The following is a 115,343-nucleotide window of genomic DNA, read 5'->3' as shown; positions in this document are numbered from 1 at the left end:
GCGGATCTGCGAGCTGCCGGAATTACCATGCACGCTATGATTCTGGCAGGCTGGGCGCTTGATCCAGGCCTGACGGACAAGGATGCGCATCGCTCCAAGCTGTATGATCGATCCTTCACGCACGGCTATCGCAAGGGAGTGAAGCCTGGTGAGTAACCCTTTTGCCGCTGTTGCCATTACGAAGCACGGTGTGGAGATGATGCGCGATCTGGGTGCGCGTTTTCCAGGAACAGATGTATACTACATGGCCAAATTCGCGCGCGGAGACGAGGAGGAGCTCGGCATTCAGATGTTCGAGGGCTCTGTCCGCCTCATTCTGGGTGACCTGTTCAAGCAATACAACGGCATTATTCTGTGTATCTCGCTTGGCGCCGTCGTACGGATGATTGCTCCGCTGCTGGTCGATAAAAAGGTCGATCCTGGCGTCATCGTGATTGATGACCGCGGTGAGCATGTCATCAGCGTGCTCTCTGGCCATCTGGGCGGTGCCAATGAGCTGACGCGTCAGGTGGCTGCAGTGCTGGGTGCTCGTCCGGTCATTACGACGGCTTCGGATGTACAGGGCACCATTCCGGTCGATCTCTTCGGGAGGGAGCTGGGCTGGACGATTGATAGCTTCGATAAAGCCACGCCAGTAAGCGCCGCCGTCGTGAATGAGGAGCCTGTGGCATTAATCCAGGAGACAGGAGAGAAGAATTGGTGGCGATATGATAAGCCACTACCTTCGCATATCCAGATCTACAGCAGCACAGCCGAGGCGTCTTCGGCCTCCTTCTCAGCAGCATTGGTCATCACAGATCGACTGTTGGATGAGACGGAGCAAGCGCGTTATATGAGCAACGGAGTGCTGTATCGTCCCAAGAGCCTTGTCGTCGGCATCGGCTGTAACCGGGGAACACCAATGGAGGAGCTGGAAGGGGCGCTGCTGGAGACACTGCAAGAGCTGAAGCTATCCATAAATAGTGTCCGCAATCTGGCAACCATTGATCTGAAGAAGGATGAGGAGGGGCTGCTGGCCCTATGCGCCAAGTACGGCTGGGAGCTGACAGTCTACACGCCTGCCGAGCTGAATACAGTGACATTGCCTCATCCTTCGGAGACAGTCTATAAGTACACTGGAGCTTATGGCGTCTGCGAGCCGGCTTGTCTACTGTCCTCCGGGGCAGATGGCTGGCTGCTGGAGAAGAAGAAGAGCGGAAATCTGACGCTGTCAATTGCGCGCATTCCTTTTGCGGATGGTCTGAATAGCGCAACCAACAACCAGCCGGAGGAGCGCACATGATGCATGCATCAGGCAGCTTGAAGCGGCCACGACTGGTCATCGCGGGAACTGGCAGCGGAGCAGGAAAGACGACGATCACACTGGGGCTGATGAGGGCATTTGCAGACCGGGGCTTGCAGGTACAGGGCTTCAAGTGCGGGCCGGACTACATCGACCCTACCTATCATACGGCTGTTACAGGCAGGCCCTCCCGCAATCTGGATAGCTGGATGACCTCTTCGGCTGACGTTCACAATACCTTCTGTCGCGTATCCGAAGGATCAGATCTGTCCATCATTGAAGGCGTTATGGGCCTCTATGACGGCAAAGACCCGAGCTCCAACACAGGCTCTACGGCGGAGATCGCCATGCTGACGGACACGCCTGTCCTGCTGGTCGTGGATGTACGCAGTATGGCACGCAGCGCAGCAGCTATCGTACTGGGCTTCCAGCAGCTGGAGCCGGGGCTTCGGATTGCAGGTGTCATCGTCAATCGCTGTGGCAGCGCCGGGCACTACAAGATGGTGAAGACGGCGATCGAGCAAATGTGCGGTGTGCCTGTACTGGGCTGGCTCCCGCGTGATGAACAGCTTCATGTACCCGAGCGGCATCTGGGGCTGGTACCAGCTGTAGAACGCGGGGAACTGGAGCCACTGTTCCAGCAGATGGCAGCCAGAGTCGCAGAGGGCGCGGATCTGGATAAAATATTCGCGCTGGCCTGCGCGGCTTCCCCGCTGGAGCCTCAACAGCAGCAGCTGTCCCATGCTGACGGCATGCCTGTTGAGGATATCCCGCCCTGGAGCGCACAGGAAGACCAGGAGGGCTCGGTAGAGCATACGCCCAATCACACACCAGACACAGGGCAGAAGGTCAGCACGGATTCGTCCATACATAGGGGCAGTCTCCTTCCACGGAACCTAGGAGCAGAGAGTACAGTTCTCGCTTCGGGCTCTGAGCGGCCTGTCATTGCGGTGGCTCGCGATGCGGCATTCAACTTCTACTATGAGGACAATCTGGAGCTGCTGCAGGCGGCCGGAGCAGCCATCGCTTACTTCAGTCCACTTGCAGGTGAGCGTATTCCAGAAGCGGCAAGCGGCGTATATCTCGGCGGTGGCTTCCCGGAGGAATTCGCAGCGGCTATTGCCGCCAATCATACCTTTCTGGAGGATCTGCGCCGTGCGGCTGAGCAGGATATGCCGATATTCGCTGAGTGTGGAGGCTACATGGTGCTGGCTCGAACTCTGACGGACCGCAGTGGTCAACAGCATACTATGGCGGGGCTGATTCCAGCCGATGTGCGCATGCAGGAACGACGCGCAGCACTTGGCTACCGTGAAGCAAAGGCGCTCCAGGATTGCTTGCTGCTCAAGGCTGGAGAGACGCTAAGGGGGCATGAGTTCCACTACTCGGTCATGAGCTTCGAGGAGGAGACATACTCTTTTGCCTATGAGACCAAGGGACTGCGAGGCAGCACCCGGGAAGGCTACGCTTCGGGCCGACTGATGGCTGGCTACACGCATATTCATTTGGCCTCCCATCCTCCTGCAGCAGAAAGGTGGGTTGAAGCATGTGCGGCCTTTGCAGCGGCTAATCAGTAGATGCTACAGCCTTATCCTCTAACAAGACTCTTCACTTGTAGCGGCCCTACACTTATATTGGATTTGATTAAGGTACGCGATGCTCGGTGAAGGCACCATCCTATGGGGCGTGCCGATACGACAGCAAGACGTCGTGGGCGCAATCATTACACCGCGCGTGCCCCAAAAATAGTAGCGGAGGCCTGTCCATAAGGGATCAGCCTCCGCTATTTGTGTTCCTGTATTGTATTTTTTCATTCAAACGGCCATTACAGCAGGATTTAGTTACATGAGTTTTTTTAGCTGCGAAACTCTTCCTTGACTAATGCCGAGCATGGAGGCCAGTTGCTTTTGCGATGAATGAGGGTGTTCTTGCATAAGCTGCTTCATCTTGGCGAGGATGTCGTCTGTACGCCGGTAGGATTTCTTGACCGGTGCAGCAGTTGGAGAGGGGACAGCAACGGGACCAGGAATGGGTACGGGCTGATGCTTAGCTACCTTGAGCTCTGCAGCACAGTCGTTGCAGATAAATTGGTCCTTGTAATAGGTGTTGGTGTCCAATGATCCGCAAAAGGTGCAGTTCGTGGACTTGTACTTACGCAGCATTAGTGTCTTGTCTTCGATGAAGAATTCCAGCGGGTCACCAATCTCGATCTCCATCGTCATACGCATTTCTTTGGGAAGTACAATTCGCCCCAGGCTATCCAAGGGCCGGGTCATTCCAGTCCTCTTCATGTGGTAACCTCCAATTTTTAATTTCAGTATTTTGCATAGATCAGGCAACAACATACACAGTATTGAACCAGAATTGAACGACATACAGCCTACTCATTCCATCGTGGAATAGCTCCTAAAACGATTTATGCAAAATACATATTGCCTGATGCTCTAAGAGTATAACACAGTAAAACGCTTTATTTGGTTTTGAATTTCAATATTGCACGTGTAATTATTATATAAAATATGAATATAAATGTCAGTATGTCCTTTATTAATCTTTTTTTAAATTTTATAAACAGATCATTTCATAATAAAGCAACTTTTTTATGCTATATGATAAGCATATTTCTTTTTTGGGTATCATTTTGATAGGAGCCGATTGAGTCCCTTCTCCATTCACTTCATTATGAAATGGTTAACAACATTTGTGTAATGTGACTGAATATTAAACTTATTTAATCCTGTCTTCCAAAAAAGGAGTTCTCAATTCGGGTGTGGAACTGTACTGTGTAGTGACCCGAAGGAATTCAAGATCAGGATACAACTTAAGCAGAGTATAACCGAAAAGATAAGCTTTCATGAAGGGAGACACTCATGAGCAAACGTAAGGCACTTCTAATAGGTGATTATACATATCCCGAATTTCATCCGTTGCAGGGGATTGATGAGGAGCTTAGCTCTATTTTACAGTCGTTGCTGACTGTACAATGCAGTGAGAATCGTAAAATGCTGTTGAAGGAGAATATAGCGGCCTTCGATCTGTGTATTGCTTATACGGATAATCGAAAAGATGCCCTGTCACCCCAACAGACCTCCGGTCTGGCTTCCTATGTGAGTGGTGGCGGTGGATTGCTTGTTATTCATAATGGCATTACCCTGGGGCAAAATTATGAGATTGCCCAGCTGATCGGGGCTCGCTTCAAGCGTCACCCTGCTTATGCGAAGCTGGACTTCAAGGTGGCCTCACCTGAGCATCCGATTATGGAGGGGATTGCGGATTTTGAGATGGAGGAGGAGCCGTATCGCTTCGAATTCGACCCCTTTACCCCCAAGACAGTCCTGCTGGAATACGTGCATGACGGAGAGTCATGGCCTGCGGCATGGGCACAATCCTACGGGCTTGGTCGGGTGGTATACATGATGCCGGGGCACCATCAGCCATCCTTCCAGCATGAACCCTATCGCCAACTGCTGCTGCAGGCTGCCAAGTGGGCAGGTCGTCTGCCAGGATAACGAAGCCGGGTTCGGTTATTGCCGTTTTTGGATTTGGAGGAAATCACGGTATAATATTCCCATCCGGATGAAGCATGTATGGCTGCCGGTCTAACAGCACAGGGAGGAATAATCATGAGCGACTTGTTGAAGAGAGCAATTTCGTTGGGTTGGGGCCTCACAGTGGTTAGCAAGGAGAAGGTAGAACGTATTGTGGATGATCTGGTCAAGCGTGGGGAATTGGCTCCGACGGAATCCAAGGCCTTGATTGAGAGGTTAATGAGCCGTGGAGAAGAGGACCTGGGCCATGTCAAGACACTGGTTCGAGAGCAGATTGCCCGTGGGCTGGAGGAGCTGGATGTCCCGTCTCAGAAGGATATTCGTGCTCTGGAGCAGCGTATAGCAGTGCTGGAGAGTCAGATTGCTGAGCTGAAGCAGGGGCAGCCGCTGACTACTGCGGAAGCAGCTGTGGCACCAGAGGTACCGGTGGCGGAAGAGAAACGGTCGGAGTAACATGGCTGTTCGCGTAAGGCATGCTGGTCGTTATCGTGAGATCGCCATGGCGCTGGTGCGTCATGGCTTTGGTTATATGGTTGAGGAATTAGGACTGGTGCACATTCTGACATTGCCGCGCAAATGGCTGACTCGGGAAGAACCTACGACGAAGACGCTAGGTGAGCGGATTCGGCTACTGCTGGAGGACCTGGGCCCGGCTTTCATCAAGCTGGGGCAGCTGGCGAGTACTCGCGCTGATCTTATTCCGGCTTCCATCGTTCAGGAATTGACCAAGCTACAGGATCAGGTGCCCCCGTTCTCTCACGAGACAGCGAAGGGAATTCTGGAGCAGGAGTTGAATATGCCACTGCATGACATGGTGTCCTGGTTCGAGGATACACCACTGGCAGCTGCTTCTATTGGACAGGTGCATTTGGCGAGGCTCCACAGTGGCGAAGAGGTAGCTATCAAAATTCAGCGTCCAGGTGTGGATCGAATCATCCGCCGAGACTTGGATATCCTGCGAGATTTCGTGGGACTGGCTGCCAAGCGCTGGGTATGGGTCGAGCAGTACCAGCTGCCACAGATGGTGGAGGAGCTGGGTAAATCGCTCATTCATGAGCTGGATTATAGTCATGAAGCGCGAAATAATGAGAAGATCGCGATGCATTTTCCAGAGGACCCGGATGTCCATATTCCCAAAGTATTCTGGGAGTTCACAGCCTCGCGCATCCTCACCATGGAATATGTGGAGGGGATTAAGCTCAGCGATCGTGAAGAGTTGGTTCGTCAGGGCCATGATCTTCCCGAGATCGCGCGTAAGCTGGTCAACAGCATGTTCCAGCAGATCTTCATGGATGGCATCTTCCATGCCGATCCTCATCCAGGGAATCTGATGGTGATGGAATCGGGGAAGCTGGCCTATATGGATTTTGGCATGGTGGGTCGGCTAAGTGAGGAGATGAAGAGTCAGCTCGCTGCCTTGATTATCGCCTTGATGCGCAAAAATACGGATGCCATGATTCGGGCAATCGAAAAGCTTGGTCTGATTGATGAGGATGCAGACATCCGAGGGCTGCGCCGGGATCTCAATCTGCTGCGGGAGGAATATGGTGATGTTCCGTTCGCCCAGATTCGGCTTGGACAGGCGGTGGATGATCTGTTCAGCGCTGCACGCAGGCACCGGATCGGTATCCCCTCCGATGTGCTAATGCTCGGCAAGGCGTTGCTGACGATGGAAGGCGTCATTTCCAATCTCGATCCAAGTCTCAGTATTCTGGACATGGCAGAGCCATTCGGACGCAGACTCTTGAAGGAGCGCTATAGCACTCGTAATATCGGGGATAAGGTATTGGGCGGGGTCCTTGAGCTGGCTGAAGCACTAACTCAGCTACCGGGTCATGCCAGACAGCTGGTCACTACGATGAGTAAGGGCAAGCTCAAGCTGGAGGTCACGGTACCTGAGCTGGAGCAGCTGCTGCGACGGCTGGATCAGATTAGCAATCGGCTATCGTTCAGTATCGTACTGCTGGCCTTTAGCATTATTATGGTGGGGCTAATCATCGGTTCGTCCCTGACGCATCAGACGACGGTCTTATGGAATGTTCCGGCTATTGAGGTGGGCTTCATAGTAGCCCTGCTGATGTTCGTATTTCTTCTGTATTCGATATTCAAATCAGGCAGATTCTGACCACGCTGTGGCTCAGGGTTTGTCTGATTTTTTTGTAGCATGGACCTTGGCTCTGTATAGTTTAAGTTCATACCTGTATAGATGAAGCGATGTAGAGAGTTTTCATTTAATAGAGGGATACAGCAGCACGAATAATAGAGCGATACAGCACGAAGAGATGATTTATGCGATGCTTGAAATAGTTAGAATTTTAGTGATTAATAGAGTATTCAGGAGGAAAGTAGGGATTTGGTTCGATGGATAACTCATAAATATACATAAGTTAAGTTATAATGGTGGACTGAACATAACGGGTAGAAGGTCTGAGAGGGGCCTTCAAAAAATGAAGATCGGATAGGATTGCAGCACGGCATACCTGCATCGAATTGCAGAGGGCAATCCAGCCATCCGGTTCAGCTATATTCAAGGAGGGTAACTTAAGAATCTATGAATCTCAGACAACAATGGCTCGGTAATATCCGGGCCGACATATTGGCAGGGATGACTGTCGCTCTTGCGCTTATTCCTGAGGCTATTGCTTTCTCCATCATTGCAGGTGTGGACCCGATGGTCGGTCTATATGCCTCGATCTCGATCGCTATCGTTATCTCCATTGCTGGAGGTCGACCAGCCATGATTTCGGCGGCTACAGGCGCCATGGCCGTCCTGATGGTCGGTCTGGTGAAGGATCACGGGGTGGAGTATTTGTTCGCGACCACGATTCTGACCGGAATGATCCAGTTTGTACTGGGCCTATTCAAGGTTGGACGCTTTATTACCTTTGTGCCACAATCGGTCATTACCGGCTTTGTGAACGCGCTTGCGATACTGATCTTCATGGCGCAGCTGGTTCATTTCCAGGGGGCAGGCTGGGTGATGTATGCGATGGTTGCGGGTACGCTGGCGATTATATACATTCTGCCACGCTTCGTTAAGGCCGTCCCGGCTCCGTTAGTGGCAATCATTGTCATGACCATTCTAACCGCACTGCTGAATCTCGATATCAAGCGTGTTGGTGACATGGGAGCTCTCACGAACACCTTGCCTATGTTCCACCTTCCACAGATCGAGTGGACAATGCAGACTTTGAGTATCATTGCTCCATATGCCTTTACAATGGCTCTAGTCGGATTGCTTGAATCCTTGCTTACCGCTACGATTGTCGATGAAATGACGGATACCCGCAGTAGCAAGAACCGTGAGGTGCGCGGGCAGGGGATCGCGAATGTGGTTACAGGCTTTTTCGGCGGGATGGCTGGCTGTGCCATGATCGGGCAGTCTGTTATTAACGTGAAGTCGGGTGCTCGCGGGAGACTGTCTACACTGACGGCGGGGGTGTTCCTGGCCTTCCTGTTGCTTGCATTAGGCAGTGTGGTGAAGCAGATTCCAATGGGGGCCTTGGTGGGCGTGATGTTCATGGTGTGTATAGGGACCTTTAATTGGAAATCCATTACGACGATTCACCGGGTACCGCGTGCAGAGGCGTTGATTATGGTCATCACTGTAGCCATCGTCGTCTATACACATGATCTGTCCAAAGGTGTCATGGTGGGTGTGCTGCTCAGTGCCCTGAACTTCGGCTGGAGTATGGCCAAGATCAAGGTACACACACGTAGCGATGAGGAGCTAAAGGTATATGAGGTGTCTGGCCCGATGTTCTTCGGATCGGCTTCGCATTTTCTAGAGCATTTTAGCCCGGCACAGGACCCTGCACAGATTGAGATTAATTTCACGCGCTCTCACATCTGGGACCACTCCGCTGTTACAGCCATTGGCAAGGTGCTGAATAAGTATGAAGAGACAGGCCGTAAAGTGGAGCTTACGGGCTTAAATGAGGAGAGTCGGAATCTTCTGAGTCGGATGGATCTCCGCTCTCTATCTGGCCACTAGTAACGCGCTAATGCAGTGCTAATGCAGCCTTAAGTTGGAAACAGTGATCAACATCGCGTATACTGGGATCAACTTGATATGAACGGTTCATGATATATCTATACTAGATTAGGGAAGTGGTTGAGTTTGAGTAATAATTTTGCTTCATTAGGTATACAGTCTCATTGGGTAGATGCTCTGAAGGAGCAAGGCATTGCGGCGCCAACGCCAGTACAGCGTCAATCTATTCCCCAGCTAATGGCCGGGAAAGACGTCATTGCAGAAGCACATACCGGAACAGGGAAGACGCTCGCCTTCCTGCTGCCCATTTTTGAGCAGATCGAGCGGAGCAAGCGTTATCCACAAGCACTTATTATTGCACCTACGCGTGAGCTTGCCTTGCAGATTACAGAGGAGGCCAAGCGCCTGGCTGCTACGACTGAGGGTATCTCCTTACTGGCAGTCTACGGAGGACAGGATGTGGAGCGACAGCTGCGTAAGCTCGAAGGCGGTGCGCAACTGGTCATTGGTACACCTGGGCGTCTGCTGGATCATATGCGGAGAGAATCATTGAAGCTGGGTGGCCTGAAGATGCTGGTGCTGGACGAAGCCGATCAAATGCTTCATATGGGCTTCCTGAATGAGGTCGAGACCATTATACAGGCGACTCCTAGGCAAAGACAGACCATGTTGTTCTCGGCGACAATGCCATCTGCGGTGCGCAAGCTTGCAAGAGCATATATGAACACCCCTGTAGATGTAAAAGTCGAAGCTGCATCACCGGTGCCTGTGCGGCAGATTCGTCAGCTGGTGGTGGAGTGCACGGACCGTACTCGGCAAAAGGCACTCGTGGACATGATCAATGCCCATCGTCCTTATCTGGCTGTGATCTTCTGCCGCACGAAGCGGCGGGCAGCCAAGCTGAATGAAGAGCTGCAAGCCATGGGCTATAAGAGTGGTGAGCTGCATGGGGATCTATCGCAGAATAAGCGGGAGCAGGTCATGAAGGCGTTCCGTGAAGCGAAGCTGGAGCTGCTGGTCGCTACCGATGTCGCTGCTCGGGGTCTGGATGTGGAAGGCGTCACTCATGTGTTCAATTATGATATGCCACAGGATGCCGAGAGCTATATTCACCGGATCGGTCGCACTGGACGTGCTGGTGGCAAAGGGGTAGCTGTCACTTTCGCAGCTCCGGGAGATATGCAGACACTGCGGATCATTCAGAAGACAGCGGGACTAGAGTTCTCGAGGGCGGAATGGTCTGGATCAAGCCGCAAGGAGTCTGAATCAGATTCGGAGTCCTTCGGACAAGTTAGCAGCCGTGAATCGCGCCGTGATGGCTCAGGTCCGAGTCGTAGACAAGGAGGGCGTAATAGCTCAGGTCGAGGACAAGGAAGCCGCGATAGCCGAGGCCGCACGTCATCCTCCTCTCATCGGGAGAGGGATTCACGTCGGGGCTCAAGCCCAAGCCAAGGACGAGGTCAAGCTCAGGGTCAAGGTCGCAGTCAAGGTGATGGTCAAGGCCAAGGTCAAGGCCGCAGTCAAGGTCGTGGCAAGCAAGATGTGCGTAGCTCTGAGCGCGCGAGACGTACAGAATCCGGGCAGAGTGAGCGTCCGGGGCAAGGTAGAGTAAGCCGGGACAGTCGTGGTGGTCAGAGCAGTCAGGGCAACCGAGGCAGTCAAGGTGGCCAGGGTAGCACCTCTCGCGGACGTGGTGGTCAAGCAGGAGGACGTCGGGGCGGAAGAGGAAGATAGACAAGGACGACCCTGCAGGGTCAAGCGCATTCGAAGAACAAGTGCACCAGAGAGAATTGTATACGGAGAGGTAGGAATGTATGGAGAATAACCTGGACTGGAGAGACAGATTCAAGCGATTCTTTCTGAACAACAAGTTTGTCTTGTTCTTGCTGGTTACCTTGCTAATCGGGCTGAACATTCTCATTTTCACACGTATCTCATTTGTGTTCGATCCATTTGTCGTGTTTCTCAAAACAGTACTGCTGCCACTGATCCTGACAGGGGTTGCATTCTACCTGTTGAACCCGATTGTGGACATTCTGGAGCGCTTCAAGGTGAAGCGTGCCTACTCCATTATTATTCTGTACCTGGCAGTGGCGGGGATTATCACGATCATCATTACTTCGGTCATTCCAGTCATCCGTGATCAAGTGACAATGCTCGTTACGAATGTTCCTACCTACATGGAGCAGGTGCAGCTACAGTTCGAGGCACTGATCGGCAGTGACTTCATGGCTCAGTTCCAGAGTGCGATCAACATTCGACCTGAGGAGCTGATGAGGCAAGCCACAACGCGCATTACGGATATCGTGAACGGCGCCTGGACAGGGGTTGGTACCTTCCTGGGTGCTGTGACCGAGACGCTGATTGCCGTTATTACGGTTCCCTTCATCCTGTTCTATCTTCTCAAGGACCGTAGGAAGCTGCCCGCATATATTCTGAAATTAATACCGACAGCTCTGCGTGAGTCCTCGCACCGGATTATGACAGAGATGAATCACCAAGTGAGCTCCTACATTCGTGGTCAGATTATCGTGAGCTTCTGTATTGGTGTGCTGCTCTATATCGGTTATCTGATCATTGGCTTGGATTACTCTCTTACGCTTGCGGCGATTGCGGCCTTCACCAGTATCGTTCCTTACCTCGGACCTGCGATTGCGATTACTCCGGCGCTGATTGTAGCGATGGTAACCTCTCCAATCATGCTGTTGAAGATGATTGTGGTCTGGACGGTGGTCCAACTGATCGAAGGGAAGTTCATCTCGCCGCAAATTATGGGTAAGTCTCTTAGTGTGCATCCGATTACGATTATCTTCGTCATACTGACCGCGGGCAATCTGTTCGGGGTCGTGGGGATCATTCTCGCGGTACCTGGCTACGCTGTGTTGAAGGTCGTTGTGACGCATCTTTATCGCTGGTTCCAGGAGCGCTCCCATTTATATGAAGAGAAGGTACCTGGCTATGATGTTGATCGGAGTAACAAGGTTGTGAAGCATTGAGGCAATCTCAGCGGCTACATCACATCTCATTTCAGTTGCCACATGCTCTGCTATCGTAAAATGAGTACTTTATCCAATAGAGCCTTCTGCCTTGAGCAGGAGGCTTCTTTTGTATGGATAAGAAAACAGATGAACACAGGCATACTATTGTTTTGACCAAATATGCTTAAGCTTGAATGCTCTGGAAGCTTCTGGTTAGCAAAAAGCGGGGAAGCTCTAGAATGGATGCAAAAAAATGCCCGTGGCTATTGACACTTGATAATGATTATCAGTATCTTTAATAGAGTGAAGATGAAGATTACATGAAACCATTATCAAGATATGGGAATGAAAGAGGCTTAAGCATGAATCGCACCACAATGAAGCAGGAAGAGCTGCAAAACCGAATATGGTCCCGTCCAGGGACTGCGATTGCTGTCATTTCCCTTGGAATAGCAGCATTGGTCCTGATGATGGCAGTGGGGATTGCGGTAGGTGCCAGGAAGATCCCATTGTCCATTGTGGCTCAAGCCCTGACCTCCTTTAATCCCGATCTCACCGATCACCAGATCGTATGGGATTTACGTCTGCCCCGTGTGATTGCGGCCATGATGGTAGGAGCTGCCTTCGCAGCCTCGGGAGCCATTATGCAAGGGATGACGCGTAATCCGCTGGCAGATCCAAGTCTGCTCGGTATTAATGCGGGTGCAGGGTTTGCATTGGCCATTTCATTTGCTTTTTTACCGTTTTTGACATTTAACGGATTGATGCTGATGTCCTTTTTGGGAGCAGGCCTGGGGGTATTCCTTGTCTTTGGGATCTCACAGTTGTCCAGGGGTGGGCTCACGCCTGTACGCATGGCATTGGCTGGTTCTGCCATATCAGTGCTCCTGTATAGTCTCAGTCAGGGAATCGCACTGATCAATAAAGTCGCTCAGAATATTGATTTCTGGATCGCTGGGGGTGTAGCGGGTACACGCTGGGAGCAGCTGATGTACACCTTTCCCTGGATCGCGCTAGGCTTAGTCGGGGCCTTGCTTTTATCTCGATCCATCACGGTGCTCAGTCTGGGGGATGATGTAGCGTCTGGACTGGGTATGCGCACAGGTGTTGTCAAACTGCTGGCATGTCTTGTGGTCATGATGCTTGCTGGTGTATCTGTAGCTATTGCCGGAGCCGTAGGCTTTATTGGCCTGGTCATTCCTCATATCGCCAGATTCCTGGTCGGTAAGGATTATCGCTGGATTATTCCCTGCTCTGCGGTATTGGGAGCCCTGCTCATGGTCGCGGCGGACATTGCGGCACGTCTGGTACATCCCAATCACGAGACACCTGCAGCAGCAATGCTTGCGCTAATTGGTGTCCCTTACTTCCTCTATCTTATTCGAAAAGAGGTGAGGGATTAGCATGGAACCCAATCTGTGGAGCTCCAGTCGTCAATCCAGGCTGCTCAAGGTATCTGGGCTGTTATTTATATTAATTGTGATTGTATTTGTCATTAGCATGAACACCGGCTACACGGCGCTGTCTCCGCTGCAGGTCATGAGGACGTTGTTCGGTATGGGCAGCAGCAAGGAGTCGCTCATTTTGTTTGAATTCCGGCTGCCGCGCATTGTCATCTGCTTATTGATCGGAGCCGGCTTAGCGGTGGCGGGCGCTGTCCTGCAGGGGGTATCGCGCAATGGACTTGCTGATCCGGGAATTCTCGGGATTAACTCGGGTGCTGGTCTGGCGGTGACGCTATTCATCACCTTGAATCCGCTGGGTACAGGCGCTTCGCCGTTCCGGCTACCGTTCATCGCTATAGTCGGTTCGATGGTAGCTGCATTGTCTATATATTTGCTGGCCTACCGCCGACATAAGGGTCTGTCTACGACCAGACTGCTGCTTGCTGGTATTGCTATGGCGGCTGGCATTCAGGCTGCGATGCTGGTGCTGGTCATCAGACTGGACGAGAGACAGTATGACTTTGTAGCGAACTGGCTGGCAGGCAGTATATGGGGGACAAATTGGACCTTTGTGGCCGCTCTGCTGCCATGGATATTGATTCTGATTCCGTTTGTGCTGACGAAGGCCAGACAGATGGATGTATTCATGCTTGGAGATCAGACTGCAGTGGGTCTTGGCAGCCGTCTGAATCGTGAACGTCTGGTGCTGCTGATCGCCGCTGTGGCTTTGAGTGCCTCCTGTGTCTCGGTGAGCGGAGGGATTAGCTTCCTTGGTCTGATCGGACCGCATGTGGCACGTAGACTTGTCGGGCCACGGCACTTGTATTTCATCCCCGTATCCGCGCTTGTGGGCGCGTTAATCATGCTGGTAGGGGACAGCATTGCACGAACCGTCATTCAACCGTCAGGAATACCTACAGGTATTGTGGTAGCCGTGATTGGTGCACCATACTTCCTGTACTTGCTGGCAAGATCACGTGGCTAGTTAGCTATTAGTAGAAATGAAGCTTAGATAACAGTCCAAGCAGTCCATATAACGATTCGCATAGTACACATAATTGAGAGGGATGATGAGCATGTTCCGTTTGAATACTGTCGGTCTGAATATTGCCTATGAGGAGCGTCTTATTGTAGAGGATCTGAATATTGAAATTCCACAAGGAAAAATTACGGCATTGGTCGGCGCAAACGGCTCAGGCAAGTCTACTATTCTCAAGACCATGGCCCGGATTATGCAGCCCAAGGGAGGAACGGTCCTGCTCGACGGCAAATCCATCCATAAACAGTCAACTCGGGAGGTAGCCAAGCAACTAGCCATTCTGCCGCAGAATCCGACTGCACCTGAAGGACTTACAGTGACTGAACTGGTATCCTATGGACGCTTTCCGTACCAGAAGGGCTTTGGTTCTCTGAAGGCGGAGGACCGTAAGATTGTGGAGTGGGCTGTTGAGGTGACGGGGATGACGGAATTCCACGATCGCCCGATCGACCAATTGTCAGGTGGTCAACGTCAACGTGCATGGATTGCCATGGCGCTTGCCCAAGAGACGGATATATTGTTCCTGGATGAGCCTACAACCTTCCTCGATATGGCTCACCAACTAGAGGTGCTGCAACTGCTGGAGCACTTGAATACGGATGCGAAACGGACTATTGTCATGGTCGTACATGATCTGAATCATGCAGCTCGTTATGCGAACCACATGATAGCTATTAAGAAAGGTAAGGCACAGGCTGTCGGTTCTCCTGCTGATGTAATGACTTGTGAAGTATTACGGGATGTATTCGGCATTGAGGCAGACATTGTGACGGATCCGCGTTCTGGCGTACCGCTGTGTCTCCCGTATGCTCTGGCAGGTCATCATACACCAGTAAATACAGCCTCTGATTCTGCAGCTGCTCCGGCAGAACAAGTAGAGCATCTGATTCGCGTAGCTGCTGGGCGATAAGTCTGTAATGTGCGTTGATGCGTTGTTAGCCTGCTGTAGTTACAGTGCAACCACTGCAAAGCAAGACAAGATGATTGCAGTAGCGAGCGAGATAAGAAGGTACGTGGTTGTGTAGAATAACAGGCATGTGCTTAGACATGTAGCGGCAGACTATGATGTTGTGGAGTTATGTTTGATCAGATACCTTAGATGTCTGAATGACAGGCGGCATGGACAGCCGTCTGCAGAAAGAAGGCGATACAACAATGAAGCCGATGGACTATGAGCTCCTCGCGCGTTATGGCCAGATTACATTTACCCATCCGGAGCAGGCAGTCTACTCTGTTCCAGCTTCAGATCTGAGCAATCCCGGTGCGGCACTGCTATTGGCTAACCGGTTCCTCGATCATATGGATTGCGATGATATTGTGACAGCAGGGGTATACTGTGCCGGTTATATGCGAGGTCTGGTGATGGCACAGCATTATATGGTGTCGGTCATGAATCGAACGGTCAACCTGGCGCCATCCAACCTCGTCATTCATGTGAAATATGCAGACGGTTATCCGTCACTGCAATTCCAGCCACTAGATGATATGGAGTCTGGCCCTGAGCACCCGGAGCTACGTGATAGCTGGGCTGATGAGCAGTTCAACACCTTCTTCTCGGATACGATCCGTCCCATTCTGGAGAATTTGGCTGAGGCGGTATCCGCCCCCATCGGACAGCTGTGGGGACAAATGCCACTCGGGCTGCTCTATTTCCGAGATCAGGTCTTACCGATGCTAGAGACGGAAGGGGAGCGTGACAGACTGGAGCGAGACTATGGCTATGTAACCCATACAATGGAGGGAGCCCTCTTCGGACGGACACGGAACCCCTTCAGTATTCGATTTGTCGAGTTGGATAACCCGCATAATCCAGGGACAACGATGTATATGAAGCCTTCTTGCTGCCAGTACTATAAGACGGGTGAAGGAGAGTATTGCTACTCTTGCCCCAAGCTAACACGGGCGCAGCGCGAACAACGTCGTCAGGAGATTATGCTCCAATCCGGATAGGCATATCGCCAGCCTCCCAAGTACACATTTGGATTATCCAACCAAATTGAGTATGATAGATATGATCTAAAGTTGAACATATAAGGAGGATGAGCTACATGTCAGTACATTCATTTCAAGCAATAACCCCTGCCAATCAGGTGCAATCCCTGGAGACCTACGCAGGCAAGGTTCTGATCATTGCCAATACGGCCAGCGAATGTGGCTTGACTCCACAGTACGGTGAATTGCAGAAGCTATATGATGAATACAAAGATAGAGGATTAACTATACTAGCATTTCCTTGCAACCAATTTGGTGGACAGGAGCCGGGCACGAGTGAGCAAGCTGAAGAGTTCTGTAAATTGAACTACGGCGTGAATTTCCCGGTGTTCGCGAAGGTAGAAGTGAACGGTCCGGACACCACCCCGCTATTCCAATATTTGAAGCAAAAGCAGCCAGGGGACCAACCGGAGGGTGAGATTCAGTGGAATTTCACCAAATTCGTAGTGGATCGCAGTGGTGCTCCTGTTGCGCGCTTCGAGCCGAAGGAATCCCCTGAGTCCATGAGATCTGTGATCGAGGGACTGCTATAAGCAACAGTCAGTAAGCTTTGCAACATGCGTGTATCAGCAAGCCTTACCAGAAGTGTGCTATGTCTTGGACAAGCTGACACTATTTTGGTTGAGGCTTGTTTTTTTGTTGTACGTTATGATTCTTGGCCACACATACTGTGAGATAAATCGCCCATATTAAGCGAATTGCACGTAGGCTGGGTCTAATTGTGGAACATAGTTTTATCAGTTCTACAGAATGTGAAATTGTGAACAAACAATGAACTAACTGAAAATCTATTGCAATGTGAAAAAAGTCACACTATAATACCAATATAAAGTGAATTAAATCACAACCGCGCAATCATTAGTGAAAATCATCACATGGCGCATTTGTATAAACCAAGCCAAACGAATCAGACTATGCAAGAGGAATTCAACTTCGAGGAGGAACCACCATGAAAGTAGCAGTTATCGGATGTACACACGCAGGCACAGCAGCCATTGTCAACACAGCAAAGCTATACCCTGACGCGCAAATTACCGTGTATGAGCGTAATGATAATATATCGTTTCTATCGTGTGGAATTGCATTGTATGTAGGGGGTGTAGTAAAGGACCCTGAGGGGCTGTTCTATTCGTCGCCACAGCAGCTCGCAGAGCTCGGAGTCGTAACCAAGATGCTGCATGAGGTAACCGAGGTGGATACTCAAGGCAAACGCCTGAAGGCGCGTGACCTGACTACAGGTCAAGAGCTGGAGGACACCTATGACAAACTGATTGTGACAACTGGTTCGTGGCCGATTATTCCGAAGCTGGAAGGCATCAAGCTCGATAACATCCTGTTATCGAAGAATTACAATCACTCCAATACGATCATTGAGAAAGCCAAGGATGCCAAGCGCATTACTGTTGTAGGAGCCGGGTATATCGGGATTGAGCTTGTAGAGGCATTCCAAATGAACGGGAAAGAGGTCACACTGATCGACAGTATGGACCGTATTCTCAACAAGTATCTGGACAGTGATTATACAGATCGGATTGAGGCTTCCCTTGAGGAGCATGGAATCAAGCTGGCCCTCGGACAGACGGTGACGCGTTTTGAAGGTGAGCAAGGAAAAGTAAGCAAGGTTATCACCGACAAAGATGCGTATGAGACAGACCTTGTGATCTTGTGCATTGGCTTCCGTCCGAATACAGATCTGCTGAAGGGCCAAGTCGATATGCTTCCGAACGGGGCAATTATCGTCAACAAATATATGCAGAGCAGCCAGCCAGATGTGTTCGCTGCAGGTGATAGCTGTGCTATTCATTACAACCCTACAGGCAAGAATGCTTATATTCCACTGGCAACCAATGCAGTACGTATGGGAACACTCGTAGCGCGCAATCTGGTGGAGCCTACGATACCTTATATGGGCACACAGGGCACCTCCGGGATCAAAATATATGAGCAAAATATTGCAGGTACCGGTCTGACAGAGACCGCTGCAGTGGATGAGGGACTAGACGTAGAAGCGGTCTTGATTGAGGATAGCTACCGTCCGGAATTCATGCCGACAGCAGAGAAAGTGCTATTGAAGGTTGTATACGAACGTGCTAGCCGCCGCATCGTCGGTGCCCAGCTGATGTCGGAGGTAGATTTGACCCAGTCCATCAATACCTTGTCCGTATGCATTCAGAATCATATGACCGTAGACCAGCTGGCCTTTATCGACTTCTTCTTCCAGCCACACTATAACAAACCATGGAATTTCCTGAATACAGCGGGGCTACAGGCTTTACCAGCTGTAAAAGCTAGAGAAACCATTACTGTATAACATTCGCTGCGTGGATGGCTATGATATTGTTCACTACTTTGTCATGAATTTCAAAAATTCACCCCTTAACTATGATGTATAATGGTTTGTAATTAATCATGTTAAGGGGGACCTACCATGGCAATGTTCTGGATTACTTTCATGATTGTCATTGCTATTGTATCCGTAGTAAGTATCAGCTGGTTCATGAAGCAAATCGAAAAAGAAGAATATAATTAATCATATGCTTGCGCCACTTCACTCACGTTTAAGTGTGTGGACGTGAACAAGTAACGTGATTGAATGCCAGGATGGAAGCAGCTTCGTATAGAGGCTGCTTTTTTGTATTGTACATGCTAGTGATGAGCTGTTCAGTTATAGGGCAGCCTGTTTCCAGCTCTCAAGCATCAAGCCGTATGCTTCACTTTCATGTCATGTGATTTATTTCACGACAACCCTCCTGTTTACCATTTACAATGAATTACATGAATAATTGGGAGTTATAGAAGCAAGCTAAAAAGGAGAGAGAGTTATGGCAACCTATAAACCGGCACAGATCGCGGCCAAAACCGTAGAGACCGGCATGCATAAGGCACACAATTCCTGGCAGACAGCTGCTATTCTTGGATTTTTGGCAGGCGCGTTCATTTCACTTGGCTTCCTACTCGATATTCGCGTCATTGCGAGTGCACCTGCGTCCTGGGGTAGCTTTGCGAACTTTATTGGTGCAGCAGTGTTCCCAGTCGGACTGGTGCTTGTATTATTGGCGGGCGGAGAGCTGCTGACAGGCAATATGATGGCAGTGCCTCTGGCTCGTATGGCGGGGAAAATTACAACAGGTGAAGCGATGCGCAATCTTGTCATCATTACCCTCAGTAATTTCGTGGGAGCGTTGTTCGTTGCTTACTTCTTCGGGCATGTGCTCGGCCTCACAGGATCTGGTGCCTTTCTGGAGAAGCTGGTCGATATGGCCGGACACAAAATTCACGATAGCTTCCTACAAGCCTTCATCTCCGGTATTGGCTGTAACTGGTTGGTAGCACTTGCGGTGTGGCTGTCTTACAGTACGGATTCCATCAGTGGCAAGATTCTGGGCATTTGGTTCCCGACAATGGCATTCGTTGCGATTGGGTTCCAGCACGTTGTCGCTAACATGTTCCTGATTCCAGCAGCAATCTTCGAGGGCTATTATTCCTGGGGCGACTATATTATGAACTTCATCCCTGTATGGCTTGGCAATTTAGCAGGAGGGAGCATATTCGTAGCAGCGGCATATTGGATGGCGTACTTGCGAAAGACACCGCACACGTCTGCAATTACGGTCGAAGAGCATCCGATGAAGGGCGCCGCGGCTGCCGAGCAAGTATAGCGAGCAAAATTAAGTTGCATGGAAGTGACATCAAGGTGCATGGAAGCAGTATCAAGGTACATGAATAGAAGCAATAGATGGAAAGAGTAAGTGAACAATAACAGCCGCTAGATGTACGGAAGCACATCAAATCGCTTTTTACAGCAGCATCAATTGTATAGCTGAGAGCAAGCCTTCTAAAGTAAATGTTCTACAAACAACAAATTCGCCATGCCAGGTTCGGGGGAACGAAACTTGGCATGGCGAATTTTTTTGGGAGTGGTCCATGATATGGCATTAGAGGGAGTGTGCTCTCGCCTCTTGCTGCCTTGATTCTCATTACCCAGAGACACTCATGAATGAAACAGTCGGATTTTTTATTTTTGGTGGATACTTCAAATTTTTAGTATGATAGATAAAATGGAATTCGATGTAGGACAGGACTGAAGGGAGTGCCACAGAGATGAGCAGCAAAATTGTTGGGGATGCAGAGCCCCGGAATATGCACTTGGACGGAGACCGTACAGCGGCACTCGGGAGTAATGCAGTTGATAACGAAGCGGTCGAAGGGACATTCACGCCTTTGAAGGAGCAGACAGATGGAATATTTCCGGCAGTATGTCCGCTGGACTGTCCTGACACCTGTGGCTTGCTGTTACATAAGCAGAATGGACGCATCGTGAAGGTAACGGGCAACCCTGAGCATCCGATCACCAAGGGAGCCATTTGTAATAAAGTCCGGCATATGACCGAGCGAGTCTATCACCCCGAGCGACTACAGTATCCCATGAAGCGCGTTGGCGTTAAGGGCAGTGGCCAATTCGAGCGCATTAGCTGGGATGAGGCTATAGCAGAGATCACAACCCGCTTCCAGGGGCTGTCCCGCGATTACGGGTCCGAATCCATATTGCCATATAGTTTCTATGGCAATATGGGCATGCTCAGTGTGGATGGAATGGATCGACGATTCTTTAACGCTCTGGGAGCCAGCCAATTGGAGCAGACCATCTGTAATTCGGCAGGCACGGCTGGCTGGAAATCAACAATGGGCTTCAACGGTGGTGTGAGTCCAGAGGATACCGAACAAGCAGAGCTGATCATCATCTGGGGAGCCAACCTGATCAGTACGAATATGCATCAGGTGGTTCTCGCCGAGAAGGCAAGGAAGAAAGGTGCGAAGATCGTAGTCATCGACGTGCATCGCAATCGTACCGGTCAATGGGCTGACTGGTTCATTCCACTCTATCCGGGGACAGACACGGCCTTGGCGCTCGGTCTGATGCACCTGCTGTTCGAGCGTGGCTACACGAACCAGGATTTCATGGAACAGTACACCGTAGGACATGAGGAGCTACGGGAGCATGTTCGGAGTTATACACCTGAACGGGTCGCCCGTATTACGGGTGTATCGACTGAGGATATTATGCGCCTGGCAGATTTGTATGGTACCTCCAAGGCCGCTTTCATTTACATTGGAAATGGTCCACAGCATCATGACAATGGGGGCATGAATGTACGTACTATTGCCTGTCTGCCTGCACTGACGGGACAATGGCTGAATCGTGGGGGCGGTGCACTCAAGGGGAATGGTGGTTACCATTCCATGAATGATGTGGCACTGGAGCGTCCTGAGCTACGTCCGAATCCTGACGCGCGTGCAATTAATATGAATCGAATCGGGGAAGCCTTGCTTGAGACGGAGCACCCGATTCGCGCCTTGTTCGTCTACTGCAGTAATCCGCTGGTCGTAGCCCCAGATACCCTAAGGGTACAACAGGGCTTTGCGCGCGAGGACCTGTTCACCGTCGTGCATGAGCTATTCATGACAGATACGGCCAAGTATGCCGATATTGTGCTGCCAGCAGCGTCTTCCTTTGAAAGCACAGACCTATATGCTTCCTATTGGCATCACTATATTCAACTGCAGGAGCCAGTCATTGCACCAGTGGGAGAGAGTAAGACGAATGTTGAGCTGTTCTCGTTGCTGGGCAAGGCAATGGGATTTGATACGGAGGCATTCGAGGAGAGCCCAGAGGAGATGATCCGGGGGGCGCTGAACAAGCCGGACAATCCGTATTTGCAGGGAGTGACGCTGGAGGCGCTACAGGAGCAGCGATTCGTCAAGCTGGATATGTCGGCGCAGTCCGAATATTTAGATCGTCTGAACACGCCTTCAGGCAAAATTGAGCTGTATTCGCAAGCTTTGGAAGCTGCAGGCCTTCCTCCTTTGCCTACCTACATTCCTTTGGTGGAGGGCTTCGACGGTGAGAAGCTGACTCAGCAGCAAGAGCAGGAGCAAAGTGGGTTGAAGCAGCAGGCGGAGGAGCTAGTGGAACGAGAGCAGCCAACGCGTTATCCGCTCATGTTCATTTCACCACCGAACCACAATTTCCTCAATTCGAGCTTCGGCAATGTAGGCAAGCATCAGCAATTGGAGAAGGAGCCGCAGCTCCAGCTTCATCCTGTGGATGCAGCAGTTCGGCGTATTGTGGACGGGGACCTACTTCGGGTATGGAATGACAGAGGTACCTATGAGCTGCGTGCTAAAGTAGTGGACGCCATGCTGCCAGGCACAGTCGTCAGTCAAGGACTCTGGTGGGGAACGAAAGCTGGCCAACGGGCTAATTACCTGACCTCCTCTCGACTGGCCGACATGGGGAAGGGAGCGACCTTTTTCTCTACTCTGGTCGAGGTCCATAAGCATGAAGCGTAAGAGCGCTGTGCCGAAAAGTAAAGGAGTCACGCTCCGCTCCTGATCTGATCAGGTTGCTCAGCTTCATCATGATGTCGTCAGGGAGGAAGAGACCTTTGCAGCTGTCAAAGGGGCTATCCCAAAAGCCATGTAATGGTTTCTGGGACGCCTCCTTTTTTTGAGTAAGATCAACGTGTGCACTTGAGTGGACGCTCCGCGAACGGACCGTTGTTTCAATCGCTGTGCTCTCCAGATTTTTTTCATTCCCCTAAGCGGTGAAAATCCGGAAACCAAGGCGACCGCTACCGCTTTTCCACAATCAGTCCGTCCTCTCCACTGTTTAAGCGGAAAACGAACATGGAAAAAGTGAAGCTTGAGGTCGGTTGGCTTCCGCTTGCCCATAAATATGCTGAAGCAAGCCACGGTGGACCAAAAACGCAAGGCCGCGATACTCCTACAACAGGAGAATCGTGGCCTTGTTGTCTGTTTACTGCCTCTTGAACAAATATGGGCTGTTTCTTTTGTTGAAAATCTACTTATGAGACAGCCCCTTTTGGAATTTTCTTATTCAGAGGCTTCTTTATTATCGTACAATCCTTGGAGTTGATCTGAATCTATGGGAATGATCATCTCCAGCTCTTTCAAATACATTTTCTTTATATCTCCATTGGCGTCCCTTGCAAAGGGCCCACTGTTCGTGTAGGGCTCCTGCATGACGGTAAGAAATGGCTTGATCACGATATAGGCTGGAGGAGCTTGGAATCGGTCATATAATAATAGGTAGTATTCCTGCATATGCCTATCATCCTCGAAATCTCCAAATGCTGAAATCCAGTCCAACCGTCTGCCTTGATCATCCTGGATGTCTAGCATGAACTGTCGATACTTCTCTCTGCTTTCAGGGGCATGATGCTGTAGCATCAAGTTGTAGCTCGTAGAAAGCGGTGTGAATGTGATCTTCTGGAGTGTGAGCGTGACTTCGGATGTCTCCTTGACGATGTTCAGTGTATGTTCATAGTGATCCATATTGTTTTTAACTGGAAATTTCAACGTGTAAGGCTTGTCTACGCCTTTCAGTCTGATCTGAACTGTAAGCTCGAATTCCTCCGGCATGTTCTGGCTATATTGATGAGCCCTGGTATAGTTGTGAGTCTTGAATAAGACACCGTTAGGATCGGCTCCCGTGCTTGCTGTCAGGCCAGGGGCGTCTGGAGATTCCCCGTTGACCATCCAGCTATAGTGTTCAATATCCGTTTGGAGACTAGAGACCACATCCGTATTACCCGCAGTAGATATTCCACTTGAGGATTGACGGTTGCTAGTATCCACATCATATTGAGGTTCACGCATCACGGTGAACATCAACACTCTACCATCATAGGCAACCTGCGGGACTCGCAAGGTGATGCCATCATGTGTATCACTGACCTCAGGCTCCGTTAGCCGTCCTTGCTCATCAGCGGTCTGCACACCAAGATGATCCATCACAGCAAGAAGTCCTCCAACTACGGGGAGCTTGCTTAACGCATGTGCAAAAGATGGAGAAAATAAGCTTGCTAAAATCAACATCAGCAGCAATGAGGCTGCAGCCGAAGTTGTCACCAGCATGCCTCGCCATATATTGCGTTTGTACCCAGCTTTTTTTCTGACCTCTGCAGCTTGGTGTTGAGTTATGTCGGTAGAATCCACATGAGCCAGTGTGTTGAGCCAGATCCTCTCAGTCAGCTCCGGTGGGCATTCCAGCTCTTTGAGGGAACTGAGAGCAGAATTTGACGGGTACTCATGATTGCTTTTGGACATACACGTTCTCCTCACTTTCCGTTTCTAACCAAATGGAATGCCTTCGAAGCTGCTTCAGTGCCGAATGGTGTCTAGATTTTACAGTTCCTACCGGAAGGTCTAGTACTTCAGCAATCTGGTTGAGGCTATAATCATGGAAATATCGCAGCAAAATAACAATGCGAAGCTTGTAGGATAAGGAATGAACAGCTTGAAGCAATTCACGGCTTGTCTCCTGGCACACAATAGCGTGTTCTGTGTTTGGCCCTTCCGGGGTCAGCTCCAGCCGTGTTTGTTTCTCTATGATTCGAAATTTTCGCCACATCTTACGTCTCCAATCCTGGACTTGCCGGATAACCAAGCCGTGAAGCCAGGGGCGAAAGGGTCTGTCCGTATCATAATTACCAATAGAAGCCCACACCTTGATGTATATCTCATTCATAATGTCTTCTATATCCTGCTGATGAGTAGTAAGAAAGACTACTGTTCGATATACATCATGAACAGTAGTCTCATATAGATGTCGAAAGGCTGTCCGGTCGCCCTCCTTGATCTTCCGAATCCAGATACTGAATTGCTCCTGCTCCTTCAATGTGTTTCTCCTCCGCTTATATTCGTCACTATAATATATAATTCGTCGGTTTCTTGAATAAGGTTCAGTATTATGAAGTAAATGAGCCTGCGTAGTGAACTCTAGGATAAGGAATTTCTAAGGAGGGCCTTGTCAGTGTAAGCTAGGCCTTAGCTCACACTATAGGGTGTTCTCGTTTTTATCCAGTGGAGGTCACTGCGTACGTTCCATGATATAGAACTCCCCATTCGTATTGTACTGGCCAGAGACTGTCGGAGCTCCTGGCTTGGTGAAGTGGACAATGCCTGTCATCTTAGGGTCCTTCTTCGCCGTATAGCCGTTCAAGTCAAGTTGAAGTAAAGCAGGTGCTTGCTTGATGGCTTGCTTTAGCAGTTGGGCCTCGCTGATGCTATTGAGCTTTTTTAGCGATTGGACAAATTCCTCCTGCGAACCTTGTAATTCAGGGGCATCGACTTTCAGGATAACTCCTGTTGCTTTGTTAATGTCAATGTATACCGGGTTGTTACCGCTGCCAAAGGCGAGCTTATAGACCTCCTTGTCTCCTTCGCGAGTCAGCGAGGATTGACTTCGCTGAAGCTCTCCCTGCTTGACACCACTCCATCCCTTGAATATACCTTGGACCTTCTCAAGTATAGCCGGGTCGATGCTAGTATTCGTCAGAATTTGAGTATGTCGGGTTAGTTTGCCGTTATGAATAATGATGATATGATCCCCAGATCTGACGTATATCTGGATTTCGCCCTTATTCTTCTGATTCGAATGATCGATGGATAGGGATACCGAATCCGGCGTCTTGAACTCCACTAAAGCTTGTTTCATGACTTGCTGGATTTGTTGTTGATAGGCTGGCTTTAGTTCGCTCCACTTTTGCTCTATTTTTATACTACGTACTTTGCTATCTTTCATAAAAACCTGTGAGAATTCAACTCCTTTGACTCTTAGATCCCACAGCATTTCGCCATTGATCTTGGCCTGGGAAGCCTCGCCGATGGAATAGGAACGGCCGGTGAAATCCTTCAGAGCCTTCTCGGCAGCGGTGACAATAGCCTTGCTAGGCTTGCTCTGTTTGGTGGCAGAAGCTGATTTTGCAGCAGCCTGTGCGTTCGATCCTGGGAGTATAGCGGACAACGGGGTGCCTATAAGCAATCCTGCGGCTGTTAGAGATACGATGATTTTTTTAGTAATGTAGCGCATATGAAGTCCTCCTTATGGAATCTGTTATTGAGCTCGTTCCATCGTATAGAACTGACCACTCGCATTGTATTGACCAGTGATCTTGGGAGCTCCTGGCTTGGTGAAGTGGACAATGGCTGTCATCTTAGGGTCCTTCTTCGCTGTATAGCCGTTCAAGTCAAGCTGAAGTAAAGCGGGTGCTTGCTTGATGGCTTGCTTCAGTAGCTGGGCCTCGCTAATGCTATTGAGCTTATCCAACGACTGAAGGTAAGCTTCTTGTGATCCCTCCAGCTCTCCAGCCTGCACCTTCAGAATGGTCCCCGTTGCCTTGTCAATGTCGATAAATGCAGGGCTATTACCACTGCCAAAGGCGAGCTTATAGACCTCCTTGTCTCCTTCACGAGTGAGCCAGGACAAGCTTCGCTGGAGTTCACCCTGCTTAACACCCTCCCACCCTTTGAATACATCTTGTGCAGTCTTGAGGACTGCAGAAGCGATGGAAGCATTCGTCAGGATTTGAATATGTCTGGTAAGCTCTCCATCGTGAATGATGAGTATGTGCTCATTGGACCGGATGTAGAGCTGTGTCTTGCCAATATGATCCTGCCGCTTATCATAGGTTATGGATACATCGACAGATGTCGGTGTTATCTGTGACCCAAGTGTATTCATCATGACCTTCTGAACCTGCTGTTTATAAGACTCTTTGAGTTCATCCCATGGCTGTTCGATTTTTATACCTTGTACCTCAGTACCTTTCATGAGTATTTGGGAGTAATCTACGCCCTTTACACTCAGGTCCCATATTTGCTCGCCGTTGATCTTAACAAGGGAGGTATTTCCGATGGAATAGGTGTTGCCTGTAAGATTTCTAAGTGCCTGTATTGCAGAGTCGATTATGGGCTGATCTGGCTTGAATACCTTGATCTTCGTTGCTGATGCTGCCAATGCCAAGCTGGATGGCGTATAGTTCAGCAGGCTGGTATTCGCAGCCGAGGCTGGCAACGATGCAATCATGCTTGATCCTGCAAATAGACTAGCGGCAGTCAAAGCTACAATGATTTTTGTGGATTTTAATTTCATGTGTCTTACCTCCATTCATGATTACAGAGCCGTTGCGCAACGTGCTTTCACCCTTATCTTCGCTCAAGGTGTGTCAAAGGTTCACTGCAGTTGTCAAAGAAGAAGCAGGCATTAAGAAGAAGTGTGGGTATCTTGTGTCCTGGAGGATATGATCTGGCTTGCCGGTTTACAGAATTTGTGAGGGAACGTATGTACGAGATTCCTGGTCTGTGATACAATACGTGAATGTGATTTTACAACTTAAAGCCCAGGAGAAACCTATACCTATGCATGCCCTGATGAAGTACCCCACAGAAATCAAAATTTTCCTGATCGCCAGTCTAGTGAGTTCACTGGGTGGCTCTCTCATGTGGCCACTAGTGTCCATGTATGTATTTGATGAGCTTGATCGTAGTATGACGGATGCAGGCACTGTGATCCTGATCATGTCCCTCGGAGGGATCTTCGGGCAATTGCTGGGTGGTTCCATGTATCATCGACTGGGCGTCAAGCGGCTGATCGTCGGCTCGCAGGCACTGAATGCTGTCTCCTTGCTCATGCTGCCCTTTACCACAACGACCTGGTCGTTATTTGTCGTGATGATGGGCTTCGTCGGCTTCTTTAATGCGATGTCGTTTCCCGCCATTCAGGCGTTCATTGGATTCCGATTCGCTGACCGACGTGGAGAGCTGTTCAATGTAATTTATGTAGCGAACAATATCGGTGTTGCTGTCGGTACAGCCCTGAGCGGCGTGCTGGCGGACGTCTCCTATCACCTGAGCTTTATTCTGAACGGAGTGACCTCCGCAGTCTTTGCCTTGTTTTTCCTTGTGTACCTGAGCCGGATCGATCATATGGAAGGACAAGTACAGGCCGGTGGGAAGAAGCTTAGACATACAACGGATGCCCCTGTAGCACTGCTATTACGGGATGTACGGATCTATATGTATGTAGGTGTAGGCGCGATGTTCCTGTGGCTGGGGAATTCCGTCTGGAATACAGGAGTGTCACCTTTCATCATTGAGGAAGGACTGCCGAAGAGTCTATATGGCTTGCTATGGACGCTCAACGGAATATTGATCTTCGCTGCCCAGCCGCTTCTCTCCTGGATCAAGCGAACCTGGGCAGGTACCACGTCCCGCCAGCTTACGCTTAGCGGAGCATTCTACCTGTCAGCCTATATTGTCATTCTCTGTACAGGGCATTACCCAGGCATGGTGGCTGCGATGGTATTCGCCACATTGGGTGAGATGTTGGTTGCACCTGCTATACCGGCTTTCCTGTCTGATCACGGGGGAAGAGGGGCGCCTTTCTACATGGGCCTAGTTGGTGGTATTGGTGCCGCTGGACGGGTATTGGGTCCTTTCATGATGGGAGGACTGTATGACCATGGAGGTCTTGACCCTACTGTATGGCTGGCTGCTGGAACAGCTGTACTATGCGTGCTGTTCTTCCTCCTGCATGGCTGGCTGAACCGCAACCGGGCTGTAGTAGACCTACATGCTCCGCGGACAGGAGAGATTCAGGCAGGCAGCTCATCCTAAGGATATGTAGTAACATATAGTAGGATCATCTGGCAACATAAGCGGTACTGCAAGTGGTAATATAAGCAGTAGTACAAGCGGCAAGAACAAGTGATTAAGCACAGCTGGTTTGTGATTAAATGGAATATGGAATACGTGCACAAACAACTTGCGATTCTTGTACAGTTGTTGCTTGAACTGGAAGGAGGAGCCGATGTGCTTCTCCTTTTGTTGTGTTACAATGAATGGAAAAAAAGCTACAGCATTTATGTGAAGGGTTGGAAATGACGTGTCTATAGGACAATCGATTATTGTAAGAGATTCAGAAATCAAGGACGCTCCCGGGCTGATGGCACTTGATGAGCTTGTGTGGAATGAACGGACAGCACCGGCCTCATTGTCTTGGAAGACACGTGGAGAATATCTCCGGCATACTCCTCCGGGAACTCAGCTTGTAGCTGTGCAGGATGAGACCTTGTGCGGTTATGTAGGCTTTCGTCCTCCGACCCTTCTGGCAAGCAACAGTCATGTATTAGAGATTAATATTGCTGTGCATCCCCGATATCAGCGGCAAGGAATTGCTTCAGCGTTAATGAAGGCTTTGTTGGAGCTGGCTGCTCAGCGTGGAGTTAAGAAGATTAGTCTACGCGTCCTCTCCAGCAACATCAGTGCGCTTAGCTTTTATCAGAAGTGTGGATTTGTGGAAGAGGGGCGTCTCTTCGGGGAGTTCTATATTGAAGGACAATACGTAGACGATATTCTGATGGCGTATTACCTAGATGGCATCTATTCCCGGATCACCTGGCAAGAAGGCTCATAATTGTAAACGGATGCAGAGAATTGCTTCGATACGTTATTAGGCGAAATGCAGGGAGAGTATAGACCTGAATCTGGAGGGTGAAATAGGCGCTAGTAGTTGCATCTAGCAAAAAACAGATGATAGTCGAGGCACACTTGCTTCGGCTATTATTGACATAGAGAATGATAATCATTACCATCTATATTGTACTAAACTTTATGGATGGAAATGAGGAACGTAATTATGGCAAGTAGAACTGGAACACGCCGTATGCGCTGGGTGCAGGCGATGATGAGTCTGGTGATCATTCTATTGCTGTCAGCTTGTGGTCAGGCAGCGAGCACAGGCACCACGGATACAAGAGAACAGGCGCAGGAGCAGATACAAGAGCAAGACAGGGCTGTAGTAGACGGGATGGGACATGAAGTCATGATTCCTGCGAAGCCAGAGCGTGTACTAGCCTCATACCTGGAAGATCATCTGGCTGCGCTGGGTGTGACTCCAGTAGCACAATGGTCCGCACATTCAACTTCGAAGCAGGATTACTTGCAGGATGCCTTGGGGGATGTTCCATTAATTGATAGTAAGCTGCCACCAGAGCAGGTTGCTTCTTTCCAGCCTGATCTGATCATTGTGGAAAATGCGGCCTCCGTTGAGAAGGGGCTCTATGAGCAGTATCATGCCATTGCTCCAACCTATGTATTGAGTGAAGAGGAGACTGGGGATTGGCGGAAGGCCTTCCTCAAGGTCGGAGAGCTGTTGAACAAGAAGGCAGAGGCTGAACAGCGTCTGGAGGAATATGATCGTAAGCTTCAGGGAGCGAAGGAGCAGATCCATGCAGCGATTGGAGACGAATCCGCTATAGTGCTATGGGTAACGGAGAAGAATGTATACATGGTTGATCCAGGCAGATCCAGCGGAACGGTGCTGTATCAGGATCTGGGGATCACCAAGCCAAATCTGGCGCAAGAGCTAGAGAGCACAGGAGCGAACTGGATGCCTGTATCTCTGGAGAAGCTCGCAGAGCTGGATGCCGATCATATCTTCCTGGTGAACAGCGAGGGTGCAGGCACTGCAGAAGCATTAAAACGCTCAATATGGCTATCTTTGCCGGCGGTCAAGGCAGGACATGTATATACGATGCCAAAGGAGCGAAGCTGGCTATATTCCGGTATCCTTGCTAATGAGGGCATTGTGGACGATGTATTGCAGTCGTTAGGAGTAGAGGCAACTAACTGAACAAGCTCCGCTGTTGAGGAGATGACCAATTAGATGGCACAATAATTGCCCTGCCCTATGGGCTTAAACCAGGTGGGAAGTATCCTATGTCCTATGGCGAGCAATAGATGGGAAGTATCCTAAAAAGAGCTTGATGGAAGTTTGAGCTTTATATTAGAAGTTAAGCTTGATCCCCAAAAAGGTATGCTGACGTGTAACAGTCAGCATACCTTTTTCAATAACATCCTATGGTACTGGGAAGAGTAGTGCTCTATGCTCACATCTGAACCCAGGTGATGGCTTAAAAGATACTATACGCAATATTCCTCTTATAAAATGAAGAGCGCGCTGCACTGCATCCAGGTTCTTATCGCAGTTGCTTCCACTCGGATTGGAGCATGCCATATACGGCATGATTCACATAACCCTGCGGCAGCTTCTCTGCTTCGCGAATAATCCCTTCCAGCACAAATCCCAGTCGTTCCGGAATTCCACGGCTACGCCGGTTGGCGGTAGCGCAGCGAATCTCGACCCGGTGCAAATCAAGCTCTACCAAGGCGTGATCTACGAACACACGACAGGCATTCGTCATGATGCCTTGTCCCTCATATCCATGCCCCAGCCAGTAGCCAATGCTAACTGAACGGTGCTCCCAATTGATTGCGTGGTAAGAAATGATGCCAGCTAATTCCCTGTCAATCCATATTCCAGCGGTAATGGCGCCCTTCTCGGCGGCCATCTGCAGAGCCCCCTGCACATACTGCTCGGTATGACTTATCTCGGTGGTATGATCTACCCAGGGAAGCCACTGTCGAAGACGCTCACGTGACAGCTCGGTCAATTCGAATAGGGGTTGAACGTCCTCGCGCGCAAGCGGCTTCAGATATGTTCGCTCGTCCAGCGCGTATGTAAACATAATGGATACCCTCTTTCTATCCTGAAGTAGCCTGTGATCCAGTGCGGCGGCTCATCTATAGTTATGCTACATGATTCCGTCATACTCGTCAAAAGACTACGGCACTAGCCGAATTTGACCTACCTGAAATCCCCTATCAACGTAATCGTAATCTATCTCAAGGTCGGCGACATACTCCGATGGGAAAATGTGCCCAGAGGCGTGGAGTGTCAGCTTCTGAGGAGACGTAGAATAGATCTGATAGGAGTGAAAATTAATCGTGTCCGAGAATAAGGACGGATCGGCATAGAAATCAGAACGATCACGGGTGGAGCTGTAGTTCTGACCGTCAATTTCGATATCCCACTGAACGGTAACCTCGCCCACATTGACCTGGGTCTGTACCCGTTGCTCGATAGCTTCCTGTGCCATTTCCACCGGATATTCCATCATCGTATGTGGATCAACTACATGAATCTGCTGTACCTCGACTCCTGTCCCGGATATTTGCGTAAGAATGGCAATAATCTCCGGTTGTCCGTCGCCTGTGACATCCTCCAGAAAGAGTTGAGGCTCCGCAGTAGGCTGGGCAGAGCCTGTCCAAGCATACTGAGCTGAGCGCTGCCCGCTCTGTAGTGTGACACGCTGAAACACCCCCTGCTTAGCAGGACCGCGGAAGAGCTTGACAGATGAATCCTCTGAAGCAACAGCATGCAGCTGCCTTGGCTGCATCTGTGCGATGGCTTGGATCGGGTCGTCCGATGAGATCATGACGGACCATACGAGGGCGACTATAAAGCTGAGCATAACCCGACTCCTTTCATGATGTAGATCTGTCATTTTAGATTACGTTATGTTAGCTACACATCGTAGGCTAGATATAGTTACACTATATAGAAAAGTGGAACAGAAGTCGTTAACTCTTTTTAACTTTTGGCGGGGAAATTGTGGCTGGCATCAAGCTTTGTGCAGGCCAAGACCGAATACATTGATCTATCCGGCAGGAAAAGGTATATTTAAGAGTAACGAGTTGGAAACTCAGGATAGGACTCTCATGTTCAAAGCTGATTTTATGTAGAGAAAGGTTGATACGTGTGGAGAAGCCAAGCACTCCCCCGAATTTTATCAAGGCGGTTATTGAGGAAGATATTCGTAGTGGCAAGGTAAAGGAAGTCGTTACCCGTTTCCCTCCAGAGCCTAACGGTTATTTGCATATTGGTCATGCCAAAGCGATCTGGATTGATTTCACGCTGGCTGACGAATTCGGTGGCCGCACCCATCTGCGGTTCGATGATACGAATCCTGCCAAAGAGGATATAGAGTACGTTCAGTCGATCCAGAAGGATATCAAGTGGCTCGGCTATGAATGGGAGGCTAAATTCTATGCCTCAGATTACTTCGAAGAAATGTACAAGCGGGCCCAATTACTCATTCGCAAAGGCAAAGCCTTCGTGGACGATCAGACGGCTGATCAGATTCGCGAGACACGCGGAACACTGACAGAGCCAGGGACGAACAGCCCGTATCGTGATCGTTCTGTGGAAGAGAATCTGCAGCTCTTTGCCGAGATGCGTGAAGGCAAGTATGCGAATGGTGAGAAGGTGCTGCGCGCGAAGATTGATATGGCTTCACCGAATATCAACCTGCGTGATCCGGTTATTTACCGTATATCCCATACTCATCATCACAATACCGGAGATCAGTGGTGCATTTACCCGATGTATGCTTATGCTCACCCGCTTGAGGATGCGATCGAAGGTATTACGCACTCGCTGTGCTCTCTGGAGTTCGAGGATCAGCGTCCGTTCTACGACTGGGTCGTAGCGGAGTGCGAGATGGAGAATGTACCTCGTCAATACGAGTTCGGTCGCCTGAACCTGGCCCAGACGGTTACCAGCAAGCGCAAGCTGAAGCTGCTCGTCGACGAAGGTCATGTCGATGGCTGGGATGACCCAAGAATGCCGACGATCTCCGGGTTGCGGCGTCGTGGCTATACGCCAGAGGCTATTCGTGATTTTGTGTATGAGACAGGGATCTCGAAGGCGTACGGGCAAATTGACCTGCAGGTGCTAGAGCATTTCGTACGTGAGGATCTGAAGCTGAAGTCCCCTCGTACAATGGCGGTTATTGACCCGCTCAAGGTTGTCATCACCAATTACCCTGAGGGACAGGTTGAGATGCTGGAGGCTGAGAACAACAGCGAGAATCCAGAGATGGGAGTTCGTCAGATCCCATTCTCTCGTGAAATCTATATCGAGCGTGAGGATTTCATGGAAGACCCTCCTAGCAAGTACTTCCGTCTATTCCCGGGCAACGAGGTTCGTCTGAAGCATGCTTATTTCATCAAGTGCAATGACGTCATCAAGGATGCGGACGGCAAGGTGATTGAGCTTCATTGTACGTACGATCCTGAGACGAAGAGTGGTACAGGCTTCACTGGACGTAAGGTGAAAGGGACTATTCACTGGGTAGAGGCCACTCAGGCAGTACCAGCTGAATTCCGTCTCTATGAGCCGCTGGTTAAGGCTGAAGAAAAGTTGGTAGAGGAAGAGGAGATCGTCGAAGAATCCGGCGAGGAGAAGACGTTCCTGGACGAGCTGAACCCGAATTCGCTTCAAATTATGCACGGTTATGTGGAGCCGAATATGAAGGAAGCACAAGCACAGGATAAGTTCCAATTTTTCCGCCATGGTTATTTCAATGTGGACCCTAAGCTATCCGAGCCTGGGCGTCCTGTATTCAACCGGGTCGTGTCGCTGAAGAGCTCCTTCCAGCTACCGAAGTCCAACTAGGTATAAGCTTACAGGCGCACGGCTAAGAGAGGATAGGGGATAGTTATCCCGGGGAATGCTCAGCCTGTGATGAATCACGCCACGAGTCTTAGCTAGGATCTTGGGCTACAAAGACACTGCCTGAAGGATAACCATAGCCATATAATAGCGCTACTGGCATTAGCCGCAGCCGGACCTGCTGATACATTCAGCTAGGGCCTGTGCTGCGGCTTTTGTTTTTTTAACTTCCAAAGGAAGGAAGCTGGGGCTGCCGTGCAGGAGAGATACGCACATCAGCACCGTTCTTCTTCAAGCAGTGATAGTGTAGTCTCTATGCTGTGCTTGATAAAGGCAGGATCAGGGCCTGACTTCGTCAAGACGGTCAAGCCAATCATCGTGATAACAAGAGATTGAGCCAACGCTCCCGCATCCAAGCTGCTGGAGAGCTCCTTGCTCTGTTGCCCCCTTTCGATGACCTCCTTGAATATAGCCGCTAAATATAGCTGATGCTCACGAGTAAGTATGGCAAATCGGGGATCATGCGGAGCGAGCTCCACCATTGTGTTAATACAGAAGCAGCCGCGCTGGCAGGAGGCAAGTGTCTCATCGACTGCGCCAATCCTCTCGAACAATCCCCGGAAGGCAGCCTTGACGGTGCTCTCTTGCTGTAGCCATGTCCTGATCTGTGCAGCATGCTGGGCGGTATACCTACGGAGTGTAGCCTCAAATAGTCCCTTCTTGTCTCCAAAGGCGGCGTACAGGCTTGGTCGTTGGATTCCCATGGCTTGCGTCAGGTCCGTCAGGGATGTAGCCTCGTAACCTTTCTCCCAAAATACCTGCATCGCAGCATCAAGAGCCTTTTCCGTATTAAACTCACGTGTTCTTACCATAGTGCCCCACCTTTTCATACCGATAAGTATATTAATCATAAAGAAGTGAATCAGGAACGTCAAGCAGGTGAACGTAATCAAGGTACGATGATACATATTCCATATTAATTACAGTGTTAGGATGATTAGCTTGGCGAAATCACGGAGATATTCAAGTTGTTATTGACACTTGTGTAGAAGTTGAAGTATGTTAATTCACGTCTTATATTGTACCTATCGGTACATTATAAAATGAGTGTGATTACTTTCAACTAAGGTGGAATGTATATGAGTGCTAGCAAGGAAAATTCGGTTCATGCTGCCGCATCGTTATATGTATTATCTCGTTCTATAGTTCTCTTATTGGCGCTATGCAGCGGTCTGTCGGTGGCAAATATCTACTACGCCCAGCCTTTGCTGGAGTCTATAGCTCATGAATTTGGGGCGTCACCTTCAATGATTGGCATGGTTGTTACCGTGACACAGGTGTGTTATGCGGCAGGATTACTACTGCTTGTCCCACTTGGAGACCTGTTGAACAAGCGGAGACTGATTGCTATGCAAATGCTATGCTCGGTAGTGGCATTGATAGGGGTGTCGATCTCATCGAACATGACGACTTTGCTCGTGGGAATTGCCATGGTTGGACTGTTAGCGGTTGTAGCACAAACGATGGTAGCCGCCGCAGCTGTATTCAGCACGGCGGCAGAACGTGGGCGTACGGTCGGCCTTGTGACCAGTGGTATTGTTATAGGAATCCTGCTAGCACGTACAGTAGCGGGAACACTGAATGATTGGCTGAGCTGGCGAGCAGTGTATGTTGTCTCTGCAGGACTTACGTTGCTTGGCGGACTTGCACTCTTCTTCCTTTTGCCCAAATCTGAGGCACGTCGGGATGAACGACTGAGCTACAAGCATATGCTTCTGTCGATATTCCAGCTCTACCGTGATCTGCCTGTTCTGCGGATACGCTCTTTGCTGGCGCTGCTGATCTTTACTTGCTTCAGTATCTTGTGGACCTCCATGGTGCTGCCGCTTAGTGCTCCTCCGCTGTCTTTGTCCTACACAGCCATTGGGATGTTTGGACTTGCTGGTGCTGCCGGAGCCTTTGCTGCAGCTCGTGCGGGGGGATGGGCAGATGCAGGCTTCGGCCAGCGTACGACAGGCTTCTCATTGCTAGTGCTACTGTTGGCATGGCTACCCATTGGACTGATCTACCATTCAACCGTGTATCTGGTGGTCGGAGTGATTCTGCTGGATCTGGCTGTGCAGGCGATTCATGTCACGAACCAAAGCCTGATCTATAGAGAGCGCCCAGAGGCGCAGAGTCGATTGACGGCTGCGTATATGATTTTCTATTCGATAGGCAGTGCTATAGGCTCCATCGCTTCTACGCAGATGTATGCTTGGGCAGGATGGGGTGGTGTGTGCTGGTTGGGGGCCGCCGTAAGCGGTCTTACATTATTGCTTTGGGGTTATGAGATGTATAAGAGGCGAATAGTTGAGTTATAGACGGTTCACTGATTGGGAGTCAGATCTGGATGTGCAGGTTGGCACAGGTGCGTGTGTCATTACGCCGCGCGCAGGAGTTGCACGCGGCGTGGAACTCCTTTGTCAACGTTGTCGAGCTCAGGAGATTTCTGTCAGGCCTTCTTCTTGAGGGGGGCTGTACCCATGCTTGCGCAGCATATACCACATAAGACCGAATCCAGTGGCTCCAAGTAGGGCGAGGGTGACACCGACCTTGTACATAATCTCACCGCCAAAGTCCTGGAACAGCCATCCCCCGGCTAAGCCAGCGATAATACCCGAAATACCAGCCCAAGTCAGTGTATATAGAGCCTGACCGGATGAGCGGAATTCGCGGGGCACGAACAACAGCGTCAGCTGTGTGCCTACATAGAAGTAGCCCCCGAAGGTAATGCAGTGCATCCCTTGAATAAGGATGATATGCATCGGGTCCGTGGCAGCGGACATAAGCCACCAGCGTAGCGCGAACAACAGGCTGACCAGTGTCAGACAGCCGATCATCGTCGTCATTTTGCGACCAAGGAGACGATCAAACAGCAGAAAGACGACCACCTCAAGGATGGACGAAGCGAAGACGGCCGCACCGACAGACCCAACCGACCCACCGAGTTCTGTAATGTACAGGGACATGAATGCGCTGTTGATGGCGTTGGGGATCGAGACCAGAATGCCTAATAGAATGAATGTCATGAAGTAGCCGTTCATCAAGATTTTGCCAAAGCCCCGAATATTCACGCTGGGCGCATCCGAGCTGGCACGTAGTGGAGGCAACAGCAGCAGGGCCGCTACTGACGCAATCAGCAGGACTGTAAATATCGTGCTAATACTATTAGCACCAAAGCGGTCAATCACTGGCCCAGCGAGCAGGGCAATGAGAGCCCAGCCAAGTGAGCCCCAGATCCGGAATGAGCCGAATTTGCGATTAGTCCCATCAATATATCCAAGAATCATACTGTTCGTCTGGGTGAATAGCGGACTCTGAAAGAAAAAGAACAGAATCATCGAAGAATAGATCAAGGTATAGGTATGTACATAGAAGATCGCTTGCAAAAAAAGCAAGGTTCCCCCGATCATGATCAACAGGATGCGGCGAATATTTTGGGATCGGTCACAGGCATATCCCCAGAACGGGTTAGCGAAGACAGACACGAAGGGCCCAATCGCCATCAGAGTTCCGATCTCCAGCTTGCTCATTCCGATATCCTGGAAATACAGGGGCAGAAAGCTGCTGAAGATGGCAATGGCACCATACAGAAAGAAATTATATAATTTCAGAGAATGCAAGGGTGAAGGCATCGTTGGTTGCGTATCGTTCTGCAATTACAGCCATTCCTTTCCTGAAGGATGGGTGAAGAGCGGAATGCGAGCATCCGCATAAGCGCTTACTTTTATGTATACTGTATCACTTGTTGAAAAGCTAAACAAACCATGTGTGACATAAAAAAGTAATATTTTTGTAATCTATTTAGAGAGGTAACAATATGGACATAACAGGAATTGTATTAGCTGGTGGTATGTCGAGCCGCATGGGCACGAATAAGGCGGAGCTGCTAATCGAAGGCCAGACTGTTGTACAAAGAATCGCTTCAGAGATGAGCGCTGTAGCTTCAAGGGTGATCATTTCAGCCCAGGATACCGAGGCGTATGCCTATACCGGTCTTGAGGTTGTGGCCGACGTGCACCCGAGGCAAGGTCCCCTTGCGGGATTGTATGCGGGAATGCAGGCATCCCGCACGGAATGGAATCTGGTCTGTGCGTGCGATATGCCCCTGCTGCATGCCGGGGTCTTTCGAGCGCTTGCTGCGTGCATCCCCGAGCAGACTGATAAGGAGCAGCCGCAGTCGTATGAAGGAGCTGCGAAGCCATTGCAGGCTGTTGTACCCACGGTAAATGGGCGCTCACAGCCATTGGCGGCTATCTATCATATAAGCGTATTGCCAGCACTTGAGGCCTGCTTGCAGCAGCAGAATCTTCGTGTGCAGGACTGGCTAAAGGGTATGCATGTGTATGAGATTAGCTCTTCCCCTACCTATGGGTGGGACCCGAGGGAGGCGGAGCAGCTATTTATGAATATGAACCGACCGGAGGATTATATTCAAGTATGCAGGCTGTTGTCACAAGAAGAATAGGTAAGACCATCTGCTGTTAGCAGAAAACAGCCAAAAATTCGTGTAAAAAACGTCTTCCGTACGGCTACACTTTCCAGAATAAATCTTATAATGGGATAAACAGGAACTGGTGTTCCCATTCTGGAATAGGGAGGTACGGATGATGGAATTCAGAAAAAATGATGACTGGAATCGTGAGTATGCAGGCATGCCTACCGAGCACAGTGACGAGCTCAATACTTATCCAGACAGCGACGACGAGTGCCTGCATGATAGACAGATGGAATATTATACGGGAGTAATCCGCCGTAAGGCATGGAGATTGCAATATCAGGCACGATCCAAGTACCGACGCGAAAGTCCAGGTCAAGATTACGAATGGGCTGAGCCGCCCTTCACGAGCACAGTGGAGGGTGACCTCTGGGTCGATCAAGTGTTGGATGCATTACCTTCGGCTACAGGCAGAGAGATTATGAAGGCGCTGTATCTGCGAAATCGTTCAGAGAAGGAAGTGGCTCTTGAATTAGGCATGAGCCAGCAGGGGGTGAATCGATGGAAGCACAAAATGCTGCACCAGCTCCGGCAACAGATGAAGCTGTGAATAAGGTAGCTCTCTGGAGCAGACGCGATCAGTCCGCTTGGCCCGAGATGTCTATGCTGGAGCTTCTGGATATGTTCGAGCCCACGATGCATGAGCTAGCCCGGTTCATTCCCCTACCAAGGGAGGACGCCCTGCAAAGCATGAGGCTAGAGCTGCTGGAGCACTTCAGGTGGAATAGCAGTGTTCAGCGAGAGCGGAGCAGCGGGGAGAAAGCCTTCTTCGACTGCGTACGAGCTGTCTGCAGCAGCCGAAGATATGTCCCTTTAAAATGGAAATAAGCCTTGTATTCAGGGGAAATCAAGCTTCGTGGTACTGCAGTGTAATTTCGTTATATTTACGGTGAGCCACCTTAGGTAGATAAGTCAATCTAAGTAGATAAGTCACCCTATGTAGCTATGGTAATCGTAGCCTGAATGTCAGAGAACAAGTCATTTACGGTGTCTAATTCTATAAAGCCTGCCATCGCATGCATGGCTGCGGCAGTACCGCAGGCTGCACCATAGCGTAGTACCTCCAGTGTGCTTCGTTGCTGCAACTGGGCTGTAACCAGTCCGGCGACCATAGCATCCCCGCTACCTAGCGGGCTAACGATGGAGAGTGGAGGCAGTGAGACCTCGTATAGTCGGCCAGCATGGGCTGCCACTGCTCCTCTTCCACCCATGGAGATCACAACCATTCCTGCACCAGCCTCTGTAAGTCTGAGAGCGGCCTTCTGCAGATGCTCCCTACCGCTCGACTCAGCTCCTGCATAGCGGACAGCCTCTTCCTCATTTGGCTTCACAAGATCAGGCAGCCCCTCTAGTCCTGCAAGCAGAGCCTCACCACTGGTATCGAGAGCTACCTTGGCTCCCTGTGACTTGGCTAACTGGCATAGCTCAGCATACAGATCGACAGGACAGCCTGCGGGCAGACTTCCTGAGAAGATAACCCAGGATGAGCGCGCCGCCAGCAGCTGTACTTTGTTACGCAGAGAGATGAGGTGCTTGCCTTCGACATGGGGTCCTTCCTCAATGCATTCCGTCTGAGTTCCCGTTAGCGGATCAAGCATGGTAATTGCCAGCCGTGTCTCACCGTGACCTATATCTATGAAGTCAGCGGGTACGCCCTCCTGATGAAGACCGTCCAGCAATAGCCGTCCGTTGTGACCTGCAATCAGGCCAGTAGCCGTGACAGGCTGGTTCAGGCAGTGCAGCACTCGAGCGACATTGACTCCTTTTCCCCCAGGAACGGTGATCGGGTCCTGCACTCTGTGTGCTTTGTTCAACGCGAAGCCTGGAAGTGTAAAAATTTTGTCGATCGCTGCATTCAACGTTACGGTAGTAATCATCCTCAAATCGAGCCTCCTCAGAGCTGGTCTTGGTTATGGTGAAGAGATCAGGATACCAGCTTTAGCCCGACAGCCCCGCACAGTACCATCGCTATAAAAATAATCCGTCTGCGTTCACTAGGTTCGCCGAATAACAGCATACCTACAACGGCACTGCCCACCGTGCCAATCCCGGTCCACACAGCATAAGCTGTTCCCATAGAGATCGTCTGCATAGCGTAGGTCAGTAGCGAGAAGCTTATTGCAAACGATCCAGCCATGAGTAGATATGAGGTCCAGCCTTTACGCATCGTAATGCCCTTCATGCCTATAACACCAGTAATCTCCGCGCAACCAGCAATCAATAATGCAAGCCATGCCATCACGCCGTCCCCCCTTGTCTACTGACTGAATCACTGTCTGTAACTAGCTTGAGGCCAATAATACCGGATAGGAGCAGCAGGGTCAGCAGTACCTTCGGCCAACTGAAAGGCTCCCCGAAGATGACCATCTCAGCCATCACGGTGCCTGCCGTCCCCAAGCCGGTAAATACCGCATAGACGGTTCCGATCGGCAGCCTCCGAGCTGCCTGTAAAATGAGATAAAAGCTGGTAGCAAGCGCTACTGCGGTCACAAGCCACTCCAGAACGGTAGAAGCATGCTTAAGCCCGGATACCCAGACAATCTCCAGAAAACCTCCTATAAATATATATATCCAGCCACGTCTCATATCTGTGTTACTCCTCTCCAATGCTCATTCCGTGCCACATAATCGGCCATACGGCCTCGACACGTCGTCTATAAGCTCTTCCCTCATCGTATAAAAGATCCACGATCGTCCCATCAACCATCGTTGTGAATGCCAAGGCTGCCTGGGCCGGGGATGTGCGCAGCAACTTCTGCGAGGCATCCGCCTGAAGCATGTAGGACTGAAGTAGTCTTTCCATCTTCGCATAAAAGGGAATCACTACAGCCATCACCTGCTGTGTGAGATTCACTGGAGGGAAGAAAGACATTCTTAATACAAACTTCGCTGTGCTGCAATTGTGATATTCCCCCTCGATCCAGGCAAAAAAGCCATACAGTACCTCTTCCAGCGTCTTGTGTGCATGTGACGAGAAATAGCTGACGATTCGCCGTTCCTCGAGACGAAATGCATGCTGCACCACCTGAAGAAAAAGATCATCCTTGCTGGCATAATGGGCATACAGAGAAGGGGTCTTGATGCCGACGGCACCTGCGATCCCGCTAAGGGAAGTGCCTTCATAGCCATGCTCGGCAAATTGGGATAATGCTGCATCCCTGATAGTGTGAAGACGAGTCATTTTGAACCTCCCTAACGATCGTTAGGTAACTATCTCACGTTATATGTTAGATGTCAAGGTGGGTGGTGAACAGCTTATGTGCCCAGCTAACGATAAAAAAATAAATAATAAAGCTATCCATTTTGAAGAAATCCATCATACAGAAATCAGGGATGAAAAAAAATATGCTACCCTCCTTGGGAAGTGCCCGTTAATTCATGTACAATGTAAGTTGGTCAACCTGTGCCATGAGCAGCAGGAGTCGGCTGTTCCGCAGTGCCGGGGATGCCCCGGTGTAGTGCTGCAGGGACAGGCCACGAATGGACCGGACCTTCAACCGGAAGTGAGGATGAGTATGAGACGCGGTCTACTGGCACTCTTGATTGCAGCCGTTATTTTTGTAAGCTATTATTTCGGTCTGTTTGGCTTTATCGGTACGAATGAAGGGACAATCATCAGTATTTTCTCCACCTTGTCAGTAATCTCGATTAGCTTGATTATCTTCATGGAGAACCGTAATCCGTCGACGACGATGTCATGGATTCTTCTGCTAGCGTTACTGCCGATTGTAGGACTTCCACTGTATTTCTTGTTCGGGCAAAATGTATTCAAGCGTCGTAAATACAATAAAAAGGCGCTCCTGGATCAGGAGGCCTATGAGCGAATCGATAACTATGCATTGCGTAAGGAGCAGGAGCTGACACGGTTCAGCGAGAATCAACGCCAGCTGCTCCAGCTGTCACGGCGTCTGGCCCGCTCGCCGGTATCCTTTAACTCCGAGACACGGGTGCTCACCAATGGTGAAGAGACCTTCTCGACGCTCCTGGAGGAGCTGCAGAAGGCCGAGCACCATATCCATATGGAATATTATATTTTCCGAGATGATGATATCGGGACTAGCATTCAGCAGATTCTGATTGCGAAGGCCAAGGATGGTGTGAAAGTACGGTTCATGTACGATGCCGTCGGCAGCATCCAGTTATCGAAGGCATTCCTGCGGGAAATGAAGCAGGCGGGTATTGAGGTCGTGGCCTATGGGGGAGCCAAGATTCTCTTCTTCTCCAGTCGAGTCAATTATCGGAATCACCGTAAAATTGTAGTGATCGACGGTACTACAGGCTTCATTGGTGGTCTGAATGTAGGGGACGAGTACCTTAGTCGTAACAAGGCATATGGTTTCTGGCGCGATACACATATGATCGTCAAAGGTGAAGCTGTGCGCACCCTGCAGATTATTTTCCTGCAGGATTGGCTGCATATGACTGATCAGAAGATTCTGGAGCCAGAGTACCTGTCTCCTGATATGGAGCATCGCGGGGATGGCGCCATTCAGATTATTGCCAGCGGCCCGGATAACGAGCGGCGGGCACTGAAGAATATATTCTTCGCCATGATTACGTCAGCCCGCAAGTCTGTCTGGATCGCCACGCCGTATTTCATACCGGATCAGGATATATTGACTGCGCTGCGCACGGCTGCCCTGTCTGGACTGGATGTCAGGCTTCTATTCCCGGCCAAGCCTGATAAGTGGCTGCCCTTCCTGGCATCACACTCGTATTTTCCGTCCTTACTGGAGGTAGGGGCGAAGATCTATGAATATGAACGCGGATTTCTCCATTCCAAGCTCCTCATTATTGATGGGGAGATGGCCACGATCGGCACGGCCAATATGGACATGCGCAGCTTCCATTTGAATTTCGAGGTCAACGCTCTACTGGTCGATACGGAAAGTGTCCGCCGCATTGTGTACGATTATGAACGGGATCTTAAGTACACGAAGGAGATCGTCCATGAGGAGTTCATGAACAAGCGCATTACCAAGCGTGTGCTGGAATCAGCTGCAAGGCTGCTATCTCCACTGCTGTAACTGCCAAGGAAGACAGCTAGAGCCTAGAGAGCATTAGAACGTGGTAAAGCCCAGTATATTCTGCAAATGATACACGATATCCTTGAGGAACACCGTATCCTCGAGATAGGCTTCAAGGGCAAGACTGTACTCAGCATCGCGGTTATTCCAGATACGGTCGAAATAATCACGAACCTGAATGGCCAGAGGACTATCGCCAGGAGCAGCTACCCATAGCTCATTCTCCAGGTTCAGATCTTTCAGATTCCGCTTGGTGAAATTAGTGGAGCCTCCAACGATTAAGTGGGGACCCTGAGCCTTGGCGATATACATCATTTTCGTATGATACTGCTCAAACGTGGTGTTATACCACCGAATCTGGATGCTACCGTTCGATTTTTCATTTAATTCATCCGCTACAGGGCGATTCGGGATACCGACCTTCTCCTGTCCGAAGGCATTTTCATTCGGGTCCAGCAGCAGCTGCACCTTGACATCGCGGCGATCAGCTTCCAGCAGTGATTTCAAGACCGCTCTATCCGCCAGATAGAACATGCCCATGTGAATGGTATCTCCTTTATCCGTTTCCTGAATCATTCGTAATACTTCCTGACAGACCTTCCCTTCGGTCAGATACTTCATCTGGTACAAGCCCTGGTCAGGGGAGGTTATCTGCTGTAGCTGTGATTGAACGTCTGGAAAAGGAGACTCACCGGATAGGCGCAGCACAGCTTGCTCACTCTCAATGATCTCTGCGATGATGGGGCCGCTTACCTCCAGTGCCATATTCGAATGATAGGCGCTTGCGTCATGGACATTGCCTGAGGAAATTAAGGCGCTCTTCTCGCTGGCGACCAGCTTGCGATGATTGGCCTTCACATTTAGTAGCTTAAGGTAAGATCTGGCCGTCATCTTAGGCCCCTCATCTGCCATTAGGTTGGGCAGCCATCCGGTGCCTTGCTGACCGAACCATTGAAAAAAGGTGCGCCAGACGGCGGAGTACAGCGGTGTAGAATCCCTTAGCGGATCAACATTTGTCTGCACGACACGAATGCCCGCCTGCTGCAGACGGGTCAGTAGCGAATTGGGACCCGAGTGATAGTTGGTATTAATTTCATCCGTAAGGAACAGAATGTCCATTTGTGGGCGTTCTGTTTTTTTATCAATTAAAGCCTTCGTGAGCTGGGCGCTTACTAACGGGAAGTGCTGATCACTATGTGTATAGCCGTTGAACAGGAACATATCAATGACGAGAAATTGCTCAGCTTCATCGACGATCTGCAATATGCGGTCTGTAATCTGTGCCTCCTGGGTGAGCTTGCCTTCTGCCGAGGGATAGGTCAGGTCTGTCCAGAAGCGGATGTCATCCGTGTGGTATAGTTCACTCTCGTAAGAGATTCCCGCAGGCAACGGCTTATTCGTTTGATATAGCATCACAGCCCCTAGCCATAGGCATAGTCCCACCAGAGTGCATACTACTGGATGCTTGCGAAGGAACTTTCCTGCTTGATTCTTGAAGGAGCCTGCCTTTAGTTGTGAAGATTGCATGTGCGTTCCATCCCCCTTATCTTCCATGCTCCTATTTAACGCCATCAGTGTCAGAGTGACGCACAGCAAATGCATCGACATTCGGATTTTACAGGTGTATAATCGCCGTATATTGTTTGTATAAGGTTCCTTTTCGTGTGAACGCTGATGTCCTGATACGGAGTATTCAGTACGGAAGTCCAACTCCTTTTTTACTCAAGAGCAGAGAGGACCGTGTAAATTTTCTTCTTGAAATGATTGAAAGTGGTGAACAGGATGTACACGATTCGACAGGTGTCTGCCATGCTGGGTATTCCCTCCGTCACACTTCGCGCCTGGGAGAATAGATACGGAGCGGTGCAGCCGCAGCGAACCGAGACCGGATACCGCACTTATAGCATAGAGGATGTCAACGACCTGCGGTGGCTCAAGGAGCAGGTAGAGACTCATGACGCTCCCATCTCTCAGGCTGTTAAGCAGCTGAAATCGCGCAAGCAGCAGAGCGAGAGCCTTCACCCCACCATGGAGCACATGGCCCAGGACTCGTATAGTGATCTCGCAGAGCGGATCTACCAGGTATTGCTTCGGTTCGATGCGGCGCAGGGGCACTCCATGATTGATATGGGATTCACGATGCATGGCTATGATGCCATGTTCTACAGAGTGCTATCTACCATCCTCATTCGGGTCGGAGACGATTGGGAGCAGGGCAGGGCGACAGTGGCTCAGGAGCATTTTATTACTCAGCTCATCTCGCAGCGTTTCTATCAATTCTTCTATCTGTTTCCGGTTAACACCCGCTATCCAAAGGCGCTGGCCATCTGTCCAGAGGGCGAGCACCATCAGGTTGGGCTGCTTCAGTTCGCCCTGTTTCTTCGCAAGAAAGGAGTAGACGTACTCTACCTGGGTGCGAATACACCACTCGATGGATTGCGAGCGTTGATCTCAGATCAGCACGTTGAACTTATCTGCATGTCTGTAACCGGAGTAGAGCGTGTCGTACAGGCGGATCAGATGGTTCAACAACTGCACAAGCAGCATCCCTCTCTTGACTTTATTCTAGGCGGTAAAGGCTATGAACAAGCGACAGCACCCCGCTACCCGCAGTGGATTGTGAAGCAGCACCCTGATGACTGGCAGGAATGGTTCGGCACGAAATTCTCAGATATCTGATATCTGACTTGTGAACGTTTGATAAATAGTTAAAATTATTCTCTTTTCATTTCTGTATAAAATTCGTATTATGATTGTATAAGGTTTGTATACTTATTTTGTACAGAACGGAGTTGTATCCGTTCGAGCTGTTTAATAATCATTATAAAAAGCTTGTAATGCGAAGGGAGTACGCGATGAGCAAGGATCACTCCACAACACGTGTCTCGGTGATTGGCGCAGGTCCGGGGGGCCTCGCCGCTGCCATGCTGTTGGCCGCTAAGGGATATCATGTCGATGTGTATGAGAAGCAGCCGCGCATCGGTGGTCGTTCCTCCCGGCTGGAGCTGGGGGAATACCGCTTTGACCGCGGAGCCACTTTTTTGATGATGCCATCCTTATTGGAAGAGCTGTTTGAAGCAGCCGGGCGCTCTGTCCATGATTATGTGGATTTGAAGAGACTCGACCCTCTGTATGCTTTGCATTTCGGAAATACCGTATTCACACCATCATCTGATCTGGAGCAGACTGTCGCACAGATTGAGAAGCTGTTCCCGGGTAACGGGGAAGGCTACAGGCGGTTCATGCATGAGGAGCAGTTGAAGTTCGACCGTGTCTCGCCTCTGCTACGAAGACCTTTCACGGGCTGGACCGACTATCTGCGATCAGATCTGCTGCGCGCTCTGCCGAGGTTGCATGCGCTCGATACAGTCTACGGACGGCTGTCCAAATACTTCACGGATGAGCGTCTTCGCTGGGCCTTCACCTTTCAGTCGAAATATTTGGGGATGTCTCCGTGGGAATGTCCGGGCACCTTCACCATCCTGTCCTTCATGGAGCACCGTTATGGTCTCTATCACCCGATTGGGGGTGTGCATGCACTCTTTGATGCTATGGCTAAGGTCATCCAGGAGTATGGAGGGGCTATTCATATCAGCTGCGGGGTCCGGGAGGTCACAGTAGAGCGGGGCAGAGCAACCGGGTTGATCCTGGACAATGGAGAACGAGTGGAGTCCGATCATGTTGTCGTGAATGCTGATTTTGGTACGGCGGTAACGAAGCTGTTCGCTCCTGGAGTACTGAGGAAGTACACGCCAGCTCATATGGAACGCAAGAAATTCTCACTCTCGACCGTGATGCTGTATCTAGGCATTAAAGGCACAGTGGATCTTCCCCACCATTCGGTTCATTTTGCAGAGGACTATCGCCAGAATGTCGATGACATTACCAAGCATATGCGGCTCTCGGAAGATCCTTCGATCTATGTGCACAATCCATCACTGCTCGACCCGACGCTGGCTCCTGCTGGCAAGTCTTCACTCTATGTATTGATGCCCGTCCCGAATCTCGGAGCGGATGTAGACTGGGACCGGGAACGGGACGCTGTATTGGAAAAGCTGCTAGCTCGACTGGAGCGCATTCCTGCGCTCGCCGATCTTCGGACTCGGATCGAGGTGGCCCATCATATGACCCCGCTGGAGTGGCAGAACGAGCTGGATGTCTATAAAGGAGCAACCTTCAACCTCGCGCATAATCTGGGACAAATGATGGCACTGCGACCACACAACCGATTCGAGGAAGTAGAGGGAGTATGGCTGGCTGGAGGGGGTACGCATCCGGGAAGCGGCCTGCCGACCATCTTCGAGTCTGCCCGTATTAGCGTGGATCTGATCGAGCGCGAGGATCGGCGTCATAGACATCGCACTACCGTCATGCACAGTGCAGCAGATACGAGGCAGAGCTTATGAGCAAACGTATAGCGGTTGTTGGATCAGGCATTGGCGGATTGACCAGTGCATTGTTGCTAAGTCATAGAGGCTACGAGGTTACCGTGTATGAGCGGTCTGATCGTCTTGGGGGCCGAATTGCCTATGAATCGGATGGTCACTACCAGATCGATCAAGGGCCTACGATTGTGTTGTTGCCTGAGGTTATTCACGAGATCCTGGAGCAAGCGGGTATGAGCCGCGAAAGCCTTCGTTTTATACCTTGTGATCCACTCTATCGCATCCACTATGCCGATGGGCGAATCATGACCAAGTATAGAGACACGGAGCATCAGGCAGAGGAGCTGGAGCAGATATTTCCAGGAGAGGCCGCTGGCTTTCGACGATTCATGGCAGATATGTCAGAGCTATTTCCAGCCGGTCGTGCTTCCATACTCGAACAGGATTTCCCGAGCTATCGCTCATTCTTTACGCGTGAACGACTATCCTTACTGCGCAGGCTGAAGGCCTACAAGAGCATGCGTGGCGTAATCGGTGACTATTTCCGTACCGAACAGATGAAGGATGCCTATTCTCTCCAAAGTCTATACATTGGAGGGGCGCCTTTCTCGACACCTGGTATTTACTCTCTTCTGCCCTATGCTGAGCATGCATACGGTGTATGGATGCTAGAGGGCGGATATGCTTCATTGCCAGCTATTCTAGGTGAAGAATTGAAGAGGAGAGGCGTCACGTTCCGACTCCATACAGAGGTGCAAAGTCTATCTGTAGTGGATGGCGTATGCCGTGGACTGACCAGCGGGTCAGAGACGGAAGCCTATGATGGTGTGCTGTACAATGGCGACTTTCCGAATATTCACAATCTACTTGATGCCGGGACATTTCCGGCAAAGAGAAGGTTCCGTCCATCTTCTGGCTGCGTCTTGCTGTATATTGGCGCGAATCGACGCTGGGAGAAGATGCTGACCCATCAATTTTTCCTGCCGCAGAGTCTTCAGGCCAATCTGAAGCAGGTGTTCCGCCATTCGCAGCTGCCGGAAGATCCGTCGTTCTATGTGTTTAATCCCGCAGCCCTTGATTCGAATGCGGCTCCTGCCGGGGAGAGTGTACTATATTTCCTGATTCCTGTCCCGAACAGCACAGATATGTTCTGGGAGGAAGGAGCTGAGGCATTGGCTGAACGGGTCATTGCAAGCGCAGAGGTGAGAGGCTTTGACGGTCTGAGACAGTCCGTGAAATGGCTGAAGATTCGTACGCCACTGGAGGCAGAGCGCGATGGTCTCTATGGTGGAGGCAGCTTCGGTATCGCCCCGGTATTATGGCAGTCTGGTGTCTACAGACCGCAGCAGCGACCATTTCCTATTCGGCGCTTGGCTGCTGCGGGGGCATCTGTCCATCCAGGCGGAGGTGTGCCGATCGTCATGCAAGGGGCCAGAATGGCCGTTAATCAACTGATAAAGGAGTTGGAATAATGACACACCCGGAGATGATGCTGGAATCCGTATTCCATTCATGTGAGCAGATGATTCGCAAGGGCTCTTCGTCTTTTTATCACGCATTTAGCGGGCTACCCTCACCACGGAAGGAAGCCGTGTATGTGATTTATGCCTTTTGCCGGATGATTGATGATAGTGTAGATGAGCCGGAGCGCTCACCATATTCCATTTATGAGCTAAGAGAGCATTTTATGCAGCTCGACCGAGCAGAAGGACACTTTATCTGGCCTGCACTTCGCTGGCTGTTCGTGACCTTCCCGCAGCTGGATCAGCAGCCGTTCCTGTCGCAGATGGATGGCCAATTGCGTGATCTGTCTGTGACGCACTATGATTCGATGGAGCAATTGGAGGATTACTGCTATCTGGTAGCCGGTACAGTCGGAGAGATGCTGCTGCCTGTACTGCGAGAGGATCGAAGTGAGGCTGCTGTCGAAGCGGGAATCCGGCTGGGCAAGGCAATGCAGATCGTCAATATCATGCGTGACGTCGGGGAGGATCGTGACCGCGGACGCCGTTATATTCCACTGGAGCTTATGCAGAAGCATGGTTACTCTGAGGCGGCATGGCTGCGTGGTGAGATCAGCTCTGACTTCAAAGCGATGCTCGGTGAATTGAAGGGGATAGCATTGAACTGGTTCCAGGAGGGACTGGCCGATGTAGAGTCATACCCGCCAGCTAGCGGGATGGCTGTAGAACTGGCTGCCACCTTCTACGCTTCCATACTTAATGCTATTGAGGATAACGATTATGATGTGTATACGAAGCGGGCCTTCGTCAGCGACGAGGATAAGCATATGATGTTCGGACTCATCCTGGCGCAATATGATGCGCATGTCATGGAGGCCGCTTCAACAGCGGTGTCCTGAGATGATTCATATCGTATTTTGGGCATGGTATGCCATAGGTACATTGTTGCTGTGGACGATTGGTGTACCAGATGTACTGCAATTTTCAAATGGACTGTTTCTCGTATTCTACGGCCTATATGCGCTATCTCTGGTGTTCACACTGTCCGACCAGTCAGTCAAATGCTGGCGAAGAGGTCATACCTGGCTTGCAGTGGCCGTGATCTGGACTGGAGGAATGTCCGTCGAATGGCTGGGGGTGCATACAGGCTGGCCATTCGGTCAATATGAATATTCACGTATTCTGGGCTGGCATCTGTTCGGCGTTCCTGTGACGCTGGGCTTTGCCTGGATTGGCGTGGTATGTAGTGGGGCGCTTCTGGCGAGCAGGCTTCCAAGGGGCCGTTCTAATCTATGGATTAGAGCCTTGCTTACCGCAGCCTTGGCAGTGCTTCTGGATCTGGTGCTTGATCCCGTGGCCCATCTGCGGGGCTTCTGGTCCTGGGAGGCGGCAGGCGGGTTCTATGGGGTGCCCCTCAGTAATTTTGCAGCCTGGTTCATTGTAGGTGGGCTGCTCTCACTGATACTGCCAGCCTTGCAGCCAGATGCTCGTCGGGACCTACGAGCCGTGAGACTGTATCAGCTGATACTGCTGATGTTCGGCGTCCTTGGGCTTCAGGCAGGCTTGTGGTGGTGCGGGTTGGTGATGGTGCTCGGTATGTTGCTCGCGGAAGGGAGTCGAAAGATATGATCGCCGCCGCTAAATCACGACAGTTCCACAAGATCTTCCGCCGATATAACGAGTGGTATTTGCTGCGACGCGCCTTCCGCTCGGTAGCGGCTGCAGGATCGCCCGATCCAGATATCGCTGGTAGCAGACCTGTGCTCTATATAATGAACCATAGCTCTTGGTGGGATGGCCTATGGTTCTATCATGCTATCCAGCGTTTGTCCCATGCAGATTGGGCGCAATATTATGTCATGATGGAGGAACGACAGCTGTCCTCCTTTCGTTTTTTTCGGCGGCTCGGGGCGTATTCAATTGATCGTGAACGGGTGTCCGATATTCGATCAAGCTTCAAATATACGGCTGGGCTGTTGAACCAAGGCCACCGTGTACTGATCTATCCACAAGGTACAATCACGCATGCGGATGCCGGACCGCTGGAGTTCAAGCGGGGGGTGGCTGTAATTCTGCAGCAGGCTCCGAGTACACTCGTGGTGCCCGTCACCGCCTATCATGGGCTACTTCAGCATGATCGTCCAGAGGTGACTCTTCGCTTCGGTGAAGGGCTGCGCCCTCCGAACGATACATGGAGGAGCATGACGAGCCGGGAAAGTGTTGACCTGCTGAAATCTGTGTTACAGAGGCAGTTGGACCGGCATCGACTTGAATTCGTCCAGTCGCTGGGTGCTGCGTCGGAGTCGGACCCGAATTACATTCAATTGCTTCCAACGGGGCAATCCATCAGTGAGATTTACAGCAAATGCAGAGCTAAGGTGATACCATGGAACCGCTAGTAGAGGGGTGCATGGTTATCCTGCTGGTCATTGGCTGTGCTCTGCTCCTGCAATGGGGCTTTGCCCTCTGGAATGCATCTGTCCTACCTGTACTGGGGCAGTCGGATGGCTTGAATGCAGACAGCCTTAGATTCGAGGCTAGGGAGTCCTCTGGGAAGCCTGTATTATCCATTCTGATTCCTGCCCGAAATGAAGAGTCCCATATTCAGGCCTGTCTGGAGCATGTACTGTCATGCGATCGTCAAGGAATCACACTGGAGCTACTTATCTTGAATGACAGGTCGGAGGATGCTACTGCTGCGCTTGTAGAGGAATGCATTGCCCGCCAGACTACAGCAAGTGTGGACGATTCATCGCTGAGCATCCGCATGCTTCAGGGAGCAGAGCCTCCCGGGGGCTGGCTTGGCAAATCTTATGCCTGTCATCAACTGGCGACTGCGGCACAGGGCACTTGGCTGTTATTTCTGGATGCGGATGTGCGTCTAGCGCCGGATGCTCTGCAAGCCGCTCTGCGGACAGCAATGGATCAAGGCAAGGGTTTGATCACAGGCTTTCCGCGTCAAGTGACCATGACCTGTCTGGAGAGACTGATTGTGCCAATGATGATGTTCACGATTATTTGCCACCTTCCCATAGTCCTGATCAAGCATTCGCGCTCACCGTTGTTCGTTGCAGCTATGGGAGCCTTCCTGCTAATTCACAGGGACAGCTATTCGGCAGCTGGTGGACACGAGGCTATTCGGGCTGCGATGGTGGATGATATGAGTCTCGCCCGTGCAGTCAAGCGAGCCGGGCATCCGGTCACGCTTGCTTCAGTGTTCACTCATGTTCATATGCGGATGTACTGTAATGCTGCAGAGGTGTGGAATGGCTTCACCAAAAATGTATATGACGGAATTGGCAGGAAGCCCTGGCTGCTGGTCCTGTTAATTCTAAGCTACAGCGTAATGTATCTCATCCCTGTGCTAATACTGGGAGGGGCTGTGGTTTTAGGAGAATCGACTCTGGCTGGCGTATCTCTGGCTGCTGTTCTTCTGGGAATGGCGATCAAACGCACAGCTGACAGAGCGGCAGGAGGCCAGCCCTTATGGCATGCGGCGCTCTTGCCGCTATCCATTATCGGATTATTGCTGATTGCCATCCGATCTTGGTATGGAGCTGCTTCGGGCAAGGGCTATTACTGGAAAGGTAGATGGTATTCATGAGTGACGGAGTTATGTCTGGAAGGTCTGCGGGAGCTATCGTCATCGGTGGTGGCATCGGTGGATTGTCGTGTGCCATCAGACTTGCAGCCGGAGGTGTCCCTGTGAAGCTGCTGGAGAAGCAGCCACGAGTGGGCGGCAAGCTACAGCGTGTGGAGCTGGAGGGGTATTATTTTGATCGCGGTCCGAGTACGATAACGATGCCTGATGCCTTCCGCGCAGTATTTGCTTCGGCAGGTGCAAGGCTGGAGGATTACTGTGAGCTGTATGAATTGGAGCCACGCACGCGAAATATATTCGCGGATGGGACGATTGTGGACCTCAGCAAGGACCGGGTGTGGATGAAGGAGCAGATTGCGTCCTACAGTACTGCCGATGCACAGCGCTATGATGCCTTCATGCAAGAGGCGGCAGCGCTGTATCGGGAGGCGGACGCACGTTTCTTACATAAGCTGCTGTTGGGGCCGCGTGACAAGCTGAATATGGGTATGCTTCGCGGCTTGCTTCGGGTTCGTCCGTGGCTGACCCTGCACAAGCTGCTGCGCCGATATTTTAGCCATCCTCATACGCTTGCGATGTTCGGAAGATATGCCACCTATGTGGGCTCATCCCCCTATCAGTCACCGTCTATCTTCGCCATGATGGCCCATCTGGAGGGAGACCTTGGCGTGTATGGTGTAAGGGGTGGGACCTCGGCACTGGTCGACGGGCTGGAGCAGCTGGCTATGGAGTGTGGGGTAGAGATCATGACCGGAACCGAGGTGGAGCGGATTGTGGTCGGAAATGGAAAAATACAGGGCGTCGAGACGACAGTCGGCTTCTACCCTTCCTCGCTGGTCATTGCGAACGGAGATGTACTATCTGTGAATTCAAGGCTGTTGGCCTCGTCAGAGCGTCCATCAATGAGCGATGCCAGAATAGCCGGGTATGAGCCCTCGTTGTCTGGCTTCGTGACGTTAGCGGGGATTCCCAGGCAATATGAGCTGCTACGCCATCATACGGTCTTCTTCCCGGAGAACTATGAGCAGGAATTCGAGTCCATATTTGTCCAGAAGCAGCCACCAGTGGACCCTACCATATATATTTGCTATTCGGGCTACTCCGAGGCCGGACTTGCACCTCCAGACGGGAGTAACTTGTTCATACTGACCAATGCCCCGTATGTATCAGCACATTGGAACTGGGAGCAGGAAGCAGAGGCTTATCGAGCTCGACTGCTACGCAGACTGGCGGCATGTGGAATCGACGGCTTGGAGCATGCTGATGTGCTGCTGAGCTATACCCCGGAGCGGCTCGCGGCTGATACTTATGCACATCGGGGAGCGATCTATGGCATTTCCTCCAATTCAGTCCGACAGACCTTCGCAAGACCCGGGAACAGAAGTCGCGATGTAGAGGGGCTGTGGTATGTCGGGGGGACGACGCATCCCGGAGGCGGGACACCCATTGTTGCGTTATCTGGCCAGTTGGTGGCTGAGCGTATTTTGCAGGAGAGAACTTAAATGTGTGTACATTCCACTGTTGATCCACCGACTGGAATGTTCCGTGTTTTCTAGGACACCATAAGCAAGCCTCAGCAATATTCTAATGGAGTATGAAAGAAACTCCGAAAACCCACTACATAGAAGGATTTTCGGAGTTATTTTTTTAAGGGTCAGCCCTGCACAGAGCTATCCTTCATTTTATAGATATTTTGAAGCGTACGGACAAGGTTAGTCTTCTCGTCATCGTCCTCTGTATGGATATATCCTTCCACCAGCCTGTATCCGAATACGAGCAGGATTATCTCATAGACGCAATGATCGGCGATAGAGGCTCCATCCGCATAGTCCGAGAAGCCTTTATAATACGCAGGGACACATCGCTGATAGTATTCTACCATGTGGTCGATATCTGCTTCATCGGCAATCAGGCTTGCGAGATCTTCACCAAGGTAGCCCCATCCGGATGTATCCCAGTCAATGACCGCGATGTTCCCATCAGTATAGAACAGATTGGTCACCCAGAAATCCCGGTGGCAGAGCACGAGGGGTAATTGTTCGATACGAGCGAATATCTCGTCTGCGTGCTCATCAATGTCGATGAGCATTTGCCGGACGTGCTGAGGGAGTTCGCAGTTCTCTGAGCGTATATAATCGTAGACAACGGGCCATGACCGGTAATGCAGATACGTGTTCTTCATAAGATCAGCATTGCTCAGGTTGGTCAGGCTTTGCAGCACAGGAGGTTGCTCAGCATACAGCTTGCCTTGATAGCGTCCTAGCTCCCGTGCGAGCTGTTCGTACATGTCACCGGTTAAGTTCGAACCTGTTACACCATCGATATATTCCAGCCACAGCTGGAATTCATCTTCTTCAGCATTCATCTTGGCGTGATAGCAGGTCGGCCAGCGAAAAGCAGCCGAGAACAACGATCCCAGATCGGATATATAGAGATCATATTCACGGCGCCATGAACCCGGATCGCCGTAGCGTGCCCATTTCTTCTGAGTTTTCAGTACGATCTGGTACGTCAATTTTTCGCCATCCGCAGCTTCGGCGCTACCTGTTACCAGGTGCACATCTGCCACAGTTCCGCCCTGCAAAGGGATGGTTTGGTAATCTGCTGATGAGATATCCTTCTTGAACCGTTGGCCTAAGACATAGATTAGCGTCTCGAATTTAATATTCATTTCTTCCGCCCTCCGTTCTTCTTCGTTTGCTTGTTCAGCATCGCGATTGTCTTGTCTCGAGCTCTCTTGTCGATGAGGTAGCTTGTTTTGTCATTGACATACTTGCTTTCATGTCGCTGAGCAACGTATTGCTCCCACCGTTCATGAGGCAACGAACCGTCAGCAAGCGCGGAGAGCACGGCACAGCCTGGCTCGGCCTGATGGCGGCAATCCGAGAATCGGCATTGAGAGAACCATTTTTCAACATCGGTAAAGCTTGCTCTTATACCTTCGTCAGCGGCAAACAGCCCAAGCTCACGCATACCCGGCGTATCGATGACCATTGCACCAGAGGGGAGTAAAAACAGCTGACGGTGTGTTGTCGTATGGCGCCCCCGGCTGTCGCCCTCCCGGATCGCCTGAACCTTCATTACGTCCTGTTCTATCAATGCATTGAGCAGAGAGGATTTGCCTACGCCGGACATGCCGAGAAAGACGACTGTGTTACCAGGCATCAAGTAGGGACTCAACTCGTTCAGCCCCATGCCTGTGTGACTGCAGATCGCGTGAACTGGTACATCGGGGATACTTTGTGTGATTTCCGCTAGTGGGGCATTCATTTCCTCCACGAGATCAGCCTTGGTCAGAATGATGACGGGTTGGCCGCCACTCTGTCTGGCTTGTGTCAGGTACCTCATGATGCGGGCAACGTTGAAATCCCCATTCAGAGAAGAAAGAATAAACACATAGTCAAAGTTGGTGGCAACAACTTGCTCTAACACGGTTCTGGCAAAGCTTGCGGCATGCCCTGAGTAATCCGCGCGTGAGAACTTGGAGCGGCGGGGTAGTACCGTAACGATGAGAGAATCTCCACTCTCGTTGTGGTGCAATAGGACAAAATCACCGACGCACGGAAAGTCAATGCGCGTCGCCGAGCTATGGTAGAACGTTCCTTTGAGCACCGCTTTTACTTCGCCCATTCCAGTCATGACCGTGAAGCGCTCGCGTCGAAGCTCCGTCACCCTGCCGGGCAATAATCCGTCGGGAATTGCTTCTATTTCTGTGTAGCCATAAGTTTTCAAATCAATCATGGTTGTTGATTAGCTCCTTTAATGTTGTTTTTGGACGCAAAAATGCCACGGACAAGCAGCCTCTAAAGAAGCTGCTGTCGCGCGGCATCAGGACGCAAAAAAGATACGACCTTCATCGTATCCTGCAAACAGCAATATTCACGAAAGGTTACTTTGGATGGCATACCAAATAATACGGGGAATTCCCGCCTTTTGTGTACGCCAACTATTCAGTTTTAAGACCGAACCACCATATAAGTAGCTGCCATTAAAAACATCTCCCTTCGTGTCAGGAACTTGCTTATTGCTAAGCTGTCTATAAAATAACCTTTTTTGGTAAATAAATCAATACAATAAATCAATACAGAATAATGAAAACTGTGAACAATCCTACAAGTATATTCAAATAATCGAATATGAGTGGATTCGGATATGCCCTGATATCGAATATAATGATAGATGATGAACATGAGAATGCCATGAACCCACTCGAACGCAGGGTGGTTCATTGAGATATCAGATGCTAAGAATTGCAGAGAGGGAGTGAGCGCATGAGCCGACCGGATCACGACGAGCGGAGGGAAGATCAGGTGGAAGAGCAGCCGACAGAACAATCGGGAGAACAGATAGGGGAAGAGACGGATGTGCAGACAGGGACGGTGCAGACGGGTGAGCGGAAAATGGAGCATGTTAGGCTATGTCTCCGCGAAAATGTAGCTGGTGAAGGAATTAGCAGTGGGCTGGAGCAATTTGTATTCAAGCATAACCCGCTGCCTGAGGTGGATTTTGATGACATCCAGCTGGCAAGCTATTTTCTGGGACACCAGTTGCAGGCACCACTCCTTATTAGCTCTATGACAGGGGGAAGTGCTGGCACAGCACAGATTAATCAACGGCTTGCTGCAGCAGCAGAGGCCAGAGGCTGGGCACTGGGACTTGGCTCTATCCGCGCTGCTGTGGAGAAAGAGGAGCTGGCTTATACCTTTCAGGTACGAAAGCAGGCCCCTAGCATTCCGATCATCGCCAACCTGGGCGCCGTGCAGCTGAATTACGGCTTTGGTGTAGAGCAGTGCCAGCGTGCTGTGGATATGGCGGAGGCAGATATGCTGGTCTTGCATTTGAACAGCCTGCAGGAGGTATTTCAGCCAGAGGGCAACACGAACTTCAGCGGACTGCTCTCCCGGATTGAGGAGGTATGCAGCAGGCTAACGGTTCCTGTCGGAGTTAAGGAAGTAGGCTGGGGCATTGATGGCGTCACAGCTGCCAGACTTTTCTCGGTAGGCGTATCATTCATCGATGTAGCTGGTGCAGGCGGGACGAGCTGGAGTCAGGTGGAGAAGTTCCGTAATACAGATCCGATCAAGCGGGCGGCAGCCGAGGCATTCGCTGATTGGGGTAACCCTACGGCGAGTTGTATCAGGGAGGTTCAGGAGCTCGAACAGGGGGCAGTGATCGGAAGTGGTGGACTGCGAAATGGAGTTGATGCAGCTAAGGCGATCGCGCTCGGTGCGGATCTGGCCGGATTTGGGCGCTCCCTCCTAGGGGCGGCAGTAGAATCCGAAGAGCTGGTGATCGAGCGATTGGCTCAGGTGGAGTTGGAGCTGCGTACGGTGATGTTTGGCATTGGTGTGCGTGATATGGAGCAGTTGAGAGGGACCTCTCGTCTTAGACAACTCGCAGGCCGATGGGGGCTGTAGTACGAGTTATAACAAGGGCAACAACGGACCAATAACGGAACAATAGCGCTATAATACACCTGTAGCAACATAGCAGGCCAGGACTTTGAATATTCTACCATTTTATTCGTAATCTCAGGCTATCGAGGCAGCACGGGCTGTGGCGATAGCCTGAGGTGTAATGATCCTTTGAGGTACATGAATTATGCTGTGAACGTTCGATGGCTCGCAGGCTGGCCCCGATACTGTATGGCTTCCTCGTAATCCGCGATTAGCCCGTCAAAAATATGCCTCCACGACCGCATCTGTGCAAGCCTTCTTCCTTCAAGACCCATCATCTTCAATTGGTCCATATGACCTCCCCACAGACATAATTCCCTAATTAGTGCTTCGGCATTGTTAGGTTCGATTAGAATCCCACTGCGATGCTGGGAGACCAGATCTTTTACCCCACCTGCATTCGCAGCTATGACAGGCAGGCCTGAAGCCATCGCCTCCAGCACTACGTTCCCGAATGTCTCGGTACAGGAAGGGAATACGAATATATCCGACGAAGCATACACGGCAGCAAGCTCTTCTCCATGAAGGTACCCAGTGAATGTTGTGTTCGCAGGTGCGTGTAGGCGCAGCTTGGGCAGTAGTGGTCCGTCTCCGACGATGAGCCAGTGTACGCGGGCTTGCATACTCTCGGGCAGATGCTTCATCGCGAGCATCAAGGTGTCGATATTCTTCTCGGGGGCAATTCGCCCGACGTAGAGGAGAATCAGAGGAGCTGTAATACCATAACGCTGCCGAATATGCTGATGGCGTCGATCAGGATGATATAGTTCACAGTCAATGCCGCGTGACCATAGCTTCAGACGTTGGATACCCTGTAGCTGCAGGGAGTTCATAGTTTCGAGAGAGGGTGTAAATGTAGCATCACAGGCTCTGTGGAACCATTTGATATACTTCCAATAAAGAGGAATCATGCTTTTCAATTTGTAATATTCGAGATAGCGGTCAAAATGAGTATGATAGGAGATGACGTGCGGAAGCTGATGCTTCAGTGCGTATTTCAGGCCAAGGAGCCCCATGTTGAATGGAGTGGCCAAGTGCAGCAGGTCGGGACGAAAGCCTCGCAGCTCTTCATGAATGGCTAGTCTATTCGGCAAGGCTATACGACACTCGGGATAAAGGAAGAAAGGGACATTGGCGACAGTGCGCACAGAAGCAGCATGGCTACCCTCAATGATGGATTGCGGAGTGAACAGCAGATGTTCGATTCCTCTGAGATTCAGATGCTGACTGAGGCGTTGCAGCGTCCGAGCGACCCCATTGGTATCCGGAGCGTAGGTGTCAGTGAACAAGGCCAGGCGCATGGTATCCCTCCTATGACAATGACTCTTGATGACACCATCATAACAACGGATCATCATGCTGAGGTTAAGCCCAGGTTAACTTGCTGAGCCCTCCTGTAAATTACTTGGCAGCAGTCATAATGCAATATATGAACGCATAAGGAGGATGGAATAGGGAGATGGACAAAGACTTGAGCAAGGATACGAATGAGAATACGAATGATGCTGCAATTGAGGCTTCGCTTGAAGTGGCGGGTAAGAAAACCGATCTGGAAGATACCGGCATAGCCATGGAGAAGGCCCGCGAGCTACAGGACAATATCCAGCTCCGTCGCATGAATGGTGCGGAATATGAGCGCTTCATCAAGAGGTTGATTCGGGATTATGCCGCTGACAAAGTGCAAGCAGGGACGTGGACGGAGGCAGAAGCACCACGGCTTTCGGAGGAAAGTCTTCATAAATTTTTGCCACAAGGGCTAGATACACCAGATGCCTACCTGTATGTGATAACGCTTCATGAGCAGAAGAATGAACAGGGAATCGGGATCATTTGGTTCAACATTACGGATACCCCCGTGGGTGCAGAAGCCTTCATCCTGGAGTTCTGGATCGAGGATGCTTATCAAGGACAAGGCTACGCCAAGCAAACGCTACGGGCTCTCGATGAGGAAGCACGCAGACGCGGGGTACGCAAAATCGGACTGCATGTATTCGGACATAATACCCGTGCCTTCGAGCTGTACAAAAAAATGGGCTACGTCGTGACGGACATTCAAATGTCCAAGGAGCTGTAAGCCCGGTGTTGCTGGAGTATATGTTCTCATATATAATGATTTAGACTGTTATCTGCTAATTGGTGCTTGGTTGGGTGTGAGGAAGCATGCGCTGTGCATGCGGCACCCCTGAAATTTATCCGAAAATAGGAGTTGTCATATACATGGCTTTGAAAGCTGGAATCGTAGGCCTGCCTAACGTCGGCAAATCTACATTGTTTAATGCAATTACACAAGCTGGCGCAGAATCGGCTAACTACCCGTTCTGTACGATTGATCCGAACGTGGGTATTGTAGAGGTGCCGGATGAGCGTCTGGACAAGCTGACTGAACTGGTTGAACCGAAGAAGACCGTTCCAACGGCCTTTGAATTCGTAGACATTGCTGGTCTGGTTCGCGGTGCGAGCAAGGGTGAGGGTCTGGGTAACAAATTCCTGGCTCACATCCGTGAGGTAGACGCTATCGTTCATGTGGTGCGCTGCTTCGAGGACGAGAACATTACCCATGTGGATGGCAAGATTGATCCGGTCAGCGACATTCAGACCATTAATCTGGAGCTGATTCTGGCCGATATCGAGAGCATCGAGAAGCGTATTGAGCGCTCCAAGAAGAATATGAAGGGCGGCAACAAGCAGTACGTGCAAGAGGTTGAGGTATTGGAAAAGGTGAAGGCTGTTCTGTACGAGGACAAGCCTGCCCGTAGCGTAGATCTGACGGACGAAGAGCGTCTCATTGTTCGTGATCTGCACTTGCTCACGCTCAAGCCTGTACTGTATGCGGCTAATGTGTCAGAGGATGAGATCGCTGATGTTGCCAACAATCCGTATGTGAACCGTGTGAAGGAGTTCGCTGCAGCTGAGAATGCTGAAGTGGTGCCAATTAGTGCCAAGGTTGAGGAAGAAATCTCTGAGCTGGAAGGCGAAGACAAGCAGATGTTCCTGGAGGAGCTGGGTATTCAGGATTCTGGTCTGAACCTGCTGATCAAGGCTGCGTACAAGCTTCTCGGATTGTATACGTATTTCACAGCTGGGGTGCAAGAGGTTCGCGCCTGGACGATCCGCAAGGGAACCAAGGCTCCAGGAGCAGCGGGAGTGATCCACACGGATTTCGAACGTGGCTTCATTCGTGCTGAGGTGGTATCCTACGATGATCTGGTTGCGGCTGGTTCTATGAACGGTGCCAAGGAACGCGGACAGCTCCGCCTGGAAGGTAAAGAATATGTCGTGCAGGATGGCGACGTTATGCATTTCCGTTTCAACGTGTAATACAAGGTGTGCTAGCAAAGTCCTGTATTAGCAAGGAACACCAATACGCTAATATCAGGCAATGCATTATTGAATAACCTAGTAGCATAGTAACGATAATCAGGGCAAGCCTGTCATTGTGTAATTAGCCTGCTGATCTTCTTAGGAAGACGGCAGGCTTTGTTCGTTGCTGATTGTTTTTAGCTGACGGATATATTAATATGCAAGCAAGCGTTGTTCTTCGTACGAGTAGTCCTCGACAGCGCCTGCCGTGTGTGGTATTCGGCTACATTATTTAATGTGCTGACATGTATTAACATACAGTTTGATGACAAGATATTATTGGGTATCCAGTGGGCATGGTTACTGTTCAGGCATTCGATAATATGCTATAATTAAGAGTCGTATACCTTATTGATTTCTACTTTTCAGTAAAGGATTTGATGACGTTGTAGCGAGCTTGGGCGTCGAGATGTAAGTTCAAGAGTATGTCGAGATATAGGTTGAAGAATATATTGTATGAACTAAAGTGAGGGCTTCTGTCCAGGTAACTCATGTTCTGAGTAAGCAGTCAGGATGTATGTGGCACAAGTTCCGGCTTGAACTGAAGTTATAGATGAAATATGAGCACATAGCAGATGTAACGAATTGAATTGAAATTGATACGTGAGGTGACCCATCATGTTGGATAAATTACAGGCTTTGGCCGACCGTTATGAGAAGCTCAGCGAGCTGCTCTGTGACCCGGATGTAGTAAATGATAGCAAGAAGCTGCGCGAATATTCCAAGGAGCAATCCGATCTGCATCCAGCCTACGAGGCATATACTGAATATAAGAACGTTAGCGAAGAACTGGAGGCAGCGAAGCAGCTCCAAGGCGAGAAGCTCGATGACGAGATGCGCGAGATGGTCAAAGTGGAGATCGAAGAGCTCAGTTCACGGCAGAAGGAGCTGGATGAGCATATCCGCGTTCTGATGCTACCGAAGGACCCTAACGATGATAAGAATGTGATCGTAGAAATTCGTGGTGCGGCTGGAGGAGACGAAGCCGCTCTGTTTGCAGCGGATCTGTACCGGATGTACACTCGTTATGCAGATACGCAAGGCTGGCGTGTGGAGCTGATGGACGCTAATATGAATGACCTGGGCGGCTTCAAAGAGGTCATCTTCATGATTACGGGCAGAGGCGCATATAGCAAGCTGAAATTCGAGAGCGGTGCCCACCGTGTTCAGAGAATTCCAACGACAGAGTCTGGTGGACGGATTCATACCTCCACATCCACTGTATCCGTTATGCCTGAGGCAGAGGAAGTGGATATCGAGATTCTGGATAAGGATATTCGTGTAGATACCTTCTGCTCCAGTGGTGCTGGTGGGCAGTCTGTTAATACGACGAAGTCTGCTGTGCGGGTAACGCATATGCCAACTGGTATTGTAGCTACGTGTCAGGATGGGAAATCGCAGAACTCCAACAAGGAGAAGGCACTTCAGGTCTTGCGTGCACGTATCTCCGATATGATGCGTCAGGAAGAGGAAGCCAAGTATGCTGGCGAGCGCAAGAGCAAGGTGGGTACCGGAGATCGCAGTGAGCGTATTCGCACCTATAATTTCCCACAGAGCCGTGTCACGGATCATCGCATCGGTCTGACCATGCACAAGCTGGATCAGGTCATGAATGGCGAGATTAATGAGATTGTATCTGCGCTTACGATTGCCGAACAGGCTGAGCTCATGGAACAAGAGGTATAAGCTTTGACACGTGAATCGTATCGGATGTCGCCAGGACGGAGCATCAGAGAAGCCTTGACTGAGGCTTCTTCTTTTTTAGCAGAAGCAGGTGTATTAGAGCCGCAGCATAATGCACGTCTCCTGCTGGAGCATGTATTGGATATGCAGGGTGCTGCTTTCTACGCAGAGCTGGGGCAGCCCTTTCCTGCTGACAAGCAGCAGAATTGGGAAGCTGTTGTGAATCGAAAAGTCGCCGGTGAGCCAGCGCAGTACATTATAGGTGAGCAGGAGTTCTACGGACGCCCCTTCAAGGTATCGCCAAGTGTGCTCATTCCGCGTCCGGAGACGGAGCTGCTGGTGGAAGCGATCCTTCAGTATGGCGATCAGCTCTGGACGGGTGGCAACCCACGGGTGTTGGATATCGGGACGGGCAGCGGAGCGATAGCTATCACAATAGCAGCGGAGCGGAAGGGGTGGCAGGTGCTAGCGGGAGATCTGTCTCCCGATGCGCTTGCTGTAGCCCGGCTGAATGCTGCGGCTGTCGGTGTAGAACTGGTAATGAGACAGGGTGACCTGCTGGCTCCATTTGCTGGAGAGGCCGTTGATATACTGGTGTCGAACCCGCCTTATATTCCAGCTGCGGAGATCGATGGCCTGCAGCCTGAGGTCAGTCTTCATGAGCCGCGGCTGGCGCTGGACGGCGGACCAGACGGACTGGCACCTTACCGGATCATGATGCAGCAGCTGTCTCTGCTGCAAGCACCTCCCCGGCTGATTGGCTTCGAGCTGGGTAGGGGGCAGGCATCACTTGTCGCGGCATTGCTGAGGGAAGCAGGCCACTGGAGCCGCATTGTGGTTGTCCCAGATCTGGCGGGCATTGAGCGTCATGTACTGGGTCTGGCCGATTAGCCCCTAAGGCAGGCATTAGAGCCACATGTAGGTAAGCTGCATATGATCTCGGTGGAGTCCAGTATCGAAGGCCATCATGGTGTATTTTCTTTTTGAGCGCTGATCCTTTACAATGATAAAGGTGGATTATCCAGAGAGTGGCCTTTTTACACATTTTGTGCGAATGGCCAATCCTCAATAAGCTTCAGGGGGACAGCATGTTTCAGAAATTTAAGAGAGTTGACACGCCGATCATATTAATCCTGGTGCTGCTGATGGTCATTAGTGTAATCATACAGTATAGTGCAGGCCAATATTGGAATGGCCATGGCAATGACTATAAGAAGACATTGATCTATTATGCACTGGGGTTCATAGCGATTCTGGGCCTCACTATAGTGGATTTTCGTGTATTTATTCAAAATGCACTCTACATCTATGGTGGAGGCATTCTGCTGCTGCTGCTGGTCTTCTTTTTCGGGCAAAATTTGAATAACGCACAGGGCTGGCTCAAAATTGGCGAACTTAGCCTTCAACCAGCGGAGTTCTTCAAGCTAGCACTCATCATCTTTTTGTCGTATGTATTGATGCGAAAAAGGAATAGCGAGCTGCGCTTTATTCGGGACGTACTCCCGATCGGGTTTATTACCTTTATTCCTTTCGCAATTGTTATGGCGCAGAATGACCTGGGGAATGCACTTGCGTATCTCGTTATTCTGATCGGCATGCTATGGATCGGTAATATCAAATCTACCCACGCTATGATTGCCCTGGTGATTTTCACCGTGGTCGTGGGTGGAGGCATTAAGGCATACATGACCTTTCATGAGCAGATTTATAATTTCATGGTGAGTATTGACCGGACACACTGGACTGACCGTTTGGACCCTTGGCTCATGCCTGATGAAGCGTCAGCTGCGGCGAAATGGCATACGGATAATGCGAAGCGTGCTATTGCGTCCGGAGGCATGCTTGGTGAGGGCTTCCTTAATGGCTCGTCTGTACAGTCCGGGCGGGTACCTTATACGTATTCGGATTCGATTTTTGTAGTGGTAGCTGAAGAATTTGGATTTATAGGCTCATCGGTCTTATTACTACTCTATTTTATACTCATCCACCGTCTCATTTTGATTGCTCTGGAGTGTCGTGATCGCACCGGACCATTCCTGATTGTAGGGATTGTCGCGATGATGCTGTACCAGATTTTCGAGAACATCGGTGCATTTATTGGTATTATGCCGCTGACAGGGATTACCCTTCCGTTTGTCAGTTATGGGGGTACCTCGCTGCTTATTAACATGGCTAGTATGGGTCTCATCATGAGCATCAAGGTACATGGCCAGGAGGTAGACGATGACCTTCCTGATCCAGCAGCACGTCCGAGAGTGCAGGTGCTTCAGGATAGAGGGATAGCTGAAGAGCAGCCGACAGGCATCTCCCGTTGGGCTCGTAGTCTGCGAGAATCCAAGCCAGCCAAGCTGATCCAATCAAGCAAGTCCCCGAAGGATACGAAGAATAGTGTGAGCCAAAAGGATTCAGAGTAGAGAGCTCCACACAGAAGAATAGACACACTTCAGAACGGACTGTGGATCTCCAATAGATCGGCAGCCAGGACGAGGTGTGTTTTTTTGTGCGGAAGTCGTATCGTAGAATTTAATAGATTGCTAGGTTTAATCTCTCTCTCTCCGGACATACTGATAGACATGATAGAGTTCGGGGAGGGCATTGAGATGAGTAGAAGCGGATGGAGACAATTAGCCATGCTAGTCATGTGCTTGATGATATGGATTATGTCGTGGGAAGGTCAGAAGGTGGATGCTGCTGTACCCGGGTGGATTCAACAATCCGATGCCATTCCACAAGCATCCATCAGGCTCAGAATCCTGGCGAATTCCGACCAACCAAGTGACCAGCTGTTGAAGCTGCAGATTCGTGATGCTGTAGTTCAAGAGATGAACACATGGGTCTCGGAGCTGGATCAGCCGCAGAGTCTCCAGGAAGCACGTCGGATGGTGCGTTCCCGTCTGCCTGAGATTGAAGCAACCGTGGGCGAGCAGCTTGCCCTGCGGAATGTGAATTATAAATACAATGTTGAGCTCGGCAATGTTCCGTTTCCGAACAAATGGTATGGTAATAGACTGTATCCGGCAGGCGACTACGAAGCTGTAAGAATCACGTTGGGCTCAGGCCAGGGACAGAATTGGTGGTGTGTGCTGTTCCCGCCACTCTGCTTCGTCGGGGCAGCAACGGGCGACGGGAATACCGCAGCGGCGGCAGCGGCAGTGGGTGATGACACGTCACCAGTAACGGCTGGCGAGGAGCCGGAGGTTCGCTTCTTTCTGTGGGATATGCTAGTGAAGGGCTGGAACTGGTTAAGTAGCTTGTTCGCCTGAACTATCTTTCCTGTACATGTGTCCCTCAATGCATAGTAAGACCCTGTCTACGGATACAGGGATTGAATATGATATAATAGATCATAACAGGCATGCTAAGTATGGATGCGAGCCATGATTATACAGTATAGGATGAACTCATATGAATGATGAACGTGTGCCTGTGACAGGCTCACTACCAAGTAGAGCTGACCAGCGGGTGGAGACCCGCTACTGGTCGTTGAGCAGTATACCACGGCTCAGCGGAGATGATCTGCCGGTCGCAGCGGATGAACCTTATATTCCGGATACGGAGACAGTTGGTCAGGTTATGGAGACTATAGCGGATATTGCTGCTTTTCAGGAGGCTGCTGCTCTCCTCCGCCATGGAAAGACGGTGGCATTTCCGACCGAGACCGTATACGGTCTGGGAGCGGATGCCCGTAATGATCAAGCTGTAAGCTCTATTTTTATGGCTAAAGGCCGACCCTCGGACAATCCACTTATTGTGCACATAGCTGACCGTGCTCAGCTCGATGAGCTCGTGGAGCATGTTGATGAGCTGGCGGAGCAGCTAATACGGGATTTTTGGCCTGGACCGTTAACGCTGGTGCTGCCTGTGAGAGCTGGAGTGTTGTCGGCCCGGGTCACGGCAGGTCTGAATACGGTAGCGGTTCGTATGCCGGATCATGCAGTGGCCTTGCGCTTGCTGGCTGAGGCTGCTTGCCCGGTAGCGGCTCCCAGCGCCAATCTGTCCGGTAGACCTAGCCCGACGACGGCTGCTCACGTGTTGGAGGATCTTGATGGGCGTATTGATGGTATCCTCGATGCTGGCCCAACGGGGGTAGGTGTGGAGTCAACAGTTGTTGAGACAAGTCCAGATGGGAAGGTCACGATTCTTCGCCCAGGTGGCATTACTGCTGAGCAGTTAATGGCTGTCTCTGGCGTGAAGGCTGTCTTGGTGGACCCTGGGTTGAAGGAAGCGGCTAATGCTACTGATGGGCCTACAGCACCTCGTTCCCCAGGGGTCAAATATACACATTACGCTCCGCGCGGTACAATGTACATCGTAGAGGGCGGCTCGGTGGACGTCGTAGCTGCACGCATCCGCACAGAGCTGACGAAGGCAACGGAGAGTCACAAGCGTGCAGCTGTGCTTGCTTATGATGAGCATCTTGGAGCTTATTCACATCCATGTGTCTATTCGCTGGGGAGTCTTGCTGCACCAGAGCAGGCGGCTCAGAGGCTCTACTCCCTCCTTCGTCGCTGTGATGAAGAAGGGGTGGACCTCATTCTGGCGGAAGCGTGCCCCCTCAAGGGCATGGGAGCAGCTGTCATGAATCGCATGCTTAAGGCCGCAGGGAATCGAATCATTCACACAGGGAATTAGACGAGCTTGGCATGAAGCCCCCCTTGTCCGCATATCGTGTACAAGATTGATAATGTACATGGGGGAATGTGGATGCAGGAATTTGCAGCTCATACAGGGCAGTTCATGACCATTTTGATGATGGCTTTGGCACTTGGCATGGATGCCATGTCGCTTGGTGTCGGGGTCGGTATGAGAGGAATTCGATTTCTCGATGTGCTTCGGATTAGTACGGTAATTGCATTGTTTCATATCATTATGCCACTACTGGGGATGTTCACCGGTCAATATATGAGTGCGATTCTGGGCCAGGTTACGGTCTATGTGGCTGGTGGGCTGCTTATCCTGCTCGGCGGACATATGATCTATAATGCAATACGTGGGGAAGGTATCCCCATGCTCGATTACCGTTCCACCCTCGGGATGGTGCTATTCGCGTTAGGGGTGAGCATCGACTCCTTTTCGGCAGGTATTTCACTCGGAATGTTCAACAGTGATCTAGCACTGACGGTCATGACCTTCGGGATATGTGGAGGAGCGATGTCCATGCTCGGTTTGCTTCTGGGACGCAAGGCTAGTGTACAGCTAGGAGCCTATGGAGAAATGGTCGGAGGTACGATACTATTGACCTTTGGCTTTATGTTTATTTTTTAGTTGCTTACGGTACTGGGAGGCTGATCGCTATGAAGCATATTTTGTTTGTCTGCACAGGTAATACTTGCCGCAGCCCTATGGCAGAGGCAATGCTGCGTAAAATATCAGCTGAACGAAAGCTGGATCTGGAGGTTCGCTCCGCTGGCGTGGCTGCAATGGATGGAGCGACGATATCCCGTCATGCAAAGGCTGTTCTGGAGGATCATGATATCTATGAGGAATTCCGATCATCCTCGCTGAATTCGGAGTTGATGAACTGGGCAGAGTTGATTCTGACCTTGACTCAGGGACATAAGCAGCATGTGCTGCAGCGGTTCCCGCAATCGGCAGGGAAGGTATTCACCTTGAAGGAATACGTCGAGGATGACGAGCGAGTGCTACGCGATCTGCAGGAGATGGACGAGTTAGCTGCCTCCTTGGAGCTTGCAGCCGCTTTAGGGCAGGAGCTGTCGATGGAGCAGCGTGAAAAGATCATTGAGTTGCGACAACGCATTCCAAGCTTTGATATCTCCGATCCGTTCGGCGGCTCAAGGGATGATTATGAGGTGGCCGCTGCCGAGATCCGGACGGCCCTGCATCGACTGGTGGACAAGCTTACTAGGGAATAGGGAGCACTGGGGATTGTGCATGAAAGAAATGAACATTTTCCAATGAAAACTGCTACTCCAATATTGATTTCCGCTTGCAGATGAATTATGATGTTCATGTGTTAAGAGAGTCTGGTGTAACTGGCGACAAAAGTGGGCTGAACCACAATGGAGCACCAGATATACGGCCGGTCGCCTGGGCAAAAGAGCAACGCTGCATAGCAGCAGACTGCTCTTTTTTTCATTTTTTTAAGCTTCAACTCCTTCCTTTGTTGCTCAAGTATTTGAATTTTATGAATTGCAAAGTCAATAATCCGCTATAATGAAGACGATAGAATGTCAACGGAGAAGCCGGATTTATTGGGCAGGATAGGGAGGAGTGCAGAATGGGCAATGTGAAGCATGTAGAGGAGCTGCAGGCTGCGGTATCTAGCATTGTACGCGAGCTGGCGGAGGCTGCTCATCTGGGGCCAGGTCATCTGCTGGTCGTGGGCGCCAGTACTAGCGAAGTGGTGGGACAGCGAATCGGTACCTCTGGTGCGCTTGAGGTAGCGAAGCAGCTGCTGGCAGGAATTGAAGAAGTTCGCTTGGAGGCTGGCTTCGCTGTTGCTTATCAGTGCTGCGAGCATCTCAACCGGGCCTTGGTGCTGGAGCGTGAGGTCCTGGAGCGAATGGGCTTCAATGAAGTGGGCGCTGTCCCCGTACCAACGGCAGGTGGGTCCATGGCAGCCGCGGCTTATCAATTGATGCAGCAACCTTGCTTGGCTGAGCGCATTCAGGCGCATGCGGGCCTGGACATTGGCGAGACTCTCATCGGGATGCACTTGCGAAGAGTGGCGGTGCCTTACCGACCATCACTTCGTTATGTGGGACAGGCGCGTGTGACGGCAGCCTTCACCCGTCCTCCTCTTATTGGCGGCGAGCGAGCTGTATACAAGGTCCTCGGCGAGACGGATGCAAGTGGAAGCTGTGACTGAATCCTGTGTCTTAATGCTGTGTATCAATGCTGTGTATCAATGCTGTGTATCAATGCTGTACCATGAATGCCGTTATTCCATGTTTTAATGCCATTCTATGATGCAATGTCGTTATTGAACCGTGTGGTAACGTGTATGGATGCTATCTGATGTAATTTATTCTAAAATGATTATAAAATCGCAGGGAGGATTATTTATCATGATGGAACATTTGCGTAAGAACGATCCGGCTGTACTGGAGGCTATGGGACTGGAATTGAAGCGTCAGCAGAACAATATTGAGCTGATTGCATCCGAGAATATTGTAAGTGAAGCAGTCATTGAAGCCATGGGCTCAGTGCTGACCAATAAATATGCTGAAGGCTATCCGGGCAAAAGATACTATGGCGGCTGTGAGCATGTAGATATCGTGGAGGACATCGCGCGTGACCGTGCCAAGGAACTGTTCGGCGCCGAGCATGCCAATGTTCAGCCGCATTCCGGTGCACAGGCGAATATGGCCGTGTATCTGGCAGCGCTGAAGCCTGGGGACACCGTTCTGGGTATGAATCTGGCTCATGGTGGTCACCTGACGCACGGTAGCCCAGTTAATGCTTCAGGATTGCTGTATAATTTCGCGGCCTATGGAGTTCGTGAGGACAACTTCCTGATTGATTATGATGAAGTACGCAAGGCTGCCTTCAAGCATCGTCCTCGTCTGATCGTTGCTGGAGCGAGTGCTTATCCACGCACGATTGATTTCGAAGCTTTTGCGTCCATTGCTAATGATGTAGGTGCTTTGTTCATGGTGGATATGGCTCATATCGCAGGTCTGGTTGCGGCTGGACTGCACCCGAATCCGGTTCCTCATGCCCAATTTGTAACGACAACAACTCACAAGACCCTTCGTGGACCACGCGGTGGTATGATTCTGACTCGCAAATCCTGGGCACAAGCTATTGATAAGGCTGTATTCCCTGGTTCCCAAGGTGGACCGTTGATGCACGTGATCGCTTCCAAGGCCGTAGCCTTCGGAGAGGCGCTGGATCCATCCTTTAAGGAATATGCGCAGCAGGTTGTGCGCAATGCGCAGGTACTGGCGGAGACTCTTGTCAAAGAAGGCATCAACATCGTATCAGGTGGCACAGACAATCACCTCATGCTGATTGATACCCGCAATCTGAATATTACAGGCAAGGATGCGGAGCACGTGCTGGATTCCATTGGGATTACAGTGAACAAGAACGCGATCCCATTTGACCCGACTAGCCCGTTCATTACGAGCGGTATTCGGATCGGTACACCAGCTGCAACCTCTCGTGGTATGAAGGAAGATGCCATGCTGGAGATCGGCAGCATCATTGCAGGTACGCTCAAGAATGCGAAGGATGAGACTAAGCTGGGCGAGCTGCGCGCACGTGTTACCCGTTTGACTGATCAGTATCCAATCTATCCAAGTGTGCAGTACTAAGTGCAGTACTAATACCCAGGTGTGAGATTTTAATCGAATAGAGCAGGGATATAAGCGTAAGGATTCGCGGTCATGTACCGCGTAATTCCTTGCGCTTTTTTGTCGTTGTACTGTCCTGTCCTGCGAGATAAACGTAATCGTCTCATCTCATTGAGTAAGCTTAAATATGTAATTATTGGGTAATTAACAAAATAGATATGGTGTGCAAGGGTATTCATTTTATAGCAAAGGAGCGGATGATATTGAATCGACAGGGTTCAGCACTTATGAGACAGCTTGTTTTTGTCGGTCCGATGATGATATTTTTCGTGTCCGTTGTAGTGGTTCCCTTCGTATTGGGGCTGTACTACTCCATGACAGACTGGGACGGAGTATCGCAGCACAACCGCTGGCTAGGATGGGATAATTATGTTCACATTCTGACAAAGGACCCTGATTTTCGAAATGCATTCTGGTTCACCGTACGCTTTACCTTATGTGGTGTCGTATTGACCAATGTGTTAGGCTTTCTACTGGCCTTCTTCTTGACCAGACCCTTGCGAACACGCCTTGCGCTCAGGACAGTCTTCTTCATGCCGAATATGATTGGCGGGTTGCTGCTTGGCTTTATCTGGCAGTTCATATTCGTGAGAGGATTCTCGGCGGTAGGAGAAGCTACAGGCTGGTCCTTTTTCACTCTACCATGGCTTGGTGATGCATCAACGGCCTTCTGGGGCACGGTCATCGTATTCGTATGGCAATATGCAGGCTATCTGATGGTGATCTACATATCTTCGCTTAGTAATATACCTCAATCATTGCTGGAATCCGCTCAGATGGATGGTGCAGGCCGTATGCAGGTACTGCGCAAGATTATTATTCCGCTAATTATGCCTGCGGTGACGGTCTGTCTGTTTCTTGCGATCTCCTGGTCGTTCAAGGTGTTTGAATTGAATCTGGCGCTTACTAAGGGTGGACCGTACAAATCAACAGAATCTGTAGCGCTGGACATATATAATGAAGCTTTTACCAATAATCGTCTCGGTCTGGGGACGGCCAAGGCTATGATTTTCTTCGTAATTGTCGCGATCGTTACACTCATTCAGGTGCGCATGACCAAGCAGAGGGAGGTTGAAATGTAAGATGGAGCATACATCAAATAAGTATCGTTTAAGCACATTTGCCGCTGAATTGATTCTGATCCTGATTGCATTGATCTTTCTGATCCCTTTCTATTTTCTGCTGGTGAATTCGGTGAAGCCGTTCGGGGAGATATTGTCTGATGCAGCCTCCTGGCCTGCCTCCTTCCAATGGAGCAATTATGTGCAGGCTTGGCAGGCCATAGAGTTTCCAAAGGCTTTTATGAACTCGCTCATCGTAACGATTGTCAGTAATGTGCTGCTGCTGCTGATCAGTTCGATGGCTGCTTATCAGATGGTCAGACACGATACGGGATTTAACCGCATATTATTCGTGATTCTGGTGGCGGCCATGGTCGTACCGTTCCAGTCCATTATGCTGCCGCTGATGGAGGTGACGAATGTGCTGGGCCTTAATAACAGCCTGCTGGGCTTGATTATCTGTTATCTGGGCTTCGGCTCATCCTTGTCCGTGTTCCTGTTTCATGGATTCATCAAGTCCGTTCCACTGGAGATTGAACAGGCGGCTCGCGTGGATGGCACTTCCCGCTACGGTGTATTCTTCCGTATCGTCTGTCCGTTGCTACAGCCAATGTTCGTGACCGTACTCATCCTTAATACGCTCTGGATCTGGAATGACTATTTGATGCCTTCGCTGATTCTGTCTGACCCGGATCTGAATACAATTCCGATTGCAACCTATATGCTGTTCGGTCAATTTACCAAGCAGTGGGATCTGGCTTTGCCCGCACTTGTGCTCGGGATTGCTCCAATCGTTATCTTCTTCCTGTCGATGCAAAAATACATCGTGTCCGGCATTGCAGCCGGTGCGGTAAAGGGTTAAGGGGGTGAGAGCATGCTTGGACGCCGAAGATTCAGTCGCATATTCAGTCGAAAATCCATAAGCTTCCCCCTCCTGCTTGTACTGTTGCTTATGACTAGCTGCAGCAATGGAGCACAGGAAAGTACGGATTCCAAGACGATTCACATCTACCAGTTCAAGGTCGAGATCTCTGAGCCGCTGAAGGCGATGGTAGCGGAGTATGAGAAAGAGCACCCAGGTATTCGTGTCGAGGTATTATCGGTCGGAGGAGGTATGGATTACGCAGCTTCTTTGAAGGCAAAGTTCTCATCTGGTGATGAGCCTGATATCTTTACCAATGAAGGGTATCAGGATATGGAGACGTGGTTCGAATATCTTGAGGATTTATCCGACCAGCCATGGGTGAATGAGCTTGATGATTTCGCGAAGCGGCCCATGACGAAGGATGGCAAGCTATATGGGCAGCCGATGAATCTGGAGGGATTCGGCTTCATTTATAATAGGGACCTGTTCGAGCAAGCAGGGATTACAGATCTGCCACAGACCTTAACGGAGTTGAGGCAGGTAGCACAGCGTCTAGAGGAGCAAGGAATCATTCCATTTGCCAATGCTTATCAAGAATATTGGGTGCTTGGCAATCATTTGGCGAACATCCCGTTCTCGAGACAGGAGGAGCCTGAGCGATTCATAGAAAAGCTGGATGCCCAGACGAATCAAGTACCCGGAAATCCGGTGTTCGACGACTGGGTACAGCTGATGGACCTGATGCTGGAGTATAGTAACCCCTATCCACTTACAACGGATTACAATACACAGGTGACGTTGTTCGCAACAGGGCAGGCAGCCATGATGCCACAAGGGAACTGGACCCAGCCTCAGATTGACGGGATCAATCCGGATCTCAACATCGGCATTCTACCGACACCGGTCAATGATGACCCTGCATTAGCTGATTACCTGGCCATCGGCGTTCCGGCGAATTGGGTGGTCAACAAGAACTCACCAGTGAAGGAGGAGGCCAAAGATTTTCTGAATTGGATGGTCACCTCAGACACGGGGAAAAGATACATCACAGAGGAGTTCAAATTCGTGCCTGCCTTCCAGAGCATCAAGACAAGTCCGGATATCGTCGGTGACCTCGGTGCCGAGATTATCCGCCGTGTAGAGGAAGACAAAGTGCTAAGCTGGAACTTCTCACGTTTTCCCAAAGGCTTGAATCATGATCTCAGCAGTATTATGCAGGCCTATATCGCAGGCGCGATCACCAAAGAAGATATGATGCAGCAATTCCAAGAGGCATGGGATAATCTGAAATTCAGATAGTCAGATGAGGGAGTCTTCGTCCGAAAGGCGAGGGCTCTTTCATTTCTCTAATTCGTTACCACAGGCAGGTGTTAAAAGCGGCAAGGAATGATATAATATACGAGATTTGTGGATCGATAGCACCTATAGTTGGGCAATGAATGAATATAGACCCTCACTGCATTATACGATTGCTTAGTATTTGAAATAATAATGAACGTATAGTGGAGTACATGCGATTACAGCAAGCTGCAATCACCTGTGGTCTATACGCGAGACTACAGTGTGCTAAGGAAATGAAGTAGGATACCGGAGGGACTTAATATGGGTAAACTGGTGATATGCGATCACCCATTAATTCAACACAAACTGACCTTCATTCGGGATGTACGCACGAATACGAAAGACTTTCGTGAATTGGTCGATGAAGTAGCGACGCTGATGGCTTATGAGATTACACGTGACATTCCACTGGAGAGCATTGTGGTACAGACTCCTGTGGCAGAGACGGAAGGCAAAGTCATTTCCGGGCGTATGCTCGGTCTGATACCGATCCTGCGAGCAGGACTAGGGATGCTGGATGGCGTAGTGAAGCTGCTCCCTGCAGCCAAGGTAGGTCATGTCGGGCTGTTCCGTGATCCGGAGACACTGCAGCCTGTTGAATATTATACGAAGCTGCCGACCGATGTTACTGAGCGTGAGCTGATTGTCATCGACCCGATGCTTGCTACGGGAGGTTCGGCAATTGCAGCGATTGATGTGCTCAAGAAGCGTGGCTGCACGCAGATTAAAATGATGAACCTGATTGCAGCTCCCGAAGGCGTCAAAGCGGTTCAGGATGCACACCCTGATGTGGACATCTATGTAGCTGCACTGGACGAGCGTCTGGACAGTCATGGGTACATTATTCCTGGTCTGGGGGATGCCGGAGACCGACTCTACGGCACTAAGTAAAGCTAGCAAGCAGGAAGTTTGCAGTTGGGTTGGGAAGTATTCATAATGTAATTTATGGAAGTATCTATTATAAGCAGATAATATGGCCCCGGACACATGAACATACCATTGTTACCGGGGCCATGCTTTAATGTGAAAAAGGAGCTTGATCATGTCCAAGATTAAAGTAATGACGATTTTTGGAGTACGGCCAGAAGCAATCAAGATGGCCCCGCTTATTCTGGAGCTGGAGCGCCATCCTGAGCATATTGAATCCATCGTGTGCGTAACTGCTCAGCATCGTCAAATGCTGGATCAGGTGCTGGAGGTATTCAACATCCACCCGGATTACGATTTGGATGTTATGAAGGACCGCCAGACCTTGAATGAAATCTCCATTAGAGTACTGCAGGGTCTGGAGCCTGTGCTTCGGGAAGCCAAGCCGGATATCGTACTGGTACATGGAGATACGCTTACGACCTTCTTAGCTAGTTATGCGGCCTTCATGCAGCAGATTCAGGTCGGTCATGTCGAAGCAGGGCTACGGACCTGGAATAAGCTCTCTCCATACCCAGAGGAGATGAATCGTCAGCTGACGGGTGTGTTATCAGACTTACACTTTTCTCCTACGGATCTGTCCGCAGGGAATCTCCGGAAGGAGAATAAACTGGAAGAAAACATCTACGTAACTGGAAATACAGTTACAGATGTTTTCCAGTATACGGTTCGTGAGGATTATACGCACCCGGTGCTCGAATGGGCGCAAGGCAAGCGTCTGATTCTCATGACCGCGCATCGTCGTGAATCACAGGGAGAGCCACACCGCAACATTTTCCGGGCTGTAAAGCGAATTGCTGATGAGTTTGAGGATGTAGCGATTGTCTATCCGGTTCATCCAAGCCCTGCTGTGAAGGAGCCTGCATTCGAGATCCTTGGGAACCACCCACGCATTCGCCTGATTGATCCATTGGATGTAGTGGACCTGCACAATTTCTATCCACATACTCATTTGATTCTGACAGACTCTGGCGGATTACAGGAAGAAGCTCCTTCTTATGGTGTGCCTGTACTGGTATTGCGAGATACAACTGAGCGTCCAGAGGGGATTGAGGCCGGTACGCTTGAGCTTGTTGGGACCGACGAAGAGAAAGTCTATGCGCGTGCACGTGCTCTCCTGACGGACAAAGGATTATATGAAACGATGAGCAAGGCTGCAAATCCATACGGAGACGGAAAAGCTTCGGTTAGAATTGTCAATGCGATTCTTCACCATTTCGGAGTCAAAGTGGAGCGTCCAGAAGAGTTTCACAGAATGTTCACAAAGTAGTTGTATTCGATATTTTACAAGCCGTACAGTTAGCATACAGTTTAACTGTACGGTTTGTAAGGAATTTTGCCCTTTTTAGGGGGAGTTCCCACCCGTTTTTTACCCACTGGAAAGCCATTAGCATTCAATTGACAAAGTGTCTTATATTTAAGTAAAATGGACTGGAATTACAGGGGTGACACGAAAATGGTCAAGCAAGCCAAGCCCAAGGACTCGGGAAATGTTTGGAAGGCCGCTAGCGTGGTCAGTGTTCTTGGCGTGAATCTAGTCGTATGTGTGTATGGCGGATTTCTCATCGGAAACTGGCTCGGGAATCGTTTCGGACATCTTGGGATTTGGATTGCCGTAAGCGTTATCGTAGGCTTGGTTGCAGGTATCTCAAATGTCGCTCTTGTCATAAGAAAGGTACTGAGGGACAATAATGAGTGAGACAAATCGGTTTCAAAGAGCGCTTTGGGTGGTCGCATTGTTCTTTATTGCGCTTTGTTTCCTTGTATCAGCACTAATGCCCCACCACCGTGACGTTGGTCACGGACTAGTCTTAGGAACTATTGTAAGCTGTCTAAATGTATTTCATATGTCTTTCAAGACACGAAAGGTTCTGGATGCTGCAGCAGGTGAATCACGCAAGAAGGTATTTGGGACTGGGTTTATTTTTCGAGCCGCAACCTCCATACTGGCCATGGTGCTGGCATTGGAATTCCCGTGGTATTTTAACGAAATTGCCGTAGCGGCAAGCCTTGTGTCCGGGCATCTTGCATTGCTGGTGATTGCCATCATCTTCTCTCTGAGAGAAGACCAGAAGCACCACTGAGAAAGGAGGGAGAAAAACATGCACGAATCACCGATCATTGAGCTTGGAGGATTACATATCGACTTGTCGATTGTATTGATGCTCATTGTTACCAGTACGATTGTATTTGTCCTTGCCCTCCTTGCAACTCGCAATTTGTCTGTCGAGAATCCAGGGAAATTGCAAAATTTCATGGAATGGGTCGTAGAATTCGTTCAAGGCCTGATTTCCAGTACAATGGATCTCAAGAAAGGTAGACCGTTCCTGTCTCTGGGGATGACACTCATTATGTTCATCTTCGTCGGGAATATGCTGGGCTTGCCCTTCGGGATCGTTACCTCTTATGACTCGGCCGAAGCGGCTACTATTTTCAGTAAGCCACTGCTGAGCGTCCAGGAGGTGTTCCACTCTGCGGCACCAGGTTCACACCCGCATGCAGCTGTAGCATGGTGGAAGTCGCCAACAGCTGACTTGAGCGTAACCTTGGGACTGGCTCTAATCGTCTTTGCCATCGTTCACTTTATGGGGATGACACGCAATACCAAGGCATACTTTAAGCACTATGTGCAGCCGTTTCCGCTGTTCCTGCCGATTAACCTGATTGAGAATATTTCCAAGCCACTAACACATGGTATTCGTCTTTATGCGAATATTTTCGCAGGGGAGGTACTGATCTCTGTTATCCTGCAAATGTCGGCTCTGGGTATCGGCGGATATATCGCTTCAGTAGCCGGATTGATTGCATGGCAAGGCTTCAGTATTTTCATTGGCTCGATTCAGGCGTTTGTCTTTACAATTCTGACCTTTGTGTATCTGTCGCAAACGATTGATACGCATGAGGAGCACTAGGTTTCAACGTTAAGTATTGAAGCTAGCTTCACACTTAACTGTATATAATTAATTTTAAAATACACGTATTTGAGGGAGGATTTTTTCAATGGGAGTTTGGGCATTATTGGCAGCAGCTATCGTAGTAGGTCTGGGTGCGCTTGGAGCATCCATCGGTAACGGTCTGATCATCAGTAAAACAGTTGAAGGTATCGCTCGTCAGCCGGAAGCTAAGTCTTCCCTGCAAACGGTAATGTTCATCGGCGTTGGTCTGGTTGAGGTACTGCCTTTGATCGGTGTAGTACTCGCGTTCATTTTCTACGCAGCAGCTTAATTCATGATATATAAGGTTTGGCGGGGAAGGCACAGCCATCCGCGCCTTCTTTGTTGGATATCATCAATGAGAATTATGGAATAGGCGTTCACCGGAAAGGAGTGACTTCAATTGCATTTTGAATGGACATCCCTCGTGCTTGCTCTGATTGCCTTCGGGATTTTATATTGGTTGCTTGACCGTTATGCATTTGGACCGCTGTTCTCCATCATGGAGAAACGGCGTGAACTGGTTCAGCGTCAAATGAAGGAAGCGGCAGAAACACGTGAGCAAGCTACGGCTTATGTAGAGGAGCAAAAACAAGCACTGCAACAGGCTCGTCAGGAAGCTTATGAAATCTTGGAGCAATCCAAGCAGACAGGTACGAGACAGGCAGAGCAAATCATTGGCGAAGCTCGTGAAGAAGCTACTCGTCTCAAGGACGAAGCTGTTCGCGATATCGAGAATGAGCGTAACAAAGCAGTGGCCACTCTGCGTAATGAAGTGGGCAGAGCCTCTGTACAGATTGCTTCCAAGCTGATTCAAAAAGAAGTGAATGAGAGCCAAGTTCAAGAAGAGCTTGTGGACAAATACCTTAAAGAGGTAGGAGGCAGAGCATGAACCGTGACTCAGTAGTTGCTAAGCGGTATGCTAAAGCCTTGTACGAAGTAGCAGAGCAGCAAGGCCGGGTCATCGAAACGGAAGACGAACTTAGAGCTTTCGTAAAAGCTGTCTCGGGCGACAAGCAAATACTGAGCTTCATCAATTCTCCCAACATTACTGAAGCGGTCAAGCTGCAAGTGCTGGCTGAGAGCTTTCAGGACAAGTTGTCGGCTCCTGTGATCAATACGATCAAGCTGTTGGTGGGTCGGGGCAGAGCCAATCTGTTCGAAGAACTCCTGCAGGGCTATCTGGAGACTGAGGGAGAGAAGCTTGGACTAGCTGACGCTACGGTCTATTCTGCATATGCACTCAATGATGCGGAGAAGGCGGAAGTATCCGCTCTGTTCGGAGCCCGTGTGAACAAGAAGATTCGTGTGGAAAATGTAGTCGATCCAGAGGTGCTTGGTGGTCTGAAGGTCGTCATCGGGGATACGTTGTTTGATGGCAGTCTGGCAGGCAAGCTGGAGCGTCTTGAGAAATCTTTTAACAGACGAGTATAGAAGATAGGGGTGAACCTAGTTGAGTATCAGACCTGAAGAGATCAGTACATTGATCAAGAGTCAGATTGAACAATATAAGACGGATATTGAAGTGGTTGAGGTCGGTACAGTCGTAGAGGTCGGCGACGGGATCGCCCGCGTATACGGACTGGAAAATGTTATGTCCGGAGAGCTCGTTGAGTTCGACAACGGCGTACTGGGCCTGGCCCTTAACGTAGAAGAGAGCAACGTAGGTGTCGTTATTCTCGGAGAATTCATTGATATTCGTGAAGGCGGCCAAGTAAAACGTACAGGCCAGATCATGCAGGTGCCAGTAGGCGAAGCATTGATCGGTCGCGTCGTGAATCCACTGGGTCAGCCAGTAGACGGCAAAGGACCTATCGCAACTACGGAATTCCGTCCAGTTGAGAACCAGGCTCCTGGCGTTATGGCTCGTAAATCCGTACATGAGCCGATGCAAACAGGAATTAAAGCGATTGACGCGATGGTTCCAATCGGTCGTGGTCAACGTGAGCTCATCATCGGTGACCGTCAGACTGGTAAGACATCTGTTGCAATCGATGCAATCCTGAACCAAAAAGGCAGTGGCATGAAGTGTATCTATGTAGCGATTGGTCAAAAACAATCCACAGTTGCACAAGTAGTGGAGACACTGCGTCGCAACGGTGCACTGGAATACACAATCGTTGTAACGGCATCAGCTTCTGAGCCGTCTCCATTGCTCTACATTGCGCCATATGCTGGCGCGGCTATGGGTGAGTACTTCATGTACAAGGGCGAGCACGTCCTGATCGTATATGATGACTTGACCAAGCAGGCTTCTGCATATCGTGAGTTGTCCCTGTTGCTTCGTCGTCCTCCAGGTCGGGAAGCTTATCCGGGGGATGTATTCTACCTTCACTCTCGTTTGCTAGAGCGTGCAGCGAAGTTGAACGATGAGCTTGGCGGTGGCTCCATGACGGCGTTGCCGTTCATCGAGACACAAGCTTCTGACGTGTCAGCTTACATTCCTACGAACGTAATCTCCATCACGGATGGTCAAATATTCCTGGAGTCTGAGTTGTTCTACTCCGGTCAGCGTCCGGCGATCAACGTGGGTATTTCCGTATCCCGTGTCGGAGGCTCTGCTCAGATCAAAGCCATGAAGAAGGTAGCAGGCTCCCTGCGTCTGGATCTGGCTCAATATCGTGAGCTTCAAGCGTTCTCCCAGTTCGGCTCCGATCTGGATAAGTCCACTAAGGCCCGTCTGGACCGTGGTGCACGCATGATGGAAATTCTGAAGCAAGGTGTTAACCAGCCACTGGCGGTTGAGCTTCAGGTTGTCAGTCTCTATACAGCAGTAAAAGGATATCTCGATGACATCCCTGTAGCGGATGTTAGAAGATTCGAGAAAGAATTCCTGTTGTTCATGCAATCCTCTCATGATGCAATTCTTCAATCCATTCGTGATACGAAGGATCTTGTTGCAGATAACGAAGCTGCATTGAAGGCTGCTATTGAGCAGTTCAAAAAATCGTTTGCCACTTCGGTCTAATCATTATCATTGAACCATGGCTACGTTAGATCATTGCTCTAATGAATACGCTCTGGGTCTACTCTGGAGCTGTAAATAGCTTGAGTAAGCTCCGATTCGACTGGAGTGCGAATCGACAGCGTACAATACTGCTTTGACGGAATCATCACCTGGATATATGAATCCGAGAGAGTGCATGACTTCGTCAAAGCATAGCGAGTCTTTACGAAGTAACTTTGACTCCGTCAAAGTTTAGTAGATGCTTACGAAGTAGCTTTGACTTCGTCAAAGCTTGAAGGTGGTGAAATCATGGCAAAAGGTATGCGCGAGATTAAACGCCAGATCAAGAGTGTTCAGAATACGAAGCAGATCACCAAGGCAATGGAGATGGTAGCAGCTGCCAAGCTCAGAAGAGCGCAAGAGAAGGCAGATGCGGCACGTCCTTATGCTGAGAAGCTAAGGGAAGTAGTTGAGAGTATCGCGACTGGACAGAATGATGTGCAGCATCCGATGCTGCAGAGCAGACCTGTCAAGAAATCAGCTTATCTGGTGATTACTTCGGATGCTGGCCTCACAGGTGGCTATAACGCCAATATCCTGCGCCAAGTCACAACTACGCTGGCTGAACGTCATCAGTCCAAGGACGAATACGAGTTGTTCGTGATCGGACGTAAAGGAAGAGACTTTTTTACCAGACGTGGTCAAGTGCTGCAGGATGTCGTTACAGACCTGTCTGACTCTCCAGTGTTCGCAGATATTAAGGCGATTGCCCACAAAGCGGTTCATGGCTTCGAACTGAGTCAATATGATGAGCTGTATGTATGCTATAACCGTTTTGTTAATGCATTGACCCAAATTCCTACTGTAGAACGTCTTCTGCCAATGGCAACTCCAGAAGCTACCCAGTCAGCTGAGCGAATAGATTATGAGTATGAGCCTTCTGCTGCTGGTGTGCTTGAGGTACTGTTGCCTCGTTATGCAGAGACGCTGATTTATGGTGCTTTGCTGGAAGGTAAAGCTAGTGAATTAGGTGCGAAGATGACTGCAATGGGCTCCGCAACGAAGAATGCAACCAAAATGATTAATGAATTGTCACTTACCTATAACCGTGCCCGTCAGGCGGCGATTACGCAAGAAATTACGGAGATCGTGGCTGGGGCTAACGCACAGGTATAACATTCATGCGAATGAGCGTCTGGTCTAGCCGTAATGATGATTGCGGATAATCCTGAATGCTACGCGCTAAGGTATATAAAATGACGGCTTAACGGCGCAAAAAACAAAGGTAACAGTAGCGGGATTTGCAGCTGTGCAAGCATGTAGGAGGGAAACAGGAAGATGAACAAAGGACGTGTTGTGAGCATCATGGGTCCGGTAGTCGACGTTGAATTCGAACGTGGTCACCTTCCAGAAATTCTTAATGCAATCACGATCCAAGCAGAGATAGAGGGCGGTCGCAAGGTTGATCTGACCCTGGAAGCTTCCAAGCATTTGGGTGATAATCGCGTACGTTGTATCGCGATGTCATCTACGGATGGTCTCGTGCGCGGATTAGATGCAGTCGATACGGGGGCGCCAATTGCGGTGCCTGTTGGTGAAGTAACTCTTGGACGTGTATTTAACGTACTGGGTGCACCAATTGATGAAGCGGGAGATCTGTCCGATGCGACCCGTAATCCGATCCACCGCAAAGCACCTTCATTTGATGAACTGACTACCCAGGCAGAAATGCTGGAGACAGGTATCAAGGTTATTGACCTGCTGGCTCCTTACGCAAAGGGGGGTAAAGTTGGTCTCTTCGGTGGTGCGGGTGTAGGTAAGACGGTTACCATTCAGGAGCTTATCAACAACATCGCACAGGAGCACGGTGGTATTTCTGTATTTGCAGGTGTGGGCGAGCGGACTCGTGAAGGTAATGACCTGTATCATGAAATGAAGGATTCCGGTGTAATTAACAAGACAGCGATGGTATTCGGACAAATGAACGAGCCTCCAGGCGCTCGTCTCCGCGTAGCGTTGACTGGTCTGACGATGGCGGAGTACTTCCGTGATCAAGAAGGCCGTGACGTATTGCTGTTTATTGATAACATCTTCCGTTTCACCCAAGCGGGCTCCGAGGTATCTGCCCTTCTGGGACGTATGCCATCGGCGGTAGGTTACCAGCCAACTCTGGCAACAGAGATGGGTCAATTGCAAGAGCGGATCACTTCCACGAAAAAAGGTTCCGTTACTTCCATTCAGGCGATTTACGTGCCTGCGGATGACTATACTGACCCGGCTCCGGCTACGACATTTGCTCACTTGGATGCAACGACCAACTTGGAGCGTAAAATCTCCGAGATGGGTATCTACCCTGCGGTAGATCCACTCGCATCCAGCTCCCGGATTCTGGCACCAGAGGTTGTTGGTGAAGAGCATTACAATGTAGCTCAAGGCGTCAAGCAGATTCTGGCCCGTTATAACGAGCTTCAAGATATTATCGCAATCCTTGGTATGGATGAGCTGAGTGAAGAGGATAAAATGCTGGTAGCACGTGCACGTAAAATTCAGCGTTTCCTGTCCCAGCCATTCCACGTTGCAGAAGCATTCAACGGCATTCCGGGTAAATATGTTCCGGTTAAGGAAACGGTGCGCAGCTTCAAGGAAATCCTTGAGGGCAAGCATGACAATCTGCCGGAGGCGGCATTCCTGTTTGTCGGAACTATTGAAGAAGCAGTCGAGAAGGCCAAGCATCTGTAATGGTGCTTAACCGCACATAGCCTTTAGGTGGGCTGTCTTGCGGACAGCTGTTCAGGAGGGATGGAAGTGAGCACCTTTTTGTTGGAGATTGTAACTCCGGACCGGCAAGTCTATTCCGAGCAAGTGAATGGCTTGAGTGTAAGAGGCGTAGAAGGTGATCTGGGAATATTGCCAGGACACATTCCAATGGTTACTCCACTGCAGATCGCCCCTATGCGCATTAAGACCGGAGGCAATACAGAGGTTATTGCTGTGAACGGCGGATTTGTTGAGGTACGTAAGGAGAAGGTCATCGTTCTGGCTGAAAGTGCAGAGCGAGCTGAAGATATTGATGTGGAGCGTGCTCGTGCCGCAAGAGAGCGTGCAGAGCTACGTGTCCAAAGCAACCGCACTGACATCGATCATCTGCGTGCAGAGATTGCACTGCAAAAGGCTTTGAACCGTCTGAACGTCTCAGGAGGCGCCAAGAAATAGGTATTTTGAATCAGTTCTCAAAAAAAGCCCGGCAGATGTGACTGTCGGGCTTTTTGATGCATAGGATAGTGCATACCCACTCGGATGTGGAAGTAAGGCGATTATAGGAATCATATTGTCCCGTTTTGGTGAATACTACCAGGTACAAACAGAATTTGTCGAAAAAAAGCAGTTCTTTATGAATTAGGACTAGATTGTTATGCGTTTGCCAAGTATTATAGAGTAGTCAATTAAGCAGGCAAGCAATGTTTAATCTCATTTTGCTGCCCGCTATATATAACAAGAATTAAAAAAATACAGTATTCATGCAGAGCACTCCTGTTCATTACAGAAGAGTCTGCGTTACGGGGGTTGAACTATGAGTGATGAGTTGACCCGGCAGCTGAGTCAGGCTGCAAGCGCCAATGGCTTAATATCCATGCTGATCTCTCTTTTATGTATCGGTCTGTCATGGTGGGCGCTCCAGAACTTCAAGCTGGATCTACTGATCAGGCACCCTAAGGGACCGCAGGGCAGATTGCTGCATCTATTGTTTGCGATCGTGCTCGGACGCTTCGTGGCTGGTTTCATTTTGGATTACATGTCCTGGAGCCAGATGCTGCGTCATTTGTTTTAAGGGTATACCCATTGGTTAATCACTTGTAGGCTGGAAGACAGGGATTGTCGAACGCTGACTGGTTCTGAAGGGTAAGCCATCAAAAAACGCTTGAATCCAAGTTTTAAACGATGATATGATGCAAGTTAGTGAGTTCACAATGAAACGCCCGTGATGGGCACGAAAATAGCGGATTACGTTCTTTTTCGGACCGAAAAGGAACACGAACGCGCGGAGGGAAATCATAATGAGCAAATTTATCGTCCGCGGTGGCAACCGATTGGTCGGAACAGTGAAGGTAAGCGGGGCTAAAAATTCCGTTCTTCCGATTATCGCAGCTTCTCTGCTGGGAGAAGAAGGAGAGAGTGTCATTATCGATGCGCCTCCTCTAGATGATGTGATGACGATTAATAAAGTACTGGAATCTCTGGGTGCGAGCGTTACATACCAGAATGAGACCATTCGTGTAGATGCAAAGTCCATTACCTCTTGTGAAGCCCCTTATGAATGGGTCCGTAAAATGCGGGCATCGTTTTTGGTTATGGGGCCTTTGCTTGCGCGTATGGGACATACACGTATCTCATTACCAGGCGGCTGCGCCATCGGTACTCGTCCGATTGATCAGCATCTGAAGGGATTTGAAGCGCTTGGCGCCGAGATCAGCATGGGCCAGGGCTATGTAGAGGCTCGCAGTGCAGGACGTCTGCGTGGAGCCAAAATCTATCTGGATGTGGCTAGCGTAGGAGCAACCGAGAATATCATGATGGCAGCGGTGCTTGCCGAAGGTACTACGATCATTGAGAATGCTGCCAAGGAACCGGAAATTGTGGATCTGGCTAACTATCTGAACGGCATGGGCGCCAAGGTTCGTGGGGCGGGTACCGGCATGATCCGCATTGAAGGTGTGGAGAAAATGCATGGCACTCGGCATGTTGTCATTCCGGACCGTATTGAAGCGGGAACCTACATGGCAGCGGCAGCCATCACAGGTGGAGATGTCTATGTAGAAGGCGCAATCTCCGACCACCTGGGTCCAGTCATTGCCAAGCTTGAGGAGATGGGTGTCACGATCCAACCGGATGAGAATGGCATTCGCGTCATTAGCGACAAGCCGCTAAAGGCCGTGGATATCAAGACTCTTCCATACCCTGGGTTTCCAACCGACATGCAGTCCCAGATGATGGCGTTGCAGTTGGTGGCCAAGGGCACAAGTGTCATCACGGAGACGGTCTTTGAGAACCGTTTCATGCATGTGGATGAATTCCATCTTATGAATGCAGAGATTAAGGTTGAGGGCAGAACATCCATTATTACGGGTGAGGCTCAGCTGACAGGCGCCAAGGTATGTGCGACGGACCTGCGGGCAGGAGCAGCTTTAATTCTAGCTGGTCTGGTTGCAGAAGGAACAACTGAGGTGTCCGGTGTGCATCATATCGATCGTGGATATGTCCATTTGGCCGAGAAGCTCTCCAAGCTCGGAGCAGATATCTATCGTGTCGTGGTTGAAGAGACCAAGAACGAGCCTGCTGCTGAGAGCCTGCTGAAGGAAGAAACCTCTCCTATTTTCAAAGTACAACCTACATTAGCTTAATCCACAGTAACCTGTTTTCACAAGGTTGCATATATAGCCATGGTGCTTACCACTGGCTACGGTCGTCCATCGCATTTGCGGTGGGCGATTTTTTTTGTTTGTACGTCAACATCGCTAGCCCCGATACTTCCTTCGATTCTCTCAAGCAGGCTCTATTTAAGAGTTCTATTTGCTAGATGGTCCTCATAAGATTCAGTATCCGGCAATGTAAGATAGCTGGAGCTTAATCATGGTATGGAGGCTGCACAATATATGAAAGAAAATCGACGCAACACTCGCTGGACTCCGTCGAAGCCCCCTGGACAGGCTGTTCGCCCATGGCTCCCATTAACCGGCGCAGCTGTCTTCTTTGCTTTGGTTCTGGTGATTCCGACGGTGTTAGTTGGCCCTGAGCATGAATGGCCAAATCCACCAGCTACGGATCAGTCGTCGGCTTCCTCTGAAGCTGGTAGACATCCAGTAGGAACGCAGAGTACAGCATCTCAGGATATTCAAGTGACGGTGCTACTTAGCGCGTCAGGCACTACTGAAACCGTCCCATTAGAAAACTATGTGGCTGGGGTGGTAGCTGCCGAGATGCCAGCTTCGTTTGAAACAGAGGCACTTAAGGCCCAAGCCATTGCTGCACGAACCTTTATCGTAAGACGACTGTCTGTGCAAGACCGTAGCGGTTCACCTGGTGCAGATGTGACAGATACCATTCAGCATCAGGTCTATCTTTCAGATGAAATCCTGAAGAAGGACTGGGAGAATGCTGGCAAAGCGGAAGCTCTCGCAAAAATTCGAAAAGCGGTACAAGACACTAGAGATATTATTATGGTATACGGTGGACGACCGATTACGGCTTCGTTTTTTTCGACAAGCAACGGATACACAGAGAACTCTGAGGATGTGTGGCAAGCCAGAGTACCCTATCTGCGCAGTGTCCCGAGCCCATGGGATCAGAAGATTGCACCTGGTTATCGGAAGACGGTCAGGTTCACAAGGGACGAGCTGATTCAGAAGCTGAATCTCCCGCGAAAGGCCATCGCCACGCTTTCGTCGAACAAGAGTCTCCCGGAGATGCGCACATTATCGAAGACAGCCGGGCATCGCATTGAGAAGATTCGTATAGGAGACGAGGTATATTCCGGTGTGGAGGTCCGTAGTAGACTGGGACTCCGATCCAGCGAATTTACCTGGCAGGAAGACTCGCAGGGCGTTACCATCACTACCTTTGGAAATGGGCATGGAGTGGGGATGAGTCAATGGGGAGCGAATGGCATGGCCAAAGAGGGCTATACGACGACGAAGATTCTTCAACACTACTACACGGGAATCTCCTTCGCTAAGGCTTCAAAACTGTTAACAACCAGGCTGGAAGGATAAATTTTCAAATTTTCTGAGTTTACGAGTATAAAAGAGTTGCACCCGGTAACACTTGTTACTGAGGTGATAATCATGAATGAAGAAAACAAAAACCAGAATCATGAAGACTCTTCCAAAACAAAAATGGGAGAACAAGGCGCACAGTCGTCTTCATGGAGGAAGCTGTTGTCTAAAAGGTGGGTATATCCTGCAGCCTACATTGCCGCAGCAGCCATTATATTAACTCTCGTGTGGGTCTATCAGGATGGCAGCAAGACACCTCTTCAGCAAGACCCGACCGAAGCACAGCAAGTCTCAGTTGGCGAAGACGTTGGTATGACAGGAGAGCAGGATAGCATGGAAGTCGTCGCTCAGTCAGAGAATATGGTATGGCCTGTAGCGAATGCTACAGAGGTACAAGTCGTGAAGCCGTTTTTTGACACCAATGCCAGTGAAGAAGAGCAAGCCTCTGCGATGGTAGAGTATGACCAGACCTTCACCGCTAACACAGGAATTGATCTGGCTCGTGCAGATGATCAGGTATTTGATATCCAGGCAGCTATGAGCGGAAAAGTAACTCGGGTAGAGCAGCATCCACTTATGGGCAGTATTGTGGAGATTACGCATGACAACAATCTCAAGACGGTCTACCAAAGCCTTGATCATGTGAAGGTCAAGGAGGGCGATGCCGTCAAGCAACAGGATGTAATTGCGGTAGCTGGACGTAGCGAGATGGAGAAGGATCTTAAGAATCACCTTCATTTCGAGGTTATCCAGGATGGTCAGCCAGTAAATCCAGTGACAGTTCTGCCGAAGCAATAAGCTTTCTAAGCTTGTTCATCAACAAAGTGATATAAATCAATCGCAAGGCTGTATGAAGCGTCATGCATTACCATATCTACGTTCATGCAGGAAAGTCCCTTCACCATACACACATGATGGTGAGGGGCTTTTTTTTGGAAATGTATAAGTATTCATCACTGTGTTCCTTGATGCCATCCGCAAAATAAAAGGGCCTCCCGAAGCTTGTCACACCGCCAAAGCAAGAATATCTAGGCACGCCACTCATATAATGTACCAAACTATCCACAGTAGGGAGGCGGGAGCGTGCACGATTACATCAAGGAACGGACCATCAAGATCGGTCGCTGTATCGTGGAAACAAGGCATACGGTCCGAACCATCGCCAAGGAATTCGGTGTCTCAAAGAGCACAGTGCATAAGGACCTGACGGAGCGGCTACCTGAAATTAATCCGGACCTAGCGGATCAGGTGAAGCATATTCTCGAATATCATAAATCGATCCGCCATCTGCGGGGAGGAGAGGCGACCAAGATTAAATACAAAAAAACGAGCAGTAAAAAAAGAGACGTATTGGTATCAGCCAAATCCTGAAATAATTGAGTAAATTGATAAAGTATAGCTGACAAATCCATTGAATACTTCCCCTGAAGTATGATATGTTAAAAGATGGTACAAGATCGAATTATGACATGTAATACTCGTTTAATACATACAATTGCCGTTTCTTGTCGACATTTTTTAAAATATTACTTTGGGGGCTCTTTATATGATTAGCAAGGACATCGGAATCGATCTCGGCACGGCCAACGTGCTAATACACGTGAAAGGAAAGGGGGTCGTACTTGACGAACCCTCTGTCGTGACGATTGAAAGTGATACCAAGAGGGTCCTTGCTGTCGGTGAAGAAGCCCGGCGGATGGTAGGACGGACACCTGGTAATATCGTGGCGATTCGACCGCTGCGTGATGGTGTTATCGCTGATTTTGAGATTACGGAGGCCATGCTCAAGTACTTTATCAGCCGCGTAGGCGGCAAGAGCTGGTATAGTCATCCGCGAATTCTGATCTGTGCGCCGACGAATATTACTTCTGTTGAGCAGAAGGCGATTCGTCAAGCAGCTGAGCGGAGCGGAGCCAGAGAGGTATTTCTCGAGGAGGAGCCGAAGGCAGCTGCGATTGGCGCAGGTATGGACATTTTTGAGCCTAGCGGCAACATGGTGGTGGACATCGGTGGCGGAACAACAGATGTAGCAGTATTATCTATGGGTGACATCGTGACAGCCTCATCGATCAAGATGGCAGGGGACAAGTTCGATGAAGCCATTATGAAGTCCATCAAAACGAAGTACAAGCTCCTGATTGGGGAGCGCACCTCGGAGGATATCAAGATCGCTATTGGGACTGTGCACCCGCAAGGTAAGCAAGCTGAGATGGATATTCGTGGACGTGACATGGTGACAGGTCTTCCGAAGACCATCACCATCACAGCGGAGGAAGTACAGGATGCTCTGACAGACCCCGTGACGGCTATTGTAGCTGCAGCAAAATCGGTACTGGAGCGGACACCTCCTGAGCTGTCTGCTGATATTATAGATCGTGGCGTAATTCTGACAGGTGGGGGAGCATTGCTTAACGGCTTGGACGAGCTATTGGCTCAAGAGCTGCGCGTACCCGTACTTGTCGCAGAGGACCCGATGCATTGTGTCGTTAAGGGAACTGGAATTATGCTGAATAATCTTGATCAAGTGGTTAAGAAAAAGTTCTGACCTGCCGATAAACAATTGTAGATACATGTGTGACTTTTATCTTTACAAGCGTTGCAAGACGCTTCCACTATAGATTATGCGAGGTGCGCCAGAATGCTAAGAGGATTATACACCGCAACTGCCGGGATGATGACCCAGCAGCGTCGTCATGATACCGTTACGCAGAATATTGCGAATATGAATACTCCCGGATATAAACAGGAATACAGTGTGCAGAGGGCTTTCCCTGAGGTACTTATTTCCATGATGGGTGGTCATTCCGATAATCCGAATCGTACCATCGGTAGGCTGAATACTGGCGTATTCGCGGAAGAGAGCCTTACCCCGTATGTGTCGGGGATTATTACAGCTAGCGGAGAGAATACGGATTTTGCATTGGAAGCCGACCTTGAAGTGCTGGACCCGACGACCAATGAGCCAATCCCTTTTGACTCGACTGGCAAGTATGTGAATGCAGACGGAGAAGTATCGTACAAGCCGCAGGCATTTTTTACCGTCCTTGACGCCAACAACGAATTGCGGTATACCCGAGGAGGGCAATTCAATGTGACTCCAGATGGACAACTGGTAACGTCAACGGGCTTTCGAGTGGCCGATACGAATGGAGAGGCCATTATGGTGACGGGCCCTACTTCGGATTTTAAGGTGAATTCCCGCGGCGAAGTGCTGGATGCGGATGGTCAGCCGACAGATGTAACTCTTGGCATCAGTGTTATCGACAGACCATACCAGCTTATGAGAGAAGGCAACGGTAATTTCAGGCTGGATGATCGAGACGGAGCTGTGGCACGCTATTTAGGAGCAGAAGATAACGTCCAGCTTAAGCAAGGCTTTGTTGAGAGCTCCAATGTGGATTCCACCCAGTCGATGATTGATATGATGGCTGCGGCAAGAGCTTATGAGGCGAATCAGCGTGTCATTCAATTTTTTGATAAGAGTCTTGAGAAGGCCGTCAATGAAGTAGGTCGTGTATAACGGGAGGTAGATGATGAATAACTCCATGATTGGCGCAATGGTAACGATGTCCAGCGCACAGCAAAGACTCGATATGATTGCGAACAACGTAGCAAATGTGAATACAGTAGGCTTCAAGAAGGACGAGGGTAGCTTTCAAGACGTGTTGTCCCGTGTTCAGCAGCAGCCCGAGACATATCGTCAGACGGGGCGCGCGATGCCGCTTGGCTACAACCTCGGCTTTGGCGTGAAGATGGCATCCATGACCAAGGACTTGGAGCAAGGCAGCATGCTGGAGACAGGCAATCCAACGGATCTGGCGATTGTGGGAAATGCATTATTTGCCATTGATGCCAATGGTGAGAAGGCATGGACACGTAACGGCGGCTTCAGCTTTGTACCTGATCCAGCGAATCCGCAAGGCAACGAAGTGCTGCTCGTAACCGCAGATGGGCATCGTGTACTAGACCGTACCGGTAATGAGATCACTGCTCCGGTTGGCTCCAAGGTGGCTATTGATGAACAAGGACGAGTGATTATTCGGATTGAGGGCGAGGAAGATTATTCTCTTCAGGAAATCCAGTTCGTGAATGTTCAGCGTTATCAGGGGCTTGAGCTGCGAGACGGCAATATGTTTGTCCTGGGTACAGGTGTAACGGAAGATGACGTATTTGGAGCGGGAGCAGCTGCTACCATTCCTGATAATGCAAAAATCCGTCAAGGCGTGCTGGAGCAATCCAACGTCAATCTGACGGAGGAAATGACAACAATGCTGCAGACGCAGCGCATGTATCAGATGGCTTCACGAGCTCTTACCTCCAGTGACACTATGATGGGCTTGGCGAACAGCCTACGGGCTTAGGCTGGTATGATGACAGAAGAGGTTAAGCAACCTGCACCGGTAAAGGCTTCGGGCTGGAGATTCCTGCGGTTACTGATTATACCACTGCTCCTAGTGATCGCTTTAGCTGGAGGTATGGTTACAGGATATGTGGTCTTAGGCAAGCAGGAGCTGGCAGAGGTGCTCGATCTGAACACCTGGAAGCATGTATTTGATTTGGTATTTGCGCCTTAGATGTAGCACGCTGTAATGCTCTAATTTAATATACTTATTCTCAAATGAGGACTTCCTTTGATAGGATCGATTAGTTTTGCATATTCGATCAACAGAAGGGAGTCTTTCTTTGAATATATGCATCCTATATTCTGGATTCGGTGTTATAATGAGGATGTTTTGTTTTGAAGAATGAAAGGGGATAGCACTACATGAAGCGAAAAATACCTTTAGTGATGGCGATGCTGCTTCTACTTCACCTTGTGCTGAATCTGGGGATTTCAGGCCGAGCGCTGGCGGCTGGGGAGGCACCGACCGTGGTTGAACAGACACCAGTTAGCAACAGTATAACTGGTACAGTCATAGATTTCACAATGACCTTCGATCAACCTATTATGAAGCAATCAACAGGAAGGGTGTATGTAAAGAGGGCTTCAGATGATTTCGTGGTATTTGATGAACGTGTTAATAGCTCCAAGCTTAATCTTTCGTCTGATAAGAAACGAGTGATATGGGGCGTAGAAGGACTGGAATATGGTCAGAAATATTATGTGCTAATCACTGATAATGCCTTTAAGAACAGTAAAGGACATTATTTTGAGGGGATTCTTGATCAGGAGGCCTGGACATTTACTGTAGAAGGCGATTCCTCGCAAACGATTAGCAATCCTTCAGGAGAAGAAGGAACATCATTGCAATTGTTGGGGGCTTCACCTCCTAACAAAGCCTGGAACATCCCAGTTGATTATCAAATTGCCTTTTACTTTAATCGGAAGATCAATATCGGCGATGAGCAGGGTATTCGTTTGAGGTTAAAAGGCAGCTCTGCAGAGGTAGAGAGTGTAATTGAGACGGTGGGTCAATCCCTGAGGATTACACCCGTACAACCGCTTAAACCAGGAAGTACATATCTGATAACGATCCAATCAGGGGCTGTAATTGATTCCCTGACAGGCGCTAAATACATGGAAACAATTGAAACCGTCTTTGAGACCAGAGGAAACAGTACTCCAGAGAGCGAACAAACGCTCAAGCAGCCCGAGCTTCAGTCTGTTGATGTTCAGAATAACGTCATTCGACTACACTATAATGTGCTTCTTGGAGAGCGTGACAATCTTGCTGCATCAGGATTTGAGGTACTGCTGAAGAAGAGCCGGCTACAGGTATCCAGAGTATATACTAGCGGGAATGATCTTTATATAGTGCTGCCAGTCAAGCCTTCACCTGACGATGAATTGTCGATATCTTATAACCCCAAGGGCAGTGGCGCCATTGCGGGTACGGGGTACTCGCTTGTCGGGTTCGACAACTATAAAGTAGTGGTTGTAAGTGAAGCCAGTAATTCGCCAACGTTAAGGCCACAATCTATTTCAGCTGCTGGTAGCGAGGTTATCATTACTTATCCCAACAGATTGAGAGCGGCCGTGTTAAAGCCAGAGCAATTCACCATTTATGCAAAAGGCATCAAGCGTACGGTTACGGAAGCCAAAATTTCAGGGAATCAAATCATCCTGACCTTGTCGGTTCCTGTAGCGGCAAGCACCAACCTGAAGGTGTCCTTCAACAAGGGTGCAGATCCGATTATCGATGTGAACGGTAAAGAGATTACGATTTTCGTGGAATATGAGGTGACTGCGGAAAGCGCAGTTGTTGCCTCAAGTAGTCCGAAACAGCCATCATTTGTTACAGCGAACTCCGGTGCATTGTCCGGAAACGGTGGCTATGTATTGAACATAAATACTGCCAAAGCGGTTAAAGTCAACTCTAGCAGCGGTAACACGATTACAAGATATATGATTCATAGAGGACAGCTTGAGGAAGCGCTGCGCTTCGTGATCCAAATTCATGAGAACCAGGGAGCAAACCAGTCGGTCAAGCCATTGATCTTTACCGTGCCTGACGCGGAAGGATCAGCCGAGTTGGTTGTGCCAGTAAGTGCAGTGTACAGGGCATGGCAGGAAGCAGGTGATGGTGGCAAGCGTTCTGTGTTCGCGGTGCAGTACAAGGGAGCGATGTATGAGATTCCTTTGAACGAGCTACCTTTTGCAGAGATTGCCAGATCACTTGGGAACGGTACATTAAGTGTGGACACCTTAGATACACTTTATCTTATTATTCAAATGGAATTTGTATCTCCTGATCCATCGTCCGTGTCACCTGTAATCAACGGCAGTCAAGCTAAGCTTATGCAGGAGGCTGTACAGATCAGAGTCATTGTCATATCGGGGACGGCAAACTCTGGCGAGACAGATGAGTATGGTAAATTGGACGGAGTGGATGTCAATCGTTCCAATTCGATCATCAATTTGTCGCACATTGGAAAAATTTATTTACGTATCATCATCAATTTGGGAAGTGCGGATCAGACAGCACTGGTTCGATATGACACGGTCAATAAAAGGCTGATTCTCTTATCCTCCGGGACTGCAAAGGCTAATGGACAGCTTATTCTAATCGGGTATGCAGACCCGAATAAATCGGAGGGCTCTCGTGGCAGTGCAAATGCCGGGGGAACCACAGGAGCAGCAGCAGGAGGGCAAGGGTTGATAATTGGTGGGGTGAGCCTAATGTCAGGGAACAATGCCTCCACTGATTCCGGATCTAGTAACGGAGCAAGTGGAGGTGTGAGTAGTGCCTCGGGTGGAGACGCTAGTTCTACTGACTATACAGACACCAGCAAGCACTGGGCCAAGGCAGAGATCGATGCTCTAACCTCTAAAGGTATTATTGGCGCAAGAAGCAGCAACACGAATGCATTTGAGCCTGACCGCAATATTACACGGGCTGAATTTGCAGAATATATTTCCAAGGCATTGAACCTGACACCTAACTTGGAGGAAGCTAAGATTTATCCTGACGTGAAGCAGGATGACCGTGGCGGGTATATTGGAGCAGCCAATGAAGCGGGAATTATTACTGGGTATCCCGACGGATTTTTTAGACCGGATCAATTCATCACGCGTGAGGAAATGGCATTAATGATGGTACGTGCCCTTAAATATGGTGAGGTTAATACTTCCTTAACTGGCACACCAGAGCAGGCACTAACGAAATTTCGTGATGCATCGAAAATCCGTTATAAGGAAGCTGTAGCTCAGACTGTCCAAAGTGGAGTAATTCAAGGGATTAATGTCAATACTTTTCAGCCTAAAGGCAATGCGACACGTGCGCAGGCAGTGGTCATGATTAAGCGCGTGCTGGACAGAATAGGAGAAAGGTAATAGACGTAACAAAGAGCCGCCTTGCTTCTTGAAGGCGGTTTTTTCTTGTCTTGTCTAAATAGCTTTAGTCATAGGAAGTAGAGAAAATGGTGCTTTCGCGGAGTTTTCTTTTTTCACTCGAAAAATGTATAATGATGGGGGACTTTATCGCAAGCAGACAAAAGGGCCTTTTCACGCCCGTTTTCCATGTGGAAAACGGTGGAAAAAGCCCCTTATCTCAACCTTCACTTCTGCAGAAAGTGTAAGGATAGATATAGTTGTTACCGCTTTAGCTGAATTTTATGCAGTTCATTGGAAAAAGCTAAGTTCTAATGAAGGTTGCTGAGCAAAGCTTGTGGAAAGCAGGTATGTTCAGCTGAGTATAAGCATTTTATAGATTGGAAGGGGACTTTAACGTATTATGGTGCAACCACAGCAATTGGACGTCAATCAGATTCAGGAGATTATTCCGCATCGGGCACCTTTCTTATTGGTGGACCGCATTATTGAGCTGGAAGAAGGTAAACGGGCAGTTGGCATTAAAAATGTAACGATGAATGAACCGCATTTTATAGGCCATTTCCCCAAATATCCTGTAATGCCTGGCGTTCTTATTACAGAGGCTCTGGCACAGGTTGGAGCAGTTGCTCTGCTGCATTTGGAAGCTAATCGCGGGAAGATCGGCTTCCTGGCAGGATTGGATGGCTTCCGCTTCCGTGGACAGGTCGTACCTGGGGACACTTTGAAGCTGGAAGTAGAAATCACGAGATCCAAGGGCTCCATAGGCAAAGGAAAGGCGACAGCCTCGGTAGATGACAAGGTAGTCGCTGAGGGAGAGATCATGTTCGCTTTGTCTGACCCTTTGTAAGGAGATTGCATAAGGAATATCCAACCATCAGCCATACATAGTCATGGTGAGATTAATTCTATTCGTGGGGAAGGGGTATTACACATGGAACAATTAAGCACACAAGCTCAGGAGACGTTGGAGCAATGGCTTCAAGACCCGGTAATTGATGAGGCTACGAAGCAAGAGCTTCGTGAACTGGGTGGTCAGGCCAAGGAATTGGAGGATCGTTTTTATAAAGAGCTGGAATTCGGTACTGGGGGCCTCCGTGGTGTAATCGGTGCAGGTAGCAACCGGATGAATCGTTATGTTATCGGCAGAGCGACGCAAGGATTGGCACGTTATATTCTGGAGCAACACGGAGATCGGGAAGGCAAGCCGTCGGTGGTCATTGCTCATGATTCTCGTCATTTCTCACCTGAATTCTCTTTGGAAGCTGCTCTGGTGCTGGCTGGTAACGGTATCGTCGCTAAGTTATTCCCTTCCCTGCGTTCTACACCGCAGCTATCCTTCAGTGTCAGACACCTGCAGGCTACCGGGGGGATCGTCGTGACTGCAAGTCACAACCCGCCCGAGTACAACGGCTATAAGGTCTATAACAGCTCAGGAGGACAGCTTGTTCCTCATGAGGCGGAGCAGGTTATCCAATACATTCGCGAGGTGCCTTCGTTTGCTGACATCCGTAGAATCAGCAAGGAGGAGGCCGAAGCCCAAGGCTTGCTCGTATGGTTGGGCGAGAATGAGGATCAAGCCTTCACAGATACCGTCGCAGAGGTGAGTGTGAATCGTGAGCTGATTGCTAACGGCCCAGGCAAGGACTTCAAGCTGGTCTTCACGCCGCTGCACGGTACGGGCAATATCCCGGTTCGCGATGTACTGGCGAAGGTCGGCTTTGAGCAGGTGCATGTCGTTCCTGAGCAGGAGCAACCAGATGCAGAATTCTCTACGGTGAAGTCTCCAAATCCAGAGGAACGCGATGCGTTCAAGCTGGCTATTGAGCTTGGTACGAAGGTCGGAGCCGATCTGCTTATTGGAACAGATCCTGATGCGGACCGCATGGGTGCCGTGGTTAAGAACAAGCAAGGTGAATACGTAGTGCTCTCAGGGAATCAGTCCGGGGCAATTATGATATACTATTTGCTAAATCAGCTTCAGGAGGCTGGCAAGCTGCCTGCTAATGGAGCCGTCGTCAAAACGATTGTAACCAGTGAAATGGGAGCAGTTATTGCTCAGCATTTTGGAGCCACTGTATTTAATACGCTGACTGGCTTCAAATATATTGGTGAGAAAATGAACGGCTTTGAGCAGAGTGGAGATCATACCTTCTTGTTCGGCTACGAGGAGAGCTATGGTTATCTCGCTGGCAACTATGCACGTGATAAGGACGCGGTACTTGCATCGATGCTGATTGCGGAAGCTGCTGCTTACTATAGTACGCAAGGGAAAACGCTGTACGATGTATTGGAGGAGCTGTATGAGAAGTTCGGCTATTTCCTTGAGAGCTTGGAGTCTCGTACCCTTAAAGGCAAGGATGGCGTAGCTCAAATTCAATCCCTTATGACCCAGTGGCGTACAGAATCCATTGCGGAGATTGCTGGGATCAAGGTGAAGGAAGTATTGGACTACTCCAAGGGCTTGAATGGTCTTCCTAAGGAAAATGTACTTAAATTCATGCTGGAGGATGGGTCCTGGTTCTGCTTGCGTCCATCAGGTACCGAGCCGAAGATTAAGGTGTATTTTGCCGTCCGCGGAACATCCATTCCTGATGCGGAGAGCAAGATTGCTTCGCTGGTGCAAGCCGTCATGTCTCGGGTGGATGCTTAAATCATCTTTTTAGCTTCAAGAAAATGTTTAATAATTACATTGTGTTCCGGCAACCTCTCATACGGCAAGAGCTGCAAGCCGGAGAGGTTGCCTGTTTATTAGGAAGATATGTATCACAGTGTATTGGTTTTGCAATGATGAGGAGGTACTTTGGTGGTTCAGAAATGGCAACGTTGGAATAACGCTTCACGTAAATGGTTATGGATTATAGTCATTCTGGGGCTTGCGGCCTCAATTCCTGTAATTGTGGACAGGCTGGCAACAGAGCGATCCTCCAAGACTGTGGAAATCGCAATGGATTATAGGAATTTGACAGATGTAGCCTCTTATCAGGCCCGTCCACTGGAGTTCCTGGATCAGCAGTTGGACAGATTGCATGATGCAGGAGTTACTACGATGTCTCTTTACGAGAGCACGTTGGAGGATTTTCGAAAAGCACGACGTCTCGTGATCTATAACGAGCAGGATGCTTCCAGACTGATGAATCAGCCGGTGGAGGCGAGCCGGAATTTTACATATGTGCTGTTCACCAGTAACGAGAATGGACAGGCGCTTACGCCCTTAATAGAAGAGACTTTCAGTACTTTGGACATTCCAGTACAGCGCTGGGAGCTGAATGGTCTGCCGGGTCTGATCATTGAGGCTGCTCCAGAGGATGCTATGTTGAAGCCGACCCAAGCGGACCCGATTGCCATGGAAAACCTGCGCTCCAAGGGCTTCTTCATTATGCCGCGGTTGAACGACAGTATGCCTTATGACCAACAGAGGATGGAGAGACAGCTCGCCACTTTCCAGCAGTTTGGTGTAAAACGTATTTTGTTTGAAGGTGATGCGGTAAAAGGCTTCGCTGAACAAGCCAATAAAAACAGCTTAAATGGCTTTGCCGAGCTATTGAACAAATATGATATTGGACTGGCAACCATTGAGAACTTGAAGCAGCCACAGTTGGGCTTCAACAAGTTGGCTTATCTGACTGACTATAATGTTGCTCGCCTATATTCCTTGAGCCAGGCTGATTCTGCTCTGGATATTGAGACATTGGCAGACCGTTTTGCGCTTGCTGCGAAGGATCGTAATATTCGGATCATGTATCTGAATCCAGGCGTAACGCGTAATGTGTCAGAAGCCAAAATCAAGGATTCTCTGGATAATATTGTTCATACTTTGCAAGCTCCAGGTAACGCTATACAGCAGATTGAAAATAATGGCTTCACATTTGGACAAGCTGAAGCTTTCCAGGTTAGCGATTCAGCCGGGCAGCGTTACTTCAAGCTGGGCGCAGTTGTAGGTGCAATCGCCTTGATCTCTCTAATGGTATCGTTCTTTGTGCCTGTGCTGACAATACCGGCCTTTGCAGCTGGTCTCGTCGGCTCTGCGGGGCTATATGTCTTGAACTCAGCGCTTATGGAGCAGGCGATTGCGCTGCTTGCAGCAATTAGTGCACCTACGATTGCTGTGGTACTGGCTGCTCGACAGATTAGCAAGAGTCAGGCGAATGAACCAGAATTGTCAGCTGGTCGCAGATTGAGCAAGTCCTTGACCATGTATGTCTGGACTTCTCTTCTCTCCTTGGCGGGGGCACCCTTTGTCATTGCCTTGCTGAATAACATTAGCTACAGCTTGGTGCTTAATCAATTCAGAGGTGTAAGCCTACTCCATCTGGCACCTATTATGCTTGTGGCGATATATATTTTCTTTTATCGTGGCATGTCCATACGTACTGAGCTTCCGAAGCTTCTCCGTCAGCCTGTAACGATTCTAATGGTTATTCTGTTAGCCGTTGTTGGTGCTGTTGTATGGTATTACCTAAAACGGACGGGCAATGCCGGTTCTGTCTCATCTCTGGAAATGAGCTTCCGTACATTCCTGGAGAGTACATTCGGCGTGCGTCCTAGAAATAAAGAGTTCCTGATGGCTCATCCTATATTCATTGCAGGGACCTTTATTGCCCTGAAATATCGAAAAGCGATCTATGTCCTTATTATTGCTGTGATCGGTCAACTCTCGATGGTCGATACATTCGCGCATATTCATTCCCCAGCAGACTTGTCGTTGATTCGTGGAGTGCTGGGTCTAGTGCTGGGCTTGATCATCGGCTTGGTCGGCATTGGAGTATGGCAGCTGCTAGAAAGGGGTTGGAGGAAATGGTCGCCCCTGTTAAAACAATAGTCATCTCCGGGTATTACGGCTTTCGCAATAGCGGAGATGAGGCCGTCCTCAAATCCATCCTGACTGCGTTAGCGCGTGCTGATGAGGAAGCGGGTGTCCGCATTGAGCCTGTTGTCCTGTCGATTGATCCTGAATGGACTACACGCATGTACGGTATCAAGGCTGTTCACCGGATGAAGCTTGCTGAGGTGAGGAGCGCCATTCAGCATAGTGATGGCTTGATCAGTGGGGGTGGTAGTCTGCTGCAGGATGTTACCAGCCCCAAGACGATTCCATATTATCTAGGTGTCCTCAAGCTAGCACAGTGGGCCAAGAAACCGACCTTCATCTATGCTCAGGGAGTAGGTCCTGTACAGCGTAAAATTTTTCACCCACTGATCAGATCAGTGTTCCGCAAGGCTGCCTACATCTCGGTCAGGGATGAGCAATCTGCAGATTTACTCTCCAGTATGGGTATGGCACGAAGTGGCATTGAGGTCGTTCCTGATCCGGTCATGGGTCTACCCTTGCCTGAGAATACGAACGCTGTGTCGGTCAATGAGTCGGGCATTCTGCCGACGATTGGTGTGTCGGTGAGATATTGGGATAAGGAACGTCGTGAATTGTCCGCTTTGGCACGCGGGCTTCGCCAATTGGGGGAGCGTCAGCGTGTGCATATTCGCTTGCTTCCATTTCATTTGCCGGACGATGTTGAAGCATCGCGTGAGGTCATGGCACAGGTGGGAAGCTTTAGTGAAGGAAGCAGTCAGATCAGTATTGCCGATGATGTCCTGGATCCGCAGCAGATGCTGCTGGAGGTCAGTCGTTGTAATCTGGTGATAGGCATGCGTCTGCACAGTCTGATCTATGCGGCCTCTCGCAGCATTCCTCTGCTTGGAATATCGTATGATCCAAAGATTGATCATTTCCTGAAGCGTTTGGATAGCGAACCTGTTGGGACTACAGCTACACTTACGGCGGAACAACTTGCAGCTGAGGCAGAACGGGTCCTTCAATCTCCTTCGGAATGGATACGAAGCAGGGAAGCCAAGATTCGTGAGCTGCAGGAAGAAGCGCGCAGACCGGCGGAACGAATCGTTCATTATTTGAGGAACAAAGGGTGAAGGAACAGTGAGACAGTCAGAGCAAGTGCCGACCATATCGATCTTCGGGTTGTCAGTATCCCGGATGAACATGAAGGATACGGTGGAATATTTAACAAAGGCTATACAGTCCAGACAAGTACATCAGGTGATTACGGCTAATCCCATTATGATTATGGCAGCCTTGGAGAACCCGTCATACATGCAAGTCATGCAGAATGCAGAATTGCTAGTTCCCGATGGGACAGGCGTCGTATGGGCGGCCGAGAAGGCGGGGAGTCCCGTGCCTGAGCGCGTAGCAGGTTTTGATTTGTTACATGAATTGCTTCGCGTCGGTGAAAGCTACAAATGGCGGGTGTATCTGCTAGGGTCTACCGGCGATGTGATTGAAGCAACGGCATCGCGGTTAAAAGAGCTTTATCCCGAAGTTGTGATCTGTGGGCTTCGAGACGGTTTTTTTGGACCGAATGAGGATCAAGGGGTTATTGAGCATATTCGTAAAGCTGAACCGGACCTGTTGTTCGTAGCTCGTGGAGCCGATACACAGGAGCCGTGGATCAGCCGTTACAAGCAGGAATTGAATGTCCCAGTCATGATGGGTGTTGGTGGAAGCTTCGATGTGATCTCTGGAAAATCCAAACGTGCACCCAAGATAATGCAAAAACTTCGTATGGAATGGCTGTATCGTCTAATGAAGGAGCCTAGCCGCTATAAAAGAATGCTTGCGCTGCCGAAATTCGCAATGAAAGTGCTGCGCGAGCAAGAAAACATAACGAAAGCTAGGTAAATAGCCTGAATTTGCGTCTAAAACCGCCTAAATTGCCATAAAACGAAGGTTGGTATTTGGAATCGTTCGGAGTATAATTCAATGCGGTTGGGTCCGATTCAGTTGATGTGATGTGTTGGTTAAAAATTGAAGAGGATTCGCTTTAAAATTGGGGGTCGAATGATCAAATGTTACCGATCTATATTATTGGATTTATCGCTGCACTTGTACTAGCACTAGTCCTGACACCGCTGGTTAAGAGGTTTGCTATTCGGGTTGGCGTTGTGGATGTCCCGAATGCCCGCAAGGTGCATACGAGGGTTATGCCTCGACTAGGTGGAATGGCTATATTCTTGGCCTTCATTATCGGGATACTGGCTGTGCTTCCATTTGTTCCTGACGGCGTACTTACGACCCGGGATATTAACTTCATTCAGGCGTTTTTGGTTGGTGGAGCGATGATCACGATACTCGGTGCACTTGATGACCGTTTTGATCTGAATGCGAAGCTGAAATTCGTCGTACAGATTGCTATTGCTTGTATGGTTGTATTTGCTTTTAATATTCGTGTGGATTTTGTAAATATCCCATTTGCTGATTCTTACTCCTCCCTGGAGGGATGGATCGCTATACCGCTAACAATCTTCTGGATTGTGGGCGTGACGAATGCCATTAATCTCATTGATGGGCTGGATGGCTTGGCCGCTGGTGTTTCCGGGATCGCTATCAGTACGATCTTCGTGATGTCCCTGCTTATGGGCAACATTGCGGTTGCTATGCTTTGTCTGGTGTTGCTGGGAAGTATCGTTGGATTCCTGTTCTTTAATTTCCACCCGGCCAAGATCTTCATGGGTGATACAGGCTCCTTGTTTCTGGGCTTCTGTCTTGCGATGCTATCGCTATTAGGCTTCAAGCAGATTGCTGTAGTCTCCTTTATTACTCCGCTGATCATTATCGGTGTGCCATTATCGGATACGTTTTTTGCGATCGTTCGTCGTAAGCTGCAGAAGAAGCCGATTTTCTCACCTGATAAAGGGCATCTGCATCACCGCCTGCGAGAGCTTGGCTTTAGTCACAGACAGACGGTGTTGATCATTTACGGCATTGCTGCTTTCTTCGGTGTGCTGGCTGTGATCCAGTCGTCTGCGGCATTATACGAAGCGAACTGGGTGACGTTCGTAGTGATTTGTATCATGATGTTCTTTTTGCAGCTTGGTGCAGAGATTATCGGGCTGGTCGGCAAAACAAAGCGACCTATCATTAATATGCTGCTGCGTCTCAAGGTAAAGCCAGAATCGCAGCGTTCGAAATTATAATTTGATCTTAAATAGCAACCTGTGGAGTAGAGCTAAGCTCTGTTCCACAGTTTTTTTTGCATTTTGTCTATTCATTTTCTCATACTTCTCATCTCTCTTTTTTGTGAAATTCCTAAAATTATGCATGTTTACTGCCGATAAAGAAAATATGTATCGGTGCGTACCCAAGGTGCGACAGACTGAAGGAGGATAATAATTTGAAGCGAATATTTTCCATGCTTTTGACGTTTGCCTTGGTCGTTGGCATTTTGCCAACAGGCTGGATGGGAACGGCAAGTGCTGCAGGGACGTTTTTCATCTTTCCTGATCAAAGCTATGACATGAGCTTGCCTAAGACAGTGAACACAGAGCGTGTTACTTTCAAGGGGTCCATTAACGGAGTAAGCAGTAATTCGATTTCTTACAGTGTGGTTCAGCTATCAAATGGTGTAGCTACGAACAACAAATCGGAGAATCTTAGAACAGGACTGGCCTTTGCAGGATCGAACATTACAGTAAGCGACCTGAAGCTGTATCCTGGTATGAACAAGATCACATTTTTCAGTAATCAGAATTCTTCAAACATGCAAGACAGCATCTACATCGAGTATCAGGATGGTCCTAAGTTATCCAATCTGACAGCTACATTAGGTAGCCAGACAGAAGGGCTTCCTGAAGGAAAAACGACTGTTCTGGTGGATAATAACAACTCTGGGACAGACGATGTAAGAGTGATTATAAGAGGTACTGCCACAAATGCAACAAGTGTGACCTTGTCATCTGACAAGAGTAACACGACCTACAGCGTGTCTAGTGCTAACAACTATTTATTTACAGGCTCTGTTACGTTAGCTCCAGGGAGCAATAAGGTAACGATTAGAGCATTCAATGGAACACAAAGCGTAATTGGAGAAAGAGAAATTACGATCTATACAGGTAACCCTGAATTTTATGATGTAGTTCTGCAACGGGATGGAAATACATCGGCTGATCTGTCAACATCGCCAGATTTTACGGTAGCTGGTAATACTGGAGTTCAGATTTCTGGTAAAATGCTAGTTCCAGCTGGGAGTACCTTCCCAGTAGTTAACGAAGTATTAGGCACGTTCAGTAATGCAGATCTGACCTCAACAGATGTGGCTATGGCCACAGTAGATGCTGGGACTACAGGTGGTTACAAGACCTATACCTTTAGTGGTACCGTTCCAGCTGGGGTAGGATTTGATAAGCGTACCAGAGTAGCTCTTGCTGCGAAATATACAGATGGCACAACTTCATCTGCAACTGTGCTTCACTTCACATTGCGCAACAGCACAGTACCTTATATCTACAGCGTTAATTATTTGCCGGATTTCAATTCACAGTTGCTCACTAGAATCAACGCAAATGATAATACGGCAATTACGACAGCAAAAACTCTAACTGGAACGTCTATGAAGGACACAACAACGGATATTCAATCCCTGCCGGTGGGTATGGAGTTCATTATTGTGAATGGATCAGGAAATCCACAACTGGCTCCAGGTATTGCAGGGTCTCTGGTAGTACCAGCTAACTTGCAGAGTGATGAGACGCGTGTCATTAACGGTAAGTCTACTCCTGTGCGAAAAGTAATTGGATACATGCAAACATTGCCTAAGGAAGGCACCAATGATCTGAGTTTCTATGTGGGTTCAGATCCAACCAAAACAGTAAATGCAACGGTTAATTTGCTCTATGGACCATTTGCCAAGTTCAATAGCATTTATGATGGACAACGCATTGAACTCGATACTTCAAAGGGCAACACGAATACGGCTAAGCTGACTGCTATGGGGAACTTTGCCGGTCAATTGTTGAATATTCCATCTTCGTCGAGCGTAATTTATACGGGCTCAAACAAAAACCTGTTTCTGTACATTAATAATGTAGAAGTCGAGCTTAGTGCAGCATCAGGTGGCTTTACGTTGAATATTGCTGATAATGACAAGGCTGCGGGTGCCTTGAATATCGGTAACAATGAAATCAAGTTGGTATATCGTTCTGCGAATGGTTCCTATGAGAACACGATCAATGTTGTGTTTGCACAGACCAATATTCCAATTATTCCATTCCCGGGTACACAGGGTGTATTGCCCTATACCGTAATTAGTGGACTGGAAAGAAAGCCGGAGTACAAGGAAATCGCACCAAAGGCAACAGACAAGAACTTCACTAAGATTAATGATAACCAATATACGACGAATCAAAGTAAAATGAATGTCTTTGGTACGTTCCAACTCGTAGATCTTGGCAAGTCAGAAAATGATGTGCAGTCCGAAGTCGATCTTGTTACTAACCGCGGTAACTATATTCTCGAGATTACGCCATCTAGTGGAAATACTACGACATGGACTCTAAATGACGAATTCATTTCAGCTAATAATAAAACTAAACTTTACAATGAAGGCAAAGCTGTAGATGGCTTGGTTGTATACTACCATCCAGACAAAAAGTACTTCAGCTTCATCTTGCGCGATCAGGAGATTCCACAAGACGGTTCTGCTGTGGTGTACAATATCGCATTGTACAACAACGGTAAAGGTGGCCAATCCGCCACGTTCCGGCTTCAAGTATCGGGACAATCTACAGGCTTTACACTGCTGCGTCCTTTGCCTGAGAAGCGCATCTTGAATCAGAATTTCGTAGAAGTAATAGTAGATGCGGCTAATGCAGATTCTGTTGTTGTAAATAAAATAGCAGCAGAGCAGACTGGTTTTGATTCCAATTTCGATGGTGTTGTGGATAAACCATCTGCTTGGAAAGCGATTATTACAGGACTAAAAGCGAATACGGACACCAAAGTAACTGTGACCGTGACTTCGGGAGGCCAGAAGGTTGATCAGACCTTCACCGTGAGATATGTACCAACGAATATTCCGGGTGCACAGTTCATGGAAGCCATGAAATCATCCCATAAAATATTCGATGGTGATGTAACACTGGCATTCCCAAGAGGAACCAGCCTGATTCGTCGAGATTATGATGTACCACAGCAATTTAAAAATCAGGTCTTTTCGGGGCACACACTCTACTTTGCTATAGCAAATAGCACAGATGGTGTAGTAGATCGACACGAATTTGAACTAGACCAAAATGGCAATGATATAAAAGATATGGAAGACATCATATCTAGAGGGGCTACTTTCTTTGGACGGGGCTTCCCTGAAAAGTTCATCAAATCCAGCCCGGTATACTGGATAGATCCGGGAACAGCAGATGATATTAATACTAGTAATGCTTATGACCCTGTAAAATATGGTGCTGATCCATATCAGTTGCTGGATAATCCGAAGCTAAGCACAAAGCCTACAGTCCGTAGCTTTTACAATCGTGATGCCAGAAATGAATTAGTGCCATCAAAAACAGCTACATTAACATTGAAATACGATGACAGTGTTGCTAATGATGCAGGAAAAGGAATTACTGTATTCCGATTTGATTCGGATATTAACGCTTGGCAAAATATTGGTGGTGTCGTTGACGCCAAGAAAAATACAATAAAGGTACCACTTGACCGCTTTGGGTACTATGTGGTTGGTAAAGTAGGAGAGTCATATTCTGATATTATCAGTCATTCCTATGCCAGAGAATTCCTGGAGACCATGTATGCCAAGGGTGTTATGAACCCAGTAGACCCTGTAAACCGTTTTGGACCAGATCTTTATATTAATAGAGGCGAGTTCACGGCGATGATTGTTAAGGGGCTTCAGTTGCCGTTGAACTACAGTGGAGCAAAACATTTTGACGATGTCAGTGATTCTCTAACGACTGTATCACCAACTGCATTGTATGATTTCAGATATATTGAGACAGCAGCTCGAGCAGGTATTGTAAAGGGTTCGCAACCAAGAACCTTTGGTCCAGATAACCCGATTACGCGCCAGGATGCTGCCGTCATCATTGCGAAGGCACTTGACCTGAAGCTGGAGACCAATCGTGATAAAGTCACTAAAGATCTGTCCAAGTACTTCAAGGACGCTAACACAATTGATTATTATGCACAGCCTTCTGTTCTAGCGATTGCGAAGAAGGGGATTATTGCAGGTTCGCCAATTGATGCTAGTGATCCTAAGGCAGGAGCTAATTTTAATCCTACAGCGTTGACGCTGCGCGGAGATGCCGCGATTATTATGGCGAGAGTCATGATTGATAAGAAATTGCTTCCTAAGATGTAATCTAGGCGTTCCCTTTATACGCTTCATGCCGGATGGCTGAGGCGTATAAAGGGAAGCTTTTTTACGTCCTCTAACCGGGGGATATCTCCATTTGACCGGGTGTACAAACATGTGCAATAATAAATTTAAATGTAGGTTTTTTTTTGGCAATTTATTTTAAAATGTAACTATTATAAAAAAATACGTTTTATCTAGAGCCAAACTGAAACCTGCTTGTATTACTGGCGTAATACCAGTAGATGCAGTAAAAAAACGAGACAGATTCATAGTAATTGGGGAGTGGTGAGATGTCACAGTTTTCCATCCGTCGTCCGGTCACTGTATTCATGTTAATAGTGACCCTATTAATTGGAGGCGGAATATTCGCACTAAGACTTCCAGTAGAGCAGATGCCTGATATTAACCTGCCGATTGCAGCGGTTGTTACCAGCGCACCGAACTCTACACCAAGTGAAGTCGAAGAATTAATCACGAAACCGATTGAGGGTAGTCTGGCATCCGTCCAAAATGTTGACACCATCAGTTCACAGTCGTCGGAGGGCTCCTCCATGGTTATGATTCAGTTCAATTGGGGGATTGATCTGGATCAGGCTTTGCTTGATGTTCGCGACAAGATTGACTCGGTCAGAGGTAGCTTGCCGGACTCAGCGAACTCTCCCCTTGTCCTGAAGATCGACCTGAATGCCACGCCAATTATCAATTTGGCCTACACAGGCGATATGGATATCAACACCTTGAAGAGTATCGCTACCGAGACGATTCAACCCGAATTGGAGAGAATTGGCGGAGTTGCATCCGTATCGGTTGCTGGTGGTCAGGATCGTATGATTCGGATTACGTTGGACCCGGGTAAAATGCAGGGCTATGGTATCACTTTGGACCAGGTAAGTCAGATGCTAGCTGCTAACAACCTGGCGGGTTCTGCCGGGTCGGTTACACGGGGCGATACAGAAGTGCAGATTCGCGTGCAGGGTGAATATCAGGCGGTCTCTGAAATAGGGGAAACGCTGATACCGGCAGGTAGCGGAAACGTGAGATTGAAGGATATCGCGACAGTCGAGGATGGTCTGGCGGATGTTGACTCCATCTCTACCTTCAATGGTAAGCCGAGCATTAATATCGGCGTCACGAAGGCTTCTGGAGGCAATACCTTATCGATTGCTAGCGCAGTCAAGGACAAACTGGATTCAGTTCGGGATAAGCTACCTTCAGGTACAGAACTGACGCTCGTAACCGATGCATCAGTACCGGTTAGTGACTCTGTGCATTTGCTTGTAGAGCATGCGATTTTGGGTCTGGTCATTGCCTCGGCAGTGCTGCTCCTGTTCCTGAACAGTCCGCGTTCTACAATTATTGCAGCTATAGTTATCCCAATTTCCTTTATTGCAACATTCATGATGATGTACTTTACAGGTCAGACTGTAAATATCATCTCGCTTAGTGGCTTGCTTCTCGGACTCGGCTCCTTTGTCGATTTTGCCGTCGTAATTATTGAGAATATATTCAGGCAAAGACACGAAGGCAAGAGTATGCTACAGGGAGCGATTGACGGCTCCAAGCAGGTAGGTAATGCGGTTATGGCCTCCGCCTTAGCTCAGATCGTCGTGTTCCTGCCAATTGTCTTCGTAGATGGTATTGCGGGGGAGATGTTCAAGCCACTGGCGCTGACGGTTATCTTCTCGCATATTGCAGCCTTGGTCGTATCACTGATGATCGTTCCAATGCTCAGTTCCATCTGGCTGCCTAAGGTGCCTGACGAGTCTATCTATACTTCCGGTACATACCGTGGAGCGAACCCAATCATTTGGTTCAATATCGGATTTGAGAAATTCAAGACATTCTATACCAGAATATTGAAATGGAGCCTTGGTCATCGTAAATCGATTGTTGCTATTACCATTTTGATGTTCATTGGTGCAGGTATGCTGATGCCTTTCGTTAAAGCTGAATTTGTTCCGACAGAGGACCTGGGGGAATTCACCATCAGCGTAGAAATGCCGAATGGTACTAAGCTGGAGGAGACCGAGAAGGTCGTTCAACAGATTGAGGCCGAAATACAAGGAATTTCCGAGCTTGAAATGGTGACAGCTACTGTGGGTAACTCTGGAGGCTTCAGCGCTGGAGGGGGAAATGCAGCTAGCTTTAACGTTACATTGTTGGATGAACGTCCGCGTTCCACGGATGAGGTAGTTAGTGAACTGCGTGGTAAGCTGAATCAAATTCCAGAGGCCGATATCACCATTGATGCTACTTCAGGTCTAGCGACGGGTTCAGCTGTCCAGATCAACCTGCAAGGTGATGATATTGATGTGCTGCGTGAGCTGTCAGATAACCTGGTAAGCGAAGTAAGCAAAATTGAAGGGGTAGTCAACGCGACAAGCTCGCTTGATGCGGTAAGGGAAGAGTACGAGGTTCTGGTTAATAAACAAGTAGCTTCACAGTATGGCCTGTCTGCCTCGCAGATTCTGTCTACGGTTCGAACTTCATTTAATGGATCAGTAGCCACGTCATTCCGCACGGGCGATGATCAGATTGACGTTCAGATTGCTTTGCCTAAGGAATATCAGCAGGACTTCTCTTATCTGGAGAATCTACGTATTACGACTGCACAGGGCATTGATGTGCCTTTGCTGTCCGTGGCCACGCTGCAACGTGTAGACGTACCACAGACGATTACTCGTAATAATCAAGTCAGACAAGTAGAAGTAACAGCAGGAGCTGATGCGAATGCCAATGCAGTCGAGATTAACCAAAAGGTCACAACATTGCTCAACGATCTGAAACTGCCAGAGGGTTATACGGTGGACACTGGTGGTGGTCAGCAGGAGCAAATGATGGAATCCTTCACTAGTCTTGCTATTGCGATCTTGCTGTCCGTAGTATTGATCTACATGGTAATGGCCGGGCAGTTCGAATCCTTGTTTACACCGTTCGTCATTATGTTCTCCATTCCACCGACACTCATCGGAGTAATCATTGGTCTGGTAGTTACGGGTACAAGTCTAAGTATCACGGCTTTTACTGGATATATCATGCTTGCAGGGCTCGTGGTGAACAACGCGATCATTATGATCGATTTCATCATCCAGCTTCGTCAGCAGAATATGGAGCGAGATGAAGCTATTCTCTTGGGTTCCTCGGAACGTTTGCGGCCAGTTATGATGACGACCTTGTCGACAGTACTTGCAATGCTGCCAATGATGCTGTCATCGGATTCAGCCAACGCAATGATGGCACCTATGGCGGTAGTAGTCGTGTTTGGTTTGTCGTTCGCATCAGTTATTACACTGGTTCTGATTCCGGTTGTATACTTGATATTCGATAATATGATTGAGAAACGCAAAAATCGTAAGCTGAAGAGACAGCAAAAAAGAGAAGCCAAGCTGCTTAAGCGCAGTGTTCAGGTCTAAGTGAGGTGGGGGAACCGTGAAGAAGAAAAGTATTGTGTTATTATCTGCTTTAGCACTGTCGGTAGCCTTGGCGGGTTGCACAGGAGGAGAACCTCCTGCTGCAGCTCCTGAGGAGCCAGTAGCGGTATCTGTTGAAGTATCACAGGTGACGCAAGGCAGCATTAATGATGAGGCTGGTATTATCGCCAACCTCGCGGCAAATGAGACTGTACAGGTCTCTCCTAAAGTCAGCGGTAAAATTCAAAGTATTAACCTGAAGATTGGTCAACAAGTCAAGCAAGGTGATGTGCTGTTCACACTGGATCCGAAGGATACGCAGGACAGCATCAGACAATCTGAGGAATCCTATCAGGTCGCTCTTGCGAACTTGAAGCAGGCGGAAAGTGGCTATCAGCAAAGCGTCCAACAGGCTAAATCAGCAGTAGACCAGGCGAAAAGTGGCCTAACTCAACAAAAAAGTGCAATTGGCCAAGCGCAAAATGGAGTTGCTGATGCAGAAAGCGCATTGAGAGATGCGCAGAATGCTGCGCAGCGGACCCAGCAGCTACATGCAGCTGGAGCTGTATCCCAATCTGAGCTGGAGCAAGCTCAAACGGGCCTGAGACAGGCTCAAAGTGCATTGAACAACGCTCAAATTGCGCTTAGCAACGCACAAACTAGCTTAGAGAGCGCGCAAACCAGCTATGACAATGCTCAGAAGTCCTACCAACTGGCGCAGCAAAGAGCTGGAATTGAAGTGGCACGTGCTTCTGCCAATCAATCCAAAGCCGCTCTGGATACTGCACGCAGCCAGCTTGCAGACCTTACAGTGAAGGCCCCGATTTCCGGGAGTATAGCTGCTGTTAATGGTACAACCGGCCAAATGGTAGGTCAGAGCGCTGTAGTTACGATTGCCAATACCAACCCTATTGTGGCGAAGGCCAACCTGTCAGAAAGCGATATCCAGAAGCTTAGCCTGGGCTCGCCGGTTACGGTAGGAGTTGCAGCATTAAATGAACGAATCGAGGCCAAAGTGACGGCTATTAGTTCGGTTATGGACAATGATCTGCGTGCCTATCCTGCGGAGATCTCCATCCCTAATAATGGTGGGGCCCTGAAGGCTGGTATGATCGCGAATATATACTTTAAGTCTGAGGGTGAGCAGGGCTTGTTGGTGCCTCAGAGCGCCATTGTGGAGCAGTCTGGTCAGAAGTATGTCTTTATAATAGAAGGAACTGTTGCAAAACGTGTAGAGATTAAGCCGGCAGCAGAGAGCTCTACCCAGGTCCAAGTCAGCGAGGGTCTTACTGCTGGTCAACAGATTGTCACTAAAGGCTCAAGTATGCTGACTGATGGGGCAACTGTCAATATTGTGAATTCAAATCAATAAAGAATAGAATGTCCGACTGTCTCTCTGCATATGCTGGTATGAGGGGAGGCAGTCATCTTTTTCCGGTTCTTCTTTACTATTTCTAGCGTCTATCACTTGTCCAAATTAGGGTTAATAGGAAAAAGTTGTTGGGTGACGATAGAATAGGTTTAATAGTATAATTATGACTAAAGGAAGCATGGTACATAATTTTTTAAAAACATTGAAAAATTTTTTTAAAAAAGACGCAACTTTTTAGAACCTGCTCACGTCTAATTGTGTGAGTATGGTACAGAGAGGTTACAATGGGTTACAAATTCGTAAAGACAAAAAACGCTAAAAAACTTCTTTACGACAATGTCATCGCATTGTATAATACTGGAGTAAGTTGTGGCCATACGCTTTCTATGAATTTTGATTCCAAGCTTCTGTGATATTGTCACAGATATCATTTTATAAGGGTTAGGTAAAGCTCGGAAAGGAGGTGTAACGACTGATGAGTGACAAGATCCGACACAAAGAAAAGAATATGGATATGCATGATATTCAAGGAGGAGAAAAAAAGGTTATGACAAAGTTTAACAAAAAGATGATCAACGTGTTCGCAACTGCAGCTCTGGTAGCTGGCGTAGCAGCACCTGTAGCAGCTATCACTGCTCCAACTGCAATTCAAGCTGCTGGTAACGGCACAATCACTGCAACTAACGCTCCTACAGTTAGTGACAACGGCGACCGTGCATTCGGTTCCGTACGTTTCACAATCACTGAAGGTACTACACTGAAAACTGGTGACGAAGTAGTTATCAAACTGCCATTCGACCTGCCAGAAATCAGCGCAACTGGTGCTACTTACAACACTGTAGATGGCAAATCTTATGACTTCGGTGGTTTCCCAATTGGTTCTTACAACAATGGTGTAAGCCTGACTAACGAAGAAAAGGTTAACGTAGCTGAGACACAATTCTCTGCTCAAGTGGTCGATTCCGACCGTGTCACTGTAACTTACAACGGACCAACTACTGAAATCAAAGGTGACCCTGCGATCTTCACACTGCGTCTTGGTAAGCTGGTTGTAGGCGAAGATGAGAACGGTGCACAAGAAGTTGAGTTCGAAGCTCCAACTAGCAGTGTTTTCCCTGCTGGTAAAGCAGTTGTTGGTACAGTTAATGATTCCAGCGACGTGAACCTGTCCTTCAAGAGCCTGGACACTTCTAACAACAAGTTCACACCAACAATCGTAATCGAAGAGCCAACTGCTGGTACATTCGGTAGCGGCACTGAGATCAAAATCAAGCTGCCTAACGGTTATGCTTGGACTGAACTGCGTGGTAGCATTACTCGTATCTACGGTAACGCAGCTGCAAGCGGTCTGACTTTCACTAAAGGCGACAACGACCGTGAACTGACTATCAAGTACACTGGTGCAGCTTCCACTCAAAATACAAAGTTTGAAATTCCTTTCAACTTTGAAGTTGATAGCAGCTCTTCTCTGAAAGCTGGCGACATCACTGCTCGTATCTCCGGTAAGACTAACACTA

General features: G+C 49.4%; 98 protein-coding genes and 1 riboswitch (2 of these 99 cut by a window edge). Of the genes, 81 read left to right on the top strand and 17 right to left on the bottom strand.

All coding sequences use genetic code 11. The features are described from left to right. The 3 genes in view from cobM to K331_RS0107465 are tightly spaced (each overlapping or abutting the next) and all read left to right on the top strand, a layout consistent with a single transcriptional unit that may run on beyond the window. Positions 1-156 carry the end of a precorrin-4 C(11)-methyltransferase gene (gene cobM, locus K331_RS0107475; RefSeq protein ID WP_028589795.1) on the top strand. The gene continues 648 nt to the left of window position 1, outside the view, so the window shows 156 of its 804 coding nt (coding positions 649-804); its start codon lies off the left edge, out of view; its stop codon occupies positions 154-156. After that, a complete protein-coding gene (locus tag K331_RS29085) occupies positions 149-1,282 on the top strand; it encodes a cobalt-precorrin 5A hydrolase (protein ID WP_051289704.1) in 1,134 nt (377 codons plus the stop codon). The genes cobM and K331_RS29085 overlap by 8 nt, the downstream gene beginning before the upstream one ends. Beyond that, positions 1,279-2,859, top strand: a complete 1,581-nt coding sequence (locus K331_RS0107465; protein ID WP_028589794.1) for a cobyrinate a,c-diamide synthase — start codon at positions 1,279-1,281, stop codon at positions 2,857-2,859. Before K331_RS29085 ends, K331_RS0107465 begins: the two co-directional genes overlap by 4 nt. Positions 2,860-3,123: 264 nt before the next feature. Here the strand turns inward: K331_RS0107465 and K331_RS0107460 are convergent, their stop codons facing one another. Beyond that, a complete protein-coding gene (locus K331_RS0107460; protein ID WP_018884077.1) occupies positions 3,124-3,573 on the bottom strand; it encodes an AbrB/MazE/SpoVT family DNA-binding domain-containing protein in 450 nt (149 codons plus the stop codon). A gap of 579 nt (positions 3,574-4,152) precedes the next feature. Here K331_RS0107460 and K331_RS0107455 point away from each other — a divergent pair. The 14 genes from K331_RS0107455 to K331_RS0107385 all read left to right on the top strand — a co-directional run bounded on the left by K331_RS0107455 (position 4,153) and on the right by K331_RS0107385 (position 22,629). Then, positions 4,153-4,791 carry a ThuA domain-containing protein gene (locus K331_RS0107455; protein ID WP_028589793.1) on the top strand — a complete coding sequence of 213 codons (639 nt, stop codon included), beginning with the start codon at positions 4,153-4,155 and terminating at the stop codon, positions 4,789-4,791. Between the two features lie 114 nt (positions 4,792-4,905). Continuing rightward, positions 4,906-5,283, top strand: a complete 378-nt coding sequence (locus K331_RS0107450) for a phasin family protein (protein ID WP_028589792.1) — start codon at positions 4,906-4,908, stop codon at positions 5,281-5,283. Position 5,284: 1 nt separating this feature from the next. Continuing rightward, complete coding sequence (locus K331_RS0107445; RefSeq protein ID WP_028589791.1) at positions 5,285-6,955, top strand: ABC1 kinase family protein; 1,671 nt, start codon at positions 5,285-5,287, stop codon at positions 6,953-6,955. Positions 6,956-7,381: 426 nt separating this feature from the next. Beyond that, entirely contained in the window at positions 7,382-8,824 is a 1,443-nt protein-coding gene (locus K331_RS0107440) for a SulP family inorganic anion transporter (protein ID WP_028589790.1), read from the top strand. A gap of 126 nt (positions 8,825-8,950) precedes the next feature. Continuing rightward, entirely contained in the window at positions 8,951-10,558 is a 1,608-nt protein-coding gene (locus tag K331_RS0107435) for a DEAD/DEAH box helicase (RefSeq protein ID WP_028589789.1), read from the top strand. A gap of 80 nt (positions 10,559-10,638) precedes the next feature. Next, the gene (locus tag K331_RS0107430; RefSeq protein WP_028589788.1) at positions 10,639-11,820 is read left to right on the top strand and encodes an AI-2E family transporter; all 1,182 of its coding nucleotides are present in this window, start codon (positions 10,639-10,641) and stop codon (positions 11,818-11,820) included. 344 nt (positions 11,821-12,164) lie between these two features. Continuing rightward, on the top strand, positions 12,165-13,205 hold the full coding sequence (locus K331_RS0107425) for a FecCD family ABC transporter permease (RefSeq protein ID WP_028589787.1): 1,041 nt from the start codon (positions 12,165-12,167) through the stop codon (positions 13,203-13,205). 1 nt (position 13,206) lies between these two features. Next, a complete protein-coding gene (locus tag K331_RS0107420) occupies positions 13,207-14,232 on the top strand; it encodes a FecCD family ABC transporter permease (protein WP_028589786.1) in 1,026 nt (341 codons plus the stop codon). Positions 14,233-14,323: 91 nt separating this feature from the next. After that, positions 14,324-15,196 (top strand): ABC transporter ATP-binding protein, encoded by an 873-nt coding sequence (locus tag K331_RS0107415; RefSeq protein WP_028589785.1) that lies wholly within the window; start codon positions 14,324-14,326, stop codon positions 15,194-15,196. A gap of 245 nt (positions 15,197-15,441) precedes the next feature. Then, a complete protein-coding gene (locus K331_RS0107410; protein WP_028589784.1) occupies positions 15,442-16,236 on the top strand; it encodes a (2Fe-2S)-binding protein in 795 nt (264 codons plus the stop codon). Between the two features lie 98 nt (positions 16,237-16,334). After that, positions 16,335-16,811, top strand: a complete 477-nt coding sequence (locus tag K331_RS0107405) for a glutathione peroxidase (protein ID WP_018884088.1) — start codon at positions 16,335-16,337, stop codon at positions 16,809-16,811. Positions 16,812-17,227: 416 nt separating this feature from the next. Further along, positions 17,228-18,589, top strand: a complete 1,362-nt coding sequence (locus K331_RS0107400; RefSeq protein WP_028589783.1) for an FAD-dependent oxidoreductase — start codon at positions 17,228-17,230, stop codon at positions 18,587-18,589. A 511-nt stretch (positions 18,590-19,100) separates the two neighbouring features. Next, complete coding sequence (locus K331_RS0107390) at positions 19,101-19,937, top strand: formate/nitrite transporter family protein (protein ID WP_028589782.1); 837 nt, start codon at positions 19,101-19,103, stop codon at positions 19,935-19,937. Positions 19,938-20,379: 442 nt separating this feature from the next. Next, complete coding sequence (locus tag K331_RS0107385) at positions 20,380-22,629, top strand: molybdopterin-containing oxidoreductase family protein (protein ID WP_226383547.1); 2,250 nt, start codon at positions 20,380-20,382, stop codon at positions 22,627-22,629. Between the two features lie 543 nt (positions 22,630-23,172). Here the strand turns inward: K331_RS0107385 and K331_RS0107375 are convergent. From K331_RS0107375 to K331_RS0107360, 4 genes are all read right to left on the bottom strand, one after another. Continuing rightward, complete coding sequence (locus K331_RS0107375; RefSeq protein ID WP_028589779.1) at positions 23,173-24,408, bottom strand: DUF4179 domain-containing protein; 1,236 nt, start codon at positions 24,406-24,408, stop codon at positions 23,173-23,175. Further along, complete coding sequence (locus tag K331_RS0107370; protein WP_028589778.1) at positions 24,389-24,979, bottom strand: sigma-70 family RNA polymerase sigma factor; 591 nt, start codon at positions 24,977-24,979, stop codon at positions 24,389-24,391. The genes K331_RS0107375 and K331_RS0107370 overlap by 20 nt, the downstream gene beginning before the upstream one ends. A 192-nt stretch (positions 24,980-25,171) precedes the next feature. Next, a complete protein-coding gene (locus tag K331_RS0107365) occupies positions 25,172-26,173 on the bottom strand; it encodes a hypothetical protein (RefSeq protein ID WP_028589777.1) in 1,002 nt (333 codons plus the stop codon). Between the two features lie 24 nt (positions 26,174-26,197). Then, positions 26,198-27,235, bottom strand: coding sequence for a hypothetical protein (locus K331_RS0107360; RefSeq protein ID WP_028589776.1), 1,038 nt, complete (start codon positions 27,233-27,235; stop codon positions 26,198-26,200). A 266-nt stretch (positions 27,236-27,501) separates the two neighbouring features. On the opposite strand from K331_RS0107360, the gene K331_RS0107355 reads away from it, so the two are divergent. From K331_RS0107355 to K331_RS0107340, 3 genes are all read left to right on the top strand, one after another. Next, positions 27,502-28,758 carry an MFS transporter gene (locus K331_RS0107355; RefSeq protein WP_028589775.1) on the top strand — a complete coding sequence of 419 codons (1,257 nt, stop codon included), beginning with the start codon at positions 27,502-27,504 and terminating at the stop codon, positions 28,756-28,758. A 268-nt stretch (positions 28,759-29,026) separates the two neighbouring features. Continuing rightward, positions 29,027-29,557 carry a GNAT family N-acetyltransferase gene (locus K331_RS0107345; RefSeq protein WP_028589774.1) on the top strand — a complete coding sequence of 177 codons (531 nt, stop codon included), beginning with the start codon at positions 29,027-29,029 and terminating at the stop codon, positions 29,555-29,557. Positions 29,558-29,779: 222 nt separating this feature from the next. Further along, positions 29,780-30,775, top strand: coding sequence for an ABC transporter substrate-binding protein (locus K331_RS0107340; protein ID WP_028589773.1), 996 nt, complete (start codon positions 29,780-29,782; stop codon positions 30,773-30,775). A gap of 346 nt (positions 30,776-31,121) precedes the next feature. Here K331_RS0107340 and K331_RS0107335 read toward each other — a convergent pair whose 3' ends face one another. Further along, positions 31,122-31,670 carry a GNAT family N-acetyltransferase gene (locus K331_RS0107335; RefSeq protein ID WP_028589772.1) on the bottom strand — a complete coding sequence of 183 codons (549 nt, stop codon included), beginning with the start codon at positions 31,668-31,670 and terminating at the stop codon, positions 31,122-31,124. Between the two features lie 96 nt (positions 31,671-31,766). After that, complete coding sequence (locus tag K331_RS0107330; RefSeq protein WP_028589771.1) at positions 31,767-32,456, bottom strand: hypothetical protein; 690 nt, start codon at positions 32,454-32,456, stop codon at positions 31,767-31,769. A 287-nt stretch (positions 32,457-32,743) separates the two neighbouring features. On the opposite strand from K331_RS0107330, the gene K331_RS0107325 reads away from it, so the two are divergent. Next, positions 32,744-34,441, top strand: a complete 1,698-nt coding sequence (locus K331_RS0107325; protein ID WP_028589770.1) for a glutamine--tRNA ligase/YqeY domain fusion protein — start codon at positions 32,744-32,746, stop codon at positions 34,439-34,441. Positions 34,442-34,713: 272 nt separating this feature from the next. On the opposite strand, the gene K331_RS0107320 is transcribed toward K331_RS0107325, so the two are convergent. Further along, complete coding sequence (locus K331_RS0107320; protein ID WP_028589769.1) at positions 34,714-35,310, bottom strand: TetR/AcrR family transcriptional regulator; 597 nt, start codon at positions 35,308-35,310, stop codon at positions 34,714-34,716. 267 nt (positions 35,311-35,577) lie between these two features. Between K331_RS0107320 and K331_RS0107315 the strand changes: the two genes are divergently transcribed. Continuing rightward, complete coding sequence (locus K331_RS0107315; protein ID WP_028589768.1) at positions 35,578-36,801, top strand: MFS transporter; 1,224 nt, start codon at positions 35,578-35,580, stop codon at positions 36,799-36,801. A 117-nt stretch (positions 36,802-36,918) separates the two neighbouring features. Here K331_RS0107315 and K331_RS0107310 read toward each other — a convergent pair whose 3' ends face one another. Continuing rightward, positions 36,919-38,115: an MFS transporter gene (locus K331_RS0107310; protein WP_036634424.1), complete on the bottom strand. Its 1,197-nt coding sequence runs from the start codon at positions 38,113-38,115 to the stop codon at positions 36,919-36,921. A gap of 185 nt (positions 38,116-38,300) precedes the next feature. On the opposite strand from K331_RS0107310, the gene mobA reads away from it, so the two are divergent. From mobA to K331_RS29075, 3 genes are all read left to right on the top strand, one after another. Next, positions 38,301-38,948, top strand: coding sequence for a molybdenum cofactor guanylyltransferase (gene mobA / locus K331_RS29080; protein ID WP_051289700.1), 648 nt, complete (start codon positions 38,301-38,303; stop codon positions 38,946-38,948). Between the two features lie 139 nt (positions 38,949-39,087). Then, positions 39,088-39,528: a sigma-70 RNA polymerase sigma factor region 4 domain-containing protein gene (locus K331_RS0107300; protein ID WP_156897621.1), complete on the top strand. Its 441-nt coding sequence runs from the start codon at positions 39,088-39,090 to the stop codon at positions 39,526-39,528. After that, complete coding sequence (locus K331_RS29075; RefSeq protein ID WP_036634376.1) at positions 39,480-39,806, top strand: hypothetical protein; 327 nt, start codon at positions 39,480-39,482, stop codon at positions 39,804-39,806. The genes K331_RS0107300 and K331_RS29075 overlap by 49 nt, the downstream gene beginning before the upstream one ends. 107 nt (positions 39,807-39,913) lie before the next feature. Here the strand turns inward: K331_RS29075 and K331_RS0107290 are convergent, their stop codons facing one another. Genes K331_RS0107290 through K331_RS0107275 form a run of 4 tightly spaced genes read right to left on the bottom strand, consistent with a single transcriptional unit; the run spans position 39,914 to position 42,159 of the window. Continuing rightward, complete coding sequence (locus tag K331_RS0107290) at positions 39,914-40,855, bottom strand: 1-phosphofructokinase family hexose kinase (RefSeq protein ID WP_028589765.1); 942 nt, start codon at positions 40,853-40,855, stop codon at positions 39,914-39,916. A gap of 47 nt (positions 40,856-40,902) precedes the next feature. Further along, positions 40,903-41,217, bottom strand: a complete 315-nt coding sequence (locus K331_RS0107285) for a DMT family transporter (RefSeq protein ID WP_018884108.1) — start codon at positions 41,215-41,217, stop codon at positions 40,903-40,905. After that, positions 41,217-41,564: a DMT family transporter gene (locus tag K331_RS0107280; RefSeq protein WP_028589764.1), complete on the bottom strand. Its 348-nt coding sequence runs from the start codon at positions 41,562-41,564 to the stop codon at positions 41,217-41,219. The genes K331_RS0107285 and K331_RS0107280 overlap by 1 nt, the downstream gene beginning before the upstream one ends. 7 nt (positions 41,565-41,571) lie before the next feature. Continuing rightward, complete coding sequence (locus K331_RS0107275) at positions 41,572-42,159, bottom strand: TetR/AcrR family transcriptional regulator (protein WP_018884110.1); 588 nt, start codon at positions 42,157-42,159, stop codon at positions 41,572-41,574. Positions 42,160-42,493: 334 nt separating this feature from the next. Between K331_RS0107275 and cls the strand changes: the two genes are divergently transcribed. Beyond that, positions 42,494-44,005, top strand: coding sequence for a cardiolipin synthase (cls, locus tag K331_RS0107265; protein ID WP_028589763.1), 1,512 nt, complete (start codon positions 42,494-42,496; stop codon positions 44,003-44,005). Positions 44,006-44,038: 33 nt separating this feature from the next. On the opposite strand, the gene K331_RS0107260 is transcribed toward cls, so the two are convergent. After that, a complete protein-coding gene (locus K331_RS0107260) occupies positions 44,039-45,532 on the bottom strand; it encodes a phospholipase D family protein (RefSeq protein ID WP_028589762.1) in 1,494 nt (497 codons plus the stop codon). A gap of 255 nt (positions 45,533-45,787) precedes the next feature. On the opposite strand from K331_RS0107260, the gene K331_RS0107255 reads away from it, so the two are divergent. The 8 genes from K331_RS0107255 (at position 45,788) to K331_RS0107220 (ending at position 54,956) form a co-directional block, all read left to right on the top strand. Continuing rightward, on the top strand, positions 45,788-46,684 hold the full coding sequence (locus K331_RS0107255; protein ID WP_028589761.1) for a MerR family transcriptional regulator: 897 nt from the start codon (positions 45,788-45,790) through the stop codon (positions 46,682-46,684). 176 nt (positions 46,685-46,860) lie between these two features. Then, positions 46,861-48,411, top strand: coding sequence for a phytoene desaturase family protein (locus K331_RS0107250; protein WP_028589760.1), 1,551 nt, complete (start codon positions 46,861-46,863; stop codon positions 48,409-48,411). After that, positions 48,408-49,862 carry a phytoene desaturase family protein gene (locus K331_RS0107245; RefSeq protein ID WP_028589759.1) on the top strand — a complete coding sequence of 485 codons (1,455 nt, stop codon included), beginning with the start codon at positions 48,408-48,410 and terminating at the stop codon, positions 49,860-49,862. Before K331_RS0107250 ends, K331_RS0107245 begins: the two co-directional genes overlap by 4 nt. Continuing rightward, on the top strand, positions 49,862-50,752 hold the full coding sequence (locus K331_RS0107240; protein ID WP_028589758.1) for a phytoene/squalene synthase family protein: 891 nt from the start codon (positions 49,862-49,864) through the stop codon (positions 50,750-50,752). The genes K331_RS0107245 and K331_RS0107240 overlap by 1 nt, the downstream gene beginning before the upstream one ends. Before the next feature lies 1 nt (position 50,753). Further along, the gene (locus tag K331_RS0107235; RefSeq protein WP_028589757.1) at positions 50,754-51,482 is read left to right on the top strand and encodes a carotenoid biosynthesis protein; all 729 of its coding nucleotides are present in this window, start codon (positions 50,754-50,756) and stop codon (positions 51,480-51,482) included. After that, complete coding sequence (locus tag K331_RS0107230) at positions 51,479-52,252, top strand: lysophospholipid acyltransferase family protein (protein WP_028589756.1); 774 nt, start codon at positions 51,479-51,481, stop codon at positions 52,250-52,252. The genes K331_RS0107235 and K331_RS0107230 overlap by 4 nt, the downstream gene beginning before the upstream one ends. After that, positions 52,240-53,457, top strand: coding sequence for a glycosyltransferase (locus K331_RS0107225; protein ID WP_028589755.1), 1,218 nt, complete (start codon positions 52,240-52,242; stop codon positions 53,455-53,457). Before K331_RS0107230 ends, K331_RS0107225 begins: the two co-directional genes overlap by 13 nt. Further along, positions 53,445-54,956 carry a phytoene desaturase family protein gene (locus K331_RS0107220; RefSeq protein ID WP_084165379.1) on the top strand — a complete coding sequence of 504 codons (1,512 nt, stop codon included), beginning with the start codon at positions 53,445-53,447 and terminating at the stop codon, positions 54,954-54,956. Before K331_RS0107225 ends, K331_RS0107220 begins: the two co-directional genes overlap by 13 nt. A 152-nt stretch (positions 54,957-55,108) precedes the next feature. Here the strand turns inward: K331_RS0107220 and K331_RS0107215 are convergent, their stop codons facing one another. Next, a complete protein-coding gene (locus tag K331_RS0107215; protein WP_028589753.1) occupies positions 55,109-56,125 on the bottom strand; it encodes an aminoglycoside phosphotransferase family protein in 1,017 nt (338 codons plus the stop codon). Next, positions 56,122-57,126 (bottom strand): ribosome small subunit-dependent GTPase A, encoded by a 1,005-nt coding sequence (gene rsgA, locus K331_RS0107210; RefSeq protein WP_226383545.1) that lies wholly within the window; start codon positions 57,124-57,126, stop codon positions 56,122-56,124. Before rsgA ends, K331_RS0107215 begins: the two co-directional genes overlap by 4 nt. 599 nt (positions 57,127-57,725) lie before the next feature. On the opposite strand from rsgA, the gene fni reads away from it, so the two are divergent. Further along, positions 57,726-58,871 (top strand): type 2 isopentenyl-diphosphate Delta-isomerase, encoded by a 1,146-nt coding sequence (gene fni / locus K331_RS0107205; RefSeq protein ID WP_051289697.1) that lies wholly within the window; start codon positions 57,726-57,728, stop codon positions 58,869-58,871. Positions 58,872-59,053: 182 nt separating this feature from the next. On the opposite strand, the gene K331_RS0107200 is transcribed toward fni, so the two are convergent. Beyond that, positions 59,054-60,211, bottom strand: a complete 1,158-nt coding sequence (locus K331_RS0107200; RefSeq protein ID WP_028589750.1) for a glycosyltransferase family 4 protein — start codon at positions 60,209-60,211, stop codon at positions 59,054-59,056. A 158-nt stretch (positions 60,212-60,369) separates the two neighbouring features. On the opposite strand from K331_RS0107200, the gene K331_RS0107195 reads away from it, so the two are divergent. The 46 genes from K331_RS0107195 to K331_RS0106965 all read left to right on the top strand — a co-directional run. Continuing rightward, a complete protein-coding gene (locus tag K331_RS0107195; protein ID WP_084165377.1) occupies positions 60,370-60,984 on the top strand; it encodes a GNAT family N-acetyltransferase in 615 nt (204 codons plus the stop codon). Between the two features lie 143 nt (positions 60,985-61,127). Further along, positions 61,128-62,228 (top strand): redox-regulated ATPase YchF, encoded by a 1,101-nt coding sequence (gene ychF, locus K331_RS0107190; protein WP_018884127.1) that lies wholly within the window; start codon positions 61,128-61,130, stop codon positions 62,226-62,228. A gap of 660 nt (positions 62,229-62,888) precedes the next feature. After that, a complete protein-coding gene (gene prfA / locus K331_RS0107185) occupies positions 62,889-63,956 on the top strand; it encodes a peptide chain release factor 1 (RefSeq protein WP_028589748.1) in 1,068 nt (355 codons plus the stop codon). Positions 63,957-63,980: 24 nt separating this feature from the next. Further along, positions 63,981-64,844: a peptide chain release factor N(5)-glutamine methyltransferase gene (prmC, locus tag K331_RS0107180; protein WP_084165401.1), complete on the top strand. Its 864-nt coding sequence runs from the start codon at positions 63,981-63,983 to the stop codon at positions 64,842-64,844. Between the two features lie 197 nt (positions 64,845-65,041). Then, positions 65,042-66,367: an FtsW/RodA/SpoVE family cell cycle protein gene (locus K331_RS0107175; protein ID WP_028589746.1), complete on the top strand. Its 1,326-nt coding sequence runs from the start codon at positions 65,042-65,044 to the stop codon at positions 66,365-66,367. Between the two features lie 186 nt (positions 66,368-66,553). Beyond that, the gene (gene spoIIR / locus K331_RS0107170; RefSeq protein WP_028589745.1) at positions 66,554-67,216 is read left to right on the top strand and encodes a stage II sporulation protein R; all 663 of its coding nucleotides are present in this window, start codon (positions 66,554-66,556) and stop codon (positions 67,214-67,216) included. A 142-nt stretch (positions 67,217-67,358) separates the two neighbouring features. Beyond that, the gene (locus tag K331_RS0107165) at positions 67,359-68,585 is read left to right on the top strand and encodes an L-threonylcarbamoyladenylate synthase (RefSeq protein ID WP_028589744.1); all 1,227 of its coding nucleotides are present in this window, start codon (positions 67,359-67,361) and stop codon (positions 68,583-68,585) included. A gap of 72 nt (positions 68,586-68,657) precedes the next feature. Beyond that, a complete protein-coding gene (locus tag K331_RS0107160) occupies positions 68,658-69,218 on the top strand; it encodes a manganese efflux pump MntP (RefSeq protein WP_028589743.1) in 561 nt (186 codons plus the stop codon). A 29-nt stretch (positions 69,219-69,247) separates the two neighbouring features. Continuing rightward, positions 69,248-69,826 carry a low molecular weight protein arginine phosphatase gene (locus K331_RS0107155; protein WP_028589742.1) on the top strand — a complete coding sequence of 193 codons (579 nt, stop codon included), beginning with the start codon at positions 69,248-69,250 and terminating at the stop codon, positions 69,824-69,826. A gap of 106 nt (positions 69,827-69,932) precedes the next feature. Next, a riboswitch (ZMP/ZTP riboswitch) is annotated at positions 69,933-70,014 on the top strand. Between the two features lie 177 nt (positions 70,015-70,191). After that, entirely contained in the window at positions 70,192-70,782 is a 591-nt protein-coding gene (locus K331_RS0107150) for a TIGR01440 family protein (RefSeq protein ID WP_028589741.1), read from the top strand. A gap of 199 nt (positions 70,783-70,981) precedes the next feature. Beyond that, complete coding sequence (locus K331_RS0107145; protein WP_018884136.1) at positions 70,982-72,232, top strand: serine hydroxymethyltransferase; 1,251 nt, start codon at positions 70,982-70,984, stop codon at positions 72,230-72,232. Between the two features lie 266 nt (positions 72,233-72,498). Further along, positions 72,499-73,353 carry a carbohydrate ABC transporter permease gene (locus tag K331_RS0107140; RefSeq protein ID WP_404821474.1) on the top strand — a complete coding sequence of 285 codons (855 nt, stop codon included), beginning with the start codon at positions 72,499-72,501 and terminating at the stop codon, positions 73,351-73,353. A gap of 1 nt (position 73,354) precedes the next feature. Then, entirely contained in the window at positions 73,355-74,194 is an 840-nt protein-coding gene (locus K331_RS0107135; protein ID WP_028589739.1) for a carbohydrate ABC transporter permease, read from the top strand. A gap of 12 nt (positions 74,195-74,206) precedes the next feature. Further along, on the top strand, positions 74,207-75,496 hold the full coding sequence (locus K331_RS0107130; RefSeq protein ID WP_051289695.1) for an ABC transporter substrate-binding protein: 1,290 nt from the start codon (positions 74,207-74,209) through the stop codon (positions 75,494-75,496). Positions 75,497-75,799: 303 nt separating this feature from the next. Continuing rightward, a complete protein-coding gene (upp, locus tag K331_RS0107125) occupies positions 75,800-76,429 on the top strand; it encodes a uracil phosphoribosyltransferase (protein ID WP_018884140.1) in 630 nt (209 codons plus the stop codon). A gap of 151 nt (positions 76,430-76,580) precedes the next feature. Continuing rightward, positions 76,581-77,735, top strand: a complete 1,155-nt coding sequence (gene wecB / locus K331_RS0107120; protein ID WP_028589737.1) for a non-hydrolyzing UDP-N-acetylglucosamine 2-epimerase — start codon at positions 76,581-76,583, stop codon at positions 77,733-77,735. 186 nt (positions 77,736-77,921) lie between these two features. Beyond that, positions 77,922-78,164 (top strand): AtpZ/AtpI family protein, encoded by a 243-nt coding sequence (locus K331_RS0107115; protein ID WP_018884143.1) that lies wholly within the window; start codon positions 77,922-77,924, stop codon positions 78,162-78,164. Beyond that, a complete protein-coding gene (locus K331_RS0107110) occupies positions 78,157-78,549 on the top strand; it encodes an ATP synthase subunit I (protein WP_026281033.1) in 393 nt (130 codons plus the stop codon). Before K331_RS0107115 ends, K331_RS0107110 begins: the two co-directional genes overlap by 8 nt. A gap of 18 nt (positions 78,550-78,567) precedes the next feature. Next, positions 78,568-79,377: a F0F1 ATP synthase subunit A gene (gene atpB, locus K331_RS0107105; RefSeq protein WP_028589736.1), complete on the top strand. Its 810-nt coding sequence runs from the start codon at positions 78,568-78,570 to the stop codon at positions 79,375-79,377. A gap of 88 nt (positions 79,378-79,465) precedes the next feature. Further along, entirely contained in the window at positions 79,466-79,690 is a 225-nt protein-coding gene (gene atpE, locus K331_RS0107100; protein ID WP_018884146.1) for a F0F1 ATP synthase subunit C, read from the top strand. A gap of 111 nt (positions 79,691-79,801) precedes the next feature. After that, positions 79,802-80,290 carry a F0F1 ATP synthase subunit B gene (gene atpF / locus K331_RS0107095; RefSeq protein WP_018884147.1) on the top strand — a complete coding sequence of 163 codons (489 nt, stop codon included), beginning with the start codon at positions 79,802-79,804 and terminating at the stop codon, positions 80,288-80,290. Beyond that, positions 80,287-80,832, top strand: coding sequence for a F0F1 ATP synthase subunit delta (locus K331_RS0107090; RefSeq protein WP_025681507.1), 546 nt, complete (start codon positions 80,287-80,289; stop codon positions 80,830-80,832). Before atpF ends, K331_RS0107090 begins: the two co-directional genes overlap by 4 nt. A 19-nt stretch (positions 80,833-80,851) precedes the next feature. Next, positions 80,852-82,366: a F0F1 ATP synthase subunit alpha gene (atpA, locus tag K331_RS0107085; protein WP_018884149.1), complete on the top strand. Its 1,515-nt coding sequence runs from the start codon at positions 80,852-80,854 to the stop codon at positions 82,364-82,366. 288 nt (positions 82,367-82,654) lie between these two features. Further along, positions 82,655-83,521: an ATP synthase F1 subunit gamma gene (atpG, locus tag K331_RS0107080; RefSeq protein ID WP_028589735.1), complete on the top strand. Its 867-nt coding sequence runs from the start codon at positions 82,655-82,657 to the stop codon at positions 83,519-83,521. Positions 83,522-83,683: 162 nt separating this feature from the next. Next, positions 83,684-85,084, top strand: coding sequence for a F0F1 ATP synthase subunit beta (gene atpD, locus K331_RS0107075; protein WP_018884151.1), 1,401 nt, complete (start codon positions 83,684-83,686; stop codon positions 85,082-85,084). 66 nt (positions 85,085-85,150) lie between these two features. Continuing rightward, positions 85,151-85,558 (top strand): F0F1 ATP synthase subunit epsilon, encoded by a 408-nt coding sequence (locus K331_RS0107070; protein WP_018884152.1) that lies wholly within the window; start codon positions 85,151-85,153, stop codon positions 85,556-85,558. A 358-nt stretch (positions 85,559-85,916) separates the two neighbouring features. After that, a complete protein-coding gene (locus K331_RS0107065) occupies positions 85,917-86,174 on the top strand; it encodes a DUF1146 family protein (RefSeq protein ID WP_018884153.1) in 258 nt (85 codons plus the stop codon). A 226-nt stretch (positions 86,175-86,400) separates the two neighbouring features. Continuing rightward, positions 86,401-87,744, top strand: a complete 1,344-nt coding sequence (gene murA / locus K331_RS0107060; RefSeq protein ID WP_018884154.1) for a UDP-N-acetylglucosamine 1-carboxyvinyltransferase — start codon at positions 86,401-86,403, stop codon at positions 87,742-87,744. Between the two features lie 252 nt (positions 87,745-87,996). Next, positions 87,997-89,112, top strand: a complete 1,116-nt coding sequence (gene spoIID, locus K331_RS0107055; protein WP_226383544.1) for a stage II sporulation protein D — start codon at positions 87,997-87,999, stop codon at positions 89,110-89,112. Between the two features lie 72 nt (positions 89,113-89,184). After that, complete coding sequence (locus K331_RS0107050; RefSeq protein WP_025681505.1) at positions 89,185-89,913, top strand: M23 family metallopeptidase; 729 nt, start codon at positions 89,185-89,187, stop codon at positions 89,911-89,913. Between the two features lie 285 nt (positions 89,914-90,198). Further along, complete coding sequence (spoIIID, locus tag K331_RS0107045) at positions 90,199-90,486, top strand: sporulation transcriptional regulator SpoIIID (RefSeq protein WP_018884157.1); 288 nt, start codon at positions 90,199-90,201, stop codon at positions 90,484-90,486. 175 nt (positions 90,487-90,661) lie between these two features. After that, the gene (gene mreB / locus K331_RS0107040; RefSeq protein WP_018884158.1) at positions 90,662-91,660 is read left to right on the top strand and encodes a rod shape-determining protein; all 999 of its coding nucleotides are present in this window, start codon (positions 90,662-90,664) and stop codon (positions 91,658-91,660) included. Positions 91,661-91,753: 93 nt separating this feature from the next. Continuing rightward, positions 91,754-92,635 carry a flagellar hook-basal body protein gene (locus tag K331_RS0107035; RefSeq protein WP_028589733.1) on the top strand — a complete coding sequence of 294 codons (882 nt, stop codon included), beginning with the start codon at positions 91,754-91,756 and terminating at the stop codon, positions 92,633-92,635. A 13-nt stretch (positions 92,636-92,648) separates the two neighbouring features. Next, positions 92,649-93,476, top strand: coding sequence for a flagellar hook-basal body protein (locus K331_RS0107030; RefSeq protein WP_028589732.1), 828 nt, complete (start codon positions 92,649-92,651; stop codon positions 93,474-93,476). 6 nt (positions 93,477-93,482) lie between these two features. Next, a complete protein-coding gene (locus K331_RS0107025) occupies positions 93,483-93,689 on the top strand; it encodes a DNA-directed RNA polymerase subunit beta (RefSeq protein ID WP_018884161.1) in 207 nt (68 codons plus the stop codon). 191 nt (positions 93,690-93,880) lie between these two features. Beyond that, the gene (locus K331_RS0107020; protein ID WP_028589731.1) at positions 93,881-96,889 is read left to right on the top strand and encodes an S-layer homology domain-containing protein; all 3,009 of its coding nucleotides are present in this window, start codon (positions 93,881-93,883) and stop codon (positions 96,887-96,889) included. A 400-nt stretch (positions 96,890-97,289) separates the two neighbouring features. Next, positions 97,290-97,736: a 3-hydroxyacyl-ACP dehydratase FabZ gene (gene fabZ / locus K331_RS0107010; protein ID WP_028589730.1), complete on the top strand. Its 447-nt coding sequence runs from the start codon at positions 97,290-97,292 to the stop codon at positions 97,734-97,736. A gap of 84 nt (positions 97,737-97,820) precedes the next feature. Continuing rightward, a complete protein-coding gene (locus K331_RS0107005; protein ID WP_028589729.1) occupies positions 97,821-99,539 on the top strand; it encodes a phospho-sugar mutase in 1,719 nt (572 codons plus the stop codon). A gap of 153 nt (positions 99,540-99,692) precedes the next feature. Beyond that, positions 99,693-101,708 (top strand): DUF5693 family protein, encoded by a 2,016-nt coding sequence (locus K331_RS0107000; RefSeq protein WP_028589728.1) that lies wholly within the window; start codon positions 99,693-99,695, stop codon positions 101,706-101,708. Then, entirely contained in the window at positions 101,684-102,811 is a 1,128-nt protein-coding gene (gene csaB, locus K331_RS0106995; RefSeq protein ID WP_028589727.1) for a polysaccharide pyruvyl transferase CsaB, read from the top strand. Before K331_RS0107000 ends, csaB begins: the two co-directional genes overlap by 25 nt. A gap of 64 nt (positions 102,812-102,875) precedes the next feature. Then, on the top strand, positions 102,876-103,577 hold the full coding sequence (locus K331_RS0106990) for a WecB/TagA/CpsF family glycosyltransferase (protein WP_226383554.1): 702 nt from the start codon (positions 102,876-102,878) through the stop codon (positions 103,575-103,577). Positions 103,578-103,744: 167 nt separating this feature from the next. Beyond that, positions 103,745-104,872, top strand: a complete 1,128-nt coding sequence (locus K331_RS0106985; protein ID WP_018884169.1) for a glycosyltransferase family 4 protein — start codon at positions 103,745-103,747, stop codon at positions 104,870-104,872. A gap of 197 nt (positions 104,873-105,069) precedes the next feature. After that, the gene (locus K331_RS0106980; RefSeq protein WP_028589725.1) at positions 105,070-109,047 is read left to right on the top strand and encodes an S-layer homology domain-containing protein; all 3,978 of its coding nucleotides are present in this window, start codon (positions 105,070-105,072) and stop codon (positions 109,045-109,047) included. Positions 109,048-109,334: 287 nt separating this feature from the next. Further along, the gene (locus tag K331_RS0106975) at positions 109,335-112,457 is read left to right on the top strand and encodes an efflux RND transporter permease subunit (protein WP_028589724.1); all 3,123 of its coding nucleotides are present in this window, start codon (positions 109,335-109,337) and stop codon (positions 112,455-112,457) included. A gap of 16 nt (positions 112,458-112,473) precedes the next feature. Then, positions 112,474-113,826: an efflux RND transporter periplasmic adaptor subunit gene (locus tag K331_RS0106970; RefSeq protein WP_028589723.1), complete on the top strand. Its 1,353-nt coding sequence runs from the start codon at positions 112,474-112,476 to the stop codon at positions 113,824-113,826. Between the two features lie 475 nt (positions 113,827-114,301). Further along, on the top strand, positions 114,302-115,343 hold the start of the coding sequence (locus K331_RS0106965; RefSeq protein WP_028589722.1) for a copper amine oxidase N-terminal domain-containing protein. The gene runs 1,325 nt beyond the window's last position; only the first 1,042 of its 2,367 coding nucleotides appear in the window; it begins with the start codon at positions 114,302-114,304; the stop codon falls past the right edge of the window.

The organism is Paenibacillus massiliensis subsp. panacisoli DSM 21345, from assembly GCF_000426545.1.
GTDB lineage: Bacteria > Bacillota > Bacilli > Paenibacillales > Paenibacillaceae > Paenibacillus > Paenibacillus panacisoli.
The sequence above is the reverse complement of the archived record's forward strand: the minus strand, read 5'-3'. Positions and strand labels throughout refer to the sequence as shown.

Excerpts from the sequence above, each read along its gene's own strand:
- K331_RS0107425 (WP_028589787.1), top strand. The coding sequence starts at position 12,165 with ATGAATCGCACCACAATGAAGCAGGAAGAGCTGCAAAACCGAATATGG.
- K331_RS29075 (WP_036634376.1), top strand. The coding sequence starts at position 39,480 with ATGGAAGCACAAAATGCTGCACCAGCTCCGGCAACAGATGAAGCTGTG.
- K331_RS0107440 (WP_028589790.1), top strand. The coding sequence starts at position 7,382 with ATGAATCTCAGACAACAATGGCTCGGTAATATCCGGGCCGACATATTG.
- K331_RS0107375 (WP_028589779.1), bottom strand. The coding sequence starts at position 24,408 with ATGTCCAAAAGCAATCATGAGTACCCGTCAAATTCTGCTCTCAGTTCC.
- K331_RS0107465 (WP_028589794.1), top strand. The coding sequence starts at position 1,279 with ATGATGCATGCATCAGGCAGCTTGAAGCGGCCACGACTGGTCATCGCG.
- K331_RS0107315 (WP_028589768.1), top strand. The coding sequence starts at position 35,578 with ATGAGTGCTAGCAAGGAAAATTCGGTTCATGCTGCCGCATCGTTATAT.
- K331_RS0107335 (WP_028589772.1), bottom strand. The coding sequence starts at position 31,670 with ATGTTTACATACGCGCTGGACGAGCGAACATATCTGAAGCCGCTTGCG.
- atpD (WP_018884151.1), top strand. The coding sequence starts at position 83,684 with ATGAACAAAGGACGTGTTGTGAGCATCATGGGTCCGGTAGTCGACGTT.
- K331_RS0107240 (WP_028589758.1), top strand. The coding sequence starts at position 49,862 with ATGACACACCCGGAGATGATGCTGGAATCCGTATTCCATTCATGTGAG.
- K331_RS0107020 (WP_028589731.1), top strand. The coding sequence starts at position 93,881 with ATGAAGCGAAAAATACCTTTAGTGATGGCGATGCTGCTTCTACTTCAC.
- K331_RS0106985 (WP_018884169.1), top strand. The coding sequence starts at position 103,745 with ATGTTACCGATCTATATTATTGGATTTATCGCTGCACTTGTACTAGCA.
- K331_RS0107390 (WP_028589782.1), top strand. The coding sequence starts at position 19,101 with ATGGCAACCTATAAACCGGCACAGATCGCGGCCAAAACCGTAGAGACC.
- murA (WP_018884154.1), top strand. The coding sequence starts at position 86,401 with ATGAGCAAATTTATCGTCCGCGGTGGCAACCGATTGGTCGGAACAGTG.
- K331_RS0107280 (WP_028589764.1), bottom strand. The coding sequence starts at position 41,564 with ATGAGACGTGGCTGGATATATATATTTATAGGAGGTTTTCTGGAGATT.
- K331_RS0107140 (WP_404821474.1), top strand. The coding sequence starts at position 72,499 with ATGAGACAGCTTGTTTTTGTCGGTCCGATGATGATATTTTTCGTGTCC.
- K331_RS0107235 (WP_028589757.1), top strand. The coding sequence starts at position 50,754 with ATGATTCATATCGTATTTTGGGCATGGTATGCCATAGGTACATTGTTG.
- K331_RS0107310 (WP_036634424.1), bottom strand. The coding sequence starts at position 38,115 with ATGCCTTCACCCTTGCATTCTCTGAAATTATATAATTTCTTTCTGTAT.
- K331_RS0107090 (WP_025681507.1), top strand. The coding sequence starts at position 80,287 with ATGAACCGTGACTCAGTAGTTGCTAAGCGGTATGCTAAAGCCTTGTAC.
- K331_RS0107365 (WP_028589777.1), bottom strand. The coding sequence starts at position 26,173 with ATGCGCTACATTACTAAAAAAATCATCGTATCTCTAACAGCCGCAGGA.
- mreB (WP_018884158.1), top strand. The coding sequence starts at position 90,662 with ATGATTAGCAAGGACATCGGAATCGATCTCGGCACGGCCAACGTGCTA.
- K331_RS0107285 (WP_018884108.1), bottom strand. The coding sequence starts at position 41,217 with ATGGCATGGCTTGCATTATTGATTGCTGGTTGCGCGGAGATTACTGGT.
- K331_RS0107230 (WP_028589756.1), top strand. The coding sequence starts at position 51,479 with ATGATCGCCGCCGCTAAATCACGACAGTTCCACAAGATCTTCCGCCGA.
- cls (WP_028589763.1), top strand. The coding sequence starts at position 42,494 with ATGAGACGCGGTCTACTGGCACTCTTGATTGCAGCCGTTATTTTTGTA.
- K331_RS0106975 (WP_028589724.1), top strand. The coding sequence starts at position 109,335 with ATGTCACAGTTTTCCATCCGTCGTCCGGTCACTGTATTCATGTTAATA.
- K331_RS0107005 (WP_028589729.1), top strand. The coding sequence starts at position 97,821 with ATGGAACAATTAAGCACACAAGCTCAGGAGACGTTGGAGCAATGGCTT.
- wecB (WP_028589737.1), top strand. The coding sequence starts at position 76,581 with ATGTCCAAGATTAAAGTAATGACGATTTTTGGAGTACGGCCAGAAGCA.
- K331_RS0107155 (WP_028589742.1), top strand. The coding sequence starts at position 69,248 with ATGAAGCATATTTTGTTTGTCTGCACAGGTAATACTTGCCGCAGCCCT.
- K331_RS0107275 (WP_018884110.1), bottom strand. The coding sequence starts at position 42,159 with ATGACTCGTCTTCACACTATCAGGGATGCAGCATTATCCCAATTTGCC.
- K331_RS0107220 (WP_084165379.1), top strand. The coding sequence starts at position 53,445 with ATGGTATTCATGAGTGACGGAGTTATGTCTGGAAGGTCTGCGGGAGCT.
- K331_RS0107320 (WP_028589769.1), bottom strand. The coding sequence starts at position 35,310 with ATGGTAAGAACACGTGAGTTTAATACGGAAAAGGCTCTTGATGCTGCG.
- prfA (WP_028589748.1), top strand. The coding sequence starts at position 62,889 with ATGTTGGATAAATTACAGGCTTTGGCCGACCGTTATGAGAAGCTCAGC.
- K331_RS0107025 (WP_018884161.1), top strand. The coding sequence starts at position 93,483 with ATGATGACAGAAGAGGTTAAGCAACCTGCACCGGTAAAGGCTTCGGGC.
- K331_RS0107460 (WP_018884077.1), bottom strand. The coding sequence starts at position 3,573 with ATGAAGAGGACTGGAATGACCCGGCCCTTGGATAGCCTGGGGCGAATT.
- K331_RS0107225 (WP_028589755.1), top strand. The coding sequence starts at position 52,240 with ATGGAACCGCTAGTAGAGGGGTGCATGGTTATCCTGCTGGTCATTGGC.
- K331_RS0107300 (WP_156897621.1), top strand. The coding sequence starts at position 39,088 with ATGATGGAATTCAGAAAAAATGATGACTGGAATCGTGAGTATGCAGGC.
- K331_RS0107385 (WP_226383547.1), top strand. The coding sequence starts at position 20,380 with ATGAGCAGCAAAATTGTTGGGGATGCAGAGCCCCGGAATATGCACTTG.
- K331_RS0107430 (WP_028589788.1), top strand. The coding sequence starts at position 10,639 with ATGGAGAATAACCTGGACTGGAGAGACAGATTCAAGCGATTCTTTCTG.
- K331_RS0107400 (WP_028589783.1), top strand. The coding sequence starts at position 17,228 with ATGAAAGTAGCAGTTATCGGATGTACACACGCAGGCACAGCAGCCATT.
- K331_RS0107175 (WP_028589746.1), top strand. The coding sequence starts at position 65,042 with ATGTTTCAGAAATTTAAGAGAGTTGACACGCCGATCATATTAATCCTG.
- fni (WP_051289697.1), top strand. The coding sequence starts at position 57,726 with ATGAGCCGACCGGATCACGACGAGCGGAGGGAAGATCAGGTGGAAGAG.
- atpG (WP_028589735.1), top strand. The coding sequence starts at position 82,655 with ATGGCAAAAGGTATGCGCGAGATTAAACGCCAGATCAAGAGTGTTCAG.
- K331_RS0107135 (WP_028589739.1), top strand. The coding sequence starts at position 73,355 with ATGGAGCATACATCAAATAAGTATCGTTTAAGCACATTTGCCGCTGAA.
- K331_RS0107405 (WP_018884088.1), top strand. The coding sequence starts at position 16,335 with ATGTCAGTACATTCATTTCAAGCAATAACCCCTGCCAATCAGGTGCAA.
- K331_RS0107250 (WP_028589760.1), top strand. The coding sequence starts at position 46,861 with ATGAGCAAGGATCACTCCACAACACGTGTCTCGGTGATTGGCGCAGGT.
- K331_RS0107145 (WP_018884136.1), top strand. The coding sequence starts at position 70,982 with ATGATGGAACATTTGCGTAAGAACGATCCGGCTGTACTGGAGGCTATG.
- ychF (WP_018884127.1), top strand. The coding sequence starts at position 61,128 with ATGGCTTTGAAAGCTGGAATCGTAGGCCTGCCTAACGTCGGCAAATCT.
- K331_RS0107150 (WP_028589741.1), top strand. The coding sequence starts at position 70,192 with ATGGGCAATGTGAAGCATGTAGAGGAGCTGCAGGCTGCGGTATCTAGC.
- spoIIR (WP_028589745.1), top strand. The coding sequence starts at position 66,554 with ATGAGTAGAAGCGGATGGAGACAATTAGCCATGCTAGTCATGTGCTTG.
- K331_RS0107115 (WP_018884143.1), top strand. The coding sequence starts at position 77,922 with ATGGTCAAGCAAGCCAAGCCCAAGGACTCGGGAAATGTTTGGAAGGCC.
- atpE (WP_018884146.1), top strand. The coding sequence starts at position 79,466 with ATGGGAGTTTGGGCATTATTGGCAGCAGCTATCGTAGTAGGTCTGGGT.
- K331_RS0107130 (WP_051289695.1), top strand. The coding sequence starts at position 74,207 with ATGCTTGGACGCCGAAGATTCAGTCGCATATTCAGTCGAAAATCCATA.
- K331_RS0107110 (WP_026281033.1), top strand. The coding sequence starts at position 78,157 with ATGAGTGAGACAAATCGGTTTCAAAGAGCGCTTTGGGTGGTCGCATTG.
- K331_RS0107290 (WP_028589765.1), bottom strand. The coding sequence starts at position 40,855 with ATGATTACTACCGTAACGTTGAATGCAGCGATCGACAAAATTTTTACA.
- K331_RS0107410 (WP_028589784.1), top strand. The coding sequence starts at position 15,442 with ATGAAGCCGATGGACTATGAGCTCCTCGCGCGTTATGGCCAGATTACA.
- K331_RS0107195 (WP_084165377.1), top strand. The coding sequence starts at position 60,370 with ATGGACAAAGACTTGAGCAAGGATACGAATGAGAATACGAATGATGCT.
- mobA (WP_051289700.1), top strand. The coding sequence starts at position 38,301 with ATGGACATAACAGGAATTGTATTAGCTGGTGGTATGTCGAGCCGCATG.
- fabZ (WP_028589730.1), top strand. The coding sequence starts at position 97,290 with ATGGTGCAACCACAGCAATTGGACGTCAATCAGATTCAGGAGATTATT.
- K331_RS0107415 (WP_028589785.1), top strand. The coding sequence starts at position 14,324 with ATGTTCCGTTTGAATACTGTCGGTCTGAATATTGCCTATGAGGAGCGT.
- atpB (WP_028589736.1), top strand. The coding sequence starts at position 78,568 with ATGCACGAATCACCGATCATTGAGCTTGGAGGATTACATATCGACTTG.
- upp (WP_018884140.1), top strand. The coding sequence starts at position 75,800 with ATGGGTAAACTGGTGATATGCGATCACCCATTAATTCAACACAAACTG.
- K331_RS0107255 (WP_028589761.1), top strand. The coding sequence starts at position 45,788 with ATGTACACGATTCGACAGGTGTCTGCCATGCTGGGTATTCCCTCCGTC.
- K331_RS0107330 (WP_028589771.1), bottom strand. The coding sequence starts at position 32,456 with ATGCTCAGCTTTATAGTCGCCCTCGTATGGTCCGTCATGATCTCATCG.
- K331_RS0107160 (WP_028589743.1), top strand. The coding sequence starts at position 68,658 with ATGCAGGAATTTGCAGCTCATACAGGGCAGTTCATGACCATTTTGATG.
- K331_RS0107455 (WP_028589793.1), top strand. The coding sequence starts at position 4,153 with ATGAGCAAACGTAAGGCACTTCTAATAGGTGATTATACATATCCCGAA.
- K331_RS0107420 (WP_028589786.1), top strand. The coding sequence starts at position 13,207 with ATGGAACCCAATCTGTGGAGCTCCAGTCGTCAATCCAGGCTGCTCAAG.
- K331_RS0107065 (WP_018884153.1), top strand. The coding sequence starts at position 85,917 with ATGAGTGATGAGTTGACCCGGCAGCTGAGTCAGGCTGCAAGCGCCAAT.
- K331_RS0107355 (WP_028589775.1), top strand. The coding sequence starts at position 27,502 with ATGCATGCCCTGATGAAGTACCCCACAGAAATCAAAATTTTCCTGATC.
- K331_RS0107200 (WP_028589750.1), bottom strand. The coding sequence starts at position 60,211 with ATGCGCCTGGCCTTGTTCACTGACACCTACGCTCCGGATACCAATGGG.
- K331_RS0107215 (WP_028589753.1), bottom strand. The coding sequence starts at position 56,125 with ATGAATATTAAATTCGAGACGCTAATCTATGTCTTAGGCCAACGGTTC.
- K331_RS0107245 (WP_028589759.1), top strand. The coding sequence starts at position 48,408 with ATGAGCAAACGTATAGCGGTTGTTGGATCAGGCATTGGCGGATTGACC.
- K331_RS0107450 (WP_028589792.1), top strand. The coding sequence starts at position 4,906 with ATGAGCGACTTGTTGAAGAGAGCAATTTCGTTGGGTTGGGGCCTCACA.
- K331_RS0107030 (WP_028589732.1), top strand. The coding sequence starts at position 92,649 with ATGAATAACTCCATGATTGGCGCAATGGTAACGATGTCCAGCGCACAG.
- K331_RS0106990 (WP_226383554.1), top strand. The coding sequence starts at position 102,876 with ATGAACATGAAGGATACGGTGGAATATTTAACAAAGGCTATACAGTCC.
- K331_RS0107165 (WP_028589744.1), top strand. The coding sequence starts at position 67,359 with ATGAATGATGAACGTGTGCCTGTGACAGGCTCACTACCAAGTAGAGCT.
- spoIID (WP_226383544.1), top strand. The coding sequence starts at position 87,997 with ATGAAAGAAAATCGACGCAACACTCGCTGGACTCCGTCGAAGCCCCCT.
- csaB (WP_028589727.1), top strand. The coding sequence starts at position 101,684 with ATGGTCGCCCCTGTTAAAACAATAGTCATCTCCGGGTATTACGGCTTT.
- K331_RS0107360 (WP_028589776.1), bottom strand. The coding sequence starts at position 27,235 with ATGAAATTAAAATCCACAAAAATCATTGTAGCTTTGACTGCCGCTAGT.
- K331_RS0107340 (WP_028589773.1), top strand. The coding sequence starts at position 29,780 with ATGGCAAGTAGAACTGGAACACGCCGTATGCGCTGGGTGCAGGCGATG.
- K331_RS0107035 (WP_028589733.1), top strand. The coding sequence starts at position 91,754 with ATGCTAAGAGGATTATACACCGCAACTGCCGGGATGATGACCCAGCAG.
- K331_RS0107260 (WP_028589762.1), bottom strand. The coding sequence starts at position 45,532 with ATGCAATCTTCACAACTAAAGGCAGGCTCCTTCAAGAATCAAGCAGGA.
- K331_RS0107050 (WP_025681505.1), top strand. The coding sequence starts at position 89,185 with ATGAATGAAGAAAACAAAAACCAGAATCATGAAGACTCTTCCAAAACA.
- K331_RS0107445 (WP_028589791.1), top strand. The coding sequence starts at position 5,285 with ATGGCTGTTCGCGTAAGGCATGCTGGTCGTTATCGTGAGATCGCCATG.
- prmC (WP_084165401.1), top strand. The coding sequence starts at position 63,981 with ATGTCGCCAGGACGGAGCATCAGAGAAGCCTTGACTGAGGCTTCTTCT.